This is a genomic window from Halobacillus litoralis, assembly GCF_009856445.1.
In the GTDB taxonomy this organism is placed as follows: domain Bacteria; phylum Bacillota; class Bacilli; order Bacillales; family Halobacillaceae; genus Halobacillus; species Halobacillus litoralis.
Genome location: NZ_WMFA01000001.1, coordinates 1 through 115,343, shown reverse-complemented (window position 1 = coordinate 115,343; position 115,343 = coordinate 1). Strand labels below are relative to the sequence as shown.

The following is a 115,343-nucleotide window of genomic DNA, read 5'->3' as shown; positions in this document are numbered from 1 at the left end:
TCCCATCGATGTCCCGAAATCCCCATGGGACTTCGCCCACACATGCTCCCGGTTCCAGTCATCAACATATCCTCCGTTGTCATACTTGCTATAGGACTTTCCAGAGTATAAAAGCCGTACATTATTCGGGTTTGATGGATCCTCATCTGTGTGACGCAATGCATCCCAGACGTTGGAATATGAAAGCTCGGTATGGTCGTCAATGATCTCATGCAGCGATTGCTTGAGTGCATAGCCTGTCAAACCTTCGACCCCTTGGTAGTAGCTCCCTGTGTATGTACCACCATCGTCCCCTCCGTCACCATCACTTGAAACTTTAGAGATCGAACTTACATATTCAATCCCCTGGTGACTAAAATAATCATCCCTGGTCCCATCTACTCTGATTTTTGTTCCCATCAACGCAGGGTTGTTCTGCAGTCCATATTCACTGCGATATTCTGAATCCAACTTTACAAAAATCATGTCGTCCACCTGAGTTTCCGAAGCATCATCCGCTACCGCCAAAGCATAATTACTTGTGAAACTGCTCTGTTCAACCGTGTCAATGCCCACAGGTACCCCTACAATATACCCTTCCACCACTACATCGGTTCCATTCGGGGTGGACAAAGAATCGCCTACGGTTATCGTTCCAGCAGCCTGAACACCATGGACAGATAAAATAAAGACAAGACTAAAAAAGAAAACGAACATCCTCTTCAATTCAATCACTCCCTATATAGAAATTAGACCTTCGCCTATCTCTTCCATGTCGGATCACCATTTCCTTCAGCTCACCACAAAATTAATACAAACCTCACAGACTCTTAAAACAGCCCACAGAAAATTACCAGAATATGTATGACCTGGTCTCCCAAAAAATGTATAGCAAAAAAGGCGAAGGAAAAAGTGAAATTGTTATGTGAAATATTGAGCAAAAGGGTTGTTTTTCATATTCAACCGTTTTATAATTAAGAACATATCCAACATGTGAAATAATTCACATGCATTTTCAAGGAGGATTTACCATGAAAATTGTTGTTATTGGAAGCACTCACGCAGGTACGGCTGCGGTTACAAATATGGCGAAACTATATCCTGAAGCAGACATTACGGTTTATGAACGAAATGACAATGTATCCTTTTTATCTTGCGGTTTAGCTTTATACGTCGGTGGTGTCGTCGATGATCCACAAGGGTTGTTTTACTCTTCACCAGAAGAGCTGCAAAAGCTTGGTGTAACGATGAGGATTCAGCATGACGTGGAACATATCGATACCGTCAGAAGAACAATGGAAGCTACAAACCTTGTTACAGGTGAAAAAGTTTACGACACGTACGATAAGCTCGTCATGACTACAGGGTCCTGGCCTGTCACACCTCCCATCGAAGGCATCAATCTAGATAACATCTTGCTTGCGAAAAACTATCACCAGGCAAACACCATCATCGAGCGTGCGAAAGACGCCCAGAAGGTTACCGTCGTCGGAGCCGGTTATATCGGTGTAGAACTTGTTGAAGCTTTTGAAAAAGCAGGAAAAGATGTGACCCTCATTGATGGTGCCGATCGAATTTTAAACAAATATTTAGATGAAGAGTTCACCACGATGGTCGAAGATGATTTCAACGCACGTGGCATTGAGCTCGCTATGAACGAAACGGTGCAGCGTTTTGACGGAACGAACGGGTCTGTATCCAGCGTCACAACAAACAACGGAACGTACGAGACAGACCTTGTTATCCTTTGCGTAGGCTTCCGTCCAAACACGGATCTTTTAAAAGGAAAAGTGGACATGCTCGATAACGGAGCGATTAGAGTCAATGAATATATGCAAACAAATGACCCTGATATTTTCGCTGCCGGCGACTGTTGTGCCGTTCCTTACAATCCTACAGGCGGACATATGTATATTCCACTTGCCACGAATGCTGTCCGTATGGGAACCTTAGTCGCCCGCAATTTATTTGAGCCAATAATGAAGCACGTCGGAACACAAGGCACATCCGGCCTACACATTTTCGATCTCAACATGGCTTCAACTGGACTTACGGAAACATCTGCTCAACTTTTAGACATTCATGTGAAAAGCATCACAATTGAGGAGACTCACCGTCCAGCATTTATGCCGTCAGCAGAAAAAGTGATGCTGAAAGTGACGATTAATCCGGATACCCGTCGTATTCTCGGCGCCCAAGTCATTTCCAAAGCAGACGTAACACAATCCATCAACACGATGAGCGTGTGCATCCAAACAGGGATGACGATCGATGAACTGGCATACACTGATTTCTTCTTCCAGCCACACTTTAATCAGCCGTGGAACTTCCTGAACAAAGCAGGTCTTGAAGCACAGTCCCAGAAGCCTGGACGACTGCCTGCACTTGTCTAATAAATGACCCCCATGGATGCTTCCATGGGGGTTTTACTATTTTCGCTTATCCAATTCTTTTCTATATCGTTTCATTCTTCTCAAATCCTTGCCTAGCTCATCCAGCGGAATGCCATCTACAAATGAATCCTTGTACAACATCTCAGCAAATTTTTCATCATTGACCGACGACCCTCGCCTGACCTGATTTGCTCTGATGTCCGCTATGAAAGCCACCTCCTAGGGTTGTTGCCTAACTATACCCTATTCATGAAAAGATACTCTTAGTACTGATATCGGGAAATGACCACATCAATCACCCGGTCGATGTCTTTAGCGCTTACATCATAATTCGTGACGAACCTAACTGTAGCTGGCCCGAAAGGAACGGCTGAAATACCGTCATCCTTTAGCTTATGTAAAAAGGATTGGGCGGTCTCCCCCAGTCCACCGACATGAACGAGCACGATATTCGTTTCCACTTTTTCAATCTCCAGGCCTTTCACATGCTGAAGTCCGTTCGCCAGCTGCCTCGCATGAGCATGATCCTCTGCTAAACGGTCGACCATCTCGGTCAGAGCCACATACGCAGGTGCAGCAACCATTCCGACTTGGCGCAATCCGCCGCCGAGACGCTTCCTCCATTTTCGCGCCTTTTGAATAAAATCATAGGAACCGGCAATGACTGATCCGACCGGTGCACCTAACCCTTTCGACAAACACACCTGTACCGTATCAGTTTGGTCCGCATACCGGCGTAATGAGATACCTGAGGCGACCGAAGCATTGAACAATCGCGCCCCATCAAGATGGACGGGAATTCCTTTTACTCTAGCCACTTCATAAATCGCACGCATATTCTCGAGTGGAACGACGACCCCACCTGCTTTGTTGTGCGTATTCTCGAGGCAGATCAAGCTTGTTTCCGGGAAATGAATGTCGTCCGGCCTAATTGCCGCTTTCACATCTTCAGGGTCCATAACCCCGCGCGTTCCTTGAATCGTCCGCGGCTGAACGCCGGCCAATGCCGACATCGAAGCCCCTTCATATAGAAAAAGATGGGCGTTTGCTTCCAAGAGCACTTCATCCCCAGGTCTGCAGTGAGTCAATACAGCAATCTGATTGCCCTGAGTTCCACTGGTCACAAGCAAAGCGGCCTCTTTACCGAGCATTTCCGCTGCCTTGTCTTCAAGTATTTTCACCGTTGGATCTTCTTCGTACACATCATCCCCAACCTCTGCTTCAAAAGCGGCCTGACGCATGGCCATCGTCGGCTTGGTTACGGTATCACTTCGCAAATCAATCATAACTACCCCTCCTTTTATCTATTGTACGTAACTTCCTCAGTTTTTGGAAAGCATTAGCGGTAGCGGTTGATACTTAAATATCTTTGTCGAATTCCTAACTAACATTTTCTCTTGTCCTAAAACGCTTGCAAGTGAGATACTCTTTTTCATAGTCATATGTTAAAGAAAGAAAGGATCTAGCTCATGGAACAACTAACCAACGTATTCATAGATATTAATAGCTTTTTATGGGGACCAGTCATGCTGATCTTCCTGCTCGGAACGGGTGTCTGGCTCACATTCCAGCTGCGCTTCATCCAGGTACGATTTCTTGGTCAAGGATTCAAGCAGACCTTCGCTCCCCTTTTCAAAAAAGAAAAAACTGAAGGCATCCACTCCTTCAAGGCGCTAGCGACTTCGATTTCTGCACAGGTCGGAACAGGGAATCTGGCTGGTGTCGCGACCGCCATCGCAGCCGGCGGGCCCGGGGCGATTTTCTGGATGTGGATCAGCTCCTTCTTCGGGATGGCCACGATTTTTGCAGAAGCCGTCCTCGCTCAGCTTTATAAAGTAAAAAAAGGAGATCAAGTCCACGGTGGACCCGCGTATTACATCCGGGACGGGCTTGGCAGCAAGTGGCTTGCGGGTTTCTTTGCCGTTGCTATCATCATCGCCCTTGGGTTTGTCGGTAATATGGTGCAGTCCAACGCAATCACTACTGCAATGAACGAAGCGATGGGATCAAGTTCCACAACGCTGAATCTTGGTCTTGGAATTGCCGTCGCCTTTTTCATCGGACTCATTTTATTCGGAGGCATTACCCGCATCTCTTCCTTCGCTGGAAATGTCGTACCGATCATGGCCTTGCTCTATATCATTGGAAGTCTCATGATTATGGTGAACTTCTGGGACCAGGTGCTTCCGACACTGCAGCTCATTGTCCAAGCCGCGATCAGCCCTGAGGCAGCCGGTGGAGGTGTTCTCGGTGCGACCATTAAAGAAGCGATTCGCTACGGCATTGCACGCGGGCTCTTTTCAAATGAAGCCGGCATGGGATCGACCCCTCATGCGCACGCGATTGCAAACGTGAAGCGCCCTTCCCATCAAGGACTCGTCGCCATGGTTGGCGTTTTCATCGATACCGTCATCATTTGTACCCTGACAGCGATGGTTATTTTGACTACAGATGCCCATCAAACAGATTTGCAGGGAAGTGCTATTACTCAGGAAGGATTTGCACGGGGACTTGGGGAATTCGGCATTCCATTCATCGCCATCTGTCTCTTATTCTTTGCGTTCACGACAATTCTCGGCTGGGCTTATTTTGGAGAAGTGAACGTGAAATTTTTGTTCGGTGAAAAAGGAGTCCCTTTCTACCGCGCTATTGTGTTGATGTTCATCGTGGCCGGTTCGCTTGTCCAAGTGGATTTTGTCTGGCAGATGGCTGACACATTCAATGCGCTTATGGTACTGCCGAACTTAATTGCAATCCTCGCTTTAACGAAAATCATCAAGAAAACATGGAAACAGGATCAACTTGATTAAAAAGACCGGCGTCAGCCGGTCTTTTTTTTGTAAATATCTAGTATAAGAGGAGGAGATAAGTTTCCGGAAAGCGTATATGTAGAAGGAGGTTAAGGAAGGAGCAATGGCTATGTTATTATTCTCAATCATACTTACTATTCATATCATCGCTGGATTCAGCGCGCTCACGATCTTTTGGATCCCTCTTGTAACAAAAAAAGGAGGAAATATTCACAGGAAAGTCGGCTGGTTTTATGTCACGGCGATGTACATGGTAGCAGCAACAGCTTTATATATGGGAATTTATCGTATCTTTTTCGATTATACCGCACCAGAGGCTCGAGCTTTTTCATTTTTCCTGCTTTTCATTGCCACATTAAGTGCGGCGACAGCATGGATGGGCATACGCGTCCTGCGCTTTAAACGTCGGACAGAAAAACACCGCAATCTGTACGATCTAGGAATTTCAAGTCTGCTGATCTTCATGTCAGTGATTACCATGGTGTTCGGGTGGATGTACGAATTTCCCTTGCTTCAATACTTCCCTATTTTAGGGATCATTCTTGGCGGAGGCCAATTGTATTACTGGCTAACCCCTCCCCAACATAAAATGCACTGGTATTTTGAGCATTACGGAAATTTAATCGGCTGTTCAATAGCCACTCTTACGGCCTTCACCGTATTCGGTGCTCCTCGTTTGTTGAATATATCAAACATAAACATCTGGTTGTGGTTCCTGCCCACTGCCCTTTTAACGCCACTCATTTACCTATTCAATTGGCATTACCGTAAAAAATTTAAGATTAAGAAAGTGAAAAAACAAAGTGCTTAAAACAATTCTCGATTATCGTTACCATTAGACAATTTTTGATGGGATTAAATAAAGGAAAAGCATAAGATTTAATGAGAAATCTCCGTTTACCTTTATACACATGTGGAAAATACAGACTAACGAAAATAGTTACCCACAATTGTCCACAGACTTATGCACAAACCTTGTAAATTTTCTGATATTCACAGCTTTCCCCTGAATATAAACAGGTTATCCACTGAAATTATCCACATATTCACAACGGAGGTTTCTATATGGTGGCGAACATATTTTCTACTACCATATATGACACTTATCCAGAATACTATTCACACCCTGTGGATAACATCAGAGCGAATTTCGTAGAATAATATCGAATTTTGACCGTGAAAAAGAGTACCCAATTATGGATACTCTTTTTATGTGAATTACTCTTGGGATCCAAGCTTCAAAGTGGTTGTCGCCTTCTCGCCATCTCTATAATACGTGATTTTCATCTCATCGCCAGGATCCTTTTCATTGTACAGATACTTACGTAAATCGATAATGTCACGTACAGGTTCTCCATCAAGAGCGGTGATGACATCCAATGGCTCAAGACCTGCTTTAGCAGCTGGAGACATTTGACGGATGCTGCGGATGTACAATCCACCGTCTACATCATCAGGAAGATTCAGCGTATTGTCCCATTCAGACGTCGGTACCTCATTCAGCCCATAGGCTTCAATTCCAATGTACGGACGGTTTACTTGGCCAAACTGTTCCAATTCATCAATGATTGGCTTTGCTGAATCAATAGGAATCGCAAAACCGATGCCTTCAACGGAAGACTGAGCAATCTTCATTGAGTTAATTCCAATCAATTGGCCATCAATGTTAATGAGTGCCCCACCACTGTTTCCAGGGTTTATGGCTGCATCTGTCTGAATAACTTCCGCCTGCCAGTCTTCCATTCCATCTCCATTAAAGTCTTGAGGGATTGCTCTTTCCTTACCACTAATAATTCCTTGAGTAACCGATCCTGCGAAACTGAGACCAAGTGGGTTTCCGATAGCGATTGCCGGTTCACCGACTTTCAAGTTTTCTGAAGTCCCCAGCTCAGCAACTTGTTCAACTTGATCAGCCGGCATTTTCAAAACAGCCAGATCGGTAAATAGATCTCCCCCGATTAATTGGGCTTTGACCCTTGTTTCATCGGAAAGGACGACTTCAATTTCACTCGCCCCTTCAATCACGTGATTATTCGTCACCACATAAGCCGTGCCGTCTTCTTTTTTATAAATCACGCCTGACCCTACCCCTGCCTGTTGTGCCGAATCGCCTTCCTGCTGCCAAAAGTCTTGACGTGTCTGTAAATTAACGACTCCTACGACGGAGGGAGTCACTTTATCAACCACATCAGTGATTTGGGTATTTACATCAAGCTTGACGTTCTTAGTCGTACCACCTGTCAGGCCCTGATTGTCTTCAACAAGTCCACTTTCATCCTCAGGAATCGTCATATCATAAGGAAGCAAGTCTGTCTGAACCAAAGCTGGCAAAGCCAATAAGACAAGAACGGCTCCTAAAATACCTCCGACAATTGTCGGCATTACCCACCGCCTGCGCTGCTGTTTCTGCTGACGGGTAGGGGAATGATCATCATAATAACCCACGTCTCTTTCACCTTACCTTTCTCACGCTCTCAGATTTCTAAGGTACTGTTTCCTTATTCTTTACAATTTAAAACCTTTTAAACCTCAAAGATTGGTGTGGCTTCCTGTGGGTCTGTATCATGTAATTCAATGTGGCTTCCCACTTTAATTCCACGCTCTTCCAAAACATTTTTTACAGACATATGGGCAAGATCTTTCATATTATTATCCAGACTCAAATGCGCAAGATAAATTCTTTTTGTCTGGTCTGTGATGATATCGGTGAGGGCCAGGGCACAATCTTCATTGGAAACGTGACCGGAGTCCCCTAATATCCGTCGTTTTATATTCCATGGGTAGCGCCCCATTCGAAGCATGCTCACATCATGGTTTGATTCAAAAATGTACGCGTCAGCACCTTCCACCGTCTTTTTTATCCGTTCGGAAACATAGCCGAGATCGGTGACAAGTGCAATTTTCTTTCCATCCTTATGGAACGTATAAAACATAGGGTCTGCCGCGTCATGCGAAACGGCAAAGGACTCTACATCCAGACCTCCGAATGTCTTCGTCTCCTCCATGGAAAAATGGAATTTCTGATCAATGGAAAGTTTGCCGATTTGCCCTTCCATCGCATTCCAGGTTTTTTCGTTAGCGTAGATAGGAAGGTTGTAGCGCCTGGCCATAATGCCTAGACCTTTAATGTGATCACTATGCTCATGAGTAACAAGGATTCGCGATAAGGATTGCGGATCGATATTGACTTGATCAAGCAACCCTTCCATTTTCTTACCACTCAAGCCAGCATCAACTAATATTCTCTCGTCTCCCGATTCAATGTAGAATGCGTTCCCCGTACTGCCCGAAGCAAGTACACTAAATCTCATGCTCATTCCATACACTCCATTTAATTGTTTTCTCTATTTTCATTGGCTGCCGTTTGCTCTGCTTCCGTACTTATTAAGCCATGCTCATCTTTGACATCTGAGATGAAGGATTCTTCATTGATATATTCGATGATTGTTCCGTCAAAAGTGTAGAGAAAGTGGTTGCGATCCCCATTGACCGTCACTTTCCATGTGGATGCGAACACTTGAGTCTCGTTTTCCTCACCAGCAGGTAAACTGTAACTCGTATGATAACCGATATCCATCGATGTAATTTCATCACCCGGCTCAATCAGCCCGTTATTCAAGAGGATACGAATGGCACTTAATGGTTCGATGGTAACTTCCGTTTCACCAGAAGCCCCTGAGTATCCCCCATTTTCAAAGGATAGCAGGGTTGCGACATATCCCGTGAGTTCACCATCTACGATATTCAACAACAAATATCCGTTATTATTAAAATAAATCGTTTTATTGTCTTTTGCCTGGAAAAAGAGAGCCGCACCCTCTTCTTCATTCCAGCCCCAGTAGGAATACCGGGAAGCAAATGGTACAACGTCCATGACCACGCCCTGGATTGTATCTTCCGTCACTTCGATGGGCTCATCAAAAGTGACTTGCAATACTTGATTGTCTTCTTTTAGCTCGATCTCCTTATCGCTCTCATCCATACCTTCAATCATACTCATCACGTCATCGGGAAGCGTATGCGTACTTTCCGATTCAATCGGAGTAGCTTCTGGCAATTCCTCCGGGATCGCATCATCCTTAATGGAAATGTCGTTCGCTTCCAGTTCGGTTTCAATGCTTTCAGCAACGGTGGAAATCTGCCCCACTTCATCCTCCGCTTGCTTCCCTAACAATTGCTGCAGCAGGAAAAGGTCGAGGATTAAGAAACTGATGATGAACAATGTTTTAATTTGCCCCCACTGCATGTTTTACCTCCTCGTCACGAAACCTCTTCATTTTGGGACCTTTCTTCCGGGTACACTTTCGTCCAACCACTGTTTGTCAACATATACCACTCAGGAATCAAACTGTACACCAACTCGCTCCTTTGTTCTTCAAGCGTGTACATAATCTCCAAGTCCCTGATTCTGGACGGTTCCAATTCCCCAGCTTGTCGAATATTTGATAGGACTTCCACTCCTGATAAAAGTTTCGTCTCGCTTTCGTTAATGCTGCTGTACTGAACAAGCGGGCGGTCATATTCCTGGATCTGCCCTTGTTGATAACTTAATTGAATGCTCGCCAAATTATAAGTATCGATATTCTCCAAAACAGGGCGGTCATTAAAGTAGAGACGGTAGCGGACTTCATCACGACCACTTAAGATCGTGTTCAGTCGATAGTCATCCGTCCACCCCAAATGACTATTGATATCCTCCATGCTTTGTACAAACAATTCATATTCCGTCAAGTTCTTCTGGTTTGCTGAGTTAGGGATCGTCAAGTCATATTCCATTCTCTTGTCATACTGTGTCAACCGCCGCTGGAATGTTTTAGTGATATTCTCTCCACTATTTGTCCGGGATTTGAAGACCCGTGTATTAGAAGGGAAAATATCATTTTGGATCGGTTTTACATTGACCGCTCCTGTCTGAAGTACATATTCCGATATACTCACAGGGTTTTTAGGTACGTAAATGTGTGAAGCATTCGTTCCATCCTCCGGGGCGATCTGGAGGACATCGGCCACCCGGGCCATCTCCACCAATTCATCTTTATTATCGATTTCCTGCATGGCCCGTTCTCCAGAAGCCGCACTGATATCGGCCTGAAGAGTGACTTCACTCCCTTCAGAGTCACTATTGACAAACCATAAATCGTAAGAAGCTGGAGAAACAGCACTCCCCTCCTGGGAATGCCGTAACAAAAATATCCGATTGAAGTTGGCCTGCAGCCCCTCCAGTGGAATACTCTCGTTCACTTGAAAGATATCACTGATTACCTGGATTGGCAGATGGGCAGGAAAAATGATTTCCACAATATCGCTATGGTTGTCGACATCTATCGTTCTAGGACTTGTGTCCAGATTAGATAGATTCCACTGCTGCATCTGTTTTTGGTAAAAAGCGGTGCGATCAATATTATCTTTGAATGAGAAATATGAATTTTGCTCATGAAAAACGACTTTATCAGGAGGAACCAGATTTGGAACCGCCCGCTCTGATCCTATTTCTTCTAATTTCGTATCTTCAATGAACACATCTTCTTCCAACGTTTCATTTACGGGCTGATACGTCCAAAGAGCTACCGTCAATACTAAGCTGAAGGCAATGAGGATCACCATAATGACGGACTTCATGGTTTCTTTTTTCATGACTGTCCCCTCCGCTTCTGATTCATGAGCGGCAGAGTAAAGTGGACAGTCGTGCCCTTACCTTCACGGCTTTCCGCCCATATTTTCCCATGATGAGCTTCAATCATTTCCCGGGCAATAGCAAGACCCAGTCCGGTTCCTCCCATTTCTCTCGCACGGGATTTATCGACACGATAAAAGCGGTCAAAGATTTTATCAACGGTGTCCGGAGGCATGCCGATCCCTTCATCGGTAATGCTTACCCGCAGCTGTTTCTTCGTAGAATGGGCATTAAACCGTATACTCCCACCTTCCGGGGAGTATTTGATGGCGTTAGAGATGATGTTATCCAGTACTTGAGTAATCTTATCCTTGTCCATCCATACATACATGTTCTTATTCGACAAGTTGCGAACAAGCTCTACTTTTTCATTTTTGTTCATTTCAAAACGATCAATGATATGGTCGAAGAAACTCACAAACTCCACACGCTCTTTCATCAGACTTGTTTCTTTATGATCCATCTTGGTCAATTGCAGAAGATCGTTCACCAAACGTATCATACGGTCCGTCTCATTTTGGGTCACATCAAGGAACCTTGGGGCGATATCCGGATCCTGCCAAGCCCCGTCGTTCAATGCCTCTATATAACTCCTCATCGTCGTCAACGGAGTACGTAGTTCGTGCGACACATTTGAAACAAACTCTCTTCTTTCTTTTTCCACACGTTGTTGTTCGGTCACATCACTGATGACGGTGATAAAACCATTCATGTCATGGTTTTCATCTTCAACCGCAGAAAAGTTTGCTTTAAGAAGCAGGTGGTTATCGTCACTGCTTAAATCAATGATCATGGACCCCGCTTCTTCCACTTCAGATATATCTTCAACCTGATCATTCAAGTCAAGAACATCCACAAGGGATTGACCCTGGACTTCCTCGAACGTCTGTCCAATTAATTTAGACGCCGGTGCATTCATTAGTGTAATCGCACCAAGACGGTCTGTCGCAATGACCCCGTCCGACATATTGGAGAGTACAGAGCTCAGCTTCCGGCGCTCCCCCTCTGTGGTCGCAGTAGCCAGCTTCAATTTATCATTCAGATCATTGAATGTATGGCCTAACTGTCCAATTTCGTCGTTTCCTTTGACATCGACCTTCTGCGAGAAGTCCCCTGTCGCCATGACTTGTGCCTGACGTTTCATTTCTGTCAGAGGTTTCGTGATGGTCCTCGCCACCAAAATCCCGAGCAAAGCCGTAACCGTAATAGCTAAGACCGTCCCTTTGGCGAAAATGCTGATGATTTCCCCAAGTTGGTCATAGATATCATTCATATAAACTTCATAATAAAGAGCCCCAACAATTTCATCTCCGGACTCGTCCGTAATTGGATTCGTTCCGCGGAACAGACGGTTGTTGGTTCCTTCCTCTCGCCACGGTTTTGGCTCAGTGGCCTCCCCAAACAGGAAGACCTTAGTAATGGCAGGGTCCGTAACTTTCTTACCAATAGGAGACTGGTCGCTCGTCGTTGTGGCTGCAAGTACCTTTTGGTTATTGTCAACAACCATCAACTTCCCAATATCTGTATTATCATCACTGAAGTCATTAATAAGACCTTGAAGGTCATAATTTAAAGGCAGCGAATCTTCTCCCCGCTCTGTATTAAAAGCATTTTGCAAGCTGTAGGTTAAAGAATTCAACTGCCCTTCCACTGAATTCGTAAAGTTGGTTTCCAACTGCTCTTCCAATCGATCGACAAAATAGACACCAATGACTTGAATGCCTAATAACAATAACAAAATGTATACGAGAATCAGCTTCAGCCTCACAGACTGAAAGAAGCCTACTTCTTTCATAAAGGCGTTACTCCTGTTCTGGGTTTCTCAAATAATACCCAACCCCGCGACGGGTAACAATCCACATTGGGTTACTAGGATTCTCTTCAATTTTTTCACGCAAACGTCTTACCGTTACGTCGACAGTACGAACGTCCCCATAATAATCATAACCCCAAACGGTTTCAAGCAAATGTTCACGAGTCATGACTTGACCGATATGGCGAGCAAGATAGTGAAGAAGTTCAAATTCACGATGAGTCAATTCAATATGATTTCCGTCACGAGTCACCGTGTACGCATCCGGGTGAATCGCAAGACGACCGATTTCAATATCCTTCGTCTGCTGCGCGCTGTCTTCAGGCTCCTGCTGTTGACGACGCAGGTTCGCCTTTACGCGGGCAATCAATTCACGGTTACTGAAAGGCTTGGTCACATAGTCATCTGCTCCCATTTCCAGTCCGAGTACTTTATCTATCTCTGCATCTTTTGCCGTCAACATAATGATCGGCATATTATGACGCTTCCTCACTTCGCGGCAGACTTCATTACCGTCTTTGTTCGGCAGCATAATATCAAGAAGAATCAATTCCGGTTCTTCTGCATCTGCTTTTGCAATCGCCTCATCCCCGTCATATGCACAAACAACTTCATAACCTTCTTTTTCTAAGTTAAATTTCAATATATCCGCAATGGGTTTTTCGTCATCGACCACTAAAATTTTCTGTGCCATATTGCGTCACATCCCTTTCCTCGACATCTTTTCTTTCTCTTATTTTAACTTATTTAATGAAAAATGTCTTATTTCACCATAAACCTCACTCGAAATCAGCCCTTTCACCTATACTTCTATCATGCCTATTTCTTAAACCTCTTACTAAATCTTACTCCAGCCCAACGTCAATAGTTTTGAAAATTAATGCATGGGGAATGAAAAAAGTCGTTCACTACACGGTCGGTTTTATATAGAAAAAACCGCTATGATTCAATCATAGCGGTTAGAGTCAGCGGGAGACGTGGGAAAGTGGGTTTTCAAGCGACCCTTCTTTGTGAATTTCAAAATGAAGGTGTACACCTGTAGAACGTCCCGTCGTTCCCATCACTCCGATTTTTTCACCTTTTTTAACGGACTGTCCTTTTTTAACGTCGATGGATGAGAGGTGAGCGTAAATCGTCTCATATCCATTCCCATGATCAATAACTACTTTATTTCCAAAGCTTTTTCGATATCCAGCTTCAATCACTTTTCCATAATCAGCAGCTTTAATCGTTTTATCGGACACCCCGGCAATGTCAATCCCTTTATGGTAGCGTCCCCAGCGCTCGCCTTGCTTACTGGTAATTTGACCACCAACAGCAGGCCAGGAAAAATCACCGGTACCTTTAGAGGGAACTCTCTTTGTCCCTTGAAGTACAATTTTCTTTACCGGTTCTTTGACGACTTCTTTTTCCACTACCTCTTCTTTTAATTCTTCCCCATTACGGTACGTTCGCTCAATCAATAGCTCTCTTTTGCCTTCTTCCCCTTCTTGCTTCACTTCAGATTCCCCTTTATAGAGTTCATCCGACTTTTTCATTTGAACTTTATGGGGAATCACTTCTTCCTTACGTTCCTTCTTTGTAAATACTACATCCACGAGCGGTTTCTTTGATTTAGCCATCATCCCAATAAACGATGTCGCTTCAGAATGATTACTCGGATAAATACGACCTTCTTCCACCCGGGACACAGCTTCATCGACTGTATGGACCTGAGAGAGCGCGACCTGATCTTCTTCCATTGTAACGGGAAGCGATAAACCGACATCCATAACCTTCGTTTCACCAATGTCCGGCAGTTCAGGCGTTCCATTTTCCAACTTGGCTAGTTCACCGTCACCGACATATTCCTCTTTCACCGATTCTATGACTTGTTCCGCTTTTTCTTCATTCGGAAGATGAGCAACGGGCTTTCCATCGATGTTAAGACGCACAATGTCTACGGCAAACGTTAATTCATTCTGAAGCGAATCCATGACTTTTGAAGATTCATCATTCACAGAAAACACTTTCTGTTCCTTGAATGAGACCTCTTCCATATAAGAAAGATCCAATCCTTTATGGTCTTTTTCCGCCTCTTCCATACGTTCTCGTAATTCCGCTTTGATCTCTGCTTGATCTTCTACCATACCCACATGTTGTTCATCTATATAAACGTGATAAACCGTCGGAAGTGAACTTTCAGCGTAGACCGTCCCTACGCCGACACTTACGACAGAGATTGCTGTGACAGCTAGTTTCTTCCACATGATATTGATCCTCCTGATGCTCCTGTCTAAACTTTCCCTAGATTAATCTATCACATGGAGGATTTATAAGAAATAGATATTTAAATATGTAAAAAAGGTATAATATTCTTACCAAAATTACGAAATAGTAGTCATTTTTTCATATTAAACTGTTCATTATAATAAGTTCCCTATATTCCAAATAAGCACCCTTTTCTTGAAGACTAAGTTTCGAGAGGTTTGTGTGATTCTAGGGGCTCCGGGAAAAGGTTCGTCTTGCTCCATCGTCCCCTAGGAGTCTCACCGTTTCCCTACGCCCCTTTAAGTGTCTCGAAACGACTTGAGAATTGGAATCTTATTTAAAAGTAAAGGGATGACACGCTCTGAACCAGGCTTTTCGTACTTTGGAGGTGTTTTAATTATCCACTTCAACTTCCCTTAACCATACAAGCTGATTTTTTAAGTAGGAGTTTCGAGAATCTTCTTTGATTAGTGGGCGGAGGGGGATGGCGAGACTCCTGCGGGAAAAAAGTGCTTGGTGAGACCCCACAGGACGCAGTCCGAGGAGGCTACCGCGCTCCCGCGGAAAGCGAGTTATTCCCCGCAGCCCCCATCCACTCAAAAAACATCTCGAAACTGAATCTCCCACAATCCTGCCAGATAGTTAAATAAGGAGTTATAAGAACTTGAATAATTTTTCATAAAAAAAAAGCTTACGGAATATTTCCGTAAGCTTTTTAAGGAGTGGCTCGGGACGGAATCGAACCGCCGACACACGGATTTTCAGTCCGTTGCTCTACCGACTGAGCTACCGAGCCATAATGAGTATGAAATTCAATTATGCTATCCCTTTATTCATTACCATTCGACGTTAAAACCTAATGAGGCTATCACATTACGTGTGTATTCGACTACCTCAAATGGTATAATGAAAATGGCGGTCCGGACGGGACTCGAACCCGCGACCTCCTGCGTGACAGGCAGGCATTCTAACCAACTGAACTACCGGACCAAACGGCTTGTTCACCGCAACGATAACTATCGTACCATACAGAGTAGACGTAAGCAATAGTAATTTTACTAGAAACATATATTTTCTCTCTGAATTCTGTTCACCAAAAAGAAAGGAGGGTTTGTTTGAAAAAGGTTTTTCGTTACATTATTCTCGTCCTTATCCTTTTATTTGTCTCCATTATTGGTTTTTTGAAGCTGAACCCACCGCTTACTCATGGGTCAATCGGTACAACAGAAGATAAGCAGACTGTCATTGTCGCACTTGGTAACAAGAGCTTACTTGGAAGCATTCAGATTACTGATGTTTCCATTAATAACAATCAAAAACCTACTAATATCAAGATGCAGATCAGTGATTCTGAAAAAGGCTTTATGATTACCGATACATACGCGCTTGTAGAAGATGCGTATGCCATCAATGAATATGAAACCATTCCTCTCGCCCCTGACACTTCGCCACTAGCCTCTAAAGCAATGGCTGCGTCACCTGATACCTCACCAACGACGATCTACGGTTTGAGCATTACCGAAGAGTCCTCGATTGAAAGTATTAAATTGACGTATCGCTTTTTTGGGCTGATTTTCTTTAAAACGATCCAAGTATAAAAGACGCGCCTGCAGGCACGTCTTTTATTTTTCCCGCTCCATTTCATTCAATAAAGAAGAAGGATTGTTGGAGTCAATAAAAAGTTCACGGTTATCTTCAGGTACAAATCCTGCTTTTATTGCGTGTTCAATGAGCTGAACGAGCGGAGCGTAGTATTCCGCAATGTTGTATAGGGCGAGCGGTTTTGAATGAAGGCCGATTTGAGCCCAGCTGACCGTTTCAAAAAGTTCTTCAAACGTCCCAAAACCTCCGGGGAGAGCGATGAATCCGTCAGCCAATTCGCTCATCTTGGCTTTTCTTTCATGCATAGTTCCTACTTCAATCATTTCTGTTAGGTTGGGGTGGACGATTTCCTTGTCAAAAAGGTGACTTGGCATAATGCCCGTCACTTTCCCCCCGCTATTCAGAACCTGATCAGCTAAGACACCCATTAAACCACTTTTAGCACCGCCATAGACCAGTTCAATGTCCTTAGCGGCCAGACTTTCTCCCAAAGCTTCCGTTTTCTTTATAAAAACCGGGTCATTCCCTACGCTGGACCCAGCGAAAACACAAATACGTTTCACGTGAAACACTCCTCGTCTTGTTCATCTATGTAAAGTTTACCCTAACAAACGCTTATCCGATTCTCATCCCTGCTGACTTTTCTAAAAAAAGCCCGGCTTTGTAAGCCAGGCTTTCCTATTATTCACTATATACACTACGAACAACGTTTGTCTGTGCACGGTCAGGTCCAACAGAGAAAATAGACAATGGGATTCCTGTCAGCTGAGATACACGCTCAATGTAATGACGTGCGTTCTCAGGAAGGTCACTCAGCGTTTTAGCGCCTGTGATGTCTTCCGTCCAGCCTGGCATTTCTTCGTAAACAGGCTCGCATTCGGCAAGGACTTTCAAACTTGCCGGGAACTCTTCCATGATTTCCCCTTTGTATTTGTATGCCGTACAGATTTTCAGTGTTTCGATTCCTGTCAGTACATCAATGGAATTCAAGGAAAGGTCTGTAATTCCACTTACTCGACGTGCATGACGGACAACCACACTATCAAACCAGCCCACACGGCGAGGACGTCCTGTCGTCGTACCATATTCGCGTCCTACTTCGCGGATTTGATCTCCGACTTCGTTCTCAAGCTCAGTCGGGAAAGGTCCATCTCCCACACGTGTTGTGTAAGCTTTCGAAACACCAACAACGTGTTTAATTTTCGAGGGTCCCACACCAGAACCGATCGTTACGCCACCTGCAATTGGGTTAGAAGAAGTAACAAATGGATACGTTCCCTGATCAATATCAAGCATAACTCCCTGGGCCCCTTCAAAAAGAACACGACGGCCATCGTCCAATTCATCATTCAATACGACAGACGTATCGCAAACATAGGAAGCAATCTTTTGCCCATATTCATAGTATTCATCGAGAATTTCTTCCACCGTAAATGGTTCTGTTTCATATACTTTTTCAAAAAGACGATTCTTCTCAGTAAGGTTCTGTTCGAGCTTCTCACGGAAGCTTTCTTTATCAAGTAAATCAGCAATACGGATTCCGGTACGAGCCGCCTTGTCCATATAAGCAGGACCAATTCCTTTTTTGGTCGTTCCGATTTTATTCGCACCCTTGTCTTCCTCTTGCAGCGTATCTAATTTCAAGTGATACGGCAGAATGACATGAGCACGGTTGCTGATGCGCAGATTATCTGTCGATACGCCTTTGTCATGTAAGTATTTTAATTCTTCAAGCAGCGCTTTCGGATCAATCACCATTCCGTTTCCAAGCACGCACGTTTTATCTTCAAAAAAGATCCCTGAAGGAATCAAGTGAAGCTTATATGTGACTCCATCAAATTTTATGGTATGACCCGCATTATTTCCGCCCTGATAACGAGCGACAACTTCGGCATTTTGTGATAAAAAATCAGTAATCTTGCCTTTTCCTTCGTCCCCCCACTGGGTTCCGACTACAACTACAGAAGACATAAGGCACCTCCGCCAAAAATTTGTTAAATATGTTATCCATCGTCAGTTTACCAATTCACACCTCGCAAGTCAACGCTAAAACCGAACATTAAATTATAATTGCATAATTATTGTTCGATTATAAACCATAACTTCATAACTCTCGATATAATCTGCTTTCTTGTCAGAGGATGTTCGGGGAGAGTTAAAGCGAATCCAACCTTTATGGGAAAGTTTCTTTGACAATGAATACCTTATTTTTATCATAAAAGCACAAGATTAACTAATATTTACATTAATACTTAAAATAACTTGTTTTTAATTGATTTCAATTAATATTTTACTTATAATCACTTATAAGAGCAACATTGGAAGGAGAATTCGATGTATCAGGAAGAACGTCTGATTGGAGTCCTACAATTTTTAAAAGAAAATCGTAGGATTTCCATTGATCAAATGTGTGAGATGTTTGATATATCCAGAGACACAGCAAGACGGGATTTAGTAAAGTTAGAGGAACGAAAAGCGATCGTTCGTACACGCGGGGGAGCCATTCTGCCACGCACACATACAACCATCCAGGATTATTCTCACCGATTAAAGACCGTATCCTTTGAAAAGCAGCAGATCGGTAGTAAGGCTGTATCTTTCATTCGGCCAGGAGACAAAATCATTCTAGATACATCCACGACCGTTCAGGCATGTGCGAATCAAATACGCCCGATGGACATCACAGTCATTACAAATTCGATTCACCAGGCAGAAATTTTATCGAACGTTGAAAGCGTGTCCATTCAGTTGCTTGGTGGTTTTCTCCAAAAGGAGCACCAATTCCTTTATGGAGCTTCCGTCATTGAACGTTTAAAAAGTTACCATGTGGATCAGGCGTTTATCGGAGTGGTAGGAATCTCTGATTCAGGACTCTCGATTGCCCACGAAGAAGATGGGATGGTCAAACGGAACATGATTAAGCAGGCAGAACAAGTCATCGTTCTTGCAGACCATACGAAATTTGGAGTGACCGAGTTCTTTACTTTCGCAGAACTTGAAGACGTAGATGTCATCATTACAGACCAGCTTCCTGATGAAGAATTTCAGCAAAGACTACAAGAGCATCATGTAGACCTGATTGTTACAGGTGAGGAGGGATCTGACTTATGGACATGATTGCCATTGACTTAGACGGGACACTGTTAAATTCCGAGAATAAAATCAGTCCAGATAATATTCAGGCGATACACCGTGCCAAGGAAGAGGGCGTAGAGGTGGTCATCGCAACAGGAAGGGCAGCATTCGATGTCCGAAACCTGTTCTCCAGCCTTGATCTTCAAACATGGGTGATTGCGGCCAATGGAGCGACCATTCATCGTCCCGATGGTACACTTTTTTCATCCATACCGATGGAGAAGGAAGACGTCACCGAAATTTTAGGGTGGCTGGAAGAAGAAGCGTTCTACTATGAAGCGATTGATGATGAAGCGATCTTAACCCCTCAAAATGGCAGAGAGCTTATGAGCATTGAGCTTGATCGGATTCGTAGTGCTAATCCAAAAGCGGATCTGACAAGCCTTGAAAAGGCAGCTGAAAAACAGTTTAGTCAGTCCGGTTTTTTACATGTAGATTCTTACAAAGAAATTGTAGATAGCAAAAGGAATGTGCACAACATTCTGGCCTTCTCCTTTGAAAAGGGAAAACTCCAAAAAGGATGGGATCGATTCATTGAGTATCCTGACCTGACCCTTGTAAGTTCTGCTAACCATAACTTCGAACTGGAACACAGGCTTGCTTCCAAAGGAAATGCCGTCATGAAATTGGCAGAAGAACTGAACCGATCGATAAAAAGGACAGCGGTCATTGGAGACAGCTTGAATGATTTATCTATGATCAATGTGGCAGGATATAGCGCCGCAATGGGCAACGCGAAGGATGAAGTGAAAGAGGCCTGCCACTTCAATACGAAAACGAATGACGAAAATGGTGTCGCCCATGCCATTGACTATTTCTTAACCCTATAGGATCATCCATTTCTCAGCGTGACTTTTCGGGAGGCGTGATGAGGGAGATGATATAGATGGCTTCTTTGAGAAGCTGCTCATAAAAAAAGACGCCCGAGACTTCAAGTCTCGGGCGTCTTCCTTCTTTAAGCGGGCGGTACATCGGCATCGGAATACCGGTGGTCCAAGTCGACGAACTTGTTGTATTCTTTCACAAAGGCGAGTGAGACCGTCCCCACTGGACCGTTACGTTGTTTGGCAAGGATGATTTCAATAATGTTCTGGTTTTCGGATTCCTGATCGTAATAATCATCACGATAAAGGAACCCAACAATATCGGCATCCTGCTCAATGGAACCAGATTCACGCAAGTCCGACATCATCGGTCGTTTATCCTGTCTTGATTCAACTCCACGGGAGAGCTGGGACAAAGCAATCAAAGGAACATTAAGTTCACGAGCCAACCCTTTTAAGGAACGGGAAATTTCTGATACTTCCTGCTGTCGGTTTTCCTTGGAGTTGGCGCTACCCTGGATCAACTGTAAGTAGTCGATCAAAATCATGCCAAGTCCATGTTCCTGTTTGAGGCGACGGCACTTGGAACGGATTTCACTGACCCGGATCCCTGGTGTATCGTCAATATAAATCCCGGCATTCGATAAACTCCCCATCGCCATCGTCAGTTTGTTCCAATCCTCTGTTTCCATCTGTCCTGTACGGAGACGCTGGGCATCAATGTTTCCTTCCGCACAAATCATACGGGAAACGAGCTGATCGGCCCCCATCTCCAAACTGAAGATCGCAACATTCTCATCGGTATGGACCGCTACGTTCTGAGCAATATTCAGAGCAAACGCGGTCTTACCCATGGACGGACGGGCGGCAATGATAATCAAATCATTCCGTTGGAAACCAGAGGTGATATGATCAAGGTCACGGTACCCTGTCGGAATTCCAGTCGTACTTCCATCATTGTGGTGCAACTGCTCAATGTTGTCATAAACGTCAATCAGTACATCTTTAATGCTTTTAAAAGCACTGGAATTTTTCCTTTGGGAAACCTCGAGAATGTCTTTTTCTGCAGCATTTAATACATCCTCTAAGTCCTCTTCTTCTGAATAGCCCGTTGTTACGATATTCGTAGCCGTACGGATCAAACTTCTAAGGGTCGATTTTTCACTCACAATGCTCGTGTAGTACTGGATATTCGCAGCTGTCGGGACGGAGTTTGCAATATCCGTCAAATAAGAAACCCCTCCGACCTCCTCCAGCACCTGGTTGTTAGAAAGAGCTGCCGTTACGGTTACGAGATCGATGGGCTCCCCTTTATCTGAAAGAGAAAGCATCACTTCGAATATTCGCTGGTGACTCGCCCGATAGAAATCTTCAGGAAGAAGATACTCAGCCGCTGTCGACATCGCTTCAGGTTCTAAAAAGACCGCCCCGAGTACCGCCTGTTCTGCTTCTATATTATGGGGCGGGGTACGATCGTTCCACATTTCACTCACTGTTGTTCCTCCTCTGAATCTAAAGCACGGATGGCCCGTCCGTTACAAACAACCAAGTGTTGTACGGTTATTTTATACATCCTTCCTTCTCGTTATGAAAAAGAGGGATGGGAGCCAGAAATACAAAACAGAAGCGCCCAATAAAATGGATTGGGCGCTTGATCGTTCAGGACTTACTTTTCCTCGACATGGACTTTGATCGTGCCTGTTACTTCTGGATGAAGTTTTACAGGGACGTTCGTATAGCCCAATGTCCGGATCGGATCATCAAGCTCGATTTTACGTTTATCGATTTTAATATTGTGGGATTTCTTCAGTTGCTCAGCAATTTGTTTGCTAGTAATGGAACCAAATAGGCGTCCATTATCTCCGGATTTCGCCACAAGCTTCACTTCGAGGTCCGCCAGCGTCTCTTTTAACCGCTTCGCTTCTTCGACTTCTTCCTGTGCTTGCTGCTCGACTTTGGCATCTTTGGCTTTTTGCGCCTGGACATTCCCCTTCGTCGCTTCTACCGCCAAATTGTTCTTCAGAAGGTAGTTGCGTGCATATCCATCGTTCACTTCTTTAATTTCGCCTTTTTTGCCTTTTCCTTTAACATCCGCTTTGAAAATTACTTTCATTCTGTGTCTCCCCCTTCAAAATACTCATCAATAATATCTTGCAACAATGCTTTTGCATCTTCAATCGTTGTATCTTCAAGCTGCGTAGCTGCGTTGGTCAAATGCCCGCCGCCGTTCATCTTTTCCATAATGACCTGAACATTAATATCTCCGAGAGAACGGGCACTGATGCCGATCCGTCCATCCTTCCGTTCCGATATGACAAAGGAAGAAACGATGCCGCTCATGGTCAGTAAAGTATCTGCTGCCTGTGCAATGATGACAGGCCCGTAAGTTTCTCCACGGTCCCCGGTGGAGATCGCAATTCCATCTCTGTAAACAGAAGCCCGTTCAATCAGCTTACTTCTACGAATATAGACATCCAAGTCTTCTTTCATAAACTTCTGGACTTGTACGGTATCCGCACCTTTTGACCTCAAATACGAAGCAGCATCGAACGTACGTGAGCCTGTACGAAGCGTGAAGCTCTTCGTATCGACGATGATACCTGCGAGCAGGGCAGTAGATTCGAGCATCGACAATTTCAGTTTTTTCGGCTGGTATTCAAGCAGCTCGGTGACAAGCTCTGCCGTTGATGAAGCGTATGGTTCCATATAAACAAGGGTAGGATCGGCAATGAATTCCTCTGCACGTCTGTGGTGATCGATCACGACGACATGCTCCGTTTTGGATAGAAGCTTCTCCTCGATGACCATGGATGGCTTGTGCGTATCCACAACGACAAGCAATGTCTCATTCGTTACCATCTCTAAAGCATCCTCAGGCGGAATGAAATAATGCCAGAGCTCTTCGTCTTTCTCGATTTCCTCGACCATGCGTTGAACGCCGGTGTCGATATCATCCGGATCGAGGACAATCGCGGCTTTCTTGTCGTTCGCCTGGGCAATTTTCAAAATACCGATCGATGCGCCGACAGAATCCATATCCGGAGATTTGTGTCCCATGATCAGAACCTTTTCACTTGCCTGTACGAGTTCTTTCATAGCGTGGGAAATGACCCGCGCGCGCACCCGTGTCCGTTTTTCCATCGGATTCGTTTTTCCGCCATAGAAACGGACTTTTCCTGAATCATCTTTGATGGCCACCTGGTCCCCACCTCGGCCCAGGGCAAGATCAAGACTTGATTGAGCCAGTTCTCCCAGTTCGGGAAGGCTGACCGGGCCGACACCAATACCGAAACTTAACGTTAACGGAACGTTCTGATCTGTAATCAATTCACGTACATCATCGAGAATTTCAAACTTCGCTTTTTCCAAAGTGTACAGGATTTTCTGATTCATGACCGCTATGAAACGCTCTTGCGACGTTCGCTTCAAGTAAATGCCATAGTCTCCAGCCCACTTATTCAAAATTGAAGTCACCTGTGAGTTGATATGGCTTTTGGCCGTATCATCCATCCCCTGGGTGATTTCTTCATAATTATCAAGAAAAATAATAGAAAGAACCGTCTGCTCATTTTCATAACGGTTGTGGATCTCCGTCTGTTGCGTCCGGTCGAACAAGTAAAGCAGACGTTCGTCCCTTTTGATAATTGTCTGGAATTTATAACCGGCAATGGTGATCCAAACTTCATCTTCCTCATCTTTCACACAGGGAATCAGGTGATCGGAAAGTCGTTTTAACGATTCTCCAACAATGGTATCCTCGTTTGTGAACTTGTTCATGTAAGGGTTTGCCCACTCAATCATATAATTTTCACTATAAAGAACAATTCCGATGGGCATTTCCAACAAGGCTTCTTCGCCGACTTTTTTCACCCTGTAGGATAAAGTCGATATATATTCTTCTGTCTCATTGATCATGTTCTGTTCAGTACGGACACTGTAAAAAATGGACGCAGCTAAAAACAGCGTCATCATCAGTCCAAGCATCCATTGATAGTACCAGATGAAGCCAAGCAGAATGAGAGAGATCAAGTATATGATCCACAAGTGTCCGCTCATCGTTGGTTTTTTAAAAAAATTCGGCATTGCATTCAGCTCCTACCATCTTCTTGAGAGCGATCATTCTTTCTTTTCTTCCACACGTTCCCTCATTGGAAATCCTATATCAATTATACCGATTATTCTCACAAGGTACATGACGATTTGCGGAAGAAGTATAGAAAATACAACCACAAGAATCGGTATAGCTTTTGACCACTTTTTCTTCCATGCGTAGAAAAAGACGAAGGAGAATCCCTGAAGGACAATCAGTGCTCCCGTCAGTATGAATACATTCACGGCAGCTAAATAAATCAAATCATTTCCATCCATCGTGACATAATTCAAGATCATCGCAACAAAGTAATACCATAAGATGGATGTCGGCAGCTTGAAATTCTTGAAATCTGTGAATCCCATGGACTGATTTTCAATGCGGTTGATCAACTTATATGTCGTCCATTGGCTGACAAAAGCCATCATCACACCACTCATCGCCAATATACTTGGGACAATATCCGGGATGAACTCAATCAATTGCCCGATTTCAGCCAAATCCGTCTCAACCTCTTCTCCATCGAGAAGTCCCGAGAAAATCCTTTCGAAAGTACCGTATCCCTGGCTCATCCCACTTTTCAGTTCTTCCATTAAATTGACGCCAAGGAAGAGCTGTGTGACTAGGAGAATTCCGAGAAGACCGATGACAAACCCCACAGAGCCAATGGCAAGAGCTTCATAGGGTGAACGTTTGTGGTGCAAAGCGATTCCCAGGAAAAGCCCGCCAATTCCGGCAAGTAAGGTGAAAACGGTAAATACGGGAGCAAATAACAGTGTGAAAAGGGTCGCGGCCACAAACATAAGGCCCCCCGCTTTTCCACCATGACGGTAACTATAATAAATAAATGGAACAGGCAGGATCAATAATAGTAATGGTCCTATAACCGGCACAAAAATGATTACCAATAACAATAGCAGATATAGGCCGGTCATTAAAGCCCCTTCCGTCAACCTCTTTGTGTCATTCATGATTGATAAAGCACCTCTATTTCTATCGCGCTTGTCTTAACCTCCCTATTTTAACATATCACCCCCTCACACTTCTCGTATCAATTGCTTCCATCCGCTTCTTCTTGGTGATTTTTTCTAATGTTTGTTATGATGAATAAAATTCGATAGAGGAGGGACGCACATGCGCACCGATTACCACGTCCATATGGCGGAAACCGGAAACCTTGATGTCGACTATCTACGAACCTACATAACAAAAGCAAAAGAAGAAGGAATCGAAGAATTAGGCATATCTGAACATGCGTATTTCTTTCAGGAAACACGCGACATTCTTTCTAATCCATGGGTGGAGAACCGTCGTACGCTGGACTTTGGAACCTACCAAAAGATGTTTGATGAAGCATACAAAGCAGAACTTCCAATCAAAATGGGCATTGAAATGGATTACATGCCAGGAAAAGAAAAAGAAATGGAAGCCTTTATATCGTCCCATCCTTTCGATTATGTGATCGGTTCGGTCCACTGGATTGATGAATGGGGCATCGACCTTGCGATTTACCGGGATGAGTACGAAAAACGGGATATGAAAGACGTGTACCAGCAATACTTTGACCGTGTCGTCACCCTCGCTGAGTCCGGACTTTTTGATTTTGTCGGTCATATCGATGTCATCAAAGTTTTCGGATACCGCCCGGATGACGAGGATTTTTTGCAAGAACAATACAAACGCGCAGCAAAAGCTCTCGCAAAAACAGATACCTGCATAGAAATCAGTACAGCAGGCTTGCGGAAGCCCGTTGGAGAACTCTACCCCGATCCGACGCTTCTGCAAATATGCAAAAATGAGGGTGTTGGAATCGTTCTCTGCTCAGATGCCCACAAACCGGACCATATCGGATACCGTTATGAGGAAGCCATTGATCTGGCAAAATCAGTCGGATACAAAGAAGTGCATACCTTCTCCAACCGAAAACGCCAGGTGCACCCCATTGGGTGATCTCCGTTTTGAAAAACGATTCGGCCTCGAAGAAAAAGAGGATCACAAAACAAACAGGCGACTTGCCGTCCGAGGTATGATTTTGAACGAAGGAAAATCCTAATGGTGAAGTCCAATCTTGGAGACTACAAGCTGCCGGGGGGTGGCGTCGATGATGGAGAGAGAGACGAAGAAGCCCTCATAAGAGAAATCCAAGAAGAAACTGGTTTCAAAAACTGCCAGGTGAAGCAATATGTCGGTGCGGTTGTGGAGAGCCACTGGGACGTGTATGAGCCAGAAGCTGTTTTCGAAATGACCTCCCATTATTACATTTGTGAATGGCCGGGGGAAAAGGGCGAACAAAACCTGGACTCCTACGAAGAAGACCAAGGATTTACACCCGTGTGGATTCGCACGGAGGAAGCCATTGCCCACAACGAAAAAGTAATGGATTACACGAAGAGAAATTTATGGATTCAGCGGGAGAATTACGTCTTGAATCAATTACTGAAGTCCACACAATTTTTTTAATAAAGGTTAACGTAAAAAGCTCAACGTCTGTTTGACGTTGAGCTTTTTTATTAGTATAGAATCGGTGCACCGGGTCCTACAGGGATTCCTAAAAGTACCCACACGAGCAATAGCAGCAGCCAGCCGAGTAAGAAGGCGACGGAATAAGGAATCATCATGGAAATGAGTGTTCCAATCCCCAGTTTCTTATCGTAGCGCTGAGCGAACGCGATAATGACCGGGAAGTATAGAAGCAGCGGTGTGATCATGTTTGTCACAGAGTCTGCGATTCGATAGAGCAATGTTGTAAACTCCGGAGAATAGCCCAGGTTCATCATGATGGGAACGAACACAGGAGCTAAGATCGTCCATTTAGCTGAAGAACTTCCAATGAAGAAGTTGACGACCATCGTCAGTCCAATGAACGTTAAGATAAGTCCAATGCCATCAAATCCTGTAGAGTTCAAGAAGTCGGCACCACGAAAAGCGATGACCGTTCCTAAATTCGTTTCACGGAAATACGCAATGAACTGACCTGCCGTAAACGCAAGAGCAATATAACCACTCATGCTTGCCATTGTTTTTCCGAGCAGTTTAGTAAGATCTTTGTCATTTGTAATTTCTTTCGTAACCATCCCGTAAATTAAGCCTGGGACAAGGAATAATAGGAAGATGACGAAGACCAAAGCGCTGAAGAATGGCGATTCAATATAAGCGCCGTCCCCACGTAAAGGACCGAAAGACAAGTATGCCATGAGGGCAAACGTAATCAGAAATCCAATCCCCGCAAGACGCATTCCTTTTTTCTCAAGAGCGGTCAGCGCATCGATTTCCCCCTCCTGATCCCCTTCATACTTACCAAGTCGCGGTTCCACGATTTTCTCAGTCACGAGCGTCCCAATAAACGTGATGAGAACAACTGAAACGGCGGCGAAAAAGTAGTTCATCGTGACCGTAATCGTTTCTGCATACGCAGGGGCAATCGTACGGGTAGCCTCAGCAGTCAACTCCTGAAGAATGGCATCCGTAGATGTGAGCGCAAGGTTGGCACCAAAACCACCTGAAACACCCGCAAAGGCGGCAGCAAGTCCAGCCAGTGGATGTCGCCCAAGTCCTAAGAAAAGAACGGCTCCAAGTGGGGGAAGTACCACATAACCAGCATTAACCGCCACACTGGACATGACCCCGGCAAAAACTAAAGCCGCCGTCAATAATTTTTGAGGAAAGGAAAAGACAATTCCCTTTAAAGAAGCATTAATCAAGCCTGTCTGTTCAGCCAGTCCAATACCGAGCATGGTTACAAGGACTGCTCCAAGCGGTGGAAACCCAATAAAGTTTTCGACGGCACTGTTAAATATATAATCCAGCCCGCTCAGACTGAACAGGTTCTTCACCTCTACAGCTTCCCCTGTCGTTGGGTTCGTAACAGATACACCCGCAAATACCCCAGAAATAATAACAACAATAAATGCTAATATAGCAAACAGCAACAATGGTGATGGAAGCTTGTTCCCCAGCCATTCGATGCCATCTAAAATACGAAATAAAAACCTGCGACCAGATGAAATCTCTGTTCTGTTTTCCTTCATTATATCCCCTCCCTACAAAGTCGATGAATTAAGTCGGAATTAAATTTAACAAGAGAAAGTCTCAAAGTCAAAGCTTTTGTTCCAGGTTTTACAAAAGTATAAAATGTAACCGCTTTTCTTCCATAATAAAAAGACAAACTTGTCGAAGTTTGTCTTTTTATTGATTGCGGCATATCTCTATATGAGCGGAGCCTATTTGAATTCTATTAAATCGTCAAACACTGCACTTGCTTAATATCTGCAATTTGAGCAAGCTTTTCATTACAGTCTCCATCTACCGGTCGATCTACCGTAAGCACCATTACAGCTTCTCCACCTTCGTTCGTACGCCCCACCTGCATCGTTGCGATGTTGATCGCATGTTCAGCAAGTAGACTTCCCACGCGGCCAATCGCGCCTGGCTGGTCGGTGTGGCGAATGACAACAAGATGCCCCTCCGGAACTACGTCGATGGAATACTGATCGAACTGCACAATCCGTGCACCTAAACCGTTCAACAGCGTACCCGCGAGGCTGCGCTTTTCCTGATCGGTTTCGATCTCTACGGTAATTAAGTTCGTGAAGCCTTTCGTTTGGGTCGACTTCTGCTCATTCACCGTAATCCCTTTATCTGAAGCTGTCTTGAACGCATTGACATCATTTACACGCTCACCAATATGGCGTTTCAAGATCCCTTTGACAGCAATCCGTGTCAGAGGCATTGTATCAACCTCGAGCAACTCGCCACTATAATAGACATTCACACGTTCAAGCGTACCTTCTGCCACTTTTGATAAAAAGACGCCCAAACGTTCCGAAAGCTTGAAGTAAGGGGAGAGCTTCTCCATCATTTCTGAGGAAACAGAAGGGAGATTAACCGGATTTTTCACCGTTCCCCCTCGTAATAGTTCCAGTACATCAAAACTGACATCTGTTGCGACATTTTCCTGAGCTTCAATCGTACTTGCCCCGAGGTGCGGGGTGGCAATTACTTCCGGCAAGGATAACAACGGATGCTCTGTCGCAGGCTCCTCTTCAAAGACATCAAGCGCGGCCCCCGCAATTTTTCCTGATTGGACCGCTTCAAATAGTGCATTTTCTTCTACAATTCCTCCACGGGCGCAATTTAAAATACGCGCGCCTGTCTTCATCATGGAAATAGCCTCTTCGTTGATCAGATGCTTCGTCTTTTCAATCAAAGGGGTGTGAACAGTCAGGAAGTCTGCCTGTTTGAGCACTTCCTCTAAAGTCCCGTGCGTAACTCCTGCTTTTTCTGCTTTTTCTTCATTCAAGAATGGATCGAAGGCAACCACTTTCATGCGGTGACCTTTCGCACGCTGGGCAACTTCGCGACCGATCCGGCCGAACCCGACAATGCCGAGTACTTTATCTTTCAACTCCACTCCAACGAATTTTTTACGTTCCCACCGCTTTTGTTGCAGTTGATGATAGGCTTGTGGAATGTTGCGCGCTAACGACATGAGCATCGCCATCGTGTGTTCGGCTGTCGAAATCGTATTCCCATCTGGAGCATTTACGACAATGACGCCGTTTTCCGTTGCTGCATCGAGATCGATGTTATCCACCCCTACACCTGCACGGCCGATGATCTTCAAGTGAGGAGCGTGTTCAATCACTTCTCTCGTCACTTGTGTCTGACTTCTTACGATAAGCGCTTCTGCCGATCCTATTTCCTCCAACAGTTGCTCATGGGATAAGTTCGGATTCATAACAGTTTCGATATCTTCCGCCTCTAATAGAGGTCTGATTCCATCTTCACTCAATGGATCACTAATCAATACACGATGCATCTTTATTCCTCCCTTGTACGATCCAGGTAGGCGGCTTGCGCAGCTGCGACACCCGCTCCCGGTTCGAATTCATGACCTAAACGTTTCAAGACAATTTCCAGAATACCTATATATTGAAGAACATTGGCAGGACGGGAATATCCCATGTGTCCAATCCTGAAAATTTCACCCTTCATATGCTTTTGACCGCCAGCTAAAATAAGTCCGAACTCTTCATTCGCCACTTTTCGAAGTTGTTCTGCCTCAAAGGATTCTGGTCGGATGGATGTTACGGTCGATGAAGCATCCTCATCAGAGACCAACAAAGGAAGGTTTAAGGCACGACATGCGTTCCGTGTCATTTCCTTCATCGTTTGGTGCCGTTCAAAAACCCGATCTAAGCCTTCCTCTTCCAACAATTCAAGGACCTGCTGGAGTCCGAAAAGAAGAGAAAGAGCAGGGGTGAAAGGCGTTTGTCCTCCTTCAAGCTGTTGACGGTATTTCCGTAAATCTAAGTAAAAACGAGGGCGCGGATTTTCTTCAATGACAGACCAAGCCTCATGACCAACGGCTATAAAAGCGAGCCCCGCAGGAAGCATCATCGCTTTTTGTGAACCTGAAACTAAGATATCGATTCCAGACTGATCCATCTTCACTTCGGAACCTCCAATAGAAGAAACCCCATCGACGATGACGAGAGCTGAACTGATGTTTTTTACACGCTCAGCGACCTTTTCCACCGGATGCATGACTCCGGTCGATGTTTCACAGTGTGTCAGGAACACAGCTTTCGTATCCGGGTGGTTCTGAAGCGTTTCTTCCACTTGGGAAACTTCTACAGCTTTTCCCCATGGCACCTCTATGCGTACCACATTTAATTCATACGTTTCACAAATCTGTGCAAATCGATCTCCGAATGCTCCGGCTACGACGACGATTACTTTATCGCCGGGCTTTGTTGTATTTACAACAGAAGCTTCCAAAGAGGACGTACCACTTCCTGTAACGATCAATACCTCACCCGAAGTACCGAACACCGGCTTGAGTCTTGGAGCAATATGATGAATCAAATCCTTGGCTTTCCCACCACGGTGTCCGATCATCGGCTGATTCATGCTCCGTTCTACACTCGGTGGAATCGGCGTTGGACCAGGGGTGTGCAGCAAATCCCATTCACGTTTCATACTTCCTTCAACCTCCTCTATATTCCGCGATTCACTTTTCTCCTTAGATCCTTTTATGCTTTAGAAAAGCAATGATATTCTCTAATCCTATCAAAGAAAGAACCATTGTCAATTAAATTAGAATATTCCGTTTATCGACGTTTTTTTCTTATTTTTATCGAATAAAGGACTTTGATTTTTTTCTTTTTTATCTGTATAATTCAAAAAGTAATTATTTTTAGAAAATTTAAAATAGGGGGAATACACTTTGAGAAAGCATCTATTAGTGTTAATGGCACTGATGTTCGCACTTTTCCTTGCAGCTTGCAGCGGGGGAGACAGCGAAACATCAACAGACACAGGTGAAGAAAACTCAGACGAAACAACGGAACAGTCAGAAGAAGGAGAAGCTTCCGGAGATCAAGAGATTACCGTAACAGCGAAAAGTGAGATTCCTAGCATGGATCCATCTTTAATCACCGATTCGGTCGGTTTCCAGTGGGCTGGAGAAACTTATGAAGGGCTCTACCGCCTGGATGAGAATAGTCAGCTTGTAGATGGAATGGCAGAAAGCTCCGAAGTAAGTGAAGATGGACTTACATGGACTTTTAAATTACGTGATGCGGAATGGTCCAACGGTGACCCTGTCACAGCAGACGACTTCGTATATGCATGGAGAAGAGCATTAGATCCAGAGGTTGGCTCTGAATACGGCCCTTACTTCCTTGGAGGCATCATCAAAAATGCCCAAGCCATCAGTGATGGTGAAGCAGAACTCGAAGATTTGGGTGCCACTGCAGAAGATGATAAAACTCTTGTCGTTGAACTTGAAAAACCTGTCCCATACTTCAAGTCCATGACGGTATTCATTACCTTCATGCCTTTGAATCAGAAATATGTAGAAGAACAGGGCGACAAATTTGCTACAGAAGCTGAATATACAATTTCTAACGGGCCATTCCAAATGACAGAATGGAACCACGGCGAAGGCTGGACCGTTGAGAAAAGTGATACGTATTGGGATGCAGAGACCGTACAATTAGAAACGATCAATGCAAAAGTCATTAAAGAAGTTTCTACAGGGGTCAACCTTTATGACACTGGTGAAATCGATCAGACTGAACTGAACGCTGAATTCGTTGACCAGTACCGCACGAGCGATGCTTTCAACGTGGCGGAAAAACCATACTTATACTTCTTCAAGTTCAACCAGGAAAATAATGAAGCTCTTGCAAATGTAGACGTTCGTAAAGCCATTTCCTATGCAATCGACCGTCAGTCCCTCGTTGACGTCATTTTGAACGATGGATCTGTACCGGCGGAAGGCTATGTTCCATCCAACTTCGTTTCAATGCCTAACAGTGACCAGGACTTCCGTGAAGCTCAAGGTCCATTGGTTGAATATAATGTAGAGAAAGCAAAAGAACACTGGCAGAAAGGCCTGGAAGCACTGGGTACCGATTCTGTTGAAATCGAACTGCTGGGTGATGATACAGGAACTTCCAAGGACGTCCTTGCTTACTACAAGAACCAACTGGAAGAAAACCTTGAAGGTGTAACCATCAAATTGATGGAAGTACCATTTAAAGAACGTGTTCGTCGTGACAACGAAGGCGAATTCGAGATGGAAGCTGCTACATGGGGACCAGACTATGTGGATCCGAACACATACCTGAACATGTACCTTACAGATGGTCAGAACAACAATATGGGCTACTCCAGTGAAGAATATGATGCGTTGATTGAGAAGGCAAACGGCGAGTATGCTCAAGAGCCTGAAAAACGTTTTGAAACATTCTTAGAAGCTGAAAAGCTACTACTCGAAGAAGATCAAGCAGTAGCACCAATCTATCAGGATGCAAAAGCCCAGCTTTTCCGTCCATCCATCAAAGGTGTCTTCACAACAGCAACAGGTCCAGAATTCGAATTCAAATGGGCTTATGTAGAAGAATAAACGATTATACAAAACGGCAGGGAATATCCCTGCCGTTTTTTTACATTCATAGTCTTGAAATCCACCCTCTATTCGCGATATAGTCTCTTAAGATATGAAAAAAGAAAGGGGTGGATGGACATGAAGCGCATCTATTTGAGGACGATGTATTATACAGTAGGCATTCTCATCATGACGCTTGGCATCGCCTTAACAATCCAGTCTGTTCTGGGGACGTCTCCATTTGATGCTCTTCTTGTCGGTCTGCACCGGACTTTCGGTTTGACGATCGGAAGCTGGGAGATCGTTGTCGGTTTCAGCATGATCGTATTTAATGCCATCGCTGAGAAAAGACGCCCCGAGCTTCTTGCCCTGGCGACGTCTCTTTTAACAGGAATCGGCATTGATTTTTGGGTCTTTACCGTACGTGATACCATCCATCCAGACGTATTCTGGACGCAATTGCTCTGTCTTGTACTTGGAATGGGCATTGCAGGTTTCGGTATTGCGCTTAATCTTCAGGCTGATTTCGCCCCGAATCCATTCGACCGTATGATGCTCGTAGTCAGTAAACTCACCGGCTGGAACGTTTCCATCTCGCGAGCGCTCATCAGCATTCTTCTTGTGATTCTCGCCTTCTTCTTCAGTGGAGCGATCGGCATAGGGACGGTATTAATTACCCTGTTTAGTGGTCCAATCATCCAAGGGTTCATGGCGCAAATCAACAGATTCGATCGGCACCTGCAACCCATAGCCCCTTCCTGTTCATAAACAAAAAAGGGTAGGGGGCTAGAAATAAATCGTCTGGTTGAAGAGGAACCATCCAAATTCCAGAGTGATTTGCTCACCTCATAGATACTGCCCTGCAGAGCATCTGTCCAATAGTAAAAAGAAGCGGAATCACGAGGTGATTCCGCTTCTTTTTTATAACTTGCCTTGAGGTCCAAAAAATTCATAATGAATGCGATCTTGAGAAATGCCCCAGCGGTTCAACATGGCATAAACAGCCTTCATGAATCCTTCCGGTCCGCAGAAATAAAATTCTGCGTCTTCAGGAGCAACCTTCTTCAGCCAATCAAGTGTGATATAGCCTTCTGAAGTGTGCAGCCCTTTCAATCGATCTTGATCTTCGGGCTTTTCATATACGAGATGAGCCGTCCCTTGTTTTGACTCTTCCATTTCCTCTTTAAATGCATGGACGCGTCCATTTCTAGCCGCGTGGATAAAACGAACCTCACGATCCGGCTGGACCTTCTCTGCATATTTCCACATGCTCATCAAAGGAGTGAGACCGACACCGCCACTAATTAAAACGAGCGGACGTTCCGTATGGTTATCCAAGTAAAAGTCGCCTGCAGGGGCACTGACAGGGATTGAATCACCAGGGTTCACTTGATCATGCAACCAGGAAGAAACCTTGCCATCAGGATGGTCCAAGAGTCCCTGTTCTTTTTTAACACTAATTCTGTAATATGATTTTCCCGGGGCATCAGAAAGGCTGTACTGTCTTAGGTGCGTATAAGTTTCCCCTGTAATTTCTGCCTTGATGGTTAAATACTGTCCAGGTTTGTAATCAGCTAGAGCCTTACCATCCTTCGGTTCCAGGTAGAAAGAAGTAATCTCATCACTCTCTTTAACCTTATCTACTACATCAAATAAGCGGTATCCTGTCCAGCCGCCTTTTTTCAGTTCTGCTTCCTCGTACAATTCTTTCTCTACTCCTATAAAAGCATCCGCGATGACTCCGTAAGCTTTCCCCCATGCTTCCATAATATCATCAGTTGCCGCGTCCCCAAGAACCTCTTTGATGGCTTTTAATAAGTATTCTCCTACAATTGGGTAATGTTCAGGTTTCACATTTAAGCTACGATGCTTTTCTGCAATTTGTTTAACACGCGGCAAAATAACTTCCAGTTGATCAATGTATTGTGCTGCGGCGTAGACGGTATTCGCAAGTGCTTTTGGCTGATCTCCCGCCCGCTGGTGTGTCTGATTGAATATGTTCTTCAGCTCTGGATGATTTTCAAACATCCGTTTGTAAAAGTGAGTCGTAATCGCTTCCCCATGTTCTGCTAATACAGGCACGGTTGATTTAATCGTCTTTATGGTTTGTTGGTCGAGAATTTCAGTCGCCTTTGTAGACATACTTTAAAACCCCTTTTTAATTGGTGTATTTTATATACACCTTTATTATAAAGAGCTCACCCTTATAAAAGCAATATTCAAAATACATCTTTTGTGACAGAAAACAAAACATTCCTCTAAGTAAGACAGTCATAGCGGTTTATGATAAGATAATAAAAAAACAAGAATGAGGGTTTATATAAATGCGTCTCAAGAAATACACCGATTACGCTTTGAGAGTCCTGATTTTCACCGCATCGAAACGCAATGGTGAGCTCGCAAATAAAAAAGAGATTTCAGAGGTTTTCAACATCTCCGAAAACCATTTAGGGAAGATCATCCACGAATTGAATAAATTAGAGCTGATCGAAACCCTCCGGGGACGGTCGGGCGGCATCCGTCTGGCAAAAGAACCTGCAGAGATCAACATAGGAAACGTTGTCCGTGCTATGGAAGATGACTTCCACCTACTCGAATGCTTTGACTGTGCCACTAACTATTGCGTCATCACCCCGGCTTGTAAGCTGAAAGGCGTTCTCCACGAAGCCTTACGAGCCTTTCTAAACGTATTAGATAAATATACACTGGAAGACCTGCTGACGAACAAACAAGAGCTGAGAGCCTTAATGGGACTCAAATAAAACTATAAACCCGGCTGCTTTTCCAATCTCGGAAAAGCAGCCGGGTTTTTTAATAGGGAAAAATAGCTCCCGATTGTGGAAGACTGCCATATACATAAATAAAAATAACAAAAAAACCCCTTGATAGCTCGTTAGAGTTATCAAGGGGTTTGCTGCGCTACTCTTACTCTGTAGTGTAAGGAAGTAGGGCCATTGTACGAGCGCGTTTGATCGCTTTCGTCAATTTACGCTGATATTTTGCAGACGTTCCTGTTACTCGGCGAGGAAGGATCTTCCCACGGTCAGAAACGAAACGTTTTAGCAAATCTACATCTTTAAAGTCGATGTGTGTGATTCCGTTAGCTGTGAAGAAACACACCTTTTTACGTTTTCCGCGTCCACGACGTGCCATGTAGCATTCACTCCTTTTTATTTAGAATGGTAAATCATCATCTGATATATCGATTGGCTCCCCATTATCTGCGAATGGGTCGTCATTTCGTTGTTGGTTATTGTTATTATTAGAACCGAAGTTGTTTCCTGATGGTTGTTGATTCTGATTTGGTTGGAATCCTGAACCTCCACGGTTACCGCCACCTTGGGAAGCACCTTTGGATTCTAGGAACTGCACGCTATCTGCAACAACTTCTGTTACAAATACACGCTTACCTTCTTGGTTATCAAAGCTGCGGGACTGTAGACGTCCATCAACACCGACAAGACTACCTTTACTCATAAAGTTAGCCAGGTTCTCAGCCGCTCGTCTCCAAACGACACAGTTGATGAAATCGGCATCGCGATCTCCTGAGTTGTTGGAAAAAGGACGGTTTACGGCGATTGTAAAGTTGGCGACAGCTACTCCGTTTGGCGTATAGCGTAAATCAGGATCCTTCGTCAATCTGCCGGCTAATACGACACGATTTAACATCAGAACCACTCCTTATTTGTCATCTTCGCGTACAGCGATGTGGCGGATAATATCATCCGTGAACTTCGCTTGACGGTCGAATTCGTTGATTGCATCACGTGTACCTGTGAAATCAACTGTTACATAGATCCCATCACGGTAGTCGTTAATTTCGTAAGCAAGACGACGCTTGCCAACTTCTTTAACTTCTTCAATCTCCGCTCCGTTATCTGTTAGGATTTTGCTGAAACGATCTTTGACAGATGTTTTCGCTTCCTCCTCGATGTCTGGGCGGATGATATACATGATTTCGTATTTTCTACTCATCCGTTTTCACCTCCTTATGGACTTGACGGCTCCTTTTCTATCAAAGGAGCAAGGAGTAATCTTCATTTAATTACTCACAATTTAGTATTGTACCAAAGTTGTCCAAGATTTACAACCTTTTAACGGAAGGATCCTCGCTTATACGTTGAAACGGAAATGAATAACGTCGCCGTCTTTCACCAAATACTCTTTACCTTCTAAACGTACACGACCACGATCGCGGGCAACAGCCATGGATCCTGCATCTACGAGATCATCATAAGAAACCGTCTCCGCACGGATGAACCCTCTTTCGAAGTCTGTGTGAATGATACCGGCTGCCTGTGGAGCGGTCATGCCTTCTTTAAATGTCCAAGCACGGACTTCCTGCTCACCAGCCGTAAAGTACGTGGCCAGCCCAAGCAAGTTATAGGTGGCTTTGATCAGTTGGTCAAGACCGGATTCTTCAATACCAAGATCTTCAAGAAACTCTTCTTTTTCTTCGTTATCAAGCTCAGCGATTTCAGACTCGATTTTTGCACAAACCACGATGACTTCCGCATTTTCTTTAGCTGCAAATTCGCGAATTTGTTTCACTCGATCGTTGTCTGCTTCCCCGATTTCATCTTCACTTACATTCGCCACATAGAGGATAGGCTTTGAAGTCAATAGATGAAGGCCTTTGACGATCTTTTCTTGATCGCTGCTGAATTCGACAGCACGGGCAGGAGTTTCTTCCTCCAATGCATCCTTCAGTTTTTCAAGCACCGCATACTCCGCCACTGCTTCTTTATCTTTTTGGCGTGCCATTTTAGCGACACGATCCATGCGCTTCGACACGGTTTCAAGGTCCGCCAAAATCAGCTCAAGGTTAATGGTTTCAATATCGGTAATTGGATCGACCTGACCGGATACGTGAGTGATATTTTCATCTTCAAACGCTCGTACCACGTGACAAATCGCATCCACTTGACGAATGTGAGACAAGAACTGGTTTCCTAGTCCTTCCCCTTTACTCGCGCCTTTGACGATTCCTGCAATATCTGTGAATTCAAAAGCTGTCGGTACAGTTTTCTTAGGGTTCACAAGCTCGGTCAGCTTCTCCAGACGACTATCCGGAACTTCCACGATCCCGACGTTCGGATCAATTGTGGCGAACGGGTAGTTGGCAGACAAAGCGCCTGCTTGTGTAATTGCGTTAAATAACGTAGATTTCCCTACGTTCGGTAAACCTACGATTCCTGCTGTTAGTGCCATATGAGACTTTCACTCCTTAAGGATTTACATACATGCATGTTAGTCCACTTAATTATAGATTCTGTACTTGAAAATAACAACCTATGCAAAAACGGGAAAGCTTCGGTCGTTTCTCCTAAAAAACTCCTTTTTCTACAGTAACAAATTCAATATTTATTGAAAAAGAGAGGAAGAACAATCTTTTCAATGAGGTTCGCAAAAACTTTTTCATATTGGTTTTCATCCATTTGGGTACCTCATATTTGGTGCCTGGCACCAAAAAAGAAGATCCGGTGCCTGACACCGACAAGCAGGGATCGTGTACCAGGCTTTCTGTTCATAAATTCACAAGAAAGCTGCATAAGAAAATCCCCCTCTGAATTTCAGAAGGGGGAGGGAGTCATTCACTTGTCTCTAGCACCTTTTTCAACTTCGTTTCAAATTTTTTGCGAGGAACGAGAACGCTGTGGCCGCACCCCTCACATTTAATTCGGATGTCTGCACCCATACGGATGATTTTCCAACGATTCTCTCCGCAGGGGTGAGGTTTTTTCATCTGAACAACATCATTTAACTCATAGGATTTATCCGCCATCAGGAAACTCCTCCTTTTTCTCCGTGATTAATGGGATCATTCGGCTCTTCGTCACGTGAATACATCACCATACGAGGGAATGGAATCTCGATTCCTTCCGCATCGAGTCTATTCTTCACTTCTTTGCGGAGGACTCTTGCCATGGCCCAGTGCTCCATCGGGTTCACTTCACAAATGATACGCATAACGACATCCGATGCGCCAAGCGTCTGAACGCCCAACAATTCAGGGACATTTAATATCGATTCATAACGTTCCGGCATTTCTTTCAACAATTCCTGAATCACTTTTTCTGCGGCTTCAATGTCTTCCTCGTAAGCGATACTTACATCAACAACGGCAATGCTGTTATGGATGGAAAAGTTCGTCACCTGTGTGACATTGCCGTTAGGAAGGATATGAACTTCACCTGTCCATGCCTTCACTTTTGTCGTACGGAGGCCTACTTCTTCAACAAAACCCTCCACACCAGACGTCTGGATATAATCTCCGACAGAAAACTGATCTTCAAAGATGATGAAGAAACCGGAAATGATATCACGGACAAGGTTTTGCGCCCCGAAACCGATGGCAAGCCCTGCCACACCAGCACCGGCAAGCAATGCACCGACTTCAAAGTTGAACGTTTCAAGAATCATGATGAAGGCCATAAAGTACACAACATAAGACATGGTGTTCAGAACCAACTTATTGAGCGTGGCTTCCCTTCGTTCCGTAATCCGGAAAGGACCGCGCCTTTTGTTGGCAAAAAACTGCGTAATGAGTCTCCTTCCAACTCGAATGATTAAAAAGGAAACCAATAATATGAGAGCAATTCGTATTGCCCCAAGCGCTATGGTTATCCAAAGATCAGGCCCGGTTACATAGGCTACAATTTCATCCCATTGTGTTTTTGCATCTTCTACCGCTGTTTTAGCATCCTCTACCACATTAGGCTCGGCCACCACTTTCCCTCCTGTTTCCGACTATGAATATGAAATCTATTTTAACAGGTTTCTATCGAATTTTGAATCGGGAAAGAATCGGGTATAAAAGTAGGGATACTAAAACATAAAGATTCAGAATGCCGTATAACGGATACAAGTATTCAATAAGTGTTGAGAATCCGAATGATGTAAAAGGAAGCATTACAGCGATGACTGCCATAGCCAGAATCCAAAGAGGTTGCCTGAGGTATTCTCTAAACCTGGTTACAAGCCCAAGTGTTCCTGAGGCAGCTGTCGTAAAAATCGCAATCCACAGCATAACGGACATGAAGAGCATCATCTCATACGGATAATGTTTTAGAATCGCGAAAAGGGGGATTTCATACAAAATGATGTCTTCCGAGATTTGGATCAGGCTGTTGTTGTATAGGTAAGAAACTGCCCCTAGAATAACGCCACTGCCAATGCTTGCAATCCAGATTTCCCCTTTGTTTCTCACCTGGTTCCCAATAGCCCCGAGAACAGCGATCAGGGGCAGAATATTCAACGCCGTAAACGGAAAAGCCGACATCCAGTTGCTCATCTCATGGACATGTCCAAAAAGCGACAGTTCCTGATCCCTGATAAACAAAATCAAAACGAACAGAAGACCTGAAATGAGCAGGGGGAGAACAAAGCTGTTTACAATAACAATCCCTTTCACATCCCATACAAACAAAAGAATCAAAGGAATGACAATCGCCAGAACACCGATGCGATAAGAAAAATTGAAGGCCTGCCACGTGGCACCGCTTCCTGCCAGCATGATCACAGTCGTTGTAAAAAGGTAAATGATGATCATCCAGTCATAGACGCCGGTCAGATGTTTCCCGACTACTGCCCGGAGAACCGGCAAATAATGGCCGCTTTGTTTCTTGTAGCTGATATCCAGTATGGCTTTACATGAAATGATGAACATGAGTGAGAACAATAGGATCGCAAGGCTGCTATCATGTCCAAAAAACTGCCAAAGTTCCCTTCCAGAAGCATATCCGGCACCAATCATAGTCCCTATGATTAAAAACATCCACTTGAACCCTGCTTTTAACATGGCCGTTCCTCCACATCTATGTATTTGTCACGTATAGAACCGTGGACAACCTTATATACTGTTACTACTATGTGTCTGGAGGAGAAGCTATGAATTTCAAGGACAAGTTTTCAAAAGAGGAAAAACGCGTAAACACGGACGATCCAGCCATGAGCGATACATTGAGCACTTACTTGCAAGAATGGCTTCCACCTTCCAAAAATATCGTGATCGCCTGTATCGGCACCGACAGATCTACAGGTGATTCGTTCGGCCCTTTAGTCGGTTCGATGCTCCACGATCATGCATTAGAAACGTTCCATATATATGGAACACTTGAAGAACCATTGCATGCATTAAATCTAAAGGAAAGGTTAGCTTCCATCAGAAAAAATCATCCGAATCCTTACATTCTTGCGGTTGATGCCTGCCTTGGCAAATCTTCATCCGTCGGTTCTGTCGTTCTTGGAAAAGGTTCATTAAACCCGGGATCGGCATTAAAAAAAGACCTTCCGCCTGTAGGTCAACTACACATTAGCGGAATGGTCAATGTCAGTGGATTTATGGAGCATGTGGTCTTACAGAATACAAGACTGCATGTTGTCATGCAGATGGCAGCAAAAGTAGCGGCAGCCATCCAATTAACAGAAGCAAAAAGGAAGCAGGTTCATATGGAAACCAAGCCTTTCCACACCTTCACGACCTCTTCTGCAAAATTCAAAAAGAGCATTCAATAACGATTAAAACCACTCGGCGATTGTTAAAATGAGGCCCACTGTAAGCAGAGCTGGTAATAAATTCGCGACACGTATTTTAGTTATTTTTAATAAATTCAGTCCGATCGCTACGATCATGAGGCCACCTGTTGCCGTCATTTCAATAATAAACAGGTCGAGCATATGCTGGGGAATCCAGTTATTGATTTGTGTCGCTAAAAGAGCAATGGATCCTTCATAGAGAACGACCGGAATAACGGAAAAAATCACACCAATGCCAAGTGTGGAAGTCAGCACAAGAGAAACAAACCCATCAATAATCGCTTTGGTCACCAGCACTTCATGGTCATTACGCAGTCCACTGTCAAGAGCCCCGATAACGGCGAGAGCCCCGATGACAAAAATAAGCGAAGCAGTAATAAAGCCCTGAGCCACGCTTGAGGTTTGATCGGGTTTTGTAAATTTCCTTTCAATCCAACGACCGATGTATTCAAGCTTATCTTCCAAATGGATGGCCTCACCGATGATTGCACCCGAAAGCAGGCTGAGCAGGACAATAACGATGTTTTCCGTTTCCAACGCCATTTGCAAACCGATTAAGAGGACAACCAGTCCCACACCGCTCATGACCGTTTCTTTGAACCGCTCCGGAATCTTCGTGAAAAAAAGCCCTAACAAAGTACCGACAAATATACATAAACCATTCACCAACGCTCCAAATAAAACCATTGCACTCTCTCCATTACCTTTTCTTTTTGCTCCTTAAAAAAAGAAAGAACCAGAGATCACTCAAATCTCCAGCTTTTTATTCTTTATCTGCAAACAAATCGATAATCCGTTCTAAATCTTCATTATTCGTGAACTCAATTTCGATTTTCCCTTTACGTTTCCCCTTATGAATCTTCACACCTGTACCCAGGCGCTCTTTCAAGTTCTTCTCACGTTCCTGTAAAAAAATATCCCGGGGTTTCTTGTCTTTCTTTTTCGAAGGACGGTTCGTCAGGTCATGGATCAACCGTTCCACCTGCCGAACATTCAGAGCCTCTGCCTCAATTTTTTTAACCAGGTCCAGTTGTAAATCTTGATCCTTCACACCTAACAGGGCACGACCATGGCCCATGGATAGACTGCCTTCATTGATTTTATCTGTCACTGCTTTAGGCAAAGCTAAGAGACGGATAAGGTTGGCAATATGAGAACGGCTTTTCCCTAAGCGTTTGGATAACTCATCCTGGGTTACTCCGAGATCTTCAATCAATTGTTCGTAAGATTTTGCCTCTTCAATAGGAGAGAGGTCTTCTCTTTGTAAGTTCTCAAGCAAAGCGATCTCCATCATTTGTTCATCCGTCATCTCCCTGGCAATTGCAGGTACATGCGTGAGACCGGCTTTTTGGGCTGCGCGAAAACGACGCTCCCCGACAACAATTTCATATCCTTTGATGCTTTTTCTCACAATCAAGGGTTGAAGGATGCCGTGTTCGGCAATGGATTGTTTCAACTCTTCCAATGCTTCTGGCTCAAACTGTTTGCGGGGTTGGTAAGGGTTCGGACGACAGTCTTTAATCGCTACGTGTTGGATTTCTTCTGTCGATGTCTGGTTGTTGAAAAAAGCGCCTAAAGCCTCTTGGCCTTTGCTACCTAACCCTTTCGCCATTCACAATCACTTCCTTTGCTAAATCTAAATATACTTCTGCGCCACGTGATTTGGCATCATAAAGAATCGCTGGTCTTCCGTGGCTGGGCGCTTCACTTAAACGTACGTTACGCGGAATAATCGATTGATAAACGCGATCCCTGAAGTATTTCTTTACTTCATCTATCACCTGGATTCCCAGATTTGTGCGGGCATCCAGCATGGTCATAAGTACACCCTCAATCATTAAATCATGGTTCATATGCTTCTGAACGAGCCGTACCGTATTCAAAAGCTGGCTCAAACCTTCCAAGGCATAATATTCACATTGTACAGGAATTAAAACAGAATCAGAGGCGGTCAAAGCATTCAATGTTAGAAGTCCGAGAGAGGGAGGGCAGTCGATAATAATATAATCATAATCACTTTTGATCTCATCCAGCGCTTTTTTCAATTTTACTTCCCGGGAAATAATCGGGACTAATTCTATTTCCGCGCCAGCCAATTGAATCGTTGCTGGAATGGTATCAAGGTTGCTTACAATCGTACTTGTCTTGACATCCTTCGCTTTTACATTATCCACGAGCACGTCATAGACACACCGCTCCATATCTCCTTTTTCTACGCCGATTCCACTCGTTGCATTTCCCTGGGGATCAATATCCACCAAAAGGACTTTATAATCCAAATGCGCAAGACATGCACTTAAATTGACGGCTGTCGTTGTTTTCCCGACCCCGCCTTTTTGATTGGCGATTGAAATCACTTTCCCCATGATGTCACCTGCCTCACTGTCTTTTTTATCATTCTACCATTTTATTGAAAGCATTAGGTAAAATGGCTTAAAAAAAGCCCCATCTCCACATAAGTCAAGATGGGTCGTTCAGGCGTATTATTTTTTCTTACCTTTTGGAATCTTGATTGTGATCTGATAATAATCGTCATGATCTTCTTCGTCCGTTTCTAAGTCGATCCCTGTATCCGTCACCATTGTCAAGGATTGGCGAATCGTATTCATGGCGATACGCATATCCTTATTGACGCCCTTCATCTTCGGTTTCTTTTTCTTTGGTGCCGGGTCATTTAACTTAGCAATCCGTTCTTCTGTCTGCTTCACGTTCAACTGCTTTTCAATGATTTCTGCCAAAATCTTTTCCTGTTGTTCCTCTTCTTTCAGAGCAATGAGAGCCCGTGCGTGCCGTTCCGTAATCTTTTTATCCATAACGGCCTGCTGAACAGACTCCGGCAACTTCAAAAGACGCAATTTATTGGCAATGGTCGATTGACTTTTTCCCAGCCGTTGCGCTAGGGCTTCCTGCGTAATCTGATGCAGTTCCAGAAGCTTTGCATAGGCGACTGCTTCTTCAATTACGGTCAGCTCTTCCCGTTGCAAGTTTTCTATCAGAGCAACAGAAGCTGTTTGTGAATCATTCATCTCGCGGATAATCGCAGGGACCGTTTCCCAGCCCAGAGACTGAACGGCACGCCACCTACGTTCACCGGCGATCAATTCATACTCTTCTTCATTTAACCGACGGAGAACGATCGGCTGAATCATCCCATGCGTATGTATCGTCTGGGCGAGTTCGCTAATCTTCTCGTTGTTGAAAATCGCTCGAGGTTGGTAACGGTTGGGCTGCACGCGTTCGACTGGAACTTGTACAACCTCGTCGGGGTTGTAGCCTTCTTCTTCATTGTTGTCATTATCCGAATCCGGTTTGTCCCCTAGCCCGAACAAACGACCAAAAGGATGTAACACGATCAGACACCACCTTTATACGATCGAGCATACGCTGTTTTTATTGTATATACCCTATATTTTGAAACATAAAAAGCGCCGCAGGCTACTCAGCTGCTGCGCGTACGTATGCCGTTTTTCATTTCTCTATTCATTTTATCACATTTAATCTATGAAAAGTATCTTCAAGATTGAAGAAATGATCGTCGGGTTTGTCGAAAACACACAATTTTCTAGTGTGAAACGTGGTTTTCCGCCATTTGAACGCCTCCCTTTCATGACTTTTCCTGACAAAACAAGTCGATATATTTTCTCAATGACAAAAGTTCTTAAGCAATATGGCAGTATTGTGGAAGACTCAGTTTCGAGGCTTTGATTGAGTGGATGGGGGCAACGGAAGATTCTCGAAACCACTACTTAAAATTCAGCTTATATGGTTTTGGGAAAAGGATAATATTAATTCTGCCCCAGTGGGCATTCAGAAAGTGAAAGCTTGATACAGAAGCTTATCCCCACTCTAGATGGGAGAGTGGGGACACTCCATCTCGGTATAGGGGGTTCGTTTCTCCCTCATATGAAATGGGGTGGTTGGGAAGCTCGGCGCTCCCCCACAGGAAAGGGAGTGGCTTCCCAGCCGCCCCTAACGCTTAACCAGGCAACAACCCTGGAAACATCTCGAAACTGAGTCTTCAAGAATAGGGAGCTGTTGTGTTAGAGGTTTGGGAGGAATATTGGGTGAGGATGAATAATATATAGAATTGGACTAATTTTTAGGAGGATATAGATATGCAAAAAAATTCCACAGAACGAATCACTCAATCAGCAGGGGGGAGAGCTTCTTAATTTTCACTTACGCTTAATCTCCTGCTTGCATCAGATTTTACTTTGCAGGAGGAAACATCTTGAAAAAGAATACGTTAGCATCTTATAACATTCAACTTTTATTTTGGGCTGAAATTTTTGGAAACTTCCGTTTTATTCAGCCTGTCCTTACGTTGTTTTATTTCGCAAGAGGTCTTGATGAAACAATGATTCTCCTCGTCATGACCTTCTTCAGTATAGGCGTGCTATTCGGGGAAATTCCTACAGGGGTCATCGCCGATCGTTTTGGTGCCAAACAGGCTTTTCTTATCGGTTCTGTTCTCAGCATCTTCGCCCACGGTTTATTAATTTTCGCTTTCGATCCATGGGTGTTTTTCGCAAGCAGCTTTCTTACGGGCTTCGCTGCAACATTTTTCAGTGGGGCAGATGAAGCGCTCGTCTATGAGTCATTAAAAGAAAGTAATGAAGAAAATCTTATGGACCGGGCGATGGGGCAGATTGGATCCGCCCGTTTTATCGTGTCTATATTTGTGGTCATCATAGGAGCCTTCCTAGCCAGGGACTTGGATGAAAGTCAATTCCGACTTCTCCTCATGCTTGGTGTCTTTTTCATGGTCATCCAATTCGTCGTGCTCTTGTTCGTTAAGAACCCTTCGAATCAAGGTGGGATACGGACGCCAATGGTGAAACAAGTGATAGAAGGATATCAGGCCATCCGCAAAACGCCGCAAGTGCTCTGGATGTTCATTAACATCTCCCTGGTTTTCATTCCGGCTGTCGCTATTTTTGAGAAATTCGATCAAAAATTGTTGGTAGATGCCGGACTCCCGGTTTACGGAATCGGGGTGGTGTATGCAGTTACCGCAATCTTCGGCTTTGTTGCGGCGCGATCGATTGGTTGGATGACAAAGTGGGTGACACGGGTACAGCTTTTGTTCATCACAGGTATCCTTGCCGTACTCTCACTTGCAGCCACTGCTGTACTGCACACTCATCTTTGGATGGTTCTTTTAGCACTCATTCTTTTGAAACTTGTGAGCGCCATACGATATCCCGTTTATTCACAGTTGGCCAACGACATTATTCCTTCAAATGTGAGAGCGACGACCATTTCTTTGCTTTCCATTCTGGACTCTTTGTTTGACCTGGTAATTTTTATGACCGTAAGCGGAATTGCCCCCTTCGGTTTTATGCCCATGTTTTTCGTTTGTGCAGGCATTGCATTGATAGGAACGTTGATTCCAATTCGACAAGCTTCAACATAACTTTTTAAAAATTAACAAGCTCGTCCGATACAATCGGGCGGGCTTTGTTTCACATGAAACCTATCCATTATTATTGATTCTTCCATACACATCAAGGTCTTTGTATTCTCCCCAATGATAGATGTCCTGCTTTAACGTTCCCTCATAGCTCAGACCGGCTTTTTGCATGACTTTGGTCGAGCCCGGGTTGGAAGTGATAGCTGCCGACCATATTCGATTCAACTTCAATTCTCCAAAACCGAAGTCCACTACCCGGATTGCCGCTTCTGTCGCATATCCCTGGTTCCAATAAGGTTTCCCAACCCAGTAAGCGAGTTCCCCTTTGTGGTGTTTTCCATCGATTCTTAAAGTCATCGTACCCACAAGGACATTGGACTCCTTGACGATCATTGCTAAAGGGTACGCCGTTCCTTTTTCAATCCAATCCTTATGTAGGGCTATCCATTCTTCAGCCACTTCAAGCGTATAAGGATGGGGAACAAAAGTGGTCGCCGCCACGGCTTCATCTCCTGCTAATTCAACCACCCGTTCTGCTAAATCATTCGTGTAAGGTCTCAAACAAAGTCTCTCTGTATGCAGCTCCATTTCCACCCTCCTCCTTTAATATAGAATGTACTTCTAGTTTCATATGGGATAATCCTTTTTTAAAAATAAAGTCGTAATAAAAGTCGACATTTGTGGAAAAATGAGCACGATTAGATGAAAAACTAAAAGGGACAAATGGAACCCAAAAATATGAAAAGCAGGTGATCGGATGGATCTACAACAAAACTATAAAGCAGGCGACATCGTTTACGTGGTTTACAGAAACCCACACACGTATGATGTAGCCAATGTGCAAGAAGCTGCTGTTGTAAATAACCCTGAACAACCAGGAGAATTGGCTTTGTTTTTATATGAAACCTATTTTCCGCTGGATGAAAATATCGCAATATATGCCTCCGAAGGGGAAGCGGAACGCGCGTACTACGATGCCTTTGGTGGGGGAGTAGAATCGGAGGGTGAGCTGTGGTAAAACCATTCATGCCAGAACTTGTCTATATCGAACCAAGAGCTCTTGAATACCCTTTAGGTCGGGAATTAAAGGAAAAGTTCGAAGGGATGGGAATTGAAATAAGGGAGACCACCTCGCACAATCAGGTGCGCAACCTTCCCGGGGAAAATGATTTTCAAAAATACCGGATGGCGAAATCCACACTTGTGGTCGGGGTAAGAAAAACGCTTAAATTCGATACATCGAAACCCTCTGCGGAGTATGCCATTCCTCTTGCAACAGGGTGTATGGGGCATTGCCACTATTGTTATCTGCAAACCACGATGGGCAGCAAACCTTATATTCGTACGTATGTGAATGTCGAGGAAGTGTTTGATGCGGCTGAACAATATATGAAGGAGCGTGCGCCGGAAGAGACCCGTTTTGAGGCCTCCTGTACATCCGATATCGTTGGAGTCGATCACTTAACCCACTCGTTGAAGCGGGCGATTGAATACTTTGGAGAATCAGAACACGGACGACTTCGATTTGTAACGAAATTCGCGCATGTCGACCATCTGCTCGACGCCAAACACAACGGAAGAACAAGATTTCGCTTCAGCATGAATGCAGATTATGTCATCAAATACTTAGAACCTGGCACGTCCCGTTTAGATGAGCGGATTGAGGCTGCTGCGAAAGTCGCAAAAGCCGGCTACCCTCTTGGGTTCATCATTGCACCCATTTATTTGTACGAGGATTGGAAAGAAGGATACCGCATCCTTTTTGAAAAGCTTCAGGACAAATTGCCGGATTATGCTACGAAGGATTTAACATTTGAATTGATTCAACACCGCTTTACAAAACCGGCGAAGCGCGTCATTCAAAAGAATTATCCGATGACAAAATTGGAAATGGATGAGGAAAAACGTAAATACAAGTGGGGCAAATATGGCATAGGAAAGTACGTTTATCAAAAAGATGAACAAGAAGAAATGAAGAACGTACTAGGCGGATACATCAATCAATACTTTCCTGAGGCAAGTCTCGAATATTTCACGTGAAACAAAACTCAGAGCAGGGCTCTGAGTTTTTCATTTCTCAAAATACTCCCTATTCCTGACCTTTCTTTAAAACTTGTAAGAGGTGCCATTCTCAGGGAATATTTTCAGTGCAGAACACAAACAATAGAGGGAGATGAAAAGGAGGGTTCGTATGGCTTTTACCGTTTTTTTCGTGTCTGCGTGGCTGATCATAAGTATCTTCGCGATCATCCCGAAGCGATTAACGATCATAGAAAATTCATTTATATTTTTAGCCACAAGTGTCATCAGCATTAACTGGACGTGGATCATTAACGAAGAGCTAAAGTATGTGAAAATTACAGAGGACCCTGCAAATTACGCCGGATTTTTAATTTTTCGAAGTATAATTATCCCTACTCTTTTGATGGTTCAACTGAATTTATACGATCATTCATCATCTGCGATGAAAAAGGGAGTAATTTTCACTGTTTCCGTGGTTTGCTTACTTTTACTTACCATTCTATCCAGGGTCCTTGATATTTCTACTTACAAAGAATGGAGTCTGGGTTTTGATGCTATTTACTATGTATTCCTCCACTTTTTCAGCATCGGTGTATGGAAATTAATCAGGAAAACAACGCACAATGAGGTGAAGCACTCGTGAACTTCCTTTGGCAGACCTTCGATAAAAATGAAATAACCATTTTAATACTCCTCACTCTTGCCTACACCCTCTTTTTTATCCTCCCTTATAAATTCAAACGGGAGATCACCTGGCTGTTAATGTTGCTGGGTTTTACAATCGGGGTGTTCTTCGACTTTACCATAGGTGGAGGGCTCATTGATTTTTTCACGTTGAATGATACGAATCACTATGAATTGTTCGACTTATGCTATTACTTGATATTCGCACCATTCAGTTATTTTTTCATTTATTTCTATGACATGTTCAACATCCATAAAAAAACGTTTATTTTCTATATTCTTCTCTGGGTCATCATTGGAGTCAGTATGCAGTGGGTGTTTACAAAGCTTGGCATCGTTGAATTCCAAAACGGCTATAAAATCAGCTTTTCTTTCGCTGTCTTTTTAACGACTCAGACATTTACAGCGCTCTATTATGAGCTTATCCGTTCAGGCGTTCAGGTTTTGAAAAGAGGCTGAACCCTCTGAATTTACTCTCCAAGGCGAGTAATTGTTTTTTCCCTTTTCTCAACACGAAAGGTCACCCTTCTTTTTAAAGGTGACCTTTCTTTTTTCTCTATGAGAAGACAGCCTCAGGAGAAGATACCGTATTCAGTAATTTCTACATCCACTTTCACATTAACCTCAAGCTCCGAATAGTTATCCCGCCATTGCGTAAGATCGAAATCCCCCCTCCTTGTTTTGGCAAAATTCCCAAGTCCCAGCGGGTCCACCCCTTTTTCCTTAAACAAAGAAATCAATTCCTTCCCTTCCTTGTTAAAAAACTCAGCGAATTTCTCTTCCATTTCTTTCGCTAATTCAGGAGACGCGTCGCGTTTAATACCGGACATTTCATTTACTTCGGCTTTTAACTTGACTTTGATGTCAAACTGCGGATTGTCGGTGGGTCCTGATAGACTGTAGTCAACATTTGACCCGATGTTTTCCATCATGATCACGCCCCCTTCAAACGGGATTTCCTGCATCCCTTTTATAAAATTTTCTTTTAACATTTTAAATGTAAAAATAGCAGAATCCGGTATCTCAGCGACAAGTACTCCTCTTTTAAAGAAGCCGACTCCTGATAGTTCGACAAAGGTTTCGTGTTTTTTCAACAATGGAAGGAATGAATCCATTCCTTGCGCATAGTAGGCATACAAGAAATCATGCAGGCTTGTCGATGGAAAATTATAGAGGGTGTTATTTTCAATGAGCCCCTGCAGATGCTTAGAGGTTGTCTCATCCTGAGTGTATCCACCTTCTATTAAGTCCTTAGAAGAGCCTTCCACAACTCCTAAGAACATATTTCTGCTTAGCCTGGGATCTCGACTAAGGACATCGATAAAATCAGCCAGATCATTTTCTGCTAATTCTTTGCTGTATAATGTTACAGCCAATTTCCCGATTGAAATAGGTCTTGAAGATTGCTTCTGTATTTCTACTTCTACATCTTTGGTTGAATCAGCCTCGACCGTTAAATAGAGTTCAGAAGCTGCTTGTTTATCTTCACTCTTTCCGTATTGAGGAATGGATACTGTCCCCTGAATCCTTTCTTCCTCTCCTACATCGTATCCGACAATTTGAACAATCGCGTTCTCCTCCACGCTCCTGCTTGGCATACACCCGTTCAAAAGTACAACAGACACCATCATAAGAAAAAGCCATTGTTTTTTCATGTCCGTTTCCTCACTTTATCTGTAATCGTCTTGAGAATTAATAACAATGGGATATATAGCAGGACGTATAAACCAAGTTGTCCCGACCAGTTATTCACAGAATCAATCATCGGCCGCCCATCGATCAGGACAGCGGGGAAATAGAGGGCGATACAGAAAAGAATCACCATATACTTCTGCTTCACCTTGAATACGCGCTTTGGAATTCTGGTTGCTCCCCATAACCCTAAACATATATTCGGAAGGATGACATACAGCCACATGGCTATCCCTACGAATTCAAATCGTTCAATGAACGGAAATTCGACAATTTTCCAAGCGGAAATCGTACCCCATACCACTTGCTTCAACTGTTCTTCACTATAATAAACGAACGTCACAAGGACACTGATTAAATAAATCATCGTCGTGTAAAACACGCCATAATGAGCCCATTTCTTGGATTTTTGCGGGTCTTTGATAAAGGGATAATAAATCAAGAGAAATTCCAAGCCAATAAAGCTGAGAATACTATTCTTTGTTGCAGCCAATATGTCTGGGACACTATGACTGATCACTGGATAGATGTTCATGGTATGACCAGCTTCTACAGGAAAATATTTAAGCAGCAGAATTGGCAGACCAATAATAACGCTGATTAAGCAGACTCCTGTAATCACCCGGAAACCACCACTGACCAGATAGTACACAAGAAGCAGGAGGACAAAGGTGAACACCCAAACATGCAGCCCGGGAAATACCCACACTTTAATGACCTCTATGAATGTGATTAGCACGGTGAAGGCGAGCAGAGTGAAATAAGCACAAAAGAGGAGGCTTAAAAAACCTCCTACGTATTTACCAAAAATCCTCTTATGGATTTCGACAATGTCGCCTCCTCCATTTTGAAGAAGTCGATAGATCATCCAAAGAATCACATGTAAGATACCACCCGCAATCAATACAGCAACCCATGCATCAAATCCTGCTTTTTCCACTAAGTACTTTTCAAAACCGAGAATTCCGACACCCACCTGCATGCTATGAATCAGAAAGAAGACATAGGCGGGTGTGACTAAGTAATTCTCAGGTATTTTCAATCCTTGACTGTTGTTCAACTTATTCATCGATATCCCTCTTCGCGTTCACTCGTGATGGATTCATCCGTTGTGGATCTTCTGTCCTCATGAGAACCGGCCGCTCCGTCTGCTTGTTGAAAGGCAGACGGATAAAAGCATCCTTCAAATCTTTGATTCTAAGCGGATAAAGCGGTTCGAAAAAAGGACGCCCGATGGATTGTAATTTAATGAGATGACCAATAAAAAAGACCATGCACATCGAAATTCCTATAAGTCCCCATAGCTGTGCACCAATGATAAACGGAAAACGGATCAACCGAATGGTGTTACCAATTTGGTAAACAGGGGTCGTAAAGGAAGCCAGGGCACTAAGGGCGACGATAATCAATAGCACATTACTCGTAAGTCCCGCGTCTACGGCTGCTGTACCAATAACGATACCTCCTACGATACCGATCGTTTGACCGATTTTCGTCGGAAGTCTGGCTCCTGCCTCACGTAATAATTCAATCGTCAATTCAAGAACAATCACTTCCAGTATCGGTGGAAACGGAATATCCGAACGGGACGAAACGATTGTTGCCATCAGGGCTGCAGGAATCATTTCGTGATGATACGTGAGGACTGCTACATATAAAGGTGTACTTAAAACGGAAAAAATGACAGCAAATAAACGAATTAAACGGAAAGCAGTTGCTAAATGCCAAGGTAGAAAGTAGTCATCAGACGCACCGAAAAATTCAACCACCGTCGTCGGGCATGTTAAAGCATGAGGAGAACCGTCGACTATAATAGCTACTTTCCCCTCGACCAGGTTGGAAACGACACGGTCCGGTCTTTCTGTGTCCAACAATTGCGGAAAAGGAGAGTTGGAATTATCAGCGATAATTTGTGTCACAAACGAGCTGTCAATCAGCTGATCAACCTCTATCCCTTTCAAACGCTGAGTTACCGTGTCCACGTTGTCTTGATTCACCACGCCATCGATGTAAATGACCGAGACGCGCGTTTTGGTAATCTTCCCTACATTCAATTCTTTAATAGTTAACTGGGGTAAAGGCAGACGCTTTCGTATAAGGTTGATGTTCGTGTTCAACGTCTCCACGAATGCCTCTTTAGGCCCTACGACACTGAATTCCACTTCAGGTATGCTGACCTCTCTCGATTCCAAGGAAATGGCAGGGACCAGGACCACTTCCTCATCGGTTTCATGCCTTTGTATCATGATGTAGCCAAACATGACTTTCTCTTCAATGAGATCGAGTTTGGAAGTCACCCTTACGTTCTCGACAGGAATTCTCTCCTGCATATCGTGTAACGTGTGCAGAGATTCCTCATTCAAGGTCGTTAATACACTGCGGTTCAGTATTTTAGAGTCACACATCGTTTTCAAATAGGAAATCGTGCACCTCGTACTACCGCTTAATTCGTAATGAACGAAATCCTCCGATTGTTTCATCGCTTGGATAAATTCAGAAAGAGAGCCACTCTGTTTCTTCGTCTGCTGCTGCTTTTCTGGCTGCTGTTTGTCCTTCCGCTTCCATTTCCACATGATGAACTCCTTTATTCCGTGTCTGACTTCTTTCTCCTATCATCCTCTTTTCGTAATAATTTATACCTGGACGGAAAGTATAAAAGAGACAAGGAGGACGAACTATGATTTACGCTTATGTATCGCCTTTATTCATCGTTGCCTTAGTGTTTATATCAACCGTGTTCGTCATCGACTGGTTAGCTAAATTGCTGATTTACATCTTCCTTGTGAACCTGGTTTGTTTACCGGGGTATCTGCTGTACAAGGAAGAAGTAAAAGAAAGTAAATTAGAACCGCCACCATCACCAGAGGAGGGAAACCAATATGTCCCAAAAAACACTGACAGCCAATGAAATCGGACTATTATGGACACAATATATTCAGAACAGTATGGCCATCCCTGTCTTAGAACATTTTCAATTCACCCACAGGGATGAAGAAATCCAGCCTTTAATTGGCCTGGCAAGGGAAATTGCGGAACAGGGAATGAACGATTGCCATCGATTTTTTGAGGAAGCTGAACTTCCCATTCCCAACGGATATTCTATGGATGACCTGAATCCGAATGCACCCAAGCTTTTTACAGATTCATTCATGTTAACCTTTTTAGAACATATGGGGCAGGCAGGGCTTACTTCCGATGGTTTTTCTTTAGGAGCCTCTTCCAGAGAAGATGTTCGGAATTTCTTCAGTGAACGCATACGTAAGCAGGACCAACTTTTTCACGAGTGTGTGAACACCGGACTTGATAAAGGGATTTATACAAGACCCCCTCAAATTGCTATTAAAAATGAAACCGAGTACATTGAATCCAAAAGTTATTATCACCCTTTCAGTAAACGTTCTTTGAACGCCATGGAAATCACCCACTTGTATGAAAACATAAAAAATAACACAATCGGGGAAGTGTTATGTCAGGGATTTGCTCAAACAAGTAAAAACAAAACGGTCAAAGAATACATGAAACAAGGAAAAAAGATGTCGATTAAGCATCGCAAATTATTCTCAGACCTTTTGGACCAGTCCGGCATCATGACACCAATGGTATCTGCGAACTTCTTGACCACCCATACAGACCCTGTCTTTTCTGACCGACTGATGATGTATTTAATCAGCGTTCTTGCTTCAGCTGGACAAGGAAATTACGCAACCAGTTCTTCTGTCAGCCTCCGCTACGATATCGTATTTACCTATCAGAGGTTGATCTTAGATACAGCGATCTATTCTAAAGACGGTCTGGATATCATGATTCACAATGGATGGTTTGAAGAACCCCCTCAAGCTCCAGACAGAGAGAAACTCATCCAATAATTTTTAGCGGAAGAGGAATCGATATGAAAGAAAAACGACTGGAAATTTTATTATGGAGCATTGCCTTTCCGGGATTCGGTCAGCTATTGAACGGGCAGGTCATCAAGGGGTTATCCTTCATCCTTTTAGAAGTGATTCTCAACGTGAACAGCTCTTTCAACATGGCCATTGTCCATAGTTTTCACGGAAATATAGAAAAAGCCATTGAAGTGACGGACTATCAATGGCTCATGTTCTACCCGTGTGTGTACATGTTCGCAGTCTGGGACGCTTATCGCCAGGCAGACGGGGAGTGTCCCCCATATTCTTTTGTCCCTTTTGCGTTTTGTGCCTATTCCGTAACCGTTGGGCTGATCTATTCCCCTCTATTTAAGGTGGGAGGGGTTTTAATTGGACCAGTTTGGCTGCCCATTCTATTCCTGCTGCCAGGAATTATCCTTGGACTCTTCGTAAGATCATTATTATTACGCTCTTCCAGAACCCCCTCATAACTCTTACCATGAAGGGGTTTTTGTTATGTTTGTTTTATTTTTCCAAAATGGTGGAATGACATCAAACAAACATGATTTGAGGAGGACTTCATTTATGAATAGAGAACAACGCCAAACAGATGGTCAACCAGGACAAGAACAATCCATACAGCCGGGCAAGGAGAAAGAGATGCATCCCTCTCCCTTACAAGCGGACGAGGACTACAAGAGTGGAAATAAATTAGTTGGAAAAGTCGCATTAATTACAGGTGGGGACAGCGGCATTGGAAGATCGGTAGCCATTGGCTATGCAAAAGAAGGTGCCGATGTTGCGATTTCCTACTTAGAGGAGCATGAAGATGCTGAATATACGAAAAAGAAAATTGAAGAGGAAGGACGCCGTGCCATCTTGATTCCTGGAGACGTAGGGGATGAAGAAACATGTAAAACAGCGGTTGAACGCACGGTGAATGAGCTCGGTCAATTAGATATTCTCGTCAATAATGCTGCTGAACAGCACCCGACGGATGATTTGTTAAATATATCAACCGAACAATTAGAGAGTACCTTCCGGACGAACATTTTCTCTATGTTCCATCTTACAAAAGCGGCCATTCCTCATTTGAGACAAGGAAGTGCGATTATCAATACTGCTTCGGTCAATCCCTATGTCGGGAACCCTGAACTTGTCGATTACACAGCAACAAAAGGAGCAGTTGTCGCGTTTACCCGCTCCATGGCCAAGCAATTAGTGAACAAGGGGATCCGTGTGAATGGAATTGCTCCAGGTCCGATTTGGACCCCGCTCATTCCAGCTACATTCCCAGAAGATAAAGTCGAAGAATTCGGTACTAACACACCGATGGGACGTCCGGGACAACCGGTAGAGCACGTTGGAAGCTATGTTCTGCTTGCCTCCGACGATTCCACCTATATGACAGGCCAGGTTATCCATATCAATGGTGGAATGTTTACATCCAGCTGATCGAAAGGAAAGAAACAGATGCCAGAAGGACCAGAAATCAGACGTGCAGCAGATTCCGTAGAAAGAGCATTAAATAACAAAACCGTCCTCGATATCCATTTTGCCTTTGAGGATTTACAAGGGTATCAAGAAATTTTGCGCGGGGCCACGGTGACAAGCGTTGACACTAAGGGAAAAGCGATGCTTATCCGCTTCAACAATGACCTGGTTATTTATTCACACAACCAATTATACGGAAAGTGGTACATTAGAAACGCTTATAACTACCCGAAAACGAACCGGCAATTGCGGATGGCCATTCATAATGAAAAGAAGTCAGCACTCCTTTACAGTGCTTCCGATATTGAAGTGCTCAAAGACGGCGAAGAGGAAGATCACCCTTTTCTTTCAAAAGTAGGACCTGATCTCTTAAGTGAAGAGGTGAATCCTGACGATCTTTTTGCACGTTTTCAGGAAAAGAGATTCCAACGAAGGAAATGGACGTCTTTATTACTCGATCAATCCTTTATCGGAGGGATCGGTAATTACTTACGCAGTGAAATTCTATTTGTTGCTGGTATTTCCCCATTTGTAAGACCGATCGATTGCACAGATGACCAACTTTATCGTGCAGCAAAAGCTTGTATCGACTTGATGTGGCGTTCGTATAAGAACAAAGGCATCACCAACGATCCAGCCCTTGCAGAAAAGTTAAAAAAAGAAGGCAAAAAGCGCTACGAGTATCGACATTGGGTCTTCAACCGGGAAGGTAATCCCTGCCGCATTGATGGGACGGAAATCATTAAGTTCCGTGCTGCTTCCCGGCGCTGTTACTACTGTCCAACCTGCCAAAAAAATCCCGCTCCTTCTTAATAGGAGCGGGATTTTTCTTATCTTCCTAACCAGCCACCATCAATCGCCAACTGATGCCCGTGTACATAACGAGAAGCATCAGAAGCGAGAAAAACAGCGGCACCGATGAAGTCTTCGGGTTTGCCCCAGTCACCAGCTGGAATACGATCAAGAATTTGCTTGTTCCGGTCTTCATCCTGAATGAGCGCAGTATTCATATCAGTTGCGATGTAGCCAGGGACGACACTGTTGACATTGACTCCTTCTTTCGCCCATTCATTCGATAGAGCTTTCGTCAACTGGGAAACACCACCTTTAGAAGCCGCATAGGCGGGTACGCGAATCCCTCCCTGATAGGACAACAAGGAAGCAAAATTGATGATTTTCCCGCTTCTGTTCGGTACCATATAGCGCCCCGCTTGTTGACAAAGGGTCCAAGTCGTTTTCAGATTGATATTCAGAACATCGTCCCAGTCCTCTTCAGAAAAATCAACAGCATCCGAACGTCTCTGGATTCCTGCTGCATTCACCAGAATATCTACATGGCCAAATGCTTCCACAACGAGAGGTATCGCCTCTTTCACTTGCTCTTTATCATTTAAATCACACGGAATGATGTGACAAGTTCGCCCCTGATCTTCAATTTCTTCCTTAACGTCTACTTGTGAGGTGTTCCTCTGTAGCAAAGCAATATCGGCACCAGCCTCAGCCAGGCCTATAGCCACAGCACGCCCAATCCCTCTAGTTCCACCGGTTACAGCCGCTACTTTTCCATCTAAACGAAATAAATTCTCTGACATTCCAATCCCCTTTCACGCTACGATAGCGTTTACATTCTCTTATATACCATTCTATAATAACAGGGAAATTCCTTTCATTATTTTAAATTAACTCATGAAATTTATTTTCATAAATTAACGAAAGAAAATATGTTCTGCATGGATGCCGTCCTCTGTTAAGGTGAGCCTTCCGAATGAATACATAGGTGACCGCCTTTTATCCGTCAGAGATCCAGGGTTGAAAAGCAGTGTTTTTTTAAAATAACGAAGAACTGGGATATGAGAATGTCCGTAGATCAACACATCCGGGGGATCCTCTTGGAAAGCTTCCAGCACACGCTTTTCCGTCGTCTTTTTATCTCCGTGGCCATGGACAATTCCAATCTGGTACCCTTTCCATTCCAGTGTTTGTTTTGCTGGAAATTTGTCTTGAATATCTTCTCCGTCCACATTGCCATACACTCCATACACGGGAGCATAGTCTTTCAACATTTCATAAAGCTCTAAAGTCTGCCAATCTCCCCATGAATGATGGCATCCACGTCCTTCAATTCTTTTATAAAACGCTTTGGAAGCTGTTTTGCTTTTTTCGGCATATGAGTATCTGACAGCACAAGGATTTCCATTCTTACCCCTCCTCTTTCTCTTATTCCCTAAAAAAATAACCTCTCTACCCTTAGGCAGAGAGGCAAACAAGTTATTGAATCGGTGTTTTATTCGGTGTTCCCGCTTTTCTCGGGTATTTCTTCGGTGTTTTTCTTCTTTTTTCAATGATGGCGATGTTTCGCTCACTGCCCTCTTCGGGCAATTCAAACGTGTGAACATCAAGAACTTCCCCACCGACAATTTGAATAGCAGCTTTAGCGTCTTCCATTTCATCTTTCAAGTTGGGACCTTTCATCGCCATGAATCTGCCGCCTTTCGTAGCCAAGGGCAAACATAACTCACTAAGGACGGACATTCGCGCAACGGCGCGTGCCATCACAAGGTCATAACTTTCACGGAAATTCGCATTTTTCCCGAAATTCTCGGCACGATCATGATAAAATGCGACATCATCCAGCTCCAATTCGTGGGCTAAGTGGTTCAAAAATGTGATTCGTTTTTTCAAAGAATCGACAATTGTCACTTTCAACTGTGGGAAGACGATTTTCAAAGGTAAGCTCGGAAAACCGGCCCCCGCTCCGACATCACAAATACGGAGCGGTTGATTGAAGTCATAGTAGAAGGATGCCGTCAAAGAATCATAAAAGTGTTTCAAATAGACGCCTTCCTGATCGGTAATTGCCGTAAGATTCATTTTTTCATTCCACTCGACGAGAATCTCAAAATACTTCTCGAACTGGCGCTGCTGGTGATCGTCGAGCTCTATTCCATGTTCCTGTAATGCTTTAAGAAAGGTATTGATATTCATAAGTCCATCCTTTCAGATTATTCCCCGGATACGCGAGCGATTTTCCCTTGTTCAATATAAACAAGCAGGATGGAAACGTCCGCCGGATTGACCCCTGAAACACGGGAGGCCTGCCCGACAGATAGAGGTCGCACGGATTTCAGACGGTCACGCGCTTCTGTCGCAAGACCATGAATCGCATCATAATCGATATCCTCAGGAATTTTCTTCGTCTCCATCTTCTTCATGCGGTCGATTTGTTCCAGAGCTTTTTTAATATAGCCGCTGTATTTCACCTGGATCTCCACCTGCTCTTTAACATCATCAGGCAGGGCAGCATCGCTAGGAGTCAAGCGTTCCAAGTGACTGTAATTCATTTCTGGACGTTTCAATAAGTCTGTTGCACGAATGGCGTCTTTCAGTTTCGATCCACCCGCTTCTTCAATGACAGCTTGAACCTCTTCCGTCTCTTTCAAAATGACTTTGTCGAGACGCTTTTTCTCTTCTTCGATCAAGCGCTTCTTCTCCATAAAACGCTCATAACGATCTTCAGGAATTAAACCAAGTTGATAGCCGATTTCTGTGAGACGGAGATCCGCATTATCGTGACGAAGCATCAAGCGGAATTCCGCGCGTGACGTAAGAAGACGGTATGGTTCACCCGTTCCCTTAGTGACCAGGTCATCAATCATAACGCCAATATAACCTTGAGAACGGTCAAGAATTAATGGTTCAAGGTCGAGCGCTTTCGCAGCCGCGTTAATCCCTGCCATCAATCCTTGTCCGGCAGCTTCCTCGTATCCAGACGTTCCATTCAGCTGTCCCGCTGTAAACAGTCCTTCAATCTGCTTCGTTTCAAGTGTCGGCCATAATTGTGTCGGCACAACAGAATCATACTCGATGGCATACCCAGCGCGCATGATTTCCGCTTTTTCAAGACCTGGAACGGTACGCATCATTTCATTCTGCACGTATTCTGGAAGAGAAGTGGAAAGACCTTGAACATACACTTCTTCTGTATCTCTTCCTTCAGGCTCAAGGAAAATCTGGTGACGGGGTTTGTCATTGAAACGAACGATTTTATCTTCGATGGATGGACAATATCGCGGCCCTGTCCCTTTGATCGCTCCTGAATACATCGCAGATAATCCTAAGTTATCGTTAATGATTTTGTGTGTGTCTTCATTTGTGTACGTCAGCCAGCACGGAATTTGATCGGTGATGAACTCTGTCGTTTCATAGGAAAAGGAGCGTGGTTCTTCTTCTCCCGGCTGAATTTCTGTTTTGGAATAGTCGATCGTGTGACTGTTGACACGCATCGGCGTTCCGGTTTTGAAACGGACCATTTCAATGCCCATTTCCTCCAGCTGTTCAGAAAGTGAAACCGTTGAACGTTGGTTGTTTGGGCCACTTTCATACGACAAGTCGCCAATGATGACGCGTCCCCGCATGAATGTACCTGTCGTCACAATGACAGTTGGAGCATAGTAGGCTGCTTTCGTTTCTGTTACGACACCTTTGACCTGATTATCTTCTACCAGTACTTTTTCAACCATCGCCTGGCGAAGCGTCAAGTTCTCCTGATTCTCAAGAACCCGCTTCATTTCTTTGATATACAACGGTTTGTCTGCTTGTGCACGCAACGCACGCACAGCAGGGCCTTTTCTTGTGTTCAAAAGTCGCATTTGGATGTGGGTTTTATCAATAACTCGACCCATAGCTCCGCCTAATGCATCAACTTCACGTACAACAATCCCTTTTGCGGGACCACCAATGGACGGGTTACACGGCATAAAGGCAACGAGGTCGAGGTTCAAAGTCAGCATTAACGTTTTCGCTCCGCGGCGCGCGGCAGCAAGACCTGCTTCTACTCCGGCATGACCAGCACCAATAACAATTACATCATAATGCCCTGCATCATATGTCATTCGGATGACTCTCCTTTTTTTATCATAATGAATAGCGTTTAAACAGAACGTTTATTTTCCTAAGCAGAATTGCGAGAATAATTGATCGATCAAGCTCTCGTGAACGGTATCCCCGACGATTTCCCCGAGAATCTCCCACGTTCTTGTGACATCGATCTGGACGACATCAAGCGGAACTCCCATCTCCATACCATTTTGGGCATCTTCGAGGGCTTGTTTCGCCTGTTTTAATAACTGAACATGACGGACATTCGAAACATACGTCATATCACCGGCATCAAGATCTCCTTCAAAGAATGTATCGCCAATCGCCTGTTCCAATTGGTCAATCCCTTCTTCACGGATCAAGGATGTTGTAATCACAGGGTGATCCCCGGCCAATTCCTTCACTTGATTAAGGTCTAAGCGTTGTTCCAGATCCATTTTATTAACAATCACGATAATATTCATATCGCGGATGGCTTCGAAAAGTTTTTGATCCTCTTCGCTCAGCTCATCCCCATAGTTTAACACAAACAGGATCAGGTCAGCTTCTTTCAGTACTTGCCTCGAACGTTCAACACCGATTTTTTCCACGATGTCTTCTGTCTCCCTGATCCCCGCTGTATCTACTAGACGAAGTGGAACACCGCGAACATTGACATACTCCTCAATTACATCACGGGTCGTTCCTGGAACTTCCGTCACAATCGCTTTATTTTCATGGACAAGAGCGTTCATCAATGAAGATTTGCCGACGTTAGGACGGCCGATAATGGCCGTTCCCAGTCCCTCTCTTAATATCTTCCCTTGCTTCGCTGTTTCCAGGATGCGGGTGACTTCTTCGTGTACTTCTTTTGTTTTCTCTTCCATCATTTCATGCGACATCTCTTCAACGTCATCATACTCTGGATAGTCGATATTCACTTCCACATGGGCGAGCGTTTCCAGAAGTTTTTGTCTTAAATCCTGAATCAAGTTCGATAATCGCCCATCCATCTGCTTTAAAGCGACATCCATAGCCCGGTCCGTTTTTGCACGAATCAAGTCCATGACTGCTTCCGCTTGGGAAAGATCGATACGACCATTCAAAAACGCGCGTTTCGTAAATTCACCGGGCTCAGCCAATCTGGCGCCACTCGCCAGCACAATCTCCAGCAATCGGTTGACCGAAACGAGGCCGCCATGGCAGTTGATCTCGACAATATCTTCTCTCGTAAAAGTCTTCGGGGCACGCATGACAGATACCATCACTTCCTCGGCCATTTCGCCCGTCTCAGGGTCAATAATTTTTCCGTAATGCATCGTGTGGGAATCGACTTCATTCAAATCCTTCCCCTTGAAAAGGCTGGCAGCAATCGTCACGGCCTCAGGTCCACTTAAGCGGACAATGGCAATCGCCCCTTCTCCCATCGGGGTCGAAATGGCGGTTATTGTATCTGTTTCCACACGCACTCACCTCCTGAAAATTTTCGTTTTATATTTATCCACAATAGGAATATTATTAATGTCACTAACAAACTAGCTTACCACACCGCCACGTGTTTTGAAAAGATATCAACACGTATATTCCCTCATTCCGCCCCTTTTAGTTATCCACATGTGCATAACTCTTCCTATCATTTTCTCCACCATACCAGGGAACAATACGACTACCAGCTATTTATTGAACGAACTGGTAGGATTGTTGAGGACTCAGTTTCGAGATGCCTCGAGGTTCGTTGCCATGTTGAGCGTGAGGGATCGCTGGGAAGTCACTCGCTTTCCTGTGGGAGAGCGCCGAGCTTCCTCGGACTACTTCGTGCGGGATCTCGCCTTTCTCCTTCTCCCACGGGAGTCTCGCAACTTCCCAACCACCCCATTCGATGTAGGAAGGAGGTTGCTTGCCACTATTCTGTTGTGATGGGCATAAAGAGCTCTACAACAATAGAATAGCGTCCTTAGGAGTTGATTCCCATCCAATTACCATGTCTCCCGAAGTGGTTGGGAGATACTTATATAACAAAGGGGCGGAGGCTCACCGCGCTCCCGCGGAAAGCGAGTCATTCCCCGCAGCCTCCATCCACGCAACAAAAGTTTCGAAACTGATTACTTAACAATAGGAAGCGTTTGTTGGTTTAGGAATCCATAAAAAATGCTCCTGTTCATGAAAGATGAACAGAAGCATGAGTAACACATTATTGAGGTCGAATGACGACGTGCCTGCGGGGATCGTTCCCGTCAGAATCGGTCTCGATTTTTTTATGGTTTTGCAATGCGCTGTGTATGATTTTTCTTTCATACGAAGGCATCGGCTCAAGCTTCACTTCCTGATTTGTCCGTATCGCCTTCTCAGCCAATCGATGCGCCAGGTTTTCTAAGGTTTCTTTTCTGCGACCACGATATCCCTCAGCGTCTAACATGACGGTATAGAAAACATCGGACTCGCGATTCACGACAAGTTGAGCCAAATATTGAAGGGAATTCAGTGTTTGGCCACGTTTGCCAATCAGCATCGCAATCTTTTCACCTTCAAGCTCCATGTAAATGTCGCGCTGACGGAGCTCGGTTCTTACCTGGACAGGAGCGCCCATTTGTTCTGCTACTTCATAGATGAATGTTTCAACGTCCTGCACTGGATTTTTCTTGATCGTTACTTTTACAATCGCTGGTTTCGTACCAAAACCGAGAAATCCTTTTTTACCTTCATCAATGATCTCAACATCGACTTGATCTCTTGATGTGCGTAATTGCTCTAGTGCTGTTTGGATCGCCTCATCAACTGTGGTTCCCGTAGCAGTCCATTGCTTCACTAGTTTGCTCCTCCTGTCTCATCTTTCATCATTGGTTTACGAATGAAAATGGTTTGAAGAATCATGACAACGTTACCGACAATCCAGTACAACGCAAGGGCAGATGGGAAGAAGAATGCGAATGTACCAATCATCAATGGCATAATATATAGCATCATTTGCATTTGTGGATTCTGTGCAGCCGCGCCTCCGGCCATCATCAATTTCTGCTGAAGGAACGTAGTTCCCGCTGTCAGAATCGCTAGAAATGGATCCGATTGTCCAAGCTCAAGCCATAGGAAATTATGGGTTTGAACTTCCTGCGTTCTCATAATCGCATGGTAGAAACCAATCAGGATCGGCATCTGTACGATAATCGGCAAACACCCAGCTAGTGGATTGACGCCGTTTTTCTGGAAAAGCTGCATTGTTTCTTGTTGAAGCTTCTGTTGAGTCTGAGCATCTTTAGAAGAATACTTCTCTCTCAATTCTTTCAATTCCGGTTGAATATCCTGCATCGCTTTTGAACTTTTCAGTTGTTTGACGTTCAATGGCAAAAGCAAGACGCGGATAATGATTGTAACGATAATAATCGCCAATCCGTAACTTCCATTCGTGGCATCAGCGAAAAACAACAATGTTTGTGATAATGGATAAACAATATATTCATTCCAAAATCCTGTACTATCCGAGGTGATCTCTTGGTTGACGTCCATACACCCGGATAGGAACGTAAGCATACCTGTCATCGCGACCAGGATGAGTAATTTATTCCGCAACGTTCCTTCCTCCTTAATGAAATCGCTCTTCTATCTTTTTTTAAATACAAACCGATGAATGACTATACGACAATCATAAGTTTAGCATTAGTTGACACCATAATTCTATATGATTACGTGTGAATTTTTTTATTTAATAGCTTTGACCGTGATAATACGTGGGTCAGGCTTTTCTTTATCTCATGAAATTCCATTTGATTGGTCGGTTTCCGTGCAATGATGACAAGGTCATAATTCGGGTGGATCTCTGCCTCCAGCTCATGAAAGGCCTGCCTGAGATACCGCTTGATCTGGTTCCGCATGACCGCATGACCGATTTTCTTACTGACGGATAAACCGATTCGAAAATGGGATTGCTCTTCCTTTTTCATATAATAAAGGACCAGCTGGCGATTGGCGAACGACTGCCCGCGACGAAAAACCTTTTGAAATTCTTCATTTTTTTTAATACGATAAGCTTTTTTCATCGAACACCCTCCAAAATCACATACAAGGTGGCTTGGGCAGACCATTTTGCCTTCCACTATTTTCCCAGCAAGAGATCTTTTACCATTATGTAGAAAAATATCTCTTTTTATCCTTCTCTCACCTTTTTGGTGACTAAACATCTATAAAGAATCAAAAAAGCATTCTAAGTTCTTCTTTTCTATAAAAAACAAAAGAGGGACGAAGATCCGCCCCTTCTTTTGACCATTATACTGAAAAAAAGACCACTGATTGTTTTCAGTGGCCTATGCTGATAGAACTTTTCTTCCTTTACGACGACGACGTGCAAGAACATGACGACCGTTCTTACTGCTCATACGTGCACGGAAGCCGTGTACTTTTTTGCGCTTACGATTATTTGGTTGAAACGTGCGTTTACTCATTATATATACACCTCCTGAGGAAAATTCCAATAATACATCTAAAAGGCAGTCCCGATTAGTATAATAAATCCCCTTGCTTTTTGTCAACTTTTATTTTAAGGATGAATCCTTAAAGATCACTCCCGTTATATAACAGCTCTGTACTATAACAAACGAAAACATATGTCTAAAATAAGCGAACAAACTCTCCCCCTGGCGAACATTCACAGGATCTGTGTATAATTTAAGCCTGCGTTTTCTACTGTCCACAACAAATATCGACAAGAAAATCACAAAATATAGTGTTGTGGATGACTTTTGTCTACAAGGCGTTGAAATTGTGGATAAGTTAGCGTGAACCATTGCAACTGCCGTTTTTATCTGGTATTATATTTGTGTTTAACCGTGAATGACTTCTGAAGACCATAAATCTTTTCCACAGATTGTGGATAACGTGTGGACAGTTATTAACACGACTGTTTATGCAGTTATGCACAAGAGTGTGGATATTGAAAATAACTTTCTAGAACTCTAGTAAAATCAACTCTCGGACATCCACATCCGATCAGAGGTTTTTTAACGACATCTATTATACAAACCTTATACGATTACCTTTCGATCCTTTTGCTACGTTCGAAAAAGAGAACGAAAGGTTTTTTTGTTTTCCACTGAAACAGAGAGGGGTGAAACAATTTGGAGAACATCAATGAATTATGGAACAATACGCTCGAGCAGATTAAAGAAAAAATCAGCAAACCGAGCTTCGAAACATGGCTGAAAGCAACTAAAGCAGATTCTTTAAATGAAAATACGCTGACGATCGTTGCTCCGAATGAATTCGCCAGAGATTGGCTTGAAAATCAATATGAGAGCTTGATTACGGAAACTTTATATGAAGTGACTGGGGCGGAACTTGATACAAAGTTTATTATTCCGGAATCCAAGGACGACTCCCTGGAAGATGTGAAACTATCATCTAAAAAAGTACCGAATGTAAAAAACAATGGAAACGAAGAGTCACCGCAAAGCATGCTGAATTCCAAATATACCTTCGATACCTTTGTCATCGGTTCAGGCAACCGTTTTGCTCATGCAGCTTCCTTAGCGGTGGCAGAAGCACCAGCCAAAGCCTATAATCCTTTGTTTATCTATGGTGGCGTAGGGCTTGGTAAAACGCACCTGATGCATGCGATCGGACACTATGTACTCGATCATAATCCTAATGCCAAAGTGGTTTATCTATCATCTGAAAAATTTACGAACGAATTCATTAATTCCATCAGAGACAACAAAGCCGTCAATTTCCGGAACAAATATCGAAGTGTCGACGTGCTTTTAATAGATGATATACAGTTCCTTGCAGGAAAAGAACAAACACAGGAAGAGTTCTTCCATACGTTCAATACACTCCATGAAGAAAGCAAGCAGATTGTCATTTCCAGTGACCGTCCGCCTAAAGAAATCCCGACACTGGAAGACCGCCTGCGCTCACGATTTGAATGGGGATTAATCACGGACATTACTCCTCCTGATTTAGAAACAAGGATCGCCATCCTTCGTAAAAAGGCAAAAGCAGAAGGGTTGGATATCCCGAACGAAGTGATGCTTTATATCGCGAACCAAATCGATACAAACATCCGTGAACTGGAAGGTGCACTGATCCGTGTCGTCGCTTATTCTTCTTTAATCAATAGTGATATTAACGCATCGCTCGCAGCGGAAGCTTTGAAAGATATCATTCCAAGCTCCAAACCCAAGGTCATTACAATTGAAGCCATTCAGGAAATGGTCGGTGAAAAATACAATGTGAGACTGGAAGATTTCCCAGCGAAGAAACGCACAAAATCTGTCGCCTTTCCAAGACAGATTGCCATGTATCTCTCAAGGGAACTGACAGATTTCTCATTGCCGAAAATTGGTGAGGAATTTGGAGGCCGTGATCATACGACGGTCATTCATGCCCATGAGAAAATCTCAAAAATGGTGGCAGATGATCAACAGCTGCAAAAAGAGTTGGATGAAATTAGAGAACAGTTGAAATCTCACTAGTGGATAATGTGAATAGTGATTGCACGTTCGTCAACACTCTATCCACATGTGGATAACCTTAGTAAATCAACGTTCATCCTTGTTATCCACATTTCCACAGCCCATACTAGTACTATTACTGCATTTTATAATAAAAATAATTAATATATGCTCAATTAGGAGGAGTGTATTCAAAATGAAATTTGTTATCCAAAGGGATCAATTGATCAATAGTGTTCAAAACGTCATGAAAGCCATCTCTTCCAGAACTACGATTCCAATTCTTACGGGAATGAAACTCGAAGCAACAGAAGAAGGAATCAAATTAACAGGTAGTGATTCAGATATTTCGATTGAATCTTTCATTCCTAGTGAAGAAGACGGCATTGTTTATGTAGAAAACATTGAACCGGGAAGCATCGTACTTCAGGCTAAGTATTTCCCTGATATTGTACGTAAACTTCCTCAAAATACGGTGGAAATAGAAAGTGACCATACTCGTAATGTCACGATACGTTCGGGGAATGCAGAATTCCATTTGAATGGACAGGATCCAGAAGAATACCCGCAACTTCCTCAGCTTCATACAGAAGAGAGCTTTGAACTGCCGATTGACCTTTTGAAAAATTTAATACGGCAGACAGTTTTCGCTGTATCTACTTCTGAAACAAGACCAATCCTAACGGGAGTTCATGTAAAACTTGAAGACGGGAGCCTGGAATTCATAGCAACCGACAGCCACAGGTTGGCCTCACGTAAAATTCCATTGGAACAACCGGAAGGAAAATCTTTACCGGCGGTTGTCATTCCTGGTAAAAGTTTGACGGAATTAAACAAAATTCTTGATGATTCCGAAGACACGATTGAAGTGAGTGTGACAGAAAATCAGGTGTTATTCCGTACGAAACATCTTTATTTCCTTTCACGTCTGCTTGATGGAAATTATCCTGAAACTTCCCGCTTAATTCCCGAACAGAGCAAAACCATTGTCAAAATTGATACAAAAGAATTGCTGCAATCAGTGGATCGTGCGTCTCTTCTCGCAAAAGAGAATCGCAACAATGTTGTTCGTTTAATTACAAAAGAAGACAATCATCTTGAAATTACAGGAAACTCCCCGGAAGTAGGGAATGTTGTCGAAGAAGTGATGGCGACTGCTGTCGATGGAGAAGATTTGAAGATTTCCTTCAGTGCCAAATACATGATGGATGCACTGAAAGCGGTCGATTATGACCAGGTAAAAGTCGAGTTTACAGGAGCTATGCGTCCATTCTTGATCCGACCTGTCGATGACGACCAGATTTTACAGTTGATTCTCCCTGTCAGAACTTATTAAATCTTAGAAAAAGGTAAAGGTAAAAAGGTGCTTTATGTTTTGCATAGAGCACCTTTTCTTATTGGGCAGTTTTGGTGGCTTACTTGGAGAGACATTGGATTAGAAGTGACTTTGTTCATGTCTGTTCGTTTCAAAGAACTTATTATTTAGGTAGCTAAGTTTTTTTGGGTAGGCAGTGAAAAATCGAATATGAGTGAATGATGAAAGAATAGATAAAATACACAAGCTGAAAACTCCATAGTAAAGGGATGAAAGAGGCATACAGACCTGTTTCGTCTTCTCACACTTTCTTTACACACCTATCTTTAGTAAAATAAAAAATAGGTGAATTCATGAAATAGGGTGAAATGATATGAACGAAGAGATCGGTATCAGTACAGAATATATTCCATTAGGGAAATTTTTAAAATTAGCCAATATTGTCGAATCTGGTGGAATGGTGAAAATTTTCTTGTCGGAATTTGAAGTTTTGGTAAATGGAGAACCTGACAATCGTCGTGGCCGCAAACTGTATGTGGGCGATACAGTTGAAGTGGAAGAATTCGGCAGCTTCACTGTCGTCGAAGAAGCTTAGGTCAGGCGTATGTATATCCATGAGTTATCATTACGTTCGTTCAGGAACTATGATGAGCTCTCATTGACGTTCGACCATAAGATCAATGTCATCATTGGTGAAAATGCCCAGGGAAAGACCAATCTGATGGAAGCGATCTATGTACTCGCCTTTACGAGATCCCATCGCACTCCGAGAGACAAAGAACTGATACAGTGGGATGAAGAGTATGGTAAAATAAAAGGGAGTATCTTTAAACGTAATCGTCGCTTCCCTTTAGAAATCATCGTTTCTAAAAAGGGGAAAAAAGCGAAGTTGAATCATATTGAGCAAAAGCGTCTAAGCGACTATATCGGCGCTTTGAACGTGGTGATGTTTGCACCTGAGGATCTCAATCTTGTAAAGGGGAGTCCTCAGGTGCGTCGTCGGTTTATTGACATGGAAATCGGCCAGATCCAACCCACATATATTTATCACTTAGGACAGTACCAGAAGATTCTGAGACAACGAAATCATCTGTTGAAAGATTTACAGCGTAAGCCGGGAGCGGACCGGACGATGCTCGGTGTTTTGACAGAGCAGCTGATTGAACATGCAACGACGATTGTCGAACGCCGGTTTAAATTCCTGCAGCTCCTAAGATCATGGGCTACACCGATCCACGAAGGAATCAGTCGGCAGTTGGAGAAGCTCGAAATTGCTTATGATGCGAGTGTACGAGTATCAGAGGATATGAATTTGGAAACAATAAAGAATACATTCTCTGAAAAATTTACAGAAATTGAATCAAAAGAAGTGGAACGCGGGACGACGTTGGCAGGACCACATAGGGATGATTTGGTTTTTTACGTGAACGGAAAAGATGTCCAAACGTATGGGTCACAGGGCCAGCAGCGGACGACAGCTTTGTCTTTGAAACTCGCTGAAATAGAGCTGATTCATAGTGAAGTAGGCGAATACCCCATTCTGCTTCTCGATGATGTCCTTAGTGAACTGGATGATTTCAGGCAATCGCATCTGCTTCATACGATTCAAGGAAAAGTGCAGACGTTCGTTTCTACGACGAGTATTGATGGAATTGAACATGAAGCACTGGAACAAGCGGAAATTTTCCGTGTGAAAGAAGGAACGATAGACGTAGAGAAATGAGGTGGCGAATTGTTCATTCATATCGGGGATGATCATGTCATCCAGTCGAAGGATGTCGTGGCGATCATTGATCATAGTTTGATTTCATCTTCTTCCATCATCGAAGAGATGATTCATAACCAACGTAAGGAAAAGCAGGTCATTGAAACGGAAGACCACCAGGCGAAAGCCATTGTAATTACGAATGATGTCATCTATTTCAGCCCACTATCTGTCTATACTTTGAAGAAACGGGCGAACATGATGACGACACTGAACAAATTGGAAGATTTCTCGGAAGAGTCCGATTTTTAATATATCCATAGATAATAGACGTAAGGGATTAGAGATAAACCACTTGAGAAATGTAGGTGAGTACCATGAAGGAAGATATTATCGAAGAGCAGCAGGCATATGATGAGAGTCAAATACAGGTACTGGAAGGATTAGAAGCGGTAAGAAAACGTCCAGGAATGTATATTGGTTCAACCAACGAAAAAGGCCTTCACCACCTCGTATGGGAAATCGTTGATAACAGTATTGATGAAGCGATGGCCGGTTTTTGCGATCATATTCAAGTCGCGATCGAAAAAGACAACAGCATTACGGTTACCGATAACGGACGTGGTATTCCTGTCGGGATTCAGGAGAAAACAGGACGTCCCGCTGTTGAAGTCATATTGACCGTTCTTCACGCCGGAGGTAAGTTCGGAGGGGGCGGATATAAAGTATCCGGGGGACTCCATGGTGTAGGGGCGTCCGTCGTAAACGCCTTATCTACGAAACTGGAAGTGTTCGTCCACCGAGATGGAAATATCCATTACCAGGCTTATCACCGTGGTGTTCCAGAAGAAGACTTGAAGGTGATCGGAGAGACTGATCAGACCGGAACACGCATTCAGTTCAAACCAGACCCTGAAATTTTCTCAGAAACAGAGGAATATAAGTTCGAAATTCTTGCTAATCGTTTGCGTGAGCTCGCTTTCCTCAACAAGGGGCTTACGATTACAATCGAAGATAAACGTACAGATGAAGAGCCCGTGAATTATTATTTCGAAGGCGGAATCCTTTCTTATGTCGAACATATGAACCGCACGCGTGAAACCCTGCATGATGCCTTCTTCATTGAGGATGAGCAGGACGAGATTTCCATAGAAATCGCCATGCAGTACAACGATGGATTCGCAAGCAACATTTATTCCTATGCCAACAACATCCATACGTATGAAGGCGGGACACACGAATCCGGGTTCAAAACCGGTTTGACACGTGTGATCAACGACTATGCACGTAAAAACAATATGTTCAAGGAGACGGATCCGAATTTGACCGGCGACGATGTCAGGGAAGGTTTGACAGCGATCATTTCGATCAAACATCCGGACCCGCAATTCGAAGGTCAAACAAAGACGAAGCTCGGAAATAGTGAAGCCCGTACCGTTACGGACTCTCTGTTCTCAGAAAGCTTCACAAAGTTCCTTTTCGAAAATCCAAACATGGCGAAAACGATTGTTGAAAAAGGATTGATGGCTTCAAGAGCAAGAATGGCCGCGAAGAAAGCTCGTGAATTGACGCGTCGTAAAAATGCGCTTGAGGTTTCCAACCTGCCAGGTAAATTGGCGGACTGTTCGTCCAAAGATGCGAATATCTCTGAACTTTACATCGTTGAGGGTGATTCTGCCGGTGGATCTGCCAAGCAGGGACGAGATCGTCATTTTCAGGCGATTCTGCCATTGCGCGGTAAAATCATCAATGTTGAAAAAGCACGCCTGGATAAAATCCTTTCCAACAATGAAGTACGTGCCATTATTACCGCTCTTGGTACAGGGATCGGTGAAGAATTCGATATTTCAAAGGCACGTTATCATAAGATTGTCATCATGACCGATGCCGACGTGGATGGTGCACACATCCGTACTTTACTATTGACGTTCTTCTACCGTTATATGCGTCCATTGATTGAACATGGCTATATCTATATCGCTCAGCCGCCGCTTTATAAGATCCAGCAAGGAAAAGCGATCTACTACACGTACAGTGATAAGCAGCTGGATGCGAAGCTTGCCGAGCTGTCCAACTCACCGAAGCCAGGTGTTCAGCGCTACAAGGGTCTTGGAGAGATGAACCCGGAACAGCTTTGGGAAACGACAATGGACCCTGAAACGAGGACGATGCTTCAGGTCAGCTTAGAGGATGCGATGGGGGCGGATGAAACCTTTGATATTCTTATGGGAGATAAAGTCGAACCTCGTCGTAACTTCATTCAAGAGAACGCCCAATACGTACAAAACCTTGATGTTTAATATAAAACAAATGTCATGAAAGAGTGGGAAAGGGAGGCGAACATATCCTTTCCCCTTTTAGGTAACTAGGAGGTAAAAGAATGGTGGATCAACCCGAACGTCCGCGCGTGCAGGAAGTCAACATCAGTCACGAAATGCGCACCTCATTCCTGGATTATGCGATGAGTGTCATCGTGGCCCGTGCCCTTCCTGATGTCAGAGACGGCCTTAAACCTGTACACAGAAGGATATTATATGCGATGCATGACCTTGGGATGCATGCGGACAAAGCTTACAAAAAGTCTGCACGTATCGTAGGGGAAGTAATCGGTAAGTACCACCCGCACGGGGACTCTGCTGTCTATGACACAATGGTGCGTATGGCACAGGACTTCAACTACCGATACATGCTCGTCGACGGACACGGAAACTTCGGTTCGGTGGACGGAGATGCCGCAGCCGCCATGCGTTATACGGAAGCACGTATGTCCAAGATTTCCATGGAGATTCTGCGTGATATCAACAAAGATACCATTGATTATAACGATAACTACGATGGAACAGAGCGGGAGCCTGTAGTGCTTCCATCCAAGTTTCCGAACTTGCTCGTCAACGGTGGTTCAGGAATTGCTGTCGGAATGGCGACGAACATTCCCCCTCACCAGCTGGGTGAGGTTATTGATGCGGTACTCGCGCTCAGTAAAGACCCGGAGATTACCATCCAGGAATTGATGGAAAACCACATCTATGGTCCGGACTTCCCGACAGCCGGTAAAATTCTCGGCTTAAGTGGCATTCGCAAAGCCTATGAAACAGGGAAAGGCTCGATCACCGTCCGTGCGGATGTAGAAATTGAAGAACAAGCCAACGGCAAAGCCCGTTTAATCGTGAACGAGCTTCCTTATCAGGTGAACAAAGCCCGGCTTGTTGAAAAAATTGCCGATCTTGCCCGCGATAAGAAAATCGACGGCATCACAGATCTTCGTGATGAGTCGGACCGTAATGGTATGCGTATCGTTATTGAGTTACGCCGTGATGTAAATCCGAATGTGCTTCTCAACAATCTATACAAAATGACGGCCCTGCAATCAACGTTCGGCATCAATATGCTCGCACTCGTCAACGGCCACCCGAAAGTACTCAACTTGAAACAGTGCCTTGAGCATTATTTGGAACACCAGAAAGTCGTCATTCGCCGCCGTACCGAATACGAACTTAGAAAAGCAGAAGCGCGTGCTCATATTCTGGCTGGTCTGCGTATTGCCCTTGACCACCTGGATGAAGTGATTTCACTGATTCGTGAATCTCAAACGACTGAAATTGCACGTACCGGTTTGATGGAGCGCTTCGGTCTTTCTGAAAAGCAGGCCCAAGCCATTCTTGATATGCGTCTGCAGCGCCTGACCGGTTTAGAGCGTGAGAAAATCGAGAATGAATATCAGGAAGTCATGGCATTGATTCAAGAATTAAAAGCGATTCTTGCAGACGATGAAAAGGTCCTTGAAATTATCCGTGAAGAACTACTGGATGTGAAGGAACGCTACAATGATGAGCGCCGTACAGAAATCGTCCTTGGCGGAACAGACTTCATTGAGGATGAGGACTTGATTCCTGAAGAGACGGTCATTGTCACGGTCACTCACCAGGGCTATGTCAAACGTCTTCCTGCATCTACTTATCGTTCACAGCGCAGAGGTGGACGAGGAGTGCAAGGAATGGGTACACACGAAGAAGATTTCGTTGAACACCTATTATCCACGTCGACACATAATACTTTGCTTTTCTTCTCAAACAAAGGGAAAGTATATAAAGCTAAAGGTTACGAAGTACCTGAATTCAGCCGAACGGCTAAAGGAATTCCAATCATCAACATGTTGAACGTGGAACGTGATGAATGGATCAATGCAGTGATTTCGGTTGAAGACTTTGTCGATGACTGGTACCTGGTCTTTACAACGAAGAACGGAATCACGAAGCGTACGACATTGTCCCAATTTGCGAATATCCGAAAAGGCGGATTGATCGCTCTCGGTTTACGTGAAGATGATGAACTGATCTCCGTCCGTCTGACGGATGGAACGAAAGATATCATGATCGGCACACAGAACGGCTATTTGATCCGTTTCAATGAAGATCAAATCCGAGCGATGGGACGTACAGCCGCAGGTGTTAAAGGGATCTCCCTCCGTGAAGACGACAAAGTCGTATCCATGGAAATCCTTGATGATTCCCTGCAAGTACTCACCGTTACAAGCAAAGGATATGGAAAGCGCACACCGGCCGAGGAATACCGGATTACCAACCGTGGTGGTAAAGGGATCATTACGTGTAATCTGACAGATAAAAATGGTCAGGTCGTTGCTACGAAAGCCATTAATGGTGAAGAAGATATCATGATCATAACAGAGAGTGGTGTCTTAATCCGTATGCCGATGGAAAGTATTTCTGAAACAGGACGGAACACACAGGGGGTACGCTTGATTCGTCTTGGAGAAGGTGAAGAAGTCGCTACCGTCGCTCGTGTCGAGTCAGAAAAAGAAGAAGAAGAATTATTGGAAGAAGCGCTTGAAAAAGAAACGGAATCTCAAGATGAGGTTTCCGAAGATCCTGAAACACCCTCTGATGCAACAGAAGAAGAATCAGATGAATCATAAATAAGCAAACTTCCATGATCCGTCGCCTGTCGAATAATTCGACAGGCGACTTTTTTATTGATGGAGGAATAACAGAATAAAAGTGTTCCATTAATTTTTCAATATTTGCTATTTTATTACATCGTTCATGGTAATATAGAACTAGAAGTCATACAAAAGGCCTTTATATAAGTATTTAGTTTGCTGTTTGCTTTCATGAGGGCATGGCGGCAAGCCGTCCTCACGGGAGATCTGCAGTATTTAAATGCCGTGGTTTAGTCTTTCAGGGTAGCTCGCTTATCTGAAATGACTGTGAGATGAAGGTTCTGACATAATTAGAAACTAGTGAAAGGTGGTTCGTTGCCATGAGGGTGGCTACATCTCAATTGGAACCGGGGTGTCTCTTGACGAAAGATGTCATGGGACGGACAAATCGACCGATTGTTCCTAAAAATACGACCCTTCAGCCTGTCCATATTGATGTACTGCAAAAATTCAACATTGATCTCGTGGAAATCTCCAATCGCCGGTCGGACGGTTCGCTTTTTATAGCTTCCGAAAACACAGACCAGGAAGATCCACCTCAAAAAAGGGGGTTGGTGGAAACGCCCCTTCCATTTTTCGAGTCCTATTTAGCTGCCGTTCAGGAATATAAAAAATGGTTCATTTCCTGGCAGGGAGGCTCACCTGTAAATATTAGCGAGATCCGCAAAGTGATGGTCCCCCTCCTTGAGAGAGCGGCTGATTCCGCAGGGAGGGAGGTTTTTTCGCTCCATCATTATACATCCAGTAAAGATTATATCTATCATCACAGTGTAGCGATGGGGCTGTTGTCCAGCTATGTTGCACGGAAAATGGAATACAATTATGGTGAGTGGATTCAAGTCGGTTTAGCAGGTTTTCTAGCAGATAGTGGGATGGCTAAAATCAGTGAACGAATTACATGGAAAGATTCCCCTTTAACAGAGCAGGAATATGAGAAGGTCAAAAACCATCCGACTTACAGTTATCGCAACGTAGAAAAAATCTCTTCCTTGAGCAATCACGCGAAGATTGCTATTTTACAGCATCATGAACGTTTGGATGGGACAGGTTATCCTTTAGGAGTCAGTCAGAATAAAATCCATCCGTTCAGTCAGATTATCGCTGTTTGTGATATGTATCACGCTATGACGTCTGAGAGGATGTACCGTAGGAAGCAGTCCCCTTATAAAGTGCTAGAAGAAATCCTCCAGGAACAGTTCGGTCGCTATGATCATAAAGTAATCAGCGCTTTAGTTAAGGAAATGACCAGTTATTCTACAGGGACCAACATTCGTTTGTCTGATCATCGCGAGGCAGAAGTCATTTTCGTGGAAGAGGCAAATCCGACAAGGCCGCTTGTACGGATCATAGATGACGGACAGATTCTCGCGTTGAAAGAACAACTGGACCTTCATATTGAAGAAGTATATGAATGAAAAGAGACCAGTTTGCTTCAGGAAAGAGAGGCAAACTGGTCTTTCAGCCAGGAAGCGAGAATTTTCGGTATGCGACCCGACGCTGATTGTAAAAAGTGTACGATGAAAACATAATCCTCTCGATCTTTCATCTGCTCCATTTCCCCCCACCACTCTCCTTCATAACGGACGAGCATACTTAAGTTATAAAGGACTGCAAAATAGGCCAGCAGTTCAGGCCATTCTTCTTCAATTGTGATAGGAATCGGGTTCTTTAAGAGAAACAGCTCTTCCATTCCAGGGAGCGGACGGAGCAATTCATCCATGGATATCTTTGTTTTTTGTGAGGAAAATTGAAACAAATGCTCAGCTGCATGGGGAAATAATCCATGCGGCTGAATTCGGATATCGTCCTCTAAAAAACGATAATGCTGTTTTTTTCTTTTACGTGTCGACAGTCCGTGGGCAAGAACCTTTGCAGTAGCAGGATATCCAGGATCAACCGTCAACAGGAAGCTTTTAATGAAATGGTTCATTCCATAATAAAAAAGAAGAGGCTTTACACTCAGAGGTGTATGTAAAGCGGTCGACCAATAATCCTGCCCGAGGCTGAGACCGTGAATGAATCGTTCTGCATTGTTGTACGCATGATGTTCGGCTCGTGAATGATTGATCTTTTCATAACAAGACAACAAGAAGGGTCTTGTATGTGCAGTCACTTGAAGGTAAGTAAGAATCGGATCCGTGGAGTGCAAAGAAAGTTCCTCCTTTCTAACATCAAAGGAATTCTCTCCCATTTTTTTATGGTTGAAAAAGCCCGACCATTGTCGTATTGTAAATAACAATAAGAAATGGTGTTACGAGAATATACCACTTATTTTACCCACTTTCACCCAAACTATTTTAAGAAGAAAAGGAGAGGTCAAGCATGCGTGAAGACAAGTTTACAAAAGAAGGTTTAACGTTTGACGATGTACTACTTTTGCCTGCTAAGTCCGATGTATTGCCACGTGATGTTTCGCTGGCAACAGAGTTGTCTCCGACGTTACGTCTGAATATGCCTATCATCAGTGCCGGAATGGATACGGTGACGGAGGCGAAAATGGCAATCGGTATGGCACGTCAGGGAGGACTTGGCGTCATTCATAAAAATATGTCGATTGAAGAGCAGGCGGAACACGTCGACCGAGTGAAACGCTCCGAAAGCGGCGTCATTACGAACCCGTTCTTTTTGACTCCCGAACACCAGGTTTTTGATGCTGAACATTTAATGGGGAAATTCCGTATTTCCGGTGTACCGATCGTCAATAGTGTGGAAGAACAAAAACTTGTCGGAATCATCACCAACCGTGACCTCCGTTTCATAGAAGATTATTCGATTCAAATCAGCGACGTCATGACGCATGAGAACCTTGTCACAGCACCTGTAGGAACGACACTGGATGAAGCAGAAAAAATCTTGCAGCAATATAAGATTGAAAAGCTTCCGATGGTCGATAACAATGGGATTCTCAAAGGATTGATCACCATTAAGGATATAGAGAAAGTGATCGAATTTCCTTTATCAGCAAAAGATGAGCAAGGACGTCTTCTGTGTGCTGCAGCTGTTGGTGTCACGGCAGATGCGATGACGCGAATTGATAAATTAGTAGAAGCAGGTGTCGATGCTCTTGTTGTCGATACTGCTCATGGACATTCTCAGGGTGTGATCGAACAGGTCAAACGCATTCGTGACCGTCATCCGAAAGTGAATATCATTGCAGGCAACGTAGGGACAGCAGAAGCCACACGCGAATTGATCCAAGCAGGAGCCGACGTTGTCAAAGTCGGAATCGGTCCAGGTTCCATTTGTACCACACGTGTCGTTGCTGGTGTTGGCGTTCCTCAAATCACAGCCGTCTATGACTGTGCCAAAGAAGCGGCGAAATACAATAAGCCGGTCATTGCCGACGGAGGAATCAAATACTCCGGTGATATTGTGAAGGCTCTTGCCGCAGGTGGACATGCCGTCATGCTCGGCAGCTTGCTTGCCGGTGTCTCTGAGAGTCCTGGCGAAACAGAAATCTTCCAGGGCCGCCGTTTCAAAGTCTATCGTGGAATGGGATCTGTCGGTGCCATGGAATCCGGATCCAAAGACCGCTACTTCCAAAGCGAGCAAGAATCGAAAAAGCTTGTACCGGAAGGGATTGAAGGACGTATGCCATATAAAGGACCATTGGCAGACTCCATTCATCAGCTTCTCGGTGGTATTCGTTCGGGTATGGGGTATTGTGGAACACCAACTATCACGGCTTTACGTACAGACGCACAATTCACAAGAATTACAGGAGCAGGCTTAAGAGAGAGTCATCCACATGATGTACAAATTACAAAGGAAGCGCCAAACTACTCCGTTTGACCCGTATAAAAAGTGATAGACAGGGACTTTTCCCTGTCTATTCTTTTATATACGCATGTGATAAAATAACAAAGATGCATATTTTAAGGGTGGAGGTTGAGAAAGTGACACAAAGAATAAAAACATCTATGGCCTTGATGTTGGCATTGCTTATGGGGTTCTTTGCTGTGTCCATGAATCCTGGACATACATACGCAAGCGTAGATGTTGGCGCAGAATCGGCAATACTCGTGGACGCGGAGACAGGGAAGATTTTATTTGAAAAAGAGGCGGATTTGACATTACCTCCTGCCAGTATGACGAAGATGATGACCGAATATCTTGTCATGGAGGCAATTGAGGAAGGGCAGATCAGCTGGGATACGACAACACAAATTAGTCAATATGCTTTTGATATATCGGCAAATCCTGAGTTTTCAGGGGTTGGCCTGAAGCTGGACGAGCAATACACGGTACGTGAACTGTATGAAGCGATGGCAATAAACTCAGATAATGCGACAACCATTGCTCTTACAGAATTGATTGCGGGCAGTGAAGGTGAATTTGTTCAGATGATGAACGAGAAAGCAGCTGAAATGGGGCTCCCTGATTATGATTTTGTGAATGCAACAGGACTGAACAACTCCCACTTGGGAGACAATTATCCTGAAGGGACAGACCCTGAAGCGACGAACATGCTTTCAGCGAAGTCTGCTGCACTGCTTGCTTATCACTTAACGAATGATTATCCGGAAGCGCTTGAGATCTCAAGCAAACCGACACTTGATTTTGCCGGACAAACCGTAACGAACTGGAACTGGATGCTTCCAGGTATGCCGGGACAGAACTTGGCGCAGTTCGAATATGAAGGAATGGACGGATTGAAAACAGGTTACACAGAACTTGCTCAGAACACGTTTACAGGAACAGCAGAACGAGATGGGCAGCGTTTTATTTCCGTTGTTATGAAATCCGAATCCAGAGCTTCCCGTTTTAATCAAACGAAACAATTGCTCGACTACGGATTCAATCAATTCTCACGTCAGGAACTTTTCGCAGCAGGAGCGACTCCTGAAGAAGAGTCGACACTACCTGTCGCAAAAGGAAAAGAAGATGATGTAGCGATTGAAACGAGTGCGGCATTGAGCACACTTGTGAAAAACGGTGAAGAAGATCAATATGAAATTCAGTTCAATATCTCTGAGGATCAGTTGGATGACAACGGTAACCTTGTCGCCCCCGTAGAAAAAGGGCAGAAAGTCGGGACAGCGAAGCTCGTTTACAACGGAGAAGAGGACTATGGGAATATCCTTGCTGACGGTGGACCAACCGTCGAAATCGTCACTTCTTCCAGTGTGGAGAAAGCAAACTGGTTCATGCTGACCCTTGGTGCGATCGGAGAATTCTTCAGTGATATCTTCACAGGGGCCGTCGACATGGTTAAAGGCTGGTTTTAGGTGAAAAAATCCCTAGATAACCAGTGGGATTTAATATAGTATTGCGTTACAATAGAGGATAAGAATCTATGATTCGAAATAAAATGTTTAAACTATAGAGCTGTTAGGGAGGAATCAACATGGCACAAACAGGTACGGATCGCGTAAAACGCGGCATGGCAGAAATGCAAAAAGGTGGCGTCATCATGGACGTCGTAAACGCAGAACAAGCAAAAATCGCTGAAGAAGCGGGTGCGGTAGCCGTAATGGCTCTCGAACGAGTTCCAGCAGACATCCGCGCAGCAGGCGGGGTCGCTCGTATGGCTGATCCTACGATCGTTGAAGAAGTGATGAATGCCGTTTCTATTCCAGTTATGGCCAAAGCTCGAATTGGGCATATTACAGAAGCACGCGTTCTTGAAGCTATGGGCGTTGACTATATCGATGAGAGTGAAGTTCTTACTCCAGCTGATGAAATCTATCACATCAAAAAAGATGATTACACAGTGCCATTCGTATGTGGCTGCCGTAACTTGGGTGAAGCGACACGCCGCATCCGTGAAGGTGCATCCATGCTTCGTACAAAGGGTGAACCAGGAACAGGTAACATTGTAGAGGCTGTCAGCCATATGCGTCAGGTCCAGTCACAGATCCGTCATTTGCGTGGACTTTCAGAAGATGAAGTGATGGTCTACGCGAAAGATAACGGCGCTCCATTCGATCTACTGATGGAGATTCGTGAAGAAGGACGTCTGCCTGTCGTTAACTTTGCTGCCGGCGGTATTGCAACCCCTGCAGATGCTTCCTTGATGATGCAGCTTGGAGCAGACGGAGTGTTCGTTGGGTCTGGTATCTTCAAATCCAACAACCCGGAAAAGTTCGCCCGTGCAATTGTTGAAGCAACGACTCACTATGACGATTACAAGCTGATTGGTGAATTGTCTAAGGGTCTTGGAACAGCCATGAAGGGTATGGAAATGTCTACTCTTACTCCTGAACAGCGTATGCAGGATCGCAGCCAGTAAGTAAAGGAGAATGCAGCATGACTACAATCGGTGTATTAGGCCTGCAAGGCGCTTTCCGTGAGCACGTGCGTTCTGTCGAAGCGACCGGCGCCAAAGCCGTCGTCGTCAAAAGGACAGAACAACTGAAAGATATTGATGGCTTGATTATCCCTGGTGGCGAGAGTACGACCATCCGTAGATTGATCGATAAGTACGAGTTCTTAGAACCGATCCGTGAGTTCGGAAAAAGCGGCAATCCGATCTTCGGTACGTGTGCCGGACTTATCCTGCTCGCTTCAGAAATTGATGGTTCTTATGACGTACATCTAGGGGTCATGGATATCAAAGTTCGTCGTAACGCTTTTGGACGCCAACGTGAAAGTTTTGAAGCGGATCTTAATATTGAAGGTGTGGCAGAAGGATTTAATGCCGTATTCATCCGTGCTCCTTACATTGAAGGAGTCGGGGAAAATACGAAAGTGCTGGCCCGCTACGACGGTCATATTGTAGCCGCTCAGGAAGGTCACTATTTAGCTTGTTCCTTCCATCCAGAATTAACGGACGACCACCGTTTAACGACGCATTTTGTGAAAATGGTAGAAGAAGCTAAAAAAACACTTGCATTATAATTCTGAATCCGCTAATCTTATGTAACACAAACCATAAATAAACGCGATGACAGGAAATAGTAACATGTCCCTTCTTCTCAAAGAGAGTCAGTGGCTGGTGTGAACTGACGGAGAAGCCATGTGAATCCATCCTCGAGTGTCTGACTGAATGAAGTAGGTCAGACCGGTACTCACCGTTATGAGTGAAGCCGGAAGGTCACACAGACCTTCAACTTGGGTGGTATCGCGGGAAGCATAAACCAAAGCTCTCGTCCCTTCTTTAGGGACGGGAGCTTTTTATTTATCTTCCGACTAATCGAAGTGAGTAAATAAAGGAGGAAATAAACATGTTGGACATGAAATACTTACGTCAGAACTTTGAAGAAGTAAAAGGGAAACTGCAAAATCGTGGAGAAGACCTCTCTGACTTGGATGCTTTCGGCGATTTGGACAGCAAACGCCGTGAGCTGATTCAGGAAACAGAAGAACTGAAGGCCAAGCGGAATGAAGTATCCAAAGAAATTTCCCAGCTGAAAAAAGCGAAGGAAGATGCGGACGATAAAATCAAAGAAATGCGCGAAGTCGGGGATCGTATTAAAACTCTGGATACAGAGCTTAAAGATGTGGAAGCGAAACTTGAAACGCTTCTCTTATCCATCCCGAACATCCCTCATGAAAGTGTACCCGTCGGAGGCGATGAAGAAGACAATATCGAAGCACGCAAAGCAGGAGAGATCCCGACATTTGACTTCGAAGCTAAACCTCACTGGGATGTAGCGACAGATTTAGGTATTCTTGATTTTGAAAGAGCATCAAAGGTTACCGGAAGCCGTTTCGTATTCTATAAAGGACTTGGTGCCCGTTTAGAGCGTGCACTGCTCAATTTCATGATGGATCTGCATGCGGATGAACACGGGTATCAGGAAATGCTCCCACCACAAATGGTCAATCGCACAGCGATGACAGGTACAGGGCAATTACCTAAATTTGAAGAAGATGCGTTTAAAATTGAAGACTGGGATTACTTCCTTGTACCAACAGCTGAGGTTCCCGTCACAAACTTCTATCGAGAAGAAATACTATCTGTTGAAGACCTTCCACAAAAATTTGTAGCTTTCAGCACGAATTTCCGTTCCGAAGCAGGGTCTGCCGGCCGTGATACAAGAGGATTGATTCGTCAGCACCAATTCAATAAAGTGGAGCTTGTCCAGCTGGCAAAGCCGGAAGATTCTTATGATGTTTTGGAAGAACTGACAGGTCATGCTGAAAAAGTCCTTCAGCTGTTGAAACTTCCTTATCGTGTGATGAGCATGTGTACGGGGGACCTTGGCTTTACAGCAGCGAAGAAGTATGACATCGAAGTGTGGATCCCAAGCCAGGAGACTTATCGTGAAATCAGCTCTTGCTCTAACTTCGAAGATTTCCAGGCACGTCGTGCAGGCATACGTTTCCGTAGAGAAGAAAAGGGTAAGCCTGAATTCGTACACACGTTAAATGGTTCTGGTCTTGCCATCGGTCGTACCGTTGCAGCGATTCTTGAAAATTATCAGCAGGAAGATGGAACCGTCATCGTCCCGGAGGTTCTTCGTCCATACATGGGTGGAAAAGAAGTCCTCAACTAACTCAAATACATCGAGCGTCAATAGAACATGCGCCTGGATCCTTTATGGTTCCAGGCGTATTTCATTGAATTCGTATTTGAAAACAGGGATCGCGGAGGGCTGTTGACTCTGTGGAAGGGAATTTGTATAATAACGAAGTGACAATTTTTCGTTATGGTTCGACAACAATTTCTTTTTAAAAAAGTTGCAGGATTTTGTTGACGGATACGGACAACCATGATATTATATTTATTGTCGGTCACACGGAGGAGTACCCAAGTCCGGCTGAAGGGAGCGGTCTTGAAAACCGCCAGGGGGTTTACGCCCCGCGGGGGTTCGAATCCCTCCTCCTCCGCCATATTATTATCAACAATAGCGCATAAATATTGGAGATTTATAGAACAGAAATCGTTACTTCGCGTAACGATTTTTTATTTTGCTTTCCTTGAATGAATAAAGAGTAAAGCCCTCACCGGGATAACCGGTGAGGGCTATTTTTATATCTTATTAAGAATCCAATAATACCTCTTCTTTATTGGGATAGGTCTTTTCAATATGCTGCTCACCCCAGGCACACAGCATGTCCAATGCCCCTTTTAATGTCCAGCCGTATTCCGTCAGTTCATACTCCACTTTAGGCGGTACCTGATTATAAACGATTCGTGTAATGACTCCATCGCTTTCCAATTCCCTCAGCTGCTGGGTCAACATTTTTTGTGTGATTCCTGGCATTAATCGTTTGAGCTCACTTGTCCGTCGTTTATTTTCTATTAAGTGGCACAGAATGACGACCTTCCACTTGCCTCCGATGACTTCCAGAGCCGCTTCCACCGGTATATTATATTTCGGCATGAGATTGACCTCCTCTAGAGCTCCTATGTTTCTTTTTAGCATGTATAACCGATGATTCACTATACACGAAAGAAACATAAGTTAAAAATATTTTGCCTGAACACCCTCCCACCCCTCTATTCTATACAATTGTTACTTACAGGTGCCTATAGCACACAGAAGTGCGTACTTCTCAAGTATTCGATCAGCCCTCATAATAAGGTTTGTCATCCAGAGGCGCCCTGGATACATGGGTTTCAGATATGATTCTTATTTATATATGAGGAGGAAAATGATGAGTTCACACGCAGAGAATATCAACGAAAATTCTCTTGATCATAAGTCGAAAAGTTTTCCGTTTGCTTTGTTGGCCCTTGCTATTAGTGCGTTCGGTATAGGAACGACAGAATTTGTACCTGTAGGTTTACTATCCACGATGGCCGATGACCTTTCTATATCCATTACACTTGCGGGAGTATTGATCTCCGGTTATGCTGTCGGTGTTGCTGTGGGGGCACCTGTTTTGACGGCTCTTACCAATAAGATGAGCCGGAAAAGTTTATTGCTGGCTCTGATGGTTGTTTTCATTCTTGGTAATTTAGTGGCTTCGGTTTCGACAAGCTTCACCTTGCTATTAATTGCAAGAATCATCACTGCTTTTTCTCACGGTATATTCTTCTCCATTGGTTCGACTATTGCTGCCAGTTTAGTCCCTGAGCATAAGCGGGCAAGTGCCATTGCCTTTATGTTTACAGGATTGACCGTTGCGACGGTGACAGGCGTGCCTTTAGGAACATTCATTGGACAAACTTTTGGTTGGCGGGCGACATTTGCCGGTGTAGCTTTGCTCGGCGTAATCGGCATCATCGCAAGTGCTTTGCTTGTTCCTAAAAATCTGGAAGAAGCAACACCTGCAAGCTTTCGTGACCAATTAAAAATACTAACTGAAAAAAGAATTCTGCTCTCTTTCGTCATTACAGGATTAGGATATGGCGGAACGTTTGTGGCCTTCACATACCTTGCTCCTTTACTGGAAGAAGTCACAGGTTTCGATCCGAAGTTTGTCAGCGTGATTCTGCTCATTTATGGAGTTGCGGTTGCGATCGGAAATACGATTGGTGGAAAAGTTTCCAATAAAAATCCGATCAAAGCGTTGTTTTGGATGTTTGTACTGCAGGCAATCGTATTGCTCCTGTTGGCTTTCGTCATTCCATTTAAAGTGTTGAGTTTAGTTGTATTATTTTTCATGGGACTGTTTGCTTTCATGAACGTCCCTGCTTTGCAGATCTTGGTCGTTCAATTAGCTGAGAAGTATGTTCCATCTGCGGTTAATGTAGCTTCTGCTTTGAATATTGCCGCTTTCAACGTCGGTATTGCTATCGGATCCTCCGTCGGTGGGGTCATCGTTGATACGATTGGTCTTGTTCATACACCATGGATTGGTGCAGTGATGGTAGGGGGCGCTGTCATCTTAACAAAACTGCTGCATACGATGGAACGCTAATCTACGAGAAGGACTCCTTTTTTTCAAAGGGGTCCTTTTCTCTTGTTATAATAGAATAATGGAGAGAGGAGGAAGGCTATGGGTTACGTCGAGGACTTACGGGCAATTATCGGTCATCGGCCCATTATTTTAGTTGGCTCTGTGGTAATGATTCTGGATGAAAAAGGACGTATTTTACTACAGGAACGAACATCCCCTCAAGGTGTATGGGGACTGCCGGGAGGTTTGATGGAGCTTGGAGAAAGCACGGAACAAGTCGCTAAACGTGAAGCATTCGAAGAGACTGGATTAAAGGTCAAAGATCTGCAGTTATTGAATGTTTACTCTGGGGAGGATCAATTCAGCCGAGCTCCTAATGGAGATGAGTTTTACGTTGTGACAACAGCTTATTTCACTAGACATTTCAGTGGGGACTATGCTTTTGATCCTGCAGAAACGGTACAGGTGAAGTTTTTCGAGTTTCATGATTTGCCTGAGAAGATGGTTGGTAGTCACCGGATGATGATTGAAGATTATAGAAAAAAAACACCTGACGTTGAATGACGTCAGGTGTTTCATCTTTATGCTTACGTCAATAAATGGCTGGAGCGCCATTTACGAGATTGTTGGATGAAGTGGCCGATTTTTTCAAGGACAGGTTCGATGCTTGTTTTATCATTCAATACATCATAGTCGGCAATATTGAGGCGCAGGACAGGGCAGGAGTTGAAATTATCAATCCAATTGTCATAACGCGTAAACATCTCTTCCCAATATTCAATAGGAGTTTCTTGTTCCATTGGACGTCCACGTTCTTTGATTCGGGAAACGACATCATCGAACGACCCTTCCAAATATATTAAAAGATCGGGATGAGGGAAGTATGGTGTCATCACCATCGCATCAAACAGGTTTCGGTACGTTTCATAATCGGTTGCAGACATCGTCCCTTTTTCATAGTGCATCCGGGCAAAAATGCCGGTATCTTCATAGATGGAGCGGTCCTGGATAAAACCACCGCCATATTCAAAAATCTTCTTTTGTTCCTTGAAGCGTTCCGCTAGAAAGTAAATCTGTAAATGGAAGCTCCAGCGTTCAAAATCCTGATAGAATTTGTCGAGATAAGGATTTGTGTCGACTTTTTCAAAAGAGGTACGGAAGTTGAGGGCATCAGCGAGAGCATTGGTCATCGTTGACTTACCAACACCGACCGTTCCTGCAATCGTTATGACGCTGTCGTGTGGAATTCCATAGCGTTCACGTGCATTCATTTGATAACTTCTCCTTTATTTAAATGCTGCTCTACTTGATCAACAATATAATTCAAATCGTCTTGATGTTTTACGAAGTCTATATGATCCCCGTTCAAACGAATCACAGGAATCTCGGGATGAGTCGCCTCAAAATGTCTCATGAAGTCTTCGTAGTCTTGAGAGAGTTGTTCAAGATATGAGGGTTGAATATTTGCCTCTACATCACGGTTACGCATGCGGATGCGTTCGAGCAGTGTATCTAAACTCGCATGTAAATAGACGACCATATTCGGTTTAGGCATATCGTGTGTCAATATATCAAAAATCTGTGCATACTTGTCAAATTGATCTTCTCTTAACGTGCGGCGTGCGAAAATCATATTCTTCGATATATGGTAATCGGCGACCACCGGCTTCCCCGACTGCAAAAATTTGCGATCGATGTCTTCGAGCTGCTTGAAACGATTGCACAAGAAGAACATCTCCGTTTGGAAGCTCCATTCTTCAATATTGTCGTAAAACTTGCCTAAAAACGGGTTCTCCTCAACGATTTCCTTCAGCAAATGAAAATCAAACTGGGAGGCGAGCTTTTTAGACAGAGACGTTTTCCCAACCCCAATGGGCCCTTCAACGGATATGAAAGGTAAATCTCCCATCTCTTTTCCTCCTTCAAACTCAATTCAAAAAAACGTGAGTGCTCATCACTCACTTACAAAATACGATACTTTTAGACAGACAAATAACATTTTATCATATACATACGTTGGAAGTAACATCCGAGCAATATTTTTAAAGTGCATTTCCTTTTCAATCTTTGGTTTGTTTTGTATAATATTACACGTACGTTCATACGCCCCCGTAGCTCAGGGGATAGAGCATCGGTTTCCTAAACCGTGTGCCGCAGGTTCGAATCCTGCCGGGGGCGCTATATTGATATATCAACGTTTAACTGGTTTAGGGCTTTCCCACGGTCTAAAGAATAATATAATAAACCGTGTGCCATGCCCTATATAAACCGTGTGAACGGTCATTTAAAACCTTCTAACCAAAATGGCTTAGGAGGTTTTTTTGTGAAGAAAAATAAGTTTATGGGAAAAAAACAGGTTATGCAGCGGAGTAGAATGATACCTACAGACAGTGAAAGTTACTCTTTAGAAAAGGTCCATAATTTGTTTGTAACAGCAAAAAAGGCTGAAGGGTTAAGAGAACGGACAATTAAGGATTATGAGGCACATTTTGGGTATTTTTTAACATGGTTGGGTGAAAATGACTTGGCACAACTTAGTATTACCGATTTGACCATAGATATCATTCGGGGATACGTCACTTATATGCAAGAAAAACCTCTCTCTCCAGTTACAATCAACATCCGTATTAGAACCTTGAGAAGCTTTTTGAGATTCATTTACGAGGAACAATATTACAATGAGAACCTAGCCAATAGAGTAAAGATAATGAAAACCGATGAGGATACATTAAAAATTATGAGTGACGAGCAAATAGCTGCTATTCTCAACGCTATTGATAAACGGAGCTATACAGGTTTCCGTGATTACGTAGCTATCGCCCTGATGATTGATACAGGTATGAGAATTAGTGAAGTGGGGTCGTTAACTAAGGAACAAGTGGACTTTGAGCAGCGCTATATACATCTGCCATCAGATAAGGTTAAAAACAGGAAGGGAAGATATGTACCCATATCGCCAAAGGTTAATAAGGCTTTATATCAATTGATTGCTGAGAACAGTTCAGTATTTAATGTTAGTGAAGTTTTTTTGAGTGTGTATGGTACACCATTTCAACCTGGGAGTTTTAGAAAAAGGTTAATCACATATAGGGATAAGGCCGGGGTGAAGGGAGTTAGGGTGTCCCCTCACTCATTCAGACATTATTTTGCCAAGAACTATATCCTGAATGGCGGTGACCCATTTACTTTACAGTTAATACTGGGCCACTCTGACATGCAAATAGTAAGGAGGTATATTCAAATGAACCGGACAGAGGTCCAAGCGAAGCACCACCAATTCAGCCCATTCCAACGGTTTTAAAAAGTAGACCGTTGGAAAAATGATAAAATAACCGTGTGAATATGCGGAAGGTTTCTGTGAATTATTAGATTCGTACCGTACCACTGGGTACCAAACTACCGTACCCTTGGGTACTTTCAACAAAGAACTATAAGAAAAGATGATAATATTGGGACATGTATATCTCCCATCCCAATAATGTCATCGTTAAGATAAAAGGTTGATGATTAATACCGTACTTCTGGGTACCAAACTACCGTACCCTTGGGTACTTTCAACAAAGAACTATAAGAAAAGATGACAATATTGGGACATGTATATCTCCCATCCCAATAATGTCATCGTTAAGATAAAAGGTTGATGATTAATACCGTACTTCTGGGTACTCAACTACCGTACCCTTGGGTACTTTCAAGGAAGAATTATAAGTTAAGGTAACGGTATTAGAATCCAGTGAACTTTTTCATTTATACATAAAGGAAAAAAGAAAAATCACTACAAACTATAGATACATAACAAAGAATGTTGCGAAGCGCTCCTCATGTAGATGGTAGGCATCTATAGTGTTGTAAATATGACGGAAAAATAATTATCAAGGTGTCCCGTCCGACCTTGGCTCCGATTCACCCTCGGATGGTCACTCGTTAAATGAGTATTACTCTTCCCAGAGTAATAACTTATAATTATTACACATCCCGTACCTGTCGCATTAAGCGAGGTAGACTTAAATGTATGCTGTGGTAGCATGCTCGGTAAAGCAGGACCTGTGGCGAGTTTTCTTTTAATAAAAAAGAATGCATTTTCGAAGCGAAAAATGGCTTTTCTACCCTTTTGGTAAGGGGTAAATGCGCCTTCTCAGGCACAAAGTCTTCGCTTCGCTTGAGTGTTTTCAACACCGAAAACCAATAAAATTCACAAAAAAAACACTAAAGAGCATGAGGGAACTCTAAAAGAATACATGAGTGTTGTTAGATTTCATATTAACTAGCATCTCTATTGCAGAACCACTCCTACATATACTGTTTGAGGTGAAGTGAAAATAAATATATACTAGAGATGCTACATTGAAATGTGCCTGGTGGAATACTTGGGTTCCACGCAAAAAGACGGCTGATTAAGTTCAGTCGTCTTTTATCATTAATTGAAATTTTTCACTGTCTTCTTTCGGGTGTTGAATCTTAAGTGCTTAATGGTTAGGTTACACTTTCCTCCCTTAATACTAGAAGTTTTGACACCATGCTCCTTAGCTTTACGCACAACAAATTCAGCTAATTGAATCTTCTGCCGATGAATTCCCGAATAAGAAGGTAATCCGTTTAGAAGATTAAACTCCTTTTTTATCTCCTTATCATCTTGTGTCTTGACTGTATTATATAGTGAGTCCTTAAAACCTTTATAGGTTGATTTAGCTAAGGTAACCTCTACTTTATCTAGGTGTTGTATACGCAAGGTAATTAGCTCACTAATAGTTAGAAATAACGGCGAGTAACGAAAGTCCTTAAACTTATCGTCATACGTAATCTCTTTTAAAATTTTCCCTTCAGTATGTAAGATGAGTACGAGGTGTTCCCAACGTAGATAGTAGAAGTTAGCAACACCTTTAGCTTTTGCTCTTTGGCGCTGCCACTTCGACTTATTAGATTTGTACTTTCCTATTAATTTTTTATCAATTTCATCCCACTTATCTTCTTTATTGACTGGTAATTCCGTTAAATGATAATAGTAATACCCCTTGCCACAGAGATTAATTACCATTTGTAACATAGCTTTCCATGATACAACTAAATATTTATACTCTTGTGCCATTGAATCACCTCCCGGTGTTAGAAAAAGCACATCAGTTAAGGTCGCCAGACCAGATACAGTGCCACCTGTATCCCTTTCTCTTATTTTGAATTCGCTAACCTCTATTAGAAATTAGCCCCAATCCCTTTCGGTCGTCTCATTTTGACAGTTGCCAAACTGTCGAGAACTCACTAGGCCACTGCTTTGCAGCTTCGTGAAAAACCTATTAAGGAAATCTCCCACCGTCAGCTTTACCTGCTACGGCTTCCCACTTTAGTTATACCTTACAAAAATAAGCTCTGGTTGACTCTAAATGTGAACTGTCTAAGGGCAGAATATAGAAGCTCCCTCTTACTTACCCGCAGGTTTTCGGTCATTCACATTCTTCACAGTCGGTTCAGCACCCACTTCTTATTTTTTTACTCGGTTGCTCCCTACTAAAACCAAATAAATGGCCGCAGGGTTGCTTTAATCATCAGCATGTTGATGACCCTTTACAGGTTGAGCTATTCGTATTTGTATCCCCTTTCGGACGGACCAAGCTTTTACTTGGTGAAGCTGTTCAGAGCTTTCTTCCTCCCCTGCCGAGCCGTGCGTTGAGCTGTTACCAGTTCTCCCCGCCGGGTGGATTTTCACCACTTAATGTATAACGAACAGAACCACACTTTGCCGTGGTCCCATTATTTCAGTGTCGCCCATATGTCCAAAAAATTATTGGGTAGAAGCGATTTTACTCGCAGCCCCCGTCGTTTCTACGCAAGCAGCTCTCACCGCACGTAGCTTCAGGTGAACTAGGTTTTATTGGCTGGCAACCAATTCCCCCTAGAACGGCTTGGTCTACTGATTGGCATCAGTATCCGCACCTTCAAAAATTCAAGAGAAAGATTATGAATCAATATTTATAGTTACAGGATTGGCATCCCTGCAACTGTGGCAAATTTTCTTTAATCATTTAGCGAATATATGGATGGCAGCCATATATTTATAAAACCGCTGCCAGAGGCAGTTGAAAACACCGTTACACTCGTTTTCAAACTTTCCCCGTTATCTATATTCCATATATAGGAGTAGCGCTCTACCTAAAATGACTCATAGAACGCTATTTCCAGTCTTAAAGATATTAATACAAATAAATAACTTGTGTGAAATTAATTATAAATTTTTATTAAGTAATTAATTTTAACGAAGCGATATAAAAAAAGAGAGCACCTCTAAGGTGCTCTCGGTAAAGTAATTATAAAGTTATTTAGTCTTTATAATACTTTGTATTTTATCAGCTAGTAAATGTAAGCTCTCTTTATTCTCAAGCAAACTATTAATAACAGATTGTTCATTAACATCGCTGTTTTGATTGTTTACGGTATTGATTTGACCAATTTCAACACCGAAATATTTATTTACTAGACTTTGTTTAACTTGTTTTTGTTCCTCTTCATCTAAATCTTTTAGATAAGGGTCTAGAGATGCCAGTTCCAGTTCAATTTTTCTATTTCGTCTTTCTTCGAATCTATGATTACCTGCTTGTTTTGCACAATATGTGAAGAGAGTTAAACCAACTCCTGTTAATATAGTCCTACTAACCAAAGTTGTCCATTCCATAACGCCTTCATTTGTAATTATAAATTCATAACCGAACCACAGTATTATTGCTATTGAAACTAAGGAACCTATATTCCAAAGGCTGGCTTTTCTACCTTCAATGTTAGCGATATTCTGGTAACCATGCGCGAGGCCTTTCATACTAATAATTCCCACTATCTTTTCAGCCTCTTTATTCCTATCTTGAATCTGTTCCAGTTCAGATGTGCTTTGTTCTCTAATTTTTTCTAATAATGCATTATACTCTTCTTCATAACGGGAACTCTGACTATCAAAATTTGTTTCATGTTCTTCTAAACTTTCTTTAAAGGTGCTTTCTTGACCTTTAAGTAGTTCGTCTAAGCGCATTTGATAGTTTTTTTCGATTTCATCAAATTCTTTTTGTACACTTTTTATAGTTTCTTCTGTTTTTTCATTTCTTTCAGTTTGCGCATTAAGGAATTGATTTTGAAAATCATTAATTATGGTGTCTATTCGCTTTTTTTGGTTATCTATAGACGAATTAAGTTCAATCACTTTATCTTTATTTTGTTTAAAAGAAGTATGTGTTTCATTAATCTCTTTCTCTAAATTTGATAGGTGCTGACCAATTGATTGTCTAAACTTAACAACAGAATTTTTAATCTCACCAATATCCTCTGCACTTCTCGGAATTGTTAATTGGGAGAGAAAGGGTAATAGAGACTCCAAGTTATTAAAGACATTTTTTAATTGTTGTTCATTGTTATTTCTTTTATAGTTGGTTAATTCATTTGCTGAGTTAGTTAAGGGGTTATTTAAGTTATTGAGAGTATTTAACGAAATGTGCCACGGGTCAATTCTATTTAATAATTCATATGTAAAGTCAAGAGTCTCTCTGATTCTACCTAGCATTTGAAGTTGTTTAGTAGGTATATTTTGAGTATCAGATTCTATTTCATCTAACAACTCTAATATGCCTTCTAACTTTTTATAAGCTGAATGACTATAGATTCTTTGTTCAACTTCAATTAGCATAAATGTCACCTCGATACATTAAAATTCGTATAAACTTACTAAATGATATTTTAGACTAATGGTTTCGTGGCTTCAATATTCAATAATAAAGCCCATAAAATAATCTCCCCTCATCAGGAATTTATTGAGTGAGGGGAGCTAAATTGAGTTGAGTATTCAGGTTATTTCTCTCTAAAAACTAAATGCGCATGATTATTTGAAATGCTAACACTTTCAATATCATAATCCTTACCGTCTGCTGGGGCGTTCCCGACCGGTTTCCGTTCTGAGTCTATAAGTGACTGAGCAAAACTTTCTACAAAGCCATAACTTTCTACTTCATTAATCGTCCGATAAGAGTTGTCTTTAGATATGAATACTTGGGTTGTACTTAATACCCGTGAATCACCTGACATGTTTACTCACTCCTTAAGTAAAAATTGTATTTATTGGTTTATTTTAACACATAATGTCTAATTATTGACCCTCATGTAGGCAATATAATGCAGGAATTATTACTTTTACTAAAATCGAATTAAAGTGTTAACCTTAACCTTCGTTACTGAATCAATTGGGGGTTTATTAAGTGGAAGTCATCATTACGTGCGCGCGAGAAGATTTTGAAACACAAGACAGAAAAGCCTATTCTATGAATCTGCTTAAAGAATTTCTAAATGATGAATCCTTTTCGTTGCTGTTAGACATGCTATGTACTAATCAAAAAGTAAGGTATATAAGGTGCAACCGATTCTCCTGTTTAGTGGGTACTGCTGATGTTATGTTCTTATCACTTCCAAAACAAAACAGATATAATAGCTTATTTACCGAAGAACTTGAATTGATTTATCACCATCAGCAAGAAATATCGCAACGTAAAGTAACCAAGTCCTGATTTTTCAGGACTTTTTTTATTAACTAAAAAGCGCATCATGTAAGGGTTTATCAGCTCTTTCTCCAAACAACGAAGCTAAAAGCAAAAAAAAAAACGATTTTTTCAACAAAAGCCATTTTGAATTTTGTAAAGTATGAATTACCGAATCGCAATTACTTACTTTATATAAAGATAAATGGGGGATTACATATGACTAAAGCAATTAAGAGTAACAAAATCAGTTTGAATCTTCGTGAAGAGGCTACACAAACAAGCAAAGTTTTAAATATGGATATTGACCTAGAGTTTGCTTTCAATGAACTTTATCAACGTAAGGAGAACGAGAACTTGAAAGAAAGAACCTTAAAAGACCATAAAAATCACTTTAAGTATTTTTCGACTTTTCTTTACAAGCACCACCCCGAAGTAAAGAAAGTGGAAGACATCTCAATGACTGAAATAACCGATTACATCAAGTTCATGAGAAAAGAGAAAGGACTATGGGATGACCATAAAGACTTGTGTAAAGTAACTAATAGAAAAGGACTGGCGCCTTCTACTGTCAACATTAGACTCAGAACCTTACGAACATGGTTAAATTACTGGTTTAAAAATGGATACATTCAAAAGAACTTATCAGCTGAAATAAAGTTGCTTAAAACAGATAAGCACTTTAGAGGGATAGATGCCCAGCACATTAAAAGAATCCTAGCTCAGTTAGAGAAAACATCTAAATATACAGATTTACGTGATTATGTAGTAATCTTGTTGCTTTGTGACATTGGTGCACGAATTAATAACTTACTCTCTCTTAAAATATCGGATATTAACTTAACGGCGCGGGAATTGTCATTGACATCTAGTACATCTAAAACTAGAGAAGATAAGACATATCCGATTTCTGATTTTACAGCGGAGTGGATTCAACATCTTATTAAAAAGAATGAAGAGATTGAAACGGAAAGTGATTTCTTGTTTTTATCCATGCGGGGTAATGTATACAAAGCAAATTCATTCAGAAAAAGATTGAATAAATTTGCTGAAAAAGCAGGTATTCCGAACGATGTCCGAGTAACTCCACACTCATTCCGTCATTTTGTAGCAACTACAGCACACGAAAAAGGAGCTTCGTTATTTGACCTACAACTTATATTGGGGCATAAATCCATTGAGGCTACCGAGAGGTACTTATGGCAAGACAAAGAACGCGCACGAACAGTACATAAACAATTTTCTCCTCTTGAGACTGTTATTTAATGAAAGCGACCTATATATAGGTCGCTTTTTTGTTTACACCGGACGATTATTTACAAATAGCCCGTAATACCATATAATAAAAAACAATCCATTGGTTTTTCTGAAACCGTTGGAATAGAAGAGTTTTAAATGATTTTGATATACATAGTGCTTTCCTATCGGTTTCCTAAACCGTGTGCCGCAGGTTCGAATCCTGCCGGGGGCGCTGGCTGAAGCTGATTGGAGCTTCAGCTTTTTTTATGTTTTCCTTACAAAGATAATTTTCCTCCGGCTCCATGTGTTGAGCCATAATACCGCACTGAACCCGAGACAGAGTATGACAATCACCCACATGAGAGCTTCTTCCATTCGACCGGATTCGACAGCAAAATAGATGGCGAGTGGAATGGTGTCTGTTTCACCAGGGATATAGCCTGCAATCATTAATGTAGCTCCGAACTCACCAAGGGAACGAGCAAAAGTCATGACTAATCCAGCGAGCAATCCGGGCCAGGCTAAAGGAAGCGATATGGTGAAGAATACTTTCAATTTCGAAGCCCCCATCGTCAAAGCCGCATTCTCCAGGTTTTGTTCATAATTTTGAAAAGCCGCTGATGCACTTTGATACATAAGGGGAAAGGAGACGACGGCAGACGCAATGACTGCTCCTGTCCAGGAAAAAACCACCTGAATACCGAACCAGTCCATGAGCCATTGTCCCATCCAGCCGTTTTTGCCGAATAAATAAAGCAGGCCAAATCCTATGACCGTCGGAGGAAGGACAAGAGGGAGTAAAAGGATCGATTCTATGATACTTTTCCCGGGAAATAATTTCCGAGAAATGACTCTTGCGCTGATCGTTCCGATAATAAATACGATGAAAGTAGCGATTGCCGCTACCTTTAGAGACAATAAAAGAGGTTCGACGTTCATTGTTCTATCTTTCCACCTCCTTAGGATTGAATCCATAAGATTTGTAAATTTCTGTCGCTTGATCACTCTTTAAGAAGGATAAAAATTGCTCTCCAGATTTCTTAGTCCGGCTTTTTGAAAGAATGATGCCAGGATAGACGATCGAATCATGGAGTGTAGGGTCTACTTTTGTAAGGGTTCTTACCTGATCTGATATCAGGGCATCACTGGCATAGACAAAACCGTAGTCCACTTGCCCGGATTCGACATAAGCAAGGACTTGTCTAACATCGCTTCCGAAAATCATCTGATCCTCTAATCCCCTCCAAAGTTGAATCCTTTCCAACGCTTGCTTCGTATAAGTACCAGCAGGCACGCTCTCTGGATTGCCGACAGAAAGCTGTTCATTTTTTGTCAGTTCCAGGTCCTGAATGGTATTCAAATGACTCGTGGAATCGTGACCAATAAGAACGATCTGGTTGGTAGCAAACTCTATGTATGTATCTTTTTCGACAAGGCTCTCTTTCTTAAGAAGTTCGATCCAACGAAGATCCGCAGACAGGAATACGTCGACAGGAGCTCCTTGTTCGATTTGTCTTGCCAGTTTACCTGAGCCTCCATATATGGTTTCGATTTCTATATTGTATTGCTCCTCAAAAAGAGGTGTCAGCTCTTCCATGACATCTTTTAAACTTGAAGCAGCCGCAATTTTTATGTTCGTTTCACTCGATTCTGATGGAGCGGCACAACTGCATAAAAATAGTACGATGATCGAACTCCCTATCCATGTTAACTTTCGCATGTCTATTCCCCTTTGTTACCATTGATTCTATTCTTAAGATACGTCATATGTAAGTAGAAAGCGATTAAAAGATCACGAAGAAAGGAGTGCGTTATATGAAATTACAAGTTCTTTCAGCTCTTATTCTTGCTTTACTGCTCACACAACTGCCGGTCGTTGGTAAGTACTTCGCTATTCTAAACACCATGATTCATGAGAGCGGTCATTCCCTGATGGCGCTGCTTACAGGGGGAGAAGTAAGGAGAATTTCCCTTTTACCAAATACATCCGGTTTTGCTTTGACCGGGCATAACTCATGGATCGGGCAAGTATTAACGAGCATGGCCGGGTATGTATTTGCTTCTTTCTTTGCCTTCGTCTTCTTTTTCCTCGTCAGTCGTGGGCATTTTAATTGGATGATTTATATTTTAATGGCGTTCCTTGCGATCAATCTGCTTTTCTGGGTAAGGAATGTGTATGGTCTATTCTGGATCCTTACCTTTGGAGCTGGGTTTGTATGGCTGCTGAGAACCGGTCATGAACAGGTGGTTCAATATGTGTTATTGTTTCTTGCTTCCCTCGTTCTCGTTGAGTCTGTAACCAGTGCTTTTGAAGTGATGTGGATCAGCTTTATCTCTCCAGGACAAGCTGGTGACGCAGCAAACTTGGCAAGAGCGACAAAATTCATTCCCGCCCCTTTGTGGGGATTGGCTTTTTTCGTCCAGGCCCTGTACTTTGCCTTCCTTTCCCTTAAGCGTGTCTTCTCGTTCTGAAGGTGTGAATGAAAAGAAGAAAAAAGATTAAATTCCGCTCATGCCCTGCCTTCTTCATCCCTTCTGAATAAGGTAGTAAAGTAAGTAAGAGAGGGGGGAATGGAATGAGCGGAGGATACGGTGGCGGTTTCGCGCTATTGGTTGTTTTGTTCATCCTTTTGATCATCATCGGTGCATCTTATATGGGTGGCCGTGGATACGGTTATGGATACTAATAAATAAAGAAAGCGGGAATCTTTTCCCGCTGTTACATAAAATTAAACGTTTCTCGAAGTTTGGAAAAGGGTATCATGGGACTAGAATAATTGGACGGAGGAGTCGTTTATGGATTTAAAAGAACACTTAATTGCAAACGGGTATGATCACATTGATATTCTTCTTATTGATGAAGAGGGCGACCAGACAACAGTTGCCGACATTTCTCTTCCGAAGGTGACGGATTTAGAGTACAAGCTTTATCTCCAGCCTGATACGATCTCTTATCATTTCAAGGAAGAGGACCCTTATTTTGAAGCTGAGCAGCAATCAGAGTCAGGGGATGGTAAGAAGATCAAAGGTTTCATCCTCGAATGGTAAAGCCCTGTCCCCACAGGGCTTTTTTTGTGTCCAAAAGAACACTTAGCAATTGCAGATAAGGGCCCCTTAGGGGGAGACTCAGTTTCGAGATGTTTCCAGGGTTCGTTGCCTGGTTAAGCCTTAGGGATGGCTGGGAAGCCACTCTCTTTCCTGTGGGGGAGCGCCGAGCTTCCTCGGACTGCGTCCTGCGGGATCTCGCCTATCTCCTTCTCCCAAGGAGTCTCGCAGCTTCCCAACCACCCCATTTGTTGAGAAGTGGAACGAACCCCTATACCGAGAGTGAGTGACTCTTATCCCTTTATCCTAAGCAGGCATAAAACGCTCTAAATCAAGCCTTAAGTTCTGGCAGCCGCCCCCATCCACTCAGCATAAGTCTCGAAACTGAGTCTTCAAGCACGCTGCCATATTGTTGAACACTGGTTTGTTTATTTTGAATCACACGGGGAATTTAAATGGTAAATACCAACAGGAGGTCATTTTTCATGCAGCAACATAAACTTTACATTAATGGAGAATATACAGAATCAAACGGTTCAGAATGGATTGATGTCCTAAATCCAGCGACTGAAGAGGTCATTTCCCAAATACCAAAAGGCACTGAAGACGATGTGAATCGAGCGGTGAAAGCAGCGTTTGAAGCTCAAAAAGGATGGGAGCTTACGCCAAATATTGAACGCGGGAAAATCGTCAGGAAACTCGGAGATCGTATAGAAGAAAACCGTGCTACTTTCATTGATTTATTACAAGAAGAGCAAGGGAAAGACTATGAGCTTGCCAGTGGAGAAGTCGACCTTGCCATTGATTATTTCCGGTACATGTCTGAGTGGGCACGTAGAATCGAAGGCGAAATTGTACCAAGTGATCGTAAGAATGAGAATATCTTTATCTATAAAAAGCCAATCGGTGTAGTGGCTGGAATTGTCCCTTGGAACTTCCCGGTGTTCATTTTGGCACGTAAAGTAGCGACGTCACTGGTGACAGGCAATACATTAGTATTAAAACCAAGTCAACAAACACCGAATACAGCCATGGAATTCACAAAAATCATCGATTCCATGGATGAAATTCCAAAAGGTGTGTATAACGTGGTAACCGGTACAGGTTCAGAAATTGGAAATAGACTGGCCTCTCATCCGAACGTCCACATGGTAACCATGACAGGAAGTGTGCCTGCAGGTACGAAAGTAATGGAAGCAGCAGCGCAAAATATTACGAAGGTGAATTTGGAACTTGGTGGTAAAGCGCCCGCTATCGTTACCGCTAATGCGGACCTTGATGTTGCAGCTGAGAGCATAACGACTTCCCGTCTCGCTAACAATGGACAAGCCTGTACGAATGCTGAACGTGTCTATGTGCATGAAAGTGTGGCGGATGAGCTTCTAGCTAAATTACGTCATAAATTTGAGTCGGTGACGATGGGGAACCCTCGTGAAAATAAGGAAGCGGATGTCGGTCCGCTTGTAAGTAAAGACCGTCTTGAAGAAGTGGAAAGCATGGTGAAAGAAGCGATTGAAGCAGGGGCGAAGGTTGAAATCGGAGGAGAACGAGGCGACTTAGACAAAGGTTATTTTTATAAACCTACGATTCTCACAAACGTAAACCATGATATGCAGATTATCCAGGAAGAGATTTTCGGTCCTGTGATCCCTGTGACAACGTTCAAAACATTGGATGAAGCGATTGAAAAAGGAAATGATACAGATTACGGATTATCCTCATCTGTTTATACTGAAGACATGAATGAAGCGATGCGTGTCGTGAATGAACTGAAGTTCGGTGAAACATTCGTCAATCGCGAGAACTTCGAAGCCGTCCAGGGCTATCATGCAGGAATGAAAAAATCAGGACTTGGTGGAGCAGACGGCAAACACGGAATGGAAGATTTCCTTGTGACACAAGTCGTTTATATGCAATATAAAGATGATAAAAAATAAGAAGAAAAAGAGCTGCGATTTTTGTCGCAGCTCTTTTTTTATCGGTTATCGATTTTTTCAGGGTAAAGGTCGTGATTCATCAGGCGGTGGTCCGCCATTTGCTCAAATTTCGTGCCAGGTTTTCCATAATTGCAGAATGGATCAATGGAAATCCCGCCACGAGGGGTGAATTTACCCCAAACTTCAATATATCGAGGGTCCATTAAGTCAATCAGGTCATTCATGATTGTATTCACACTATCCTCATGGAAATCTCCGTGATTACGGAAGCTGAAAAGATAGAGTTTGAGTGACTTACTCTCGACCATTTTCACGTCTGGAATGTAGCTGATATAGATGGTTGCGAAATCAGGTTGGCGCGTCTTCGGGCAAAGGGTAGTAAACTCTGGACAGTTGAATTTCACGAAATAGTCACGGTTCGGATGTTGGTTATCAAACGTTTCAAGGACTTCCGGGTCATACTCGAAAGAGTAGGAATTTCCTTGGTTACCAAGGAGTGATAAATCAAGGTCTTGGTCGTTGCGTCCTGGCATGAGGCATGCTCCTTTGTGAATGTAATTTAAATAAAAAAGCCGCAGCGGCTAAGGGCTGCGGCTTATCATAAGACGTGGTCCTTAGTTTTTTATAGAGGGGTTGGCTAAGAAACCTCTACTATGAAGCTTTTATGCTCGTTTCATTATATAAACAGAGGGGAATGCTGTCAATTTACCTCGTTCCCTTGTCCTAATTCTGTAAATCTTTGGAGATAACACTTTAAATATGAGAAAAAATCCCCTACAATAGAAGTAATTCATAAAATTTTCAGAAAAGTATGCAGTTCGTGGCTCTGAAAGGATCAGAGCTTTCTTCAGCCACAAAAGGAAAACGTTTACAAAACATTCTTATGAGGTGATGATGAATATGGACATGAAACCAATTCCAGCTCGATCAGGCAATCACAACATGGAAAACTACAAAGAAGCGTATGAGAATTTCCAGTGGGAAGAAGTGAAAGAGCAGTTCTCATGGAACGAGACAGGCAAAGTAAACATTGCCTATGAAGTTGTCGATCGCCATGCAGAAAATCCTGATAAGAAAGATCAGGCAGCTCTGATCTACTCTGCACCGGATAGAGAAGAGACCCTTACTTTTGAGGATTTGAAATTGAAAAGTAATCATTTCGCGAATGTACTGAAAAAACATAATATAGAAAAAGGCGACCGTGTCTTTCTCTTCATGCCAAGAAGCCCTGAGTTTTATGCAGCCTTCCTTGGTATTCTTAAGGTAGGAGCAATTGCGGGCCCGCTTTTTGAGGCATTCATGGAACAAGCCGTACGAGATCGCCTGGAAGATAGTGAAGCAACGATGCTCATTACGACACCGGAACTGCTTGAGCGTGTACCTGCAGATGACCTTCCGAACTTGAAGCAGGTCGTACTTGTTGGTGGCGATGCACCAGGCAACTACATTTCTTATGATGAAGAAATGGAGAAGGCTTCGGATGAATTTGAAATCGAGTGGGTGGATCTTGAAGACGGAATGCTTCTTCATTATACATCTGGTTCAACCGGCAAGCCTAAAGGAGTTTATCACGTCCATAATGCCATGCTTCAACATTACCAGACAGGTAAATGGGTGCTGGATCTTAAAGAAGATGATGTGTACTGGTGCACCGCAGACCCAGGTTGGGTGACAGGTACAAGTTACGGCATCTTTGCTCCGTGGTTAAACGGGGTGACGAACGTTATCCGTGGAGGACGATTTAGTCCGGATGACTGGTACGGCACGATTGCCGAGAAAAATGTGTCGGTCTGGTATTCCGCTCCGACTGCTTTCCGTAAACTGTTGAGCGCTGGAGAGGGAGTTGCGAAAAAGCATGACTTATCTTCGCTTCGTCACGTATTAAGTGTAGGAGAGCCATTGAATCCTGAAGTCGTAACATGGGGACTTTCAGCCTTTGATTTGCGTATCCACGATACATGGTGGATGACGGAAACAGGCGGCATGTTGATTTGTAACTATCCTGCGATGGATATGCGTCCGGGATCAATGGGTAAACCGTTCCCTGGCATCGAAGCGGCTATTGTCGATAATGAAGGGAATGAACTCCCTGCTAATCAAATGGGGAACCTTGCGATTAAACAGGGATGGCCGTCCATGATGCGTGCGGTATGGAAGAACCCAGGGAAATATGAAAGTTATTTCTTAAATGGCTGGTATGTTTCTGGTGATAGTGCTTACCAGGATGAAGACGGTTATTTCTGGTTCCAGGGACGTCTTGATGATGTCATCAACACATCTGGTGAACGTGTTGGACCATTTGAAGTGGAGAGTAAATTGATTGAACATGAAGCGGTAGCAGAAGCAGGAGTCATCGGTAAACCGGACCCTGAACGAGGAGAGATCATTAAAGCATTCATTACCCTCAGGGAAGGGCATGAAGAATCCGATGAACTGCTTGAAGATATCCGTCAATTCGTTAAAAAGGGATTGAGCGCTCACGCTGCTCCAAGAGAAATTGAAATCAAGGACACGATTCCTAAAACCCGTAGTGGTAAAATCATGAGACGTCTTCTGAAGTCTTGGGAGCTTGGTTTACCGACTGGGGATACCTCTACACTCGAAGAGTAATTGATGAAAGCACAGCCCGTATCAGGGTTGTGCTTTCATTTTTGTTGACTCATTCGTAAGGGTGTTTCACGTGAAACGGGTAAGCATGAGAACAAAATTTTCATTCGTCCTGTGGTAACATATGGAGAGATATTACATAGATTGCAGGTGGCAAAATGAAAGAAGAAGGAACGACACGTTTTTTGGACGGCTCTTTAGAGACCGTTCAATGGTTTGTATTTCTGTTGGCGAGCGCAGTTGCTCTCCCCATTGTTATCGGTTCTATTTTCGAATTGAATTTCAATGAAGTGGCAGGTTTGATGCAACGGACATTCTTTGTCGTCGGGGTTGCCTCCTTCCTGCAAGGCGTTTTTGGACATCGTCTCCCTATTATGGAAGGACCTGCAGGCCTATGGATCAGCATATTTGCGGTCATGGCCTACAGTGGATCCCAGTCAGGCGACAGCTATATGGAAACATTACAAATCCTCCAGGGGACGATGATATGGACAGGGATCTTCCTATTCCTATTTGGTATTTTCCGTTTGTCGCACCGGGTGCTTTTTGTGTTCACCCCACTTGTAACGGGGGCTTTTTTATTTTTACTGACCGTCCAATTGAGTGGGACGTTTCTTCAGGGAATGTTAGGCATTGAAAAATCGACAGAAGCGGTGGATGGAAAACAGGCACTTGTCGCCTTTGTTACGCTTGCCCTCGTAATTGGACTATCGGTAATGGGAAAAGGTTGGTTGAAAAGTTTCGCTGTTTTGATTGGAATTGGTTTCGGATGGGTATTGTATGCCATGACTTTTAATGGGTCTGCCACTGAAGCAGGAGGAACCTCAGCTTTTTCCTTACCTGAAATTTTTGCTTGGGGACCCCCTCAGCTGACATGGGGCACCCTCCCTTTAGGGTTTATTACCGCTGTGATTTTATTGTCCAATCTAGTGGCTTCCATTATTGCGGTAAGTCATACCGTTTATGGAAAACCACAGTATACATATGATCAGGTCAACAAAGGAAGCAGTTTCCTGGGGGTGAACCATGGAATTACAGCCGTTTTTTCTGCCGTGGCTAACGTTTCGCTTGCTTCATCGTCTGGGTTCATGCAATTGACCGGGCAGAAAAGGAAACGTCCTTTTTTATATGCTTCTCTATTATTAGTCGTGTTTTCGTTCTTCCCACCGGTAGTGGCGTTTATTTCTGGTATTCCGGCACCGGTAGCTAACGCAGCTTTGCTCGCAACTTTTGTCCAGTTGATGGGACTTGGCATTTCCAATATGACGAGTGAAAAGCTTGATGAACGGAGACTGACTATTCTAGGACTGTCCTTTTTACTGGGTATAGGACTGATGTTCCTGCCGCCCGAAGCCTTCAGCGGTGTTCCGGCGATATTACAAAATTTACTGAGTAATGGATTATTGGTTGGGACGGTGCTTGTCATAGTACTGGACCGGCTGTGGAAAGAATCAAACACGTCCTCATAGGGAAAATTGAAGGTACAAGGAAGTGATGGAATGGAAAAAGAAATATATGATGTCATCGGGGTCGGAATCGGTCCTTATAACTTAGGGATGGCCGCATTGATCGACCAGACCGATGATTTGGATGCTGTCTTCTTCGACAAGACTCCTGAGTTTGTCTGGCACCCAGGAATGCTGATTGAAACGATGGATCTTCAGGTTCCTTTTTTAGCAGACCTTGTCTCGTTCGCGGATCCGAAAAGCCCTTATACCTTTATGAATTATTTGCATGAACATGACCGCATGTTCCCTTTCTTCTTCCATCGTCATTTTGAAATTCCGCGTCAAGAATACAACCATTACATGCAGTGGGTGGCCAAGCAGTTGGATGGCCTGGTTTTCGGCCATACTGTCGTTGACGTTATCGACCATAAGGATGCGGATCTCCCCCACTATGAAGTGGTAGTAAAAGAAACGGCCACCGGGGAAGAAAGGTATTATCAAGCCAGGCACATTGTCATGGGGACAGGAAGTGAACCATTAATCTTAGACGGGATGGACCGGTTACCGAACGAAGACGTAATGCATACGAGTCGCTATCTTTTTGAAAAAGATCATTTATTGAAAGCGAAACATGTGACCATCGTCGGCTCGGGGCAGAGTGCTTTGGAAGTTTTTTTGGATTTATTAGAAGAGCAAGACAGACAGTCGGATATGAAACTGAGCCTCTTCACTAGATCCGGAGGGCTTTTTCAATTGGATACGGCTAAGTTTGCGCAGGAAATGTTCACACCGGAATTCGTCGATTACTTTCATGCCTTGAGCCTACAACAACGGAAAGACGCCCTCGATACGCTTGGGCCGCTTCGAAAAGGAATTGATCCGGATACACTCACGAGGTTATATTCGAAGCTCTATCATCGCACAGCCGGGATGGAGGATAGTCGTGTTCTCATTCAACCAATGACGGAAATTACCGGAATTGAGGCGAAAGAGAATGGATACTATCTTCACTGTAAACAGTGGCAGGAAGAAGTTGAATACACGTATTCAACGGAAAAAGTTGTGCTGGCCACCGGGTATAAACCTCATTTCCCTGACTGGTTCAAGAAGCGTTTCAAAGAAAAAATTGAATGGGAAGAAGAAGGAATGTATAAAGTATCGCGCGATTATCAGCTGATCTTCAACGATGGTCGTAGTCATCATTTCTTTACGTTGACCAACCTTGTCCACTCACACGGAGCAGGCGCTACCAATTTAGGATTATCCGTGCATCGGAATGTTCATATTATCAACACGATTGCAGGCCGTGAAGTGTATCGAAACCAGTCGGATACAACTTTCCAACAGTTTTCCATGAAGGACTTTCAATAACCATTAAGTGGAAATAAGGTTTAAAATCATCTCACAGGGGAAGATAGCTTATGTGTTCAAATTCAACCCATACATTCAAGGAGATGATGTAGATATGAGTAAGATTGCTTGTGTGATGACGTCCATGTTTGAAGATGTAGAATATACACAACCGGCAGAGGCGTTCTCAAATGAAGGTCATGAAGTGACCACCATTGAATGGGAAGTGGGCAAAGAAGTGGAAGGTAAACAAGGGGAAGCTTCCGTTAAAATTGATACATCCATCGACGATGTAAAACCTGAAGACTTTGATGCATTGTTCATCCCAGGTGGCTTTTCACCCGATATCCTGCGCGGAGATGAGAAATTCGTTTCTTTCGCGAAGCATTTCATGGATGAAAAGAAACCGGTCTTCGCCATCTGCCATGGCCCTCAACTGTTGATCACAGCTAAAACTCTTGAAGGGCGCACGGCGACCGGATTCAAATCCATTTCCGTTGACATGGAATATGCAGGAGTTAATTATCAGGATAAAGAAGTTGTCGTTTGTCAGGACCAGCTGGTCACAAGTCGCCAGCCCGATGACATTCCAGCCTTCAACCGTGAAGCATTAAAACTCTTGAAATAAATAAACAGACAGGCCATGAGGGAACCTTCTCCCCATGGCCTTTTTCTTCTTTTAAGCAATATTGAATGACCATACCTGGCCGTGGATACGGGGTCAGGGAGATGACGATTTGCAGTGCATTGGAACAGTCAGTAGAAAAACATACACATTCTTGTCCCCATTCGCTTTTCATGCGGACGTTCCCAGACCCTGTTCTCACACCTTATTAGCGCAGGATCTATGGTTAACACGAATCTATAACAACGTACGTGAAAAAGGATTTATTACAAACTCGGCAGGTTACTGGTAGAGGGGTTTCGAGAACTCCGGAGCCCTAAACTCTCACAAAAGTATCGAAACTGAGTCTTCCACAACCCGGCCTCATTGTTGAGTAAGGATTACCAAAACAGTGATCATTTTGTAACGTGCTATTGTAGAGAGGAGAAGAAACTTCCTATATAATGAAGGGAAGACTATAGATCGTTCTATATTACATACACGCATACGTATACAAGGAGGAGGACCACACGATGATTGTCATTGAAAAAGAAAACCAGTTTCACATGATTCCTCAGCATGAGCACGCCAAGATATCAGCTCAGATCGTCGCTCATTGGAAGAACAATTTTTTATTACGCTCAAAATTGAGAGAAGAAGCGGATTGGGCAATTGCCCAGCATGACAGAGCCTGGATTCCACTGGATGATCAACCAGAGTGGAATGAAGAAAAGCAACGTCCTTATACATTCGTCGATTATCCGTTAGAGAGAAAATTGCAGGCTTATCAGCGTGGGATTAAAGAGGTGGCCGACCGCTCTTTGTATGCGGGTATGCTCTGCAGTATGCACTATGCGTCCTTCTTTTCCAAGGATGACAATGATTCCGCTGTACAGACGTTTTTAGCTGAAGAAAAAACGCGCCAGCAAGATCTGTTCGAAGCAATGGAAATGGACATTCCCTATGATATCTATGACCTTCATTTTCGCCGGTTGCAATTTTGTGATGATTTGTCCCTTTACGTATGCATGCAGGAAGCTGGTACACCAAAAAAAGAGGAAGTTTCATGGTTCAAAGGCGGTTTCAGACAATCTTTTGATTTCGCCCCCGCTGGTATGGCTGCCCATTGGATCGATGATGAAAATGTTTCCGTTGATCCTTTTCCATTTGAGAAGCCATTCAGTATAGAAATTCCTTATCGTCCCGTGTCAAAAATAGAGATTAAAGAAAAAGGTCTGTCTCAAGCGTTTCACGACACAGAAATAAAAACGCACGTGGTTACTTTTGTGAAAAAAGAATAGTCACTTACATCTCAACGGTAAGCGACTGTTTTATAGTTTACCTGGTGTACCTACAGGCAAAAGTATTTTTTATTTCTTATCAATACTGAATTGTCCATCGAGCAGCACCCAGTTTTGAGGGAAGGAAAGCCCCAGTTTCCAATAGCTGATTCCAAGAAGACCGCGATTTTTGATTAAGTCGAATTTCCGTTGGATGGAGCGGGCATCTTCAAACCATACTTCGTGTTTCTTTCCGGCGTTATCGGTATAGGTGAAGTAAGGGGCCTGTTCCTCCTGGTCATAGGAAATCGGTACGTTGTTTTCTCTCGCAATTTGAATGGCCTGCTGTGGACTAATTGCCTTAGCAAACTCTCCACCTGGCTCGTAAGGAAGGGTCCAATCATATCCATATAAATTTTGACCGAGAAGGATTTTTTCCGCCGGCATTTCCGACAATGCATAGTCCACTACTTCGGTGACCGGACCGATTGGAGATACGGCACGTGGGGGACCACCGCTGTATCCCCATTCATAAGTCATTAAAACCACGAAATCTACAATTTCTCCGTGGGCTTTGTAGTCATGGGCCTCGTACCAGGCTCCTTTTTGATCGGCACTCGTTTTAGGAGCAAGGGCAGTGGAAATGAGCAATCCTTCCGCCGCCAACCGCTGTTTTGCTTTTCTCAAAAACTGGTTGTAGTTCTCTTTCATTTCAGGAGGGAGAAACTCCATATCAAAGTGGACATCTTTAAAACCTACTTGCTTGGTTGTTTGAATAATGTTGTCGAGCAATTTATCCTGCAGCGCTTCATCGGAAAGAATCTTCCTGCCTAATTCAGCACTGAATCCATCTTCCGAAAGGTTTGTAACAACCATCATAAGAGCCGTATCATTCTGTTGAGCGATCTCTTTGAAATTATCAAGAGGCGGTGCTTTTAACGAAGCGTCTTCCTGAATTTCATAACTGAATGGAGCCAGATAGGTCAGTGATCCTGCCCTGTTTTCAGCAGAAGCACGAAGCGTTTCGGAGACTTCCCCGCCATAGGGCTCTATATAAGCATTGGCTGTAATCGGTCTTGGCGGCTCATCTGGAATATAGAGGCGTAAGCCAACAGAAAGAGGGGCGCCGACTTGAAGGCCATTTACCTGGGCCAGCTTTTCGGCGGTGGTATTGAACTTTTGGGCAATGGAATATAAGCTGTCCCCCTGCTGGACAAAATAAAATTGGCCGACAATCGGTATAACGAGAGCTTGACCGATGACAAGGTCACCCGGGGTCTCCAGTTCATTTGCTTCGATAATGGCATTTGGCGTACTATCATAAAGACCGGCAATGGAGAATACCGAATCTCCTTCTTGAACGACGTGGATTTGCATATGGATTCGCTCCTTTCTCATCTTTAATAATGTATGAGATAGGAAAACGGAATTATTCTTGAAAATCACAGGAGGAACATCATGCTTGACGATGAACATTATATGAAACTTGCTTTAAAAGAAGCAGAAAAAGCAGAGTTGGAAGGAGAAGTTCCGATTGGTGCTGTCATCGTAAAAGATGGGGAAGTGGTCGCCAAAGGATACAATCAGAGAGAAACCTCCCAACTGGCTTCGTCTCACGCTGAATTTATAGCGATTGAAAAGGCAAACAAGCAAGTAGGCAGCTGGAGGCTTGAGGATTGTACGTTGTATGTCACTTTAGAGCCTTGTCCAATGTGTGCGGGTGCTATTTTACAATCGAGGATTCCAAGGGTCGTTTATGGTGCCAAGGATCCGAAAGCAGGTTGTGCAGGTACGCTTTTGAATCTTTTAGATGATGAGCGTTTCAATCATAAATCAGAAATTCTCCCTGGGGTTATGGAAGAGGCGTGCGGAAAAATATTGACGGATTTTTTCCGCAACCTGCGTGAGCGTAAGAAAAATAAGCCGTCGACTAATAATTAACAGTGTTTTATCATTGCATTTTTCTCGAAAACTCGCTATACTTGTTAATGCCGTGCTAAGCGGGGAGGTAGCGGTGCCCTGTACTCGCAATCCGCTATAGCGAGGCCGAATCCCCATCCGAGGTGGTGCGGCCTTAAGGTCTGCCTTATGTGAGTGGTGTTGACACCCAGGTCCTGCGCAACGGGAAACAGTGAATCCTGTCAGGTCCGGAAGGAAGCAGCAGTAAGCTGTCTCTCCCGTGTGCCGTGGGAGTGCCTGGGTCGAGCCACAACCATAAGTAACGCTTAGGGCCACATCATCGAAGATGGGTGCACGGCATTACATAAGAAAGCTCAAAGAGCTGCTATGATCCTTTCATAGCAGCTCTTTTTTTATACCGGTTTTCGAAGGTTCACATCACAACCTTGAATCAGGTATAATGAGGAGGAGACTATTAAGGGAGAACGGTTTTATGAGCTATCAGGCTTTATATCGCGTATGGCGCCCGCGAAATTTTGAAGGAGTCGTCGGACAAACGCATATTACACGGACACTGCAGAATGCGATTGAGCAGAATAAATTTTCGCATGCGTATTTATTCTCTGGACCGAGAGGGACGGGGAAAACGAGTGCTGCCAAAATTTTCGCCAAAGCCGTCAACTGCGAGCGTTCCCCTGTGAAGGAACCGTGTAACGAGTGTGATGCGTGCCTGGGTATTCAGGATGGATCGATATCCGATGTCATCGAAATTGATGCCGCTTCGAACAACGGCGTCGAGCAAATCAGGGAAATTCGGGACAAGGTAAAATATGCTCCCAGTGCGGTGCCTTACAAGGTGTACATCATTGATGAGGTCCACATGCTTTCTATGGGGGCTTTCAACGCCTTATTGAAAACATTGGAAGAACCTCCGAAGCACGTCATATTCATATTGGCAACGACGGAGCCTCATAAAATTCCATTGACGATTATATCCAGATGTCAAAGATTCGACTTTAAGCGGATCTCGCAAAAAGCAATGGTTGAACGGATGGAGAAAATCACTTCGATTGAAGACATCGCGATTGCAAGAGAAGCACTGGAAATTGTAGCGCTCACAGCAGAAGGTGGAATGCGTGATGCGCTTAGTCTTCTTGATCAGGCGATTTCCTACAGTGATGATGAAGTAACCATTGAAGACGTTCTTGCGGTGACGGGTTCCGTTTCTCAAAGCAAACTCACAGCAGTTTTGCAGTCCCTTCATAACCAGGATGCAAGAGCAGCTCTTGAAGCGGTGGATGACTTGATTCAAGAAGGAAAAGATCCCGGTCGCTTTGTTTTCGATCTGATCTATTATTTGAGAGATCTGCTTTTATTCCAGAGTGCGCCGGACCTTGAACATAATTTGGAAAGAGCAATTCCTGATGAAGCTTTCAGAAATTTATCAGGCGAATTGTCTCCTGTGTGGATTCAGCAGGCAATCCGTGAACTAAATCGTTGTCAGCAGGAAATGAAATGGACGACAAGCCCGAAGGTATTCATCGAAATTGCTATGCTGAATATGGTGGAAGTTCAGGCAGGACCTGCCCAGGGAAAACCTGTTCAATCAGAAGCCGTAGATCAGCTGGCAAGAAAGATTGAAGGCCTTGAAAAGGAGCTTGCCACCCTGAAAGAAAAAGGGGTGAGTGCAGCACCACAACCACAGGCGGCACCGAAAAAGCGGGCCCCTGCAAAATCCGGGAAAAAAGGGTATAATGTTCCTTATGAACGTATTCGCCAAGTGTTGAACGAAGCATCGAAGGAAGATATCAAAAATGTTCAGGGGCGATGGGCGGACTTTATGGAAGCTTTGAAGCGGACGAACGCTCCGGCACATGCAACGCTTTTGAACAGTAAGCCGAGGGCTGCCTCTGCGAAGGCGCTTGTGCTTGCCTTCCGTTATGATATCCATTGTTCTTTGGCATCCGAACACCAGAAGACTATTGAGCCATTGCTGACGGAATTCATTGGCAAGCCGCTGACAATTATTCCGATTCCTGAACAGAACTGGCAGGAGATCAGGGAGGAATACGTCAGGAAACAGAAACAATCATCTGACGGAGGGTCTGGAGTAGAAGGGGAAGAAAGTGAAACGGCTCCATCTCAAGCGGGAGAAGAAGACCCCTTAGTTTCAGAAGCCCGAAAACTAGTCGGAGATGATTTAATAGAAGTTCAAGATTAACAGCTATTTAAAGGAGGAATGCTCCATGCGTGGTGGAGGAAACATGAATAACATGATGAAGCAAATGCAAAAAATGCAGAAGAAAATGATGAAGGCTCAGGAAGAGCTTTATGAAATGACCTTTGAATCTTCTGCAGGCGGCGGTATGGTGAAGGTGATAGCCAACGGTAAGAAGGAAATCACCGATGTTGAAATTGATGAAGAAGTGGTTGATCCAGATGATGTGGAAATGTTGCAGGATTTGATCATTACAGCTACGAATGACGTATTGAAGCAAGTAGATGATAAAACGAATGATACTATGGGACAATTCACGAAAGGTATGCCTGGAGGAATGTTCTAGGAGGAATTTTCATGTATTACCCGGAACCTATATCAAAACTGATCGACAGTTTTACGAAACTGCCAGGAATCGGACCGAAGACGGCTGTTCGCCTGGCTTTTTTCGTTTTAGAGATGGAAGAGGATGATGTCCTCGATTTTGCCAAGTCACTGGTCAATGCGAAAAGGGAACTCACCCATTGTTCCATATGTGGACATATCACTGACCAGGATCCCTGCTCGATTTGTCAGGATGAATCGAGAGACCAAGCGTTGATTTGTGTCGTTCAGGATCCGAAGGATGTCATCGCAATGGAAAAAATGAAAGAATTCAGCGGGAAGTATCACGTCCTCCACGGGGCGATTTCGCCCATGGATGGTATCGGCCCTGAAGATATTAACGTAGCAAGCCTGATCAACCGGTTGAAAGATGAAGGAATTGAAGAATTAATTCTCGCAACGAACCCGAATATTGAAGGGGAAGCGACAGCGATGTATATCTCCCGTCTCGTGAAACCTTCTGGTATCCGTATGACGAGAATTGCCCATGGTCTTCCGGTTGGAGGGGATCTTGAATATGCCGACGAAGTGACCCTGTCCAAAGCTCTTGAAGGACGTAGAGAACTTTAGGGAGGGGGAGAAGGTTTGTTTGGCAGAAAAAAAACAATAAAAAAAGAAATGGATCGTGAACTCCTCATTCATATTAAAGAGTTGAAACGGGAGTGGGAAACGTTAAACACGATCATTGAACAGAGCATCGAACCGAGCGACGAGGGCTTGAATGATTTAGCCGTCGTCAAAGCGAAGTATTTCTACCTATTAAGGGAAGCTAGATTCAGAGGAATCAATGCGTTGTCTTAATTAGATGTACTACCCTCTTGTCTAAGAGCATAGACTGTTGATAGAACAGTTTCTTGGACAAGGGGGTTTTTTATGGATCCGGTACTCGTCATTCTTCTCTTAGGACTAGCCATCCCATTACTGCTGATTGTAGGTATGCCGTCCAAACCGTTGAAGGCTGTAGGTCAGGTTATGACAAGACTGATTGTCGCTGTCATTCTGTTGTTTTTTGTGAACCTGTTCGGAGCCCAATTTGGTCTGCATGTGCCAATCAATGGTTTTACGGCAATCGTATCTGCTATCCTGGGAGTTCCTGGAGTATTGTCTTTAACAGCTATTCATTTTTGGGTTATTTAAAAGGGGGAGTTTTATGCTTCGCCTTTTTATTTTGCGGAAAAACCCTTTTGATTAGAACTTTCCTTATTGTGTTACTTTCCTTCCAGGTACCTTTGCTGGCAGTCTATGGACGGGGGATCTTACATGGAAGAAACAATCTATGAAATTATGTAACTTTTTTTAAGAAAACTATTGCGTGATTAAAAATGCCGTGATATATTATTACTTGTCGCATTAAGAGAGCGGCAAGCCGCAACGGCTTAACAAAATAAATCATAAAAAAGTTGTTGACGAAAACAACTACACATGATATATTAATTAAGTCGCTGTTTTGAAGCGGCAAACAAAACATTTGATCTTTGAAAACTGAACGAACCAACCAGTACGTCAAAACATTTCTTCTTTGTAGAAGAGATTTGAAACAAAGCACATTCGGTGTGCAAATGAGCAAGTCAAACTTAACTTTTATGGAGAGTTTGATCCTGGCTCAGGACGAACGCTGGCGGCGTGCCTAATACATGCAAGTCGAGCG

110 protein-coding genes, 4 tRNA genes, 1 rRNA gene, 1 other RNA gene and 1 other annotated feature (1 of these 117 running past the window's edge) are annotated in these 115,343 nt (G+C 43.5%); of the genes, 59 read left to right on the top strand and 57 right to left on the bottom strand.

The annotated features are described in order from the left end of the window. Nucleotides 1-696, bottom strand: partial view of an endonuclease gene (locus GLW00_RS00575; RefSeq protein WP_160911791.1) — the 5' portion only. 408 nt of this gene lie to the left of the window's left edge; the window shows 696 of its 1,104 coding nt (coding positions 1-696); it begins with the start codon at nt 694-696; its stop codon lies off the left edge, out of view. A gap of 314 nt (nt 697-1,010) precedes the next feature. Here GLW00_RS00575 and GLW00_RS00570 point away from each other — a divergent pair, with 314 nt between their 5' ends. Next, complete coding sequence (locus GLW00_RS00570) at nt 1,011-2,372, top strand: FAD-dependent oxidoreductase (protein ID WP_160910536.1); 1,362 nt, start codon at nt 1,011-1,013, stop codon at nt 2,370-2,372. Nucleotides 2,373-2,635: 263 nt separating this feature from the next. On the opposite strand, the gene ltaE is transcribed toward GLW00_RS00570, so the two are convergent. Continuing rightward, entirely contained in the window at nt 2,636-3,658 is a 1,023-nt protein-coding gene (gene ltaE, locus GLW00_RS00565; protein ID WP_160910535.1) for a low-specificity L-threonine aldolase, read from the bottom strand. A gap of 183 nt (nt 3,659-3,841) precedes the next feature. On the opposite strand from ltaE, the gene GLW00_RS00560 reads away from it, so the two are divergent. Both GLW00_RS00560 and GLW00_RS00555 read left to right on the top strand, forming a co-directional pair. Then, entirely contained in the window at nt 3,842-5,182 is a 1,341-nt protein-coding gene (locus GLW00_RS00560; RefSeq protein ID WP_160910534.1) for an alanine/glycine:cation symporter family protein, read from the top strand. 103 nt (nt 5,183-5,285) lie between these two features. Continuing rightward, on the top strand, nt 5,286-5,993 hold the full coding sequence (locus GLW00_RS00555; RefSeq protein ID WP_326315711.1) for a DUF2306 domain-containing protein: 708 nt from the start codon (nt 5,286-5,288) through the stop codon (nt 5,991-5,993). Between the two features lie 407 nt (nt 5,994-6,400). Here the strand turns inward: GLW00_RS00555 and GLW00_RS00550 are convergent, their stop codons facing one another. The 9 genes from GLW00_RS00550 to GLW00_RS00510 all read right to left on the bottom strand — a co-directional run bounded on the left by GLW00_RS00550 (nt 6,401) and on the right by GLW00_RS00510 (nt 15,909). Beyond that, nucleotides 6,401-7,627: a S1C family serine protease gene (locus GLW00_RS00550; RefSeq protein ID WP_160910533.1), complete on the bottom strand. Its 1,227-nt coding sequence runs from the start codon at nt 7,625-7,627 to the stop codon at nt 6,401-6,403. Nucleotides 7,628-7,704: 77 nt separating this feature from the next. Next, entirely contained in the window at nt 7,705-8,499 is a 795-nt protein-coding gene (locus GLW00_RS00545) for an MBL fold metallo-hydrolase (RefSeq protein ID WP_160910532.1), read from the bottom strand. A gap of 14 nt (nt 8,500-8,513) precedes the next feature. Then, on the bottom strand, nt 8,514-9,428 hold the full coding sequence (gene yycI / locus GLW00_RS00540) for a two-component system regulatory protein YycI (protein ID WP_160910531.1): 915 nt from the start codon (nt 9,426-9,428) through the stop codon (nt 8,514-8,516). Between the two features lie 14 nt (nt 9,429-9,442). Beyond that, on the bottom strand, nt 9,443-10,816 hold the full coding sequence (locus GLW00_RS00535; RefSeq protein ID WP_160910530.1) for a YycH family regulatory protein: 1,374 nt from the start codon (nt 10,814-10,816) through the stop codon (nt 9,443-9,445). Next, entirely contained in the window at nt 10,813-12,651 is a 1,839-nt protein-coding gene (walK, locus tag GLW00_RS00530; protein ID WP_160910529.1) for a cell wall metabolism sensor histidine kinase WalK, read from the bottom strand. Before walK ends, GLW00_RS00535 begins: the two co-directional genes overlap by 4 nt. Before the next feature lie 7 nt (nt 12,652-12,658). Beyond that, nucleotides 12,659-13,363, bottom strand: coding sequence for a response regulator YycF (gene yycF, locus GLW00_RS00525; protein WP_160910528.1), 705 nt, complete (start codon nt 13,361-13,363; stop codon nt 12,659-12,661). Nucleotides 13,364-13,634: 271 nt separating this feature from the next. Then, nucleotides 13,635-14,918 (bottom strand): peptidoglycan DD-metalloendopeptidase family protein, encoded by a 1,284-nt coding sequence (locus GLW00_RS20760; protein ID WP_160910527.1) that lies wholly within the window; start codon nt 14,916-14,918, stop codon nt 13,635-13,637. Nucleotides 14,919-15,642: 724 nt separating this feature from the next. Then, nucleotides 15,643-15,715, bottom strand: a tRNA-Phe gene (locus tag GLW00_RS00515). 117 nt (nt 15,716-15,832) lie between these two features. Further along, nucleotides 15,833-15,909: transfer RNA gene (locus GLW00_RS00510), tRNA-Asp, on the bottom strand. A gap of 125 nt (nt 15,910-16,034) precedes the next feature. Between GLW00_RS00510 and GLW00_RS00505 the strand changes: the two genes are divergently transcribed. Beyond that, entirely contained in the window at nt 16,035-16,517 is a 483-nt protein-coding gene (locus GLW00_RS00505; RefSeq protein ID WP_160910526.1) for a hypothetical protein, read from the top strand. Between the two features lie 24 nt (nt 16,518-16,541). Here GLW00_RS00505 and GLW00_RS00500 read toward each other — a convergent pair whose 3' ends face one another. Together GLW00_RS00500 and GLW00_RS00495 are read right to left on the bottom strand one after the other, a co-directional pair. Then, nucleotides 16,542-17,084, bottom strand: a complete 543-nt coding sequence (locus tag GLW00_RS00500; RefSeq protein ID WP_160910525.1) for an LOG family protein — start codon at nt 17,082-17,084, stop codon at nt 16,542-16,544. Between the two features lie 118 nt (nt 17,085-17,202). After that, nucleotides 17,203-18,492 carry an adenylosuccinate synthase gene (locus GLW00_RS00495; RefSeq protein WP_160910524.1) on the bottom strand — a complete coding sequence of 430 codons (1,290 nt, stop codon included), beginning with the start codon at nt 18,490-18,492 and terminating at the stop codon, nt 17,203-17,205. Nucleotides 18,493-18,855: 363 nt separating this feature from the next. On the opposite strand from GLW00_RS00495, the gene GLW00_RS00490 reads away from it, so the two are divergent. After that, a complete protein-coding gene (locus GLW00_RS00490; protein ID WP_160910523.1) occupies nt 18,856-19,638 on the top strand; it encodes a DeoR/GlpR family DNA-binding transcription regulator in 783 nt (260 codons plus the stop codon). After that, nucleotides 19,629-20,486, top strand: coding sequence for a Cof-type HAD-IIB family hydrolase (locus GLW00_RS00485; RefSeq protein WP_160910522.1), 858 nt, complete (start codon nt 19,629-19,631; stop codon nt 20,484-20,486). The genes GLW00_RS00490 and GLW00_RS00485 overlap by 10 nt, the downstream gene beginning before the upstream one ends. 125 nt (nt 20,487-20,611) lie before the next feature. Here GLW00_RS00485 and dnaB read toward each other — a convergent pair whose 3' ends face one another. The 4 genes from dnaB to GLW00_RS00465 all read right to left on the bottom strand — a co-directional run bounded on the left by dnaB (nt 20,612) and on the right by GLW00_RS00465 (nt 25,541). After that, nucleotides 20,612-21,973: a replicative DNA helicase gene (dnaB, locus tag GLW00_RS00480; RefSeq protein WP_089650694.1), complete on the bottom strand. Its 1,362-nt coding sequence runs from the start codon at nt 21,971-21,973 to the stop codon at nt 20,612-20,614. Nucleotides 21,974-22,146: 173 nt separating this feature from the next. Then, nucleotides 22,147-22,593, bottom strand: coding sequence for a 50S ribosomal protein L9 (rplI, locus tag GLW00_RS00475; protein WP_160910521.1), 447 nt, complete (start codon nt 22,591-22,593; stop codon nt 22,147-22,149). After that, nucleotides 22,590-24,563 carry a DHH family phosphoesterase gene (locus tag GLW00_RS00470; protein ID WP_160910520.1) on the bottom strand — a complete coding sequence of 658 codons (1,974 nt, stop codon included), beginning with the start codon at nt 24,561-24,563 and terminating at the stop codon, nt 22,590-22,592. Before GLW00_RS00470 ends, rplI begins: the two co-directional genes overlap by 4 nt. Before the next feature lie 33 nt (nt 24,564-24,596). After that, the gene (locus GLW00_RS00465; protein WP_160910519.1) at nt 24,597-25,541 is read right to left on the bottom strand and encodes a YybS family protein; all 945 of its coding nucleotides are present in this window, start codon (nt 25,539-25,541) and stop codon (nt 24,597-24,599) included. Nucleotides 25,542-25,704: 163 nt separating this feature from the next. Between GLW00_RS00465 and GLW00_RS00460 the strand changes: the two genes are divergently transcribed. Both GLW00_RS00460 and GLW00_RS00455 read left to right on the top strand, forming a co-directional pair. Further along, nucleotides 25,705-26,520 carry a histidinol-phosphatase HisJ family protein gene (locus GLW00_RS00460; RefSeq protein ID WP_160910518.1) on the top strand — a complete coding sequence of 272 codons (816 nt, stop codon included), beginning with the start codon at nt 25,705-25,707 and terminating at the stop codon, nt 26,518-26,520. A gap of 102 nt (nt 26,521-26,622) precedes the next feature. Beyond that, on the top strand, nt 26,623-27,030 hold the full coding sequence (locus tag GLW00_RS00455) for an NUDIX hydrolase (RefSeq protein ID WP_160910517.1): 408 nt from the start codon (nt 26,623-26,625) through the stop codon (nt 27,028-27,030). A gap of 50 nt (nt 27,031-27,080) precedes the next feature. Here the strand turns inward: GLW00_RS00455 and GLW00_RS00450 are convergent, their stop codons facing one another. The 3 genes from GLW00_RS00450 to GLW00_RS00440 form a co-directional block, all read right to left on the bottom strand. Next, complete coding sequence (locus GLW00_RS00450; RefSeq protein WP_160910516.1) at nt 27,081-28,598, bottom strand: AbgT family transporter; 1,518 nt, start codon at nt 28,596-28,598, stop codon at nt 27,081-27,083. Nucleotides 28,599-28,804: 206 nt separating this feature from the next. Further along, nucleotides 28,805-30,388, bottom strand: coding sequence for a phosphoglycerate dehydrogenase (serA, locus tag GLW00_RS00445; protein WP_160910515.1), 1,584 nt, complete (start codon nt 30,386-30,388; stop codon nt 28,805-28,807). Nucleotides 30,389-30,390: 2 nt separating this feature from the next. After that, nucleotides 30,391-31,551: a pyridoxal-phosphate-dependent aminotransferase family protein gene (locus tag GLW00_RS00440; protein ID WP_160910514.1), complete on the bottom strand. Its 1,161-nt coding sequence runs from the start codon at nt 31,549-31,551 to the stop codon at nt 30,391-30,393. A gap of 271 nt (nt 31,552-31,822) precedes the next feature. Between GLW00_RS00440 and GLW00_RS00435 the strand changes: the two genes are divergently transcribed. Both GLW00_RS00435 and GLW00_RS00430 read left to right on the top strand, forming a co-directional pair. Next, a complete protein-coding gene (locus GLW00_RS00435; protein WP_439108886.1) occupies nt 31,823-33,484 on the top strand; it encodes a peptide ABC transporter substrate-binding protein in 1,662 nt (553 codons plus the stop codon). A 120-nt stretch (nt 33,485-33,604) separates the two neighbouring features. Beyond that, on the top strand, nt 33,605-34,234 hold the full coding sequence (locus tag GLW00_RS00430) for a YczE/YyaS/YitT family protein (RefSeq protein WP_160910512.1): 630 nt from the start codon (nt 33,605-33,607) through the stop codon (nt 34,232-34,234). A gap of 153 nt (nt 34,235-34,387) precedes the next feature. On the opposite strand, the gene hmpA is transcribed toward GLW00_RS00430, so the two are convergent. Then, entirely contained in the window at nt 34,388-35,608 is a 1,221-nt protein-coding gene (hmpA, locus tag GLW00_RS00425) for an NO-inducible flavohemoprotein (RefSeq protein ID WP_202412323.1), read from the bottom strand. A 182-nt stretch (nt 35,609-35,790) separates the two neighbouring features. Here hmpA and GLW00_RS00420 point away from each other — a divergent pair, with 182 nt between their 5' ends. Next, nucleotides 35,791-36,228: an Rrf2 family transcriptional regulator gene (locus tag GLW00_RS00420; RefSeq protein WP_160910511.1), complete on the top strand. Its 438-nt coding sequence runs from the start codon at nt 35,791-35,793 to the stop codon at nt 36,226-36,228. 163 nt (nt 36,229-36,391) lie between these two features. Here GLW00_RS00420 and rpsR read toward each other — a convergent pair whose 3' ends face one another. The 7 genes from rpsR to GLW00_RS00385 form a co-directional block, all read right to left on the bottom strand. Then, on the bottom strand, nt 36,392-36,619 hold the full coding sequence (gene rpsR, locus GLW00_RS00415; protein ID WP_115822996.1) for a 30S ribosomal protein S18: 228 nt from the start codon (nt 36,617-36,619) through the stop codon (nt 36,392-36,394). A gap of 21 nt (nt 36,620-36,640) precedes the next feature. Further along, nucleotides 36,641-37,135, bottom strand: coding sequence for a single-stranded DNA-binding protein (ssb, locus tag GLW00_RS00410; protein ID WP_160910510.1), 495 nt, complete (start codon nt 37,133-37,135; stop codon nt 36,641-36,643). Nucleotides 37,136-37,147: 12 nt separating this feature from the next. Continuing rightward, on the bottom strand, nt 37,148-37,441 hold the full coding sequence (gene rpsF, locus GLW00_RS00405) for a 30S ribosomal protein S6 (RefSeq protein WP_089650708.1): 294 nt from the start codon (nt 37,439-37,441) through the stop codon (nt 37,148-37,150). A 138-nt stretch (nt 37,442-37,579) separates the two neighbouring features. Next, nucleotides 37,580-38,677, bottom strand: coding sequence for a redox-regulated ATPase YchF (gene ychF, locus GLW00_RS00400; protein WP_089650709.1), 1,098 nt, complete (start codon nt 38,675-38,677; stop codon nt 37,580-37,582). A 379-nt stretch (nt 38,678-39,056) separates the two neighbouring features. Then, nucleotides 39,057-39,251 (bottom strand): DUF951 domain-containing protein, encoded by a 195-nt coding sequence (locus GLW00_RS00395; RefSeq protein ID WP_202412322.1) that lies wholly within the window; start codon nt 39,249-39,251, stop codon nt 39,057-39,059. After that, nucleotides 39,251-40,195 (bottom strand): mechanosensitive ion channel family protein, encoded by a 945-nt coding sequence (locus tag GLW00_RS00390; RefSeq protein ID WP_439108879.1) that lies wholly within the window; start codon nt 40,193-40,195, stop codon nt 39,251-39,253. The genes GLW00_RS00395 and GLW00_RS00390 overlap by 1 nt, the downstream gene beginning before the upstream one ends. 52 nt (nt 40,196-40,247) lie before the next feature. Further along, complete coding sequence (locus GLW00_RS00385; RefSeq protein ID WP_160910509.1) at nt 40,248-41,267, bottom strand: YkvI family membrane protein; 1,020 nt, start codon at nt 41,265-41,267, stop codon at nt 40,248-40,250. Between the two features lie 89 nt (nt 41,268-41,356). Here GLW00_RS00385 and yyaC point away from each other — a divergent pair, with 89 nt between their 5' ends. Further along, complete coding sequence (gene yyaC / locus GLW00_RS00380) at nt 41,357-41,983, top strand: spore protease YyaC (protein WP_160910508.1); 627 nt, start codon at nt 41,357-41,359, stop codon at nt 41,981-41,983. A gap of 3 nt (nt 41,984-41,986) precedes the next feature. Here the strand turns inward: yyaC and GLW00_RS00375 are convergent, their stop codons facing one another. The 4 genes from GLW00_RS00375 to noc form a co-directional block, all read right to left on the bottom strand. Further along, nucleotides 41,987-42,691, bottom strand: coding sequence for a DUF554 domain-containing protein (locus tag GLW00_RS00375; protein ID WP_160910507.1), 705 nt, complete (start codon nt 42,689-42,691; stop codon nt 41,987-41,989). Nucleotides 42,692-42,767: 76 nt separating this feature from the next. Beyond that, entirely contained in the window at nt 42,768-43,616 is an 849-nt protein-coding gene (locus GLW00_RS00370) for a ParB/RepB/Spo0J family partition protein (protein WP_160910506.1), read from the bottom strand. Then, nucleotides 43,597-44,370: a ParA family protein gene (locus GLW00_RS00365; protein ID WP_160910505.1), complete on the bottom strand. Its 774-nt coding sequence runs from the start codon at nt 44,368-44,370 to the stop codon at nt 43,597-43,599. Before GLW00_RS00365 ends, GLW00_RS00370 begins: the two co-directional genes overlap by 20 nt. A gap of 117 nt (nt 44,371-44,487) precedes the next feature. Beyond that, complete coding sequence (gene noc, locus GLW00_RS00360; RefSeq protein ID WP_115822989.1) at nt 44,488-45,354, bottom strand: nucleoid occlusion protein; 867 nt, start codon at nt 45,352-45,354, stop codon at nt 44,488-44,490. Nucleotides 45,355-46,235: 881 nt separating this feature from the next. On the opposite strand from noc, the gene GLW00_RS00355 reads away from it, so the two are divergent. Further along, the gene (locus GLW00_RS00355) at nt 46,236-47,420 is read left to right on the top strand and encodes an MFS transporter (protein ID WP_160910504.1); all 1,185 of its coding nucleotides are present in this window, start codon (nt 46,236-46,238) and stop codon (nt 47,418-47,420) included. 60 nt (nt 47,421-47,480) lie between these two features. On the opposite strand, the gene GLW00_RS00350 is transcribed toward GLW00_RS00355, so the two are convergent. Continuing rightward, nucleotides 47,481-48,005 (bottom strand): GNAT family N-acetyltransferase, encoded by a 525-nt coding sequence (locus tag GLW00_RS00350; RefSeq protein ID WP_160910503.1) that lies wholly within the window; start codon nt 48,003-48,005, stop codon nt 47,481-47,483. Nucleotides 48,006-48,174: 169 nt separating this feature from the next. Here GLW00_RS00350 and GLW00_RS00345 point away from each other — a divergent pair, with 169 nt between their 5' ends. The 4 genes from GLW00_RS00345 to GLW00_RS00330 all read left to right on the top strand — a co-directional run bounded on the left by GLW00_RS00345 (nt 48,175) and on the right by GLW00_RS00330 (nt 50,582). Continuing rightward, nucleotides 48,175-48,435, top strand: a complete 261-nt coding sequence (locus tag GLW00_RS00345; RefSeq protein WP_160910502.1) for a transcriptional regulator SplA domain-containing protein — start codon at nt 48,175-48,177, stop codon at nt 48,433-48,435. Beyond that, complete coding sequence (gene splB, locus GLW00_RS00340; RefSeq protein WP_160910501.1) at nt 48,429-49,457, top strand: spore photoproduct lyase; 1,029 nt, start codon at nt 48,429-48,431, stop codon at nt 49,455-49,457. Before GLW00_RS00345 ends, splB begins: the two co-directional genes overlap by 7 nt. A gap of 151 nt (nt 49,458-49,608) precedes the next feature. Continuing rightward, nucleotides 49,609-50,082: a hypothetical protein gene (locus GLW00_RS00335; RefSeq protein ID WP_160910500.1), complete on the top strand. Its 474-nt coding sequence runs from the start codon at nt 49,609-49,611 to the stop codon at nt 50,080-50,082. Beyond that, complete coding sequence (locus GLW00_RS00330; protein WP_160910499.1) at nt 50,079-50,582, top strand: hypothetical protein; 504 nt, start codon at nt 50,079-50,081, stop codon at nt 50,580-50,582. The genes GLW00_RS00335 and GLW00_RS00330 overlap by 4 nt, the downstream gene beginning before the upstream one ends. Nucleotides 50,583-50,695: 113 nt before the next feature. On the opposite strand, the gene GLW00_RS00325 is transcribed toward GLW00_RS00330, so the two are convergent. Genes GLW00_RS00325 through GLW00_RS00315 form a run of 3 tightly spaced genes read right to left on the bottom strand, consistent with a single transcriptional unit; the run spans nt 50,696 to nt 54,388 of the window. Beyond that, nucleotides 50,696-51,778, bottom strand: a complete 1,083-nt coding sequence (locus tag GLW00_RS00325) for a Ger(x)C family spore germination protein (RefSeq protein WP_160910498.1) — start codon at nt 51,776-51,778, stop codon at nt 50,696-50,698. After that, nucleotides 51,775-52,884, bottom strand: a complete 1,110-nt coding sequence (locus GLW00_RS00320; protein WP_160910497.1) for a GerAB/ArcD/ProY family transporter — start codon at nt 52,882-52,884, stop codon at nt 51,775-51,777. Before GLW00_RS00320 ends, GLW00_RS00325 begins: the two co-directional genes overlap by 4 nt. After that, the gene (locus GLW00_RS00315; protein WP_160910496.1) at nt 52,877-54,388 is read right to left on the bottom strand and encodes a spore germination protein; all 1,512 of its coding nucleotides are present in this window, start codon (nt 54,386-54,388) and stop codon (nt 52,877-52,879) included. Before GLW00_RS00315 ends, GLW00_RS00320 begins: the two co-directional genes overlap by 8 nt. Before the next feature lie 104 nt (nt 54,389-54,492). On the opposite strand from GLW00_RS00315, the gene GLW00_RS00310 reads away from it, so the two are divergent. The 5 genes from GLW00_RS00310 (at nt 54,493) to nei (ending at nt 57,988) form a co-directional block, all read left to right on the top strand. Then, on the top strand, nt 54,493-54,723 hold the full coding sequence (locus GLW00_RS00310) for a hypothetical protein (RefSeq protein WP_160910495.1): 231 nt from the start codon (nt 54,493-54,495) through the stop codon (nt 54,721-54,723). Continuing rightward, the gene (locus GLW00_RS00305; protein WP_160910494.1) at nt 54,695-55,681 is read left to right on the top strand and encodes a DUF3231 family protein; all 987 of its coding nucleotides are present in this window, start codon (nt 54,695-54,697) and stop codon (nt 55,679-55,681) included. The genes GLW00_RS00310 and GLW00_RS00305 overlap by 29 nt, the downstream gene beginning before the upstream one ends. Nucleotides 55,682-55,704: 23 nt before the next feature. Continuing rightward, the gene (locus GLW00_RS00300; RefSeq protein ID WP_160910493.1) at nt 55,705-56,172 is read left to right on the top strand and encodes a hypothetical protein; all 468 of its coding nucleotides are present in this window, start codon (nt 55,705-55,707) and stop codon (nt 56,170-56,172) included. A gap of 94 nt (nt 56,173-56,266) precedes the next feature. Then, nucleotides 56,267-57,136: an SDR family oxidoreductase gene (locus GLW00_RS00295; protein WP_160910492.1), complete on the top strand. Its 870-nt coding sequence runs from the start codon at nt 56,267-56,269 to the stop codon at nt 57,134-57,136. Nucleotides 57,137-57,154: 18 nt separating this feature from the next. Beyond that, on the top strand, nt 57,155-57,988 hold the full coding sequence (gene nei / locus GLW00_RS00290; RefSeq protein WP_160910491.1) for an endonuclease VIII: 834 nt from the start codon (nt 57,155-57,157) through the stop codon (nt 57,986-57,988). Between the two features lie 17 nt (nt 57,989-58,005). On the opposite strand, the gene GLW00_RS00285 is transcribed toward nei, so the two are convergent. The 10 genes from GLW00_RS00285 to rpmH form a co-directional block, all read right to left on the bottom strand. After that, nucleotides 58,006-58,767: an SDR family oxidoreductase gene (locus tag GLW00_RS00285; RefSeq protein ID WP_160910490.1), complete on the bottom strand. Its 762-nt coding sequence runs from the start codon at nt 58,765-58,767 to the stop codon at nt 58,006-58,008. A gap of 114 nt (nt 58,768-58,881) precedes the next feature. Then, complete coding sequence (locus tag GLW00_RS00280; protein WP_335808437.1) at nt 58,882-59,298, bottom strand: metallophosphoesterase family protein; 417 nt, start codon at nt 59,296-59,298, stop codon at nt 58,882-58,884. Next, complete coding sequence (locus tag GLW00_RS20840; RefSeq protein ID WP_335808443.1) at nt 59,250-59,372, bottom strand: metallophosphoesterase family protein; 123 nt, start codon at nt 59,370-59,372, stop codon at nt 59,250-59,252. The genes GLW00_RS00280 and GLW00_RS20840 overlap by 49 nt, the downstream gene beginning before the upstream one ends. Before the next feature lie 71 nt (nt 59,373-59,443). Next, nucleotides 59,444-60,160, bottom strand: a complete 717-nt coding sequence (gene rsmG / locus GLW00_RS00275; protein ID WP_160910489.1) for a 16S rRNA (guanine(527)-N(7))-methyltransferase RsmG — start codon at nt 60,158-60,160, stop codon at nt 59,444-59,446. A gap of 17 nt (nt 60,161-60,177) precedes the next feature. Further along, nucleotides 60,178-62,067: a tRNA uridine-5-carboxymethylaminomethyl(34) synthesis enzyme MnmG gene (gene mnmG, locus GLW00_RS00270; RefSeq protein WP_160910488.1), complete on the bottom strand. Its 1,890-nt coding sequence runs from the start codon at nt 62,065-62,067 to the stop codon at nt 60,178-60,180. A gap of 51 nt (nt 62,068-62,118) precedes the next feature. Continuing rightward, nucleotides 62,119-63,495: a tRNA uridine-5-carboxymethylaminomethyl(34) synthesis GTPase MnmE gene (mnmE, locus tag GLW00_RS00265; RefSeq protein ID WP_160910487.1), complete on the bottom strand. Its 1,377-nt coding sequence runs from the start codon at nt 63,493-63,495 to the stop codon at nt 62,119-62,121. Between the two features lie 728 nt (nt 63,496-64,223). Then, entirely contained in the window at nt 64,224-64,838 is a 615-nt protein-coding gene (gene jag, locus GLW00_RS00260) for an RNA-binding cell elongation regulator Jag/EloR (protein WP_160910486.1), read from the bottom strand. Then, nucleotides 64,838-65,596 carry a YidC family membrane integrase SpoIIIJ gene (spoIIIJ, locus tag GLW00_RS00255; protein ID WP_160910485.1) on the bottom strand — a complete coding sequence of 253 codons (759 nt, stop codon included), beginning with the start codon at nt 65,594-65,596 and terminating at the stop codon, nt 64,838-64,840. The genes jag and spoIIIJ overlap by 1 nt, the downstream gene beginning before the upstream one ends. Before the next feature lie 113 nt (nt 65,597-65,709). Further along, nucleotides 65,710-66,063 (bottom strand): ribonuclease P protein component, encoded by a 354-nt coding sequence (gene rnpA, locus GLW00_RS00250; protein WP_160910484.1) that lies wholly within the window; start codon nt 66,061-66,063, stop codon nt 65,710-65,712. Between the two features lie 264 nt (nt 66,064-66,327). Next, nucleotides 66,328-66,465: a 50S ribosomal protein L34 gene (gene rpmH, locus GLW00_RS00245; RefSeq protein ID WP_160910483.1), complete on the bottom strand. Its 138-nt coding sequence runs from the start codon at nt 66,463-66,465 to the stop codon at nt 66,328-66,330. A gap of 672 nt (nt 66,466-67,137) precedes the next feature. Here rpmH and dnaA point away from each other — a divergent pair. From dnaA to GLW00_RS00205, 8 genes are all read left to right on the top strand, one after another. After that, complete coding sequence (gene dnaA / locus GLW00_RS00240; RefSeq protein ID WP_146814498.1) at nt 67,138-68,493, top strand: chromosomal replication initiator protein DnaA; 1,356 nt, start codon at nt 67,138-67,140, stop codon at nt 68,491-68,493. Between the two features lie 175 nt (nt 68,494-68,668). Further along, nucleotides 68,669-69,808: a DNA polymerase III subunit beta gene (gene dnaN, locus GLW00_RS00235; RefSeq protein WP_160910482.1), complete on the top strand. Its 1,140-nt coding sequence runs from the start codon at nt 68,669-68,671 to the stop codon at nt 69,806-69,808. A 352-nt stretch (nt 69,809-70,160) separates the two neighbouring features. Continuing rightward, a complete protein-coding gene (gene rlbA / locus GLW00_RS00230) occupies nt 70,161-70,382 on the top strand; it encodes a ribosome maturation protein RlbA (RefSeq protein ID WP_160910481.1) in 222 nt (73 codons plus the stop codon). Nucleotides 70,383-70,391: 9 nt separating this feature from the next. Then, nucleotides 70,392-71,510: a DNA replication/repair protein RecF gene (gene recF / locus GLW00_RS00225; RefSeq protein WP_160910480.1), complete on the top strand. Its 1,119-nt coding sequence runs from the start codon at nt 70,392-70,394 to the stop codon at nt 71,508-71,510. 9 nt (nt 71,511-71,519) lie between these two features. After that, complete coding sequence (remB, locus tag GLW00_RS00220; protein ID WP_089650744.1) at nt 71,520-71,804, top strand: extracellular matrix regulator RemB; 285 nt, start codon at nt 71,520-71,522, stop codon at nt 71,802-71,804. 65 nt (nt 71,805-71,869) lie between these two features. Then, nucleotides 71,870-73,792, top strand: coding sequence for a DNA topoisomerase (ATP-hydrolyzing) subunit B (gene gyrB / locus GLW00_RS00215; protein ID WP_160910479.1), 1,923 nt, complete (start codon nt 71,870-71,872; stop codon nt 73,790-73,792). Nucleotides 73,793-73,872: 80 nt separating this feature from the next. Beyond that, nucleotides 73,873-76,425 carry a DNA gyrase subunit A gene (gene gyrA / locus GLW00_RS00210; RefSeq protein ID WP_160910478.1) on the top strand — a complete coding sequence of 851 codons (2,553 nt, stop codon included), beginning with the start codon at nt 73,873-73,875 and terminating at the stop codon, nt 76,423-76,425. Nucleotides 76,426-76,769: 344 nt separating this feature from the next. Continuing rightward, nucleotides 76,770-77,864: an HD-GYP domain-containing protein gene (locus tag GLW00_RS00205; protein ID WP_160910477.1), complete on the top strand. Its 1,095-nt coding sequence runs from the start codon at nt 76,770-76,772 to the stop codon at nt 77,862-77,864. Nucleotides 77,865-77,881: 17 nt separating this feature from the next. On the opposite strand, the gene GLW00_RS00200 is transcribed toward GLW00_RS00205, so the two are convergent. After that, nucleotides 77,882-78,598, bottom strand: a complete 717-nt coding sequence (locus GLW00_RS00200; RefSeq protein WP_160910476.1) for a YaaC family protein — start codon at nt 78,596-78,598, stop codon at nt 77,882-77,884. A 173-nt stretch (nt 78,599-78,771) separates the two neighbouring features. Between GLW00_RS00200 and guaB the strand changes: the two genes are divergently transcribed. From guaB to GLW00_RS00170, 6 genes are all read left to right on the top strand, one after another. Beyond that, complete coding sequence (gene guaB / locus GLW00_RS00195; RefSeq protein WP_160910475.1) at nt 78,772-80,241, top strand: IMP dehydrogenase; 1,470 nt, start codon at nt 78,772-78,774, stop codon at nt 80,239-80,241. Between the two features lie 104 nt (nt 80,242-80,345). Next, the gene (locus tag GLW00_RS00190) at nt 80,346-81,677 is read left to right on the top strand and encodes a serine hydrolase (protein ID WP_439108878.1); all 1,332 of its coding nucleotides are present in this window, start codon (nt 80,346-80,348) and stop codon (nt 81,675-81,677) included. Between the two features lie 119 nt (nt 81,678-81,796). Beyond that, on the top strand, nt 81,797-82,681 hold the full coding sequence (pdxS, locus tag GLW00_RS00185; RefSeq protein WP_160910474.1) for a pyridoxal 5'-phosphate synthase lyase subunit PdxS: 885 nt from the start codon (nt 81,797-81,799) through the stop codon (nt 82,679-82,681). Between the two features lie 17 nt (nt 82,682-82,698). After that, the gene (gene pdxT, locus GLW00_RS00180; RefSeq protein WP_160910473.1) at nt 82,699-83,289 is read left to right on the top strand and encodes a pyridoxal 5'-phosphate synthase glutaminase subunit PdxT; all 591 of its coding nucleotides are present in this window, start codon (nt 82,699-82,701) and stop codon (nt 83,287-83,289) included. Between the two features lie 37 nt (nt 83,290-83,326). Beyond that, nucleotides 83,327-83,548 (top strand) — a binding site (T-box leader). 67 nt (nt 83,549-83,615) lie between these two features. Further along, the gene (gene serS / locus GLW00_RS00175) at nt 83,616-84,890 is read left to right on the top strand and encodes a serine--tRNA ligase (RefSeq protein ID WP_160910472.1); all 1,275 of its coding nucleotides are present in this window, start codon (nt 83,616-83,618) and stop codon (nt 84,888-84,890) included. A gap of 244 nt (nt 84,891-85,134) precedes the next feature. Continuing rightward, nucleotides 85,135-85,227: transfer RNA gene (locus GLW00_RS00170), tRNA-Ser, on the top strand. Nucleotides 85,228-85,376: 149 nt separating this feature from the next. Here the strand turns inward: GLW00_RS00170 and GLW00_RS00165 are convergent. After that, nucleotides 85,377-85,721, bottom strand: coding sequence for a winged helix-turn-helix transcriptional regulator (locus tag GLW00_RS00165; protein WP_160910471.1), 345 nt, complete (start codon nt 85,719-85,721; stop codon nt 85,377-85,379). Between the two features lie 259 nt (nt 85,722-85,980). Here GLW00_RS00165 and GLW00_RS00160 point away from each other — a divergent pair, with 259 nt between their 5' ends. Beyond that, on the top strand, nt 85,981-87,204 hold the full coding sequence (locus GLW00_RS00160) for an MFS transporter (protein WP_439108885.1): 1,224 nt from the start codon (nt 85,981-85,983) through the stop codon (nt 87,202-87,204). Nucleotides 87,205-87,282: 78 nt separating this feature from the next. After that, the gene (locus tag GLW00_RS00155) at nt 87,283-87,747 is read left to right on the top strand and encodes an NUDIX hydrolase (protein ID WP_160910469.1); all 465 of its coding nucleotides are present in this window, start codon (nt 87,283-87,285) and stop codon (nt 87,745-87,747) included. A 23-nt stretch (nt 87,748-87,770) separates the two neighbouring features. Here GLW00_RS00155 and GLW00_RS00150 read toward each other — a convergent pair whose 3' ends face one another. Further along, nucleotides 87,771-88,454 carry a deoxynucleoside kinase gene (locus GLW00_RS00150; RefSeq protein ID WP_160910468.1) on the bottom strand — a complete coding sequence of 228 codons (684 nt, stop codon included), beginning with the start codon at nt 88,452-88,454 and terminating at the stop codon, nt 87,771-87,773. Then, on the bottom strand, nt 88,451-89,092 hold the full coding sequence (locus tag GLW00_RS00145) for a deoxynucleoside kinase (RefSeq protein WP_160910467.1): 642 nt from the start codon (nt 89,090-89,092) through the stop codon (nt 88,451-88,453). Before GLW00_RS00145 ends, GLW00_RS00150 begins: the two co-directional genes overlap by 4 nt. A 196-nt stretch (nt 89,093-89,288) precedes the next feature. Here GLW00_RS00145 and GLW00_RS00140 point away from each other — a divergent pair. Continuing rightward, a tRNA-Arg gene (locus GLW00_RS00140) sits at nt 89,289-89,361 on the top strand. A 145-nt stretch (nt 89,362-89,506) separates the two neighbouring features. Then, on the top strand, nt 89,507-90,484 hold the full coding sequence (locus tag GLW00_RS00135) for a tyrosine-type recombinase/integrase (RefSeq protein ID WP_160910466.1): 978 nt from the start codon (nt 89,507-89,509) through the stop codon (nt 90,482-90,484). A gap of 1,116 nt (nt 90,485-91,600) precedes the next feature. On the opposite strand, the gene GLW00_RS00130 is transcribed toward GLW00_RS00135, so the two are convergent. From GLW00_RS00130 to GLW00_RS00120, 3 genes are all read right to left on the bottom strand, one after another. Beyond that, nucleotides 91,601-92,269 (bottom strand): hypothetical protein, encoded by a 669-nt coding sequence (locus GLW00_RS00130; RefSeq protein WP_160910465.1) that lies wholly within the window; start codon nt 92,267-92,269, stop codon nt 91,601-91,603. Between the two features lie 1,221 nt (nt 92,270-93,490). Continuing rightward, nucleotides 93,491-94,843, bottom strand: coding sequence for a coiled-coil domain-containing protein (locus GLW00_RS00125; protein WP_160910464.1), 1,353 nt, complete (start codon nt 94,841-94,843; stop codon nt 93,491-93,493). A 161-nt stretch (nt 94,844-95,004) separates the two neighbouring features. Beyond that, complete coding sequence (locus tag GLW00_RS00120) at nt 95,005-95,238, bottom strand: hypothetical protein (RefSeq protein WP_160910463.1); 234 nt, start codon at nt 95,236-95,238, stop codon at nt 95,005-95,007. A gap of 170 nt (nt 95,239-95,408) precedes the next feature. Here GLW00_RS00120 and GLW00_RS00115 point away from each other — a divergent pair, with 170 nt between their 5' ends. Together GLW00_RS00115 and GLW00_RS00110 are read left to right on the top strand one after the other, a co-directional pair. Further along, nucleotides 95,409-95,714, top strand: coding sequence for a hypothetical protein (locus GLW00_RS00115; protein ID WP_160910462.1), 306 nt, complete (start codon nt 95,409-95,411; stop codon nt 95,712-95,714). A 189-nt stretch (nt 95,715-95,903) separates the two neighbouring features. After that, nucleotides 95,904-96,950, top strand: coding sequence for a tyrosine-type recombinase/integrase (locus GLW00_RS00110; protein ID WP_160910461.1), 1,047 nt, complete (start codon nt 95,904-95,906; stop codon nt 96,948-96,950). Nucleotides 96,951-97,187: 237 nt separating this feature from the next. On the opposite strand, the gene modB is transcribed toward GLW00_RS00110, so the two are convergent. Then, nucleotides 97,188-97,862 (bottom strand): molybdate ABC transporter permease subunit, encoded by a 675-nt coding sequence (modB, locus tag GLW00_RS00105; protein ID WP_160910460.1) that lies wholly within the window; start codon nt 97,860-97,862, stop codon nt 97,188-97,190. Between the two features lie 4 nt (nt 97,863-97,866). After that, nucleotides 97,867-98,643 (bottom strand): molybdate ABC transporter substrate-binding protein, encoded by a 777-nt coding sequence (gene modA, locus GLW00_RS00100; protein ID WP_160910459.1) that lies wholly within the window; start codon nt 98,641-98,643, stop codon nt 97,867-97,869. Nucleotides 98,644-98,738: 95 nt separating this feature from the next. Here modA and GLW00_RS00095 point away from each other — a divergent pair, with 95 nt between their 5' ends. From GLW00_RS00095 to aldA, 4 genes are all read left to right on the top strand, one after another. After that, complete coding sequence (locus GLW00_RS00095; RefSeq protein ID WP_160910458.1) at nt 98,739-99,395, top strand: M50 family metallopeptidase; 657 nt, start codon at nt 98,739-98,741, stop codon at nt 99,393-99,395. A gap of 104 nt (nt 99,396-99,499) precedes the next feature. Then, nucleotides 99,500-99,610, top strand: coding sequence for a YjcZ family sporulation protein (locus GLW00_RS00090; protein ID WP_089650761.1), 111 nt, complete (start codon nt 99,500-99,502; stop codon nt 99,608-99,610). A gap of 109 nt (nt 99,611-99,719) precedes the next feature. Beyond that, nucleotides 99,720-99,971: a hypothetical protein gene (locus GLW00_RS00085; RefSeq protein WP_160910457.1), complete on the top strand. Its 252-nt coding sequence runs from the start codon at nt 99,720-99,722 to the stop codon at nt 99,969-99,971. Nucleotides 99,972-100,453: 482 nt separating this feature from the next. After that, nucleotides 100,454-101,905: an aldehyde dehydrogenase gene (gene aldA, locus GLW00_RS00080; protein ID WP_160910456.1), complete on the top strand. Its 1,452-nt coding sequence runs from the start codon at nt 100,454-100,456 to the stop codon at nt 101,903-101,905. Nucleotides 101,906-101,943: 38 nt separating this feature from the next. On the opposite strand, the gene queF is transcribed toward aldA, so the two are convergent. Further along, nucleotides 101,944-102,438 (bottom strand): preQ(1) synthase, encoded by a 495-nt coding sequence (gene queF, locus GLW00_RS00075; RefSeq protein WP_160910455.1) that lies wholly within the window; start codon nt 102,436-102,438, stop codon nt 101,944-101,946. A 367-nt stretch (nt 102,439-102,805) separates the two neighbouring features. Between queF and acsA the strand changes: the two genes are divergently transcribed. From acsA to GLW00_RS00050, 5 genes are all read left to right on the top strand, one after another. Then, complete coding sequence (gene acsA / locus GLW00_RS00070; RefSeq protein WP_160910454.1) at nt 102,806-104,515, top strand: acetate--CoA ligase; 1,710 nt, start codon at nt 102,806-102,808, stop codon at nt 104,513-104,515. Nucleotides 104,516-104,670: 155 nt separating this feature from the next. Next, complete coding sequence (locus GLW00_RS00065; RefSeq protein WP_160910453.1) at nt 104,671-105,981, top strand: purine/pyrimidine permease; 1,311 nt, start codon at nt 104,671-104,673, stop codon at nt 105,979-105,981. A gap of 30 nt (nt 105,982-106,011) precedes the next feature. After that, nucleotides 106,012-107,331 (top strand): lysine N(6)-hydroxylase/L-ornithine N(5)-oxygenase family protein, encoded by a 1,320-nt coding sequence (locus GLW00_RS00060; RefSeq protein ID WP_160910452.1) that lies wholly within the window; start codon nt 106,012-106,014, stop codon nt 107,329-107,331. 94 nt (nt 107,332-107,425) lie between these two features. After that, nucleotides 107,426-107,938, top strand: a complete 513-nt coding sequence (locus GLW00_RS00055; protein WP_160910451.1) for a type 1 glutamine amidotransferase domain-containing protein — start codon at nt 107,426-107,428, stop codon at nt 107,936-107,938. Between the two features lie 509 nt (nt 107,939-108,447). After that, a complete protein-coding gene (locus GLW00_RS00050) occupies nt 108,448-109,215 on the top strand; it encodes a DUF3891 family protein (RefSeq protein ID WP_160910450.1) in 768 nt (255 codons plus the stop codon). 69 nt (nt 109,216-109,284) lie between these two features. Here the strand turns inward: GLW00_RS00050 and GLW00_RS00045 are convergent, their stop codons facing one another. Next, entirely contained in the window at nt 109,285-110,571 is a 1,287-nt protein-coding gene (locus tag GLW00_RS00045; protein WP_160910449.1) for a glycoside hydrolase family 18 protein, read from the bottom strand. Nucleotides 110,572-110,652: 81 nt separating this feature from the next. Here GLW00_RS00045 and tadA point away from each other — a divergent pair, with 81 nt between their 5' ends. From tadA to GLW00_RS00005, 8 genes are all read left to right on the top strand, one after another. Next, nucleotides 110,653-111,135, top strand: coding sequence for a tRNA adenosine(34) deaminase TadA (gene tadA / locus GLW00_RS00040; RefSeq protein WP_160910448.1), 483 nt, complete (start codon nt 110,653-110,655; stop codon nt 111,133-111,135). Between the two features lie 50 nt (nt 111,136-111,185). Next, nucleotides 111,186-111,451, top strand: an RNA gene (ffs, locus tag GLW00_RS00035) — signal recognition particle sRNA large type. Nucleotides 111,452-111,586: 135 nt separating this feature from the next. Next, nucleotides 111,587-113,314, top strand: a complete 1,728-nt coding sequence (dnaX, locus tag GLW00_RS00030) for a DNA polymerase III subunit gamma/tau (protein ID WP_160910447.1) — start codon at nt 111,587-111,589, stop codon at nt 113,312-113,314. Between the two features lie 25 nt (nt 113,315-113,339). Continuing rightward, nucleotides 113,340-113,657 (top strand): YbaB/EbfC family nucleoid-associated protein, encoded by a 318-nt coding sequence (locus tag GLW00_RS00025; protein WP_160910446.1) that lies wholly within the window; start codon nt 113,340-113,342, stop codon nt 113,655-113,657. An 11-nt stretch (nt 113,658-113,668) separates the two neighbouring features. Then, complete coding sequence (gene recR, locus GLW00_RS00020) at nt 113,669-114,265, top strand: recombination mediator RecR (RefSeq protein WP_160910445.1); 597 nt, start codon at nt 113,669-113,671, stop codon at nt 114,263-114,265. 15 nt (nt 114,266-114,280) lie between these two features. Further along, on the top strand, nt 114,281-114,496 hold the full coding sequence (locus GLW00_RS00015; protein WP_160910444.1) for a YaaL family protein: 216 nt from the start codon (nt 114,281-114,283) through the stop codon (nt 114,494-114,496). A 72-nt stretch (nt 114,497-114,568) separates the two neighbouring features. Continuing rightward, the gene (locus tag GLW00_RS00010) at nt 114,569-114,832 is read left to right on the top strand and encodes a pro-sigmaK processing inhibitor BofA family protein (RefSeq protein ID WP_160910443.1); all 264 of its coding nucleotides are present in this window, start codon (nt 114,569-114,571) and stop codon (nt 114,830-114,832) included. A gap of 443 nt (nt 114,833-115,275) precedes the next feature. Beyond that, a 16S ribosomal RNA gene (locus tag GLW00_RS00005) occupies nt 115,276-115,343 on the top strand; the annotation flags it as partial.

What these genes read in the sequence shown, in the direction of transcription:
- guaB (WP_160910475.1), top strand. Translation starts at nt 78,772, where the DNA reads ATGCGTGAAGACAAGTTTACAAAAGAAGGTTTAACGTTTGACGATGTA.
- nei (WP_160910491.1), top strand. Translation starts at nt 57,155, where the DNA reads ATGCCAGAAGGACCAGAAATCAGACGTGCAGCAGATTCCGTAGAAAGA.
- GLW00_RS00485 (WP_160910522.1), top strand. Translation starts at nt 19,629, where the DNA reads ATGGACATGATTGCCATTGACTTAGACGGGACACTGTTAAATTCCGAG.
- GLW00_RS00460 (WP_160910518.1), top strand. Translation starts at nt 25,705, where the DNA reads ATGCGCACCGATTACCACGTCCATATGGCGGAAACCGGAAACCTTGAT.
- GLW00_RS00120 (WP_160910463.1), bottom strand. Translation starts at nt 95,238, where the DNA reads ATGTCAGGTGATTCACGGGTATTAAGTACAACCCAAGTATTCATATCT.
- serS (WP_160910472.1), top strand. Translation starts at nt 83,616, where the DNA reads ATGTTGGACATGAAATACTTACGTCAGAACTTTGAAGAAGTAAAAGGG.
- GLW00_RS00155 (WP_160910469.1), top strand. Translation starts at nt 87,283, where the DNA reads ATGGGTTACGTCGAGGACTTACGGGCAATTATCGGTCATCGGCCCATT.
- gyrA (WP_160910478.1), top strand. Translation starts at nt 73,873, where the DNA reads ATGGTGGATCAACCCGAACGTCCGCGCGTGCAGGAAGTCAACATCAGT.
- GLW00_RS00055 (WP_160910451.1), top strand. Translation starts at nt 107,426, where the DNA reads ATGAGTAAGATTGCTTGTGTGATGACGTCCATGTTTGAAGATGTAGAA.
- GLW00_RS00050 (WP_160910450.1), top strand. Translation starts at nt 108,448, where the DNA reads ATGATTGTCATTGAAAAAGAAAACCAGTTTCACATGATTCCTCAGCAT.
- recF (WP_160910480.1), top strand. Translation starts at nt 70,392, where the DNA reads ATGTATATCCATGAGTTATCATTACGTTCGTTCAGGAACTATGATGAG.
- GLW00_RS00045 (WP_160910449.1), bottom strand. Translation starts at nt 110,571, where the DNA reads ATGCAAATCCACGTCGTTCAAGAAGGAGATTCGGTATTCTCCATTGCC.
- GLW00_RS00535 (WP_160910530.1), bottom strand. Translation starts at nt 10,816, where the DNA reads ATGAAAAAAGAAACCATGAAGTCCGTCATTATGGTGATCCTCATTGCC.
- yycI (WP_160910531.1), bottom strand. Translation starts at nt 9,428, where the DNA reads ATGCAGTGGGGGCAAATTAAAACATTGTTCATCATCAGTTTCTTAATC.
- GLW00_RS00285 (WP_160910490.1), bottom strand. Translation starts at nt 58,767, where the DNA reads ATGTCAGAGAATTTATTTCGTTTAGATGGAAAAGTAGCGGCTGTAACC.
- GLW00_RS00375 (WP_160910507.1), bottom strand. Translation starts at nt 42,691, where the DNA reads ATGGTTTTATTTGGAGCGTTGGTGAATGGTTTATGTATATTTGTCGGT.
- GLW00_RS00570 (WP_160910536.1), top strand. Translation starts at nt 1,011, where the DNA reads ATGAAAATTGTTGTTATTGGAAGCACTCACGCAGGTACGGCTGCGGTT.
- GLW00_RS00465 (WP_160910519.1), bottom strand. Translation starts at nt 25,541, where the DNA reads ATGAATGACACAAAGAGGTTGACGGAAGGGGCTTTAATGACCGGCCTA.
- walK (WP_160910529.1), bottom strand. Translation starts at nt 12,651, where the DNA reads ATGAAAGAAGTAGGCTTCTTTCAGTCTGTGAGGCTGAAGCTGATTCTC.
- yyaC (WP_160910508.1), top strand. Translation starts at nt 41,357, where the DNA reads ATGAATTTCAAGGACAAGTTTTCAAAAGAGGAAAAACGCGTAAACACG.
- GLW00_RS00395 (WP_202412322.1), bottom strand. Translation starts at nt 39,251, where the DNA reads ATGGCGGATAAATCCTATGAGTTAAATGATGTTGTTCAGATGAAAAAA.
- GLW00_RS00110 (WP_160910461.1), top strand. Translation starts at nt 95,904, where the DNA reads ATGACTAAAGCAATTAAGAGTAACAAAATCAGTTTGAATCTTCGTGAA.
- GLW00_RS00495 (WP_160910524.1), bottom strand. Translation starts at nt 18,492, where the DNA reads ATGTCTTCTGTAGTTGTAGTCGGAACCCAGTGGGGGGACGAAGGAAAA.
- rsmG (WP_160910489.1), bottom strand. Translation starts at nt 60,160, where the DNA reads ATGAATATCAATACCTTTCTTAAAGCATTACAGGAACATGGAATAGAG.
- GLW00_RS00435 (WP_439108886.1), top strand. Translation starts at nt 31,823, where the DNA reads ATGGCACTGATGTTCGCACTTTTCCTTGCAGCTTGCAGCGGGGGAGAC.
- GLW00_RS00305 (WP_160910494.1), top strand. Translation starts at nt 54,695, where the DNA reads ATGTCCCAAAAAACACTGACAGCCAATGAAATCGGACTATTATGGACA.
- GLW00_RS00420 (WP_160910511.1), top strand. Translation starts at nt 35,791, where the DNA reads ATGCGTCTCAAGAAATACACCGATTACGCTTTGAGAGTCCTGATTTTC.
- recR (WP_160910445.1), top strand. Translation starts at nt 113,669, where the DNA reads ATGTATTACCCGGAACCTATATCAAAACTGATCGACAGTTTTACGAAA.
- GLW00_RS00065 (WP_160910453.1), top strand. Translation starts at nt 104,671, where the DNA reads ATGAAAGAAGAAGGAACGACACGTTTTTTGGACGGCTCTTTAGAGACC.
- aldA (WP_160910456.1), top strand. Translation starts at nt 100,454, where the DNA reads ATGCAGCAACATAAACTTTACATTAATGGAGAATATACAGAATCAAAC.
- GLW00_RS00010 (WP_160910443.1), top strand. Translation starts at nt 114,569, where the DNA reads ATGGATCCGGTACTCGTCATTCTTCTCTTAGGACTAGCCATCCCATTA.
- GLW00_RS00300 (WP_160910493.1), top strand. Translation starts at nt 55,705, where the DNA reads ATGAAAGAAAAACGACTGGAAATTTTATTATGGAGCATTGCCTTTCCG.
- GLW00_RS00085 (WP_160910457.1), top strand. Translation starts at nt 99,720, where the DNA reads ATGGATTTAAAAGAACACTTAATTGCAAACGGGTATGATCACATTGAT.
- dnaN (WP_160910482.1), top strand. Translation starts at nt 68,669, where the DNA reads ATGAAATTTGTTATCCAAAGGGATCAATTGATCAATAGTGTTCAAAAC.
- GLW00_RS00335 (WP_160910500.1), top strand. Translation starts at nt 49,609, where the DNA reads ATGGCTTTTACCGTTTTTTTCGTGTCTGCGTGGCTGATCATAAGTATC.
- GLW00_RS20840 (WP_335808443.1), bottom strand. Translation starts at nt 59,372, where the DNA reads ATGGAAATCCTTGTGCTGTCAGATACTCATATGCCGAAAAAAGCAAAA.
- GLW00_RS00025 (WP_160910446.1), top strand. Translation starts at nt 113,340, where the DNA reads ATGCGTGGTGGAGGAAACATGAATAACATGATGAAGCAAATGCAAAAA.
- yycF (WP_160910528.1), bottom strand. Translation starts at nt 13,363, where the DNA reads ATGGCACAGAAAATTTTAGTGGTCGATGACGAAAAACCCATTGCGGAT.
- ltaE (WP_160910535.1), bottom strand. Translation starts at nt 3,658, where the DNA reads ATGATTGATTTGCGAAGTGATACCGTAACCAAGCCGACGATGGCCATG.
- pdxT (WP_160910473.1), top strand. Translation starts at nt 82,699, where the DNA reads ATGACTACAATCGGTGTATTAGGCCTGCAAGGCGCTTTCCGTGAGCAC.
- gyrB (WP_160910479.1), top strand. Translation starts at nt 71,870, where the DNA reads ATGAAGGAAGATATTATCGAAGAGCAGCAGGCATATGATGAGAGTCAA.
- rlbA (WP_160910481.1), top strand. Translation starts at nt 70,161, where the DNA reads ATGAACGAAGAGATCGGTATCAGTACAGAATATATTCCATTAGGGAAA.
- GLW00_RS00320 (WP_160910497.1), bottom strand. Translation starts at nt 52,884, where the DNA reads ATGAATAAGTTGAACAACAGTCAAGGATTGAAAATACCTGAGAATTAC.
- GLW00_RS00145 (WP_160910467.1), bottom strand. Translation starts at nt 89,092, where the DNA reads ATGGGAGATTTACCTTTCATATCCGTTGAAGGGCCCATTGGGGTTGGG.
- GLW00_RS00455 (WP_160910517.1), top strand. Translation starts at nt 26,623, where the DNA reads ATGGTGAAGTCCAATCTTGGAGACTACAAGCTGCCGGGGGGTGGCGTC.
- pdxS (WP_160910474.1), top strand. Translation starts at nt 81,797, where the DNA reads ATGGCACAAACAGGTACGGATCGCGTAAAACGCGGCATGGCAGAAATG.
- GLW00_RS00350 (WP_160910503.1), bottom strand. Translation starts at nt 48,005, where the DNA reads ATGGAGCTGCATACAGAGAGACTTTGTTTGAGACCTTACACGAATGAT.
- rnpA (WP_160910484.1), bottom strand. Translation starts at nt 66,063, where the DNA reads ATGAAAAAAGCTTATCGTATTAAAAAAAATGAAGAATTTCAAAAGGTT.
- GLW00_RS00440 (WP_160910514.1), bottom strand. Translation starts at nt 31,551, where the DNA reads ATGAAACGTGAATGGGATTTGCTGCACACCCCTGGTCCAACGCCGATT.
- rpsF (WP_089650708.1), bottom strand. Translation starts at nt 37,441, where the DNA reads ATGAGTAGAAAATACGAAATCATGTATATCATCCGCCCAGACATCGAG.
- GLW00_RS00470 (WP_160910520.1), bottom strand. Translation starts at nt 24,563, where the DNA reads ATGCCGAATTTTTTTAAAAAACCAACGATGAGCGGACACTTGTGGATC.
- GLW00_RS00430 (WP_160910512.1), top strand. Translation starts at nt 33,605, where the DNA reads ATGAAGCGCATCTATTTGAGGACGATGTATTATACAGTAGGCATTCTC.
- modB (WP_160910460.1), bottom strand. Translation starts at nt 97,862, where the DNA reads ATGAACGTCGAACCTCTTTTATTGTCTCTAAAGGTAGCGGCAATCGCT.
- GLW00_RS00160 (WP_439108885.1), top strand. Translation starts at nt 85,981, where the DNA reads ATGAGGAGGAAAATGATGAGTTCACACGCAGAGAATATCAACGAAAAT.
- modA (WP_160910459.1), bottom strand. Translation starts at nt 98,643, where the DNA reads ATGCGAAAGTTAACATGGATAGGGAGTTCGATCATCGTACTATTTTTA.
- GLW00_RS00125 (WP_160910464.1), bottom strand. Translation starts at nt 94,843, where the DNA reads ATGCTAATTGAAGTTGAACAAAGAATCTATAGTCATTCAGCTTATAAA.
- mnmG (WP_160910488.1), bottom strand. Translation starts at nt 62,067, where the DNA reads ATGACATATGATGCAGGGCATTATGATGTAATTGTTATTGGTGCTGGT.
- GLW00_RS00365 (WP_160910505.1), bottom strand. Translation starts at nt 44,370, where the DNA reads ATGGGGAAAGTGATTTCAATCGCCAATCAAAAAGGCGGGGTCGGGAAA.
- GLW00_RS20760 (WP_160910527.1), bottom strand. Translation starts at nt 14,918, where the DNA reads ATGTGGAAGAAACTAGCTGTCACAGCAATCTCTGTCGTAAGTGTCGGC.
- GLW00_RS00130 (WP_160910465.1), bottom strand. Translation starts at nt 92,269, where the DNA reads ATGGCACAAGAGTATAAATATTTAGTTGTATCATGGAAAGCTATGTTA.
- queF (WP_160910455.1), bottom strand. Translation starts at nt 102,438, where the DNA reads ATGCCAGGACGCAACGACCAAGACCTTGATTTATCACTCCTTGGTAAC.
- GLW00_RS00315 (WP_160910496.1), bottom strand. Translation starts at nt 54,388, where the DNA reads ATGTGGAAATGGAAGCGGAAGGACAAACAGCAGCCAGAAAAGCAGCAG.
- GLW00_RS00150 (WP_160910468.1), bottom strand. Translation starts at nt 88,454, where the DNA reads ATGAATGCACGTGAACGCTATGGAATTCCACACGACAGCGTCATAACG.
- GLW00_RS00295 (WP_160910492.1), top strand. Translation starts at nt 56,267, where the DNA reads ATGAATAGAGAACAACGCCAAACAGATGGTCAACCAGGACAAGAACAA.
- rpsR (WP_115822996.1), bottom strand. Translation starts at nt 36,619, where the DNA reads ATGGCACGTCGTGGACGCGGAAAACGTAAAAAGGTGTGTTTCTTCACA.
- serA (WP_160910515.1), bottom strand. Translation starts at nt 30,388, where the DNA reads ATGCATCGTGTATTGATTAGTGATCCATTGAGTGAAGATGGAATCAGA.
- GLW00_RS00560 (WP_160910534.1), top strand. Translation starts at nt 3,842, where the DNA reads ATGGAACAACTAACCAACGTATTCATAGATATTAATAGCTTTTTATGG.
- GLW00_RS00555 (WP_326315711.1), top strand. Translation starts at nt 5,286, where the DNA reads ATGGCTATGTTATTATTCTCAATCATACTTACTATTCATATCATCGCT.
- GLW00_RS00450 (WP_160910516.1), bottom strand. Translation starts at nt 28,598, where the DNA reads ATGAAGGAAAACAGAACAGAGATTTCATCTGGTCGCAGGTTTTTATTT.
- GLW00_RS00060 (WP_160910452.1), top strand. Translation starts at nt 106,012, where the DNA reads ATGGAAAAAGAAATATATGATGTCATCGGGGTCGGAATCGGTCCTTAT.
- GLW00_RS00165 (WP_160910471.1), bottom strand. Translation starts at nt 85,721, where the DNA reads ATGCCGAAATATAATATACCGGTGGAAGCGGCTCTGGAAGTCATCGGA.
- ychF (WP_089650709.1), bottom strand. Translation starts at nt 38,677, where the DNA reads ATGGCACTAACAGCAGGAATCGTAGGTTTACCGAACGTAGGGAAATCT.
- GLW00_RS00385 (WP_160910509.1), bottom strand. Translation starts at nt 41,267, where the DNA reads ATGTTAAAAGCAGGGTTCAAGTGGATGTTTTTAATCATAGGGACTATG.
- hmpA (WP_202412323.1), bottom strand. Translation starts at nt 35,608, where the DNA reads ATGTCTACAAAGGCGACTGAAATTCTCGACCAACAAACCATAAAGACG.
- rplI (WP_160910521.1), bottom strand. Translation starts at nt 22,593, where the DNA reads ATGAAAGTAATTTTCAAAGCGGATGTTAAAGGAAAAGGCAAAAAAGGC.
- acsA (WP_160910454.1), top strand. Translation starts at nt 102,806, where the DNA reads ATGGACATGAAACCAATTCCAGCTCGATCAGGCAATCACAACATGGAA.
- GLW00_RS00090 (WP_089650761.1), top strand. Translation starts at nt 99,500, where the DNA reads ATGAGCGGAGGATACGGTGGCGGTTTCGCGCTATTGGTTGTTTTGTTC.
- tadA (WP_160910448.1), top strand. Translation starts at nt 110,653, where the DNA reads ATGCTTGACGATGAACATTATATGAAACTTGCTTTAAAAGAAGCAGAA.
- GLW00_RS00490 (WP_160910523.1), top strand. Translation starts at nt 18,856, where the DNA reads ATGTATCAGGAAGAACGTCTGATTGGAGTCCTACAATTTTTAAAAGAA.
- GLW00_RS00095 (WP_160910458.1), top strand. Translation starts at nt 98,739, where the DNA reads ATGAAATTACAAGTTCTTTCAGCTCTTATTCTTGCTTTACTGCTCACA.
- dnaX (WP_160910447.1), top strand. Translation starts at nt 111,587, where the DNA reads ATGAGCTATCAGGCTTTATATCGCGTATGGCGCCCGCGAAATTTTGAA.
- ssb (WP_160910510.1), bottom strand. Translation starts at nt 37,135, where the DNA reads ATGTTAAATCGTGTCGTATTAGCCGGCAGATTGACGAAGGATCCTGAT.
- GLW00_RS00205 (WP_160910477.1), top strand. Translation starts at nt 76,770, where the DNA reads ATGAGGGTGGCTACATCTCAATTGGAACCGGGGTGTCTCTTGACGAAA.
- rpmH (WP_160910483.1), bottom strand. Translation starts at nt 66,465, where the DNA reads ATGAGTAAACGCACGTTTCAACCAAATAATCGTAAGCGCAAAAAAGTA.
- GLW00_RS00310 (WP_160910495.1), top strand. Translation starts at nt 54,493, where the DNA reads ATGATTTACGCTTATGTATCGCCTTTATTCATCGTTGCCTTAGTGTTT.
- GLW00_RS00370 (WP_160910506.1), bottom strand. Translation starts at nt 43,616, where the DNA reads ATGGCGAAAGGGTTAGGTAGCAAAGGCCAAGAGGCTTTAGGCGCTTTT.
- GLW00_RS00325 (WP_160910498.1), bottom strand. Translation starts at nt 51,778, where the DNA reads ATGAAAAAACAATGGCTTTTTCTTATGATGGTGTCTGTTGTACTTTTG.
- GLW00_RS00545 (WP_160910532.1), bottom strand. Translation starts at nt 8,499, where the DNA reads ATGAGCATGAGATTTAGTGTACTTGCTTCGGGCAGTACGGGGAACGCA.
- GLW00_RS00345 (WP_160910502.1), top strand. Translation starts at nt 48,175, where the DNA reads ATGGATCTACAACAAAACTATAAAGCAGGCGACATCGTTTACGTGGTT.